Here is a 107,945-nt window from a genome sequence, read left to right as displayed (position 1 = left end):
AAACCAAAGTCCCAAAAGCCTCAAAGGCCGGCCCGTCTCCGAGCGAGGCAGCCCTATACGGGCCACCCTCCTAACCCGCAACCAGATTCTGAAGGCGGAGGAAAGATTCTCACCGACTCTCGGTCGGTCGAGCCGCAGCCCCGCCGCTCAGCCCGCCGCTATATAGGTCTTGAGGCTTTCGGCCTCGCGGGCGTGTTCTTCGATCTGGCGTTTGACGAGGTCGCCGATCGAGACGACGCCGACCAGGGTCTCTCCGTCCAAGACCGGCAGATGGCGAATCCGTCGGTCCGTCATCCGGCTCATGACGACCGACAAACTTTCGCGCGGCTGGGTGAAGATGACCTTGGCGGTCATATAGTCCTGAACGGGTCGGGCGAGGGCGTTTGGGCCGTCGGCCGCCACGGCCTTGACCACATCCCGTTCCGAAAAGACGCCCACGACGGCGTCTCCGTTCTGGACCACCAGAGCGCCTACGCGTTTGGCGTCCAGCGCCTGACACGCCCGGGCCACCGTCACATCGGCGGTAATGGAATAGACGGCGTTTCCCTTGGTCTTGAGGATCTCGGCGACGAACATCGCGGCTCCTTCTCTCTGTTAGGAGACGACCGCAGGGCCGGGATGGCGACAGGGCCGCTCGGACCGATGATCGCTCAGGGACGCCGGGGAATCAAATGGCCGAATCGGCGCCGCCTGAGCGTCCCGCGTGCGACGTCGTTCCGAAAGCGCGTCCCAGGGGTCCGATCGCCAAAAGGCCGGCGAAGAAGCCGAAGGCATGGGCCTCCCAGGCGATTCGCGCGCCGTCGGCGCCGGGGGCATAGCCGATCAGGCCGGTCACGGCGTTGACCGCCATCCAGGCGATGGAAGCCGCGATCACACGCCGGTCCAACAGGCTGAGGACTCTGCCGCCCCTCCAGCCCTGTGGCGCTCCCATCAGTCGGGTCGCCCCGCCGATCAGCCCAAAGACGGCGCCCGACGCTCCCACCATCGGATCGGAAGATCCCCAATGCACCAGCCCGTAGCCCAGGGCCGCGATGACGCCACACCCTATATAGAAGAGCAGAAAGACGCTCGATCCGAAGCGTTCGCCAAAAAGCCGCGCGACCGGCGCGCCGAAGGCCAGGGCGCCGACCGCATTCATCAGGGCGTGGGCCCATCCACCGTGCAGCAGCATGGCGGTGAACAGCCCGCCCCAACGGCCGTTCTGCAGGTCGATCGGCGCAAAGGCCATGCTGGCGCCCATGTCGGGCAACTGGCGCTGAAAGAAGAACAGCACCGGCATGGACAGGGCGACCACGACCACCGACAGAGGCGCGTTGAATACAGCCTCTGATTTGGGCGGATCTGAAAGCGAGGGGCCGTCGAATCGGTCGTCAGGTTCGGACATGGTTTTCAATGGGTGACGATTTCGCCGATCTCAAGCGCTTCTTAATAACCTTAACCCAGTTTAGCGGGTGGATCGCGGTTCGATCCCTTGGTTCGTCGACGCGCAAGGAGTCCCCATGCCGGTCCAGAGGCCGATCGCCCCCCTGACGATGGCGCTTGCGGTCGTCCTGGCGGTCCCGACGCTGGCGGCCGCCCAGACCACGGGCTCGGCCGGCGCAGCGCGCTTTCAACAAGGCTATGGGGCGGCGCGAAGCGCCACCCAGGCCGCCGCGACCGGCTCGACACGCGACGCCAACGGCAACCGCATCATCGTCAACGGCCTGATCCAGTCCGGCGCCTCCTCCTATTCCAGCCAATCCGGCGGCGTAGCCTCGGCCTATGCTGGCGCCGGCGCATCGAGCAGCGGGGGCGCGGCCATCGGCGGCTCGACCGCCGTCGGCAATCAACTGAACGTGGTGGTTCAGGGCAGCTACAACACCGTCATCGTCAATTCGAAACAGACCAACAACGGCGACGTCACCGCCGGCACGGCTCTGAACGGAAGCCTCACCCTGCCATGAGCCGACCTGTCTTCATTCGCACCGGCGCTGCGTCGATTGCGGCCGCCCTGCTGCTGGCCGGCTGCGTCAGTCCGGTCGCAGGGCCATCGGGCCAGTATGCGACGCCGATCGGCAATGCGCCGGTCACCGCCAACCCGACCCCCTATTCGACCGCCCTCTACTGCCTGGCCGACTACGCCCGCCGCTATAATCTGCCCTCGCCGCGCATGGCCGTGGGGCGGATCAGCGACTATACGGGCACCGTCTCCTCCGACGGCGGGCGTCAGATCACCGGCGGCGCCTCGCTGATGGCCAACTCGGCCCTCGCCAAGGCCGGCGCGCGGATTGTTGAGCGGTACGACACCTCGGTGTCGGAGCTGGAGCTGCGCTACGCCAACAACAAGCTGATCGGCGACAGCACGCCCAGCGCCCAGGGCCCGGAAGACACCCAGTACCGCCGCATCCTGGCCGGCCAGGTGCCGGGCTCGGACTTCTACATCGTCGGCGGCATCACCGAGGTAAACTACAACATCCGCTCGGGCGGATTCGACGCCGCCGTGGGCGAGGTGGACAGCGACCGGCCCGGTTCCGGCATCGCCACCCACCGCACCTATGTGATGAACATCGCCATGGATCTGCGGCTGGTTCAGACCACGACCCTGGAGGTCGTGGACGTGGTCTCCTATCAAAAGCAAATCATCGGCCGCGAGATCTCGGCGGGCGTGTTCGACTTCCTGAACGGCAATGTCTTCGACATCTCGGCCGGGTCCGGCGGGATGGAGCCGGTGCAGCTGGCCGTCCGCGCCCTGGTCGAACGGGCCACGGTCGAGTTCATGGCCAATCTTTACGGCGCCCCCGGCCCCGAAATCTGCCTCAACGCCGCCAACGACCCGCTCGGCGATTCCACCGTCGGTCCCACCGGCGGCTATTACCCGGCTTATCCCACTACGGAGACGAACAATGGCCAGACTCGCGCCGATCCGTCTCGCTGGCATGATCGCCGCGACGGCGACGTTCGCCGCTCTCGCTACTGAGACGAGGGCCCAGCAAGCGCCGGTCTGCGACGCCCAGACCGGCTCCACCTGCACCAGCACCCAGACGATGACCGGCGAGGTCACCGGCGCGGTGAACCTGGACGTCGCCGTGGGCCAACTTCAGGTGACCAATGACGTTGCGGGCAATCTTCTGGTCGGAGGCGTCGATCAGGCGGCCGCCGACCTGACCGCGCGTCAGACCATGACGGGTCCGTCCGTCACGGCCCGCACCGCAGTGCGGGCGCCGACCGCCCATATCGAAGACGGCGCCGCCGTCGCCACCACGGCGGCGGCCAATCGGATCGCGCTCAGCGGATCGTCCGCCTCGATCACCGGCGCCCTCGACCAGTCAGCCCAGACCCCCGTCCTGGCCGAGACCGTCGCCGATATTCAATACATCCCCGCCCCCGCCGACTTTTCCGCCCATGCGGCGGCCAACCTGGTCCAGGCCTCGACCAACGGCGCCTCGCATCAGGATTTGACGGTGCGCCAGACCAACGCCCCCTCGACCATCGAGGCCCGCACCGACGTCTATGTCGACAACGCCTGGAACCTGGCCGCCCGGGCCGGCGCCGGGGGCAACCGGATCGTCCTGTCGAACGCCGGCGGCTCTCTGGTCGCGACGAGTGACCAGACCAACCAGGGCCGTGTCCGCGCAGCGGCCCGCGCCCAGACCAATTTGCAGGGCCAGACCACAGTCGCCGCCCGCGCCGTCGCCAACGAGACCGTCGCCGGCAACCAGGACATCTATTTGGAGCTGGACAACACCCAGTTGAACACCGGCGGAGTCGAAGCGACCGCGACCTATGCCGGCGTCAGCGGCTATGACGCCTATGTCGGCGCCGAAGCCGTCGGCAACAGCGTGACAGGGTACGCCTGTTCCCAGTGCGGCGGCGAGGTTCACGTGACGAACAGCCAGACCAATGACGCCAATGTCACCGCCACGACCAGTGCGACGATCGGCGCCGGCCGCGCCGCGGTCGTCGGCGCCACCGCCGTGGGCAACAGCGCGACCTTCTACGTCAGCCGACCGGGCGGTTGAGCGCATAAGGTCCGAGATCAGGCTTCTCGCCAAAAGGGCCACGCCGGCTGAACCGACGGGGCCCTTCTTAACATCTATCGGTCGTCAACTCAGTTCGGACGAACGCTGCCGCCAGCCGAAACGCCGACCGAGGCCGAGGCGCCGTTGCGGTTCGCAGACGCCGACCCATTGGCGTCAGCGTCAGCTGAGGCGCGGCGCGTGGGTGTTTGGGTCTGGGCCTGGCCTTGCCCCGAGCCCGAGGCGGAGCCGCCGCTGCTGGACAGGGCGCTGTTCAACAGGGCCGAACCCTGAGCTTGGCCTTCGCCTTGGGCGGGGCTCGCAGCGTTGGCGACGCCGTTGACGGTTCCGTTCAGCGCGCCTTGGGCCCGCCCCTGGGTGGAGGCGGCGGTCGAAGCGACGCGGTCACGGGTGTTCACCGCAGCATTCTCAGCCCTGGCGCGGTTGCGTTCGGCGGTTGCGGCGGCGCGGGCCTGAGCCTGCTGAGCGCGGCGCTCGGCGCGGGTCAGGGTCTGATTGGTGGTCGAGGCGACGCCGTCACGAATGCGCGAACCGTCGATCGCGCCCGACACGCCTCCGGTCAGAGAGCCGGCGCCACCGATCTGGCCGCCGGTCATGCTTCCGACCTGGCCGCCCAGGCCGCCGGCCAAACCACCGGTCAGGCCGCCGGAACCGCCCAGGACCTGAGCTTGCGATGCGCCGGCCAGAGCCAGGCCGAAAGCGACGGTCGCGGTCATCAGGGTCTTCTTCATCGTCAATCTCCTGCATGTCTCGGGCATCTCGCCCTCGCAGTGTCCAACGACCGGCCGTCGAGATTTCATCCCGACCCTTCGATATTTTATCGAGCCAGCCGTCCGCGCGCACCCATCGTCTGCGGCGCCGCGCGAGATCCGACGCCCACCAAGCCCTGGCCGTAGACGGCGTCGCGGCCGCGCGCCCCCAAGTCGGCGGCGCTGCGCGCCAAGGCGGCCTGACCCTGGCGCGCTACAAGTCCAGCCACGATGGGGGCGGCGAAGGAGGTTCCCCGCACGCTGGTCCAGCGGCCGGCGGGCGCCGCGGCGGCCATGTCGGCGCCCGGAGCGGCGAAGGCGACCTGGGGGCCGCGCGCCGCCTCCGGCAGAACCTGGTCGCGGGCGTTCACGGCCGTGACGCCGATCACCCCGTCATAGGCGGCGGGATAAAGCGGCGGGGCGGCCGGGCCGTCATTGCCCACCGCCGCCACCACCGTCAGACCCCGCGCCTGGGCCCGCTGGATCGCGCGTTCGACCAAGGCGTTGCGCGGGCCGACCAGGCTGACGTTCACCACCCCGACCCTCTGTTCGATCATCCAGGCCAGGGCCTGGGCCAGGGCGGTCGATGAGCCGCCCTCCGCTTGGCCGCCATAGATGTCGGCGACGCGCAGATCGGCGCCCGGCGCGCCGCCAGCGAACGGGCCGCTGCGCCCGACCATCAAGGAGGCGACGGCCAAGCCATGCGCGCCCATGCGCGGCGGCCCGGCGAAACCCCGCTGCACGACCTGCGATCCGACGAGAGCCGGATGGGTCGCCTCGACGCCGGTGTCGATCAGACCCAGCTTAGGGCCGGCGTCTCCACCAGCGCTTGAGGATTGCTTCGCGAGCCCGCCCTCCTCCGATGACACGGCGCCGGCCGTGTCGTGGATATGGTTGAAGGTCACGTCAGCCTGTGGGTCCAATCTCTTCAAACGCGCGACAGCCCGCGCAAGGGACAGGCCGCGCGGCGGGGAAAGGACCAGGCTGGTCAGTTCAAGAGCCTCAAGCCGCTCCTCCCGCAGAACGGTGAAACCTGCGCTCGTCGCCAGAGCGCGGGCGGCGGGCGACAGGTCCAGGGCCACGATCTCGCCACGCACCACGGGCCAGCCCTGGGGGTCGGCCTCCAGCGCCCCGTTGGAACGCCGCACGAGTTGCGTCAGACGCGCCGGCGCCCTCAGGGCTTGATCGATCCCCTGGCGTCCCAGGCGATCAACCTCGTCCAGACCCGGCAGCCGCTCCGTCAGACGGTCAGGCAGACGATCCGGCAGACTTTGCCCCACGCCCGGAATTGTGGGAACCGGCAAAGATCCGATCTGGGCCTGGGCCGGTGCAGCGGTGGTCAGCGGCGTCAGCCCCAGCGCCGCCAGGCCGATCAACGCCAAGGTCCGTTTCCACCGCATCATCCACTCCTTCCGGCCCCGCGCCACTTCGTCCTTGCGTCGGGCGGCGTTCCGTTCTCGATATGCCATGGATGAAACGCCTGGGCTCGTTCGTTTCATCCCGCATGGAAAAGGACGACACGTGGACGATTTTCAGACGGGGCTGGTGGAGCTTCTGCCGCGCCTGCGCCGATTCGCCCGCATCCTCCGCCCCCACGACGCAGACGCGCAGGATTTGGTGCAACAGACGGTGGAACGCGCCCTGGCGTCGCGGCGCGGTTTCAAGACCGGCACGCGGCTGGACAGTTGGACCTTCACCATCATGAGACGGATCGCCATAGACGACGGTCGCGCACGCCAGCGCTGGGGCCGGGTCCTGACGCCCGAGGACGAGGCCACGGCCCGTGTGCCCGACGCCGCCCAGGCGGACGAAGGTCTGCGCGCCGACGCCCGGCTGGTGCGCGACGCCATCCACGCCCTGCCCGAGGATCAGAAACATGCGGTCGCCCTCGTCCTGGTCGAGGGCCTGTCCTACGCCGAGGCGGCCCAGGTTCTGGGCGTGCCCGCCGGCACCCTGACCAGCCGTCTTGTGCGCGGCCGTCAGACCTTGATGCAGACGTTGGCCGAGCAGGGAGTGACGGGATGAACATCGACGATGAAACCCTGATGCGTTGGACCGACGGCGAACTGGCGCCCGATGCGGTCGCACGGCTGGAAGCGGCGGCCCGGACCGACTCCGCCCTGGCCGAACGGATGGCGACGGCGCGACGGTTGCGCGCGGCGACGCAGGCGGCCTTTCTGGTCCAGGTCGATCCCCGCGACCGTGATCTGTCGCGCCTGATCGCCAATGGCGGCCACGTCCGCGCAGCGCCGTTGGCGGGTTTGAAAGCCTGGTTGTCCCAAGCCCTCGCGCCGCGCCAGGCGCCGATCTGGGGCGGGCTGGCTGCGGCGGCCTTCGTCGCCGGGGTGCTGATCGGGCCGGGCCTGAACAGCGGCTCCGGCATCCGTGTCGCCGAGGACGGCGTCCTTGCCGACAGGGATCTGGTCAAGGTCTTGGATCGCCGCCTCGCGTCAGAGGGGGCGGACAACGCCGGTCGGGCCGTCGGTCTGACCTTCCAGGACGGAGAGGGCCGCTGGTGCCGCACGTTCCAGGCTCGAGACGACGGGCTGGCGGGCCTGGCCTGTCGCCGGTCGGACGGCTGGACCGTCCAGGCCCTGGCGCCCCTGTCGAGTCCAATGGGCGAAGTCCGCACGGCCTCGTCCGACACCCCCGCCGCCGTCCTTAGCGCGGTCGATGCCCTGATCGCCGGTCCCTCCGCCGACGCCGTCACTGAGGCGCGCGCCCGCGACGAAGGCTGGCGCTAGTCCGCGAACGGATTCCCTCTTCAAATTCACCGCTTGCAAAGCGCCTTCGACCCCGGAGGGGGCGTCGGGCGGTGCAAAAGGTCGCCTTGCCCTCGCCCCCACGCTCCCCTACTGCGGACAAAAGCCGCTCCGTCGGGGGTTGCGGCGTTGGGAGTGAGTTCATGCGTTCTGCGCGTCGTCTGCTGCTGCTGGCAGCCTCCGGGTTGGCTCTGTCTGCGGGGGCCTTCAGTGTTCCCGCCCTGGCTCTGGCGGCTTCCCCCGCCGCCGTTCAGGTGGAAGGACAGGTCGCGCCGTCCGATCCTTGGGCCCAGTCCGCCAGCGACGTTCCGGCCGATCCGGCGGTGCGGTACGGCCTGTTGCCGAACGGAATGCGCTACGCCCTGATGCACAACGCTACCCCGCCCGGCCAGGCGTCGTTCCGGCTGCGGATCGACGCGGGCTCGCTGATGGAGCGGGACGACCAGAAGGGCCTGGCCCACTTCATGGAGCATATGGCCTTCAACGGGACCAAGGACATCCCCGAGAATGAGATGCTGCGGATTCTGGAGCGGCTGGGCCTGGCCTTCGGGGCCGACACCAACGCCTTCACCAGCTTCGACCAGACCGCCTATATGCTGGAGCTGCCCAACACCCAGGACGAGACGGTCGATACGTCGCTGCGGGTCATGCGACAGATGATGGGCGACGCCCTGATGGCGCCGGAGTCCATCGACGCCGAGCGCGGCGTGATCGAGGGCGAGGAACGCAGCCGCAACAGCCCGCAGATGCGGGTGCTGAAGACCCAGCTGGCCCTCTTGGCGCCGGGCCAGCGCCTGTCGCAACGCCTGCCGATCGGCGACCTGGAGGTGATCCGCACCGCGCCGCGCGAGCGCTTCGTGGACTTCTATGACGCCTACTATCGCCCGTCGCGGGCGACCTTCATCGCCGTGGGCGACTTCGACCTGGACGCCATGGAGACCAAGGTGCGCGGCGCCTTCGCCGACTGGACGCCCAAGGCGGCGGACGGGCCCGAGCCCGACCTGGGCCAGGTGCAGCCGCGCCAGCCCCAGACCAGCATCATTGTGGAGCCGGGCGTGCAGTCGTCGATCCAAATCAACTGGATCAAGGCGCCGGACCTGGACCCCGACAGCTTCAACGAGCGGGCCGAGGACATTCGCCGCAGCCTGGGCCTAGCCGTGCTGAACCGACGGCTGGGCGAGATGGCGCGGGCCGACAATCCGCCCTTCCTGGGCGCCGGCGCCGGCTATCAGTCGCTGTTCGACAGCCTGGACGCCGGCGTCCTGTCGGTCAGCTTCACCCCGGGCCAGTGGAAGCGCGCCCTGGAGACCGTCGAACAGGAGGCGCGCCGCCTGACCCAATACGGGGTGACCGCGCCTGAACTTCAGCGCGAGATCACCGAATACCGCACCTCGCTGCAGAACGCCGTCGCCACCGCAGCGACCCGCTCCACCCCCGCCCTGGCCGGCGCCCTGCTGAACGCCGTCAACAGCGACACGGTCTTCACCGCGCCCCAGCAGAGCCTGGACCAGTTCGAACGGATTGTCGCCGACCTGACGCCTGAACAGGTAGACGCCGCCGTCCGCCCGGTATTCGAAGGCCAGGGGCCGCTGGTGCTCTTCACCAGCCCGGTCCCGGTCGAGGGCGGCGAGGCGGCCGTCACGGCCGCCCTGGAGGCGTCGCGTCAGGTTCCTGTGGCGGCTCCGGCCGATCAGGCGGCCCTGGAATGGCCCTATGCCGACTTCGGTGCGGCGGCGGCCCCGTCGTCGCGCACAGAGGTGTCGGACCTGGGGGCCGTGCTGGTGCGCTTCCCCAACGGCACGCTGCTGAACATCAAGAAGACCGACTTCCGTGACGATCAGATCCTGATCAGGGCCAAGACCGGCATCGGCTCCCTGGGGCTGCCGACAGACCGGTTCTCGCCCCTGTCCCTGGCCGATACGGTGCTGAACGCCGGGGGCCTGGGCAAGCTGACGGTGGACGAGGCGGATCGGGTCCTGGCGGGTCATGTGATCAACACCTCGGTCAGCCAGGGCGAGGACGGCTATGTCTTCAGCGGCTCGACCCGGCCTGAAGATCTGGCGCTGGAGCTTCAGGTGCTGACCGCCTTCCTGACCGATCCGGGCCTGCGCCCCGCCCCGCTGCAGCGCGCCCAGGCGGCCTATCCCCAAACCCTGGAGCAATTGACGGCCACCCCCGGCGGCGCCTTTGCGGTGAAGGGCGGCGCGATCCTTGCCGGGGGCGACAAGCGCGCCGCCACGCCGACGGTCGAGGAGTTCCAGTCGGTTGAGATCGAGCCGCTGCGCGAGCAGATCAAGGCCGCCCTGGCCTCCGGCCCGGTCGAGATCACCGTCGTCGGCGATGTGGACGTGGATGCGGTGATCGCGGCCGTGGGCTCGACCTTCGGCGCCCTGCCCGCCCGCGGCGCGGCGCCGACGCCGCCGGCCGGTTCGGCCGAACGGCGCTTCCCCGCGCCCACGGCGACCCCGGTCCGGCTGACTCACACCGGCCAGGCCGAACAGGCCCTGGGCGTCGTGGCCTGGCCGACGACGGACCAGATCGGCGACCGCACCACCTCGCGTCAGCTGTCCCTGCTGTCGGCGGTGCTGCAGCTGCGGCTCAACGAAGACATCCGCGAGAAGCAGGGTCTGGCCTATTCGCCCAACGCCGGCTCCAGCACCTCCGACGTCTTCCCCGGCTACGGCTATATGGTCGTGGCGGCCGAGACGGCGCCGGAGTCCCTGCCGAAACTGTTCACCGCCGTTGACGCCATCGCCGCCGATCTGCGCGACAATCCGATCGGTGAGGACGAACTGAACCGCGCCCGCCGCCCGGCGCTGGAGCGTCTGCGCCGCAGCATGGCCGACAACGGCTATTGGCTGACCCAGTTGTCCGAGGCCCAGTCGGACCCCGCCTCGCTGGACCAGACCCGCAACAATATCGCGGTACTGGAAGCCGTCACAGCGGCCGACCTGCAACGGCTGGCGCAGCATTATCTGAAGCCGGACACGGCCTGGCGCGCCGAGGTCGTCTCGGACAAGCTGGCCCAGTAAGAAAAACGGCCCCGGTTCGAAAGAGCCGGGGCCGAGCCCTTTCCAGGGCAGTTTTCAGGATCATCGACGGAGACGTCGACGCCCCCATATCTCGCACGCGGCGCCTGAGCCGAGGCTGAACGGGGCGTGTCAGCTCCGGTTCAGAAGACCCGGCCGCCGACGCCGCCGTCCAGGGTGATGGCGCCGGTGACGACCGTCGCGCTCTGCACCTCTTCGCGGTATTCGGTGTATTCTTCCTCGCGATACATCGTCAGGATCTTCACCCCGGCGCCGTAGCGACGCAGCAGGGAGCGCTCGTTGCAGTCGCGCTCGGGCTTTTCGGGGCGGCATTCCAGCCGACCTTCGCCGCCGAACCACAGGGCCTCGTGCTTGTTGCAGGTCAGGGTCGTGCCGTGGTCGAATTTGATCTCACCCTCATAGTCGGCGATCGTCGCCTGAAGCCAGGTGCCGGCCAGGCAGCGGTAGATTTCGCCCTCATAGCCGTCGGCGATCTCGCGGTCCGGCTTCACCTGAGAGGCGGGATGCGGCACCTGGCGATCGTCGATACAGACGGCCTGGATCACCACGCGCTTCATCATCCGGCGATAGGCGGTGAAGGGCGTCCGCACCGTCTGGGCCAGACCCTCGACGGCCAGGCCCTGAATGGTGGTCGGATAGGGTTGGTCGACGGTCACATAAGCCGCACCGCCGCCCCCCCCGTAGCCATAGCCGCCCGCGAACCCGCCGGCTCGCGCGTTGATATAGGCCCGCGCGCCAGCGTTTGCGTTGGCGCCGGCGTTGGCGGACGCACCGGCGTTCACATTGACGTTCACATTGACATTGGTGTTGGACGACCAGTGGCCCCCGCCCCCGCCGCAGGAACCGCCGTCTCCGCAAGAGGGCGGGGGCGGGGGCGGCGGCGGCTCGCAGCAGGGCGGCGGCGGCGGCTCGCAGGCCGGTTGGCCGCAGCTCTGGGCGGCAGCCGCGCCGGCGACGCCCAGCATGGCCGCGCCGGCCGCCAGACCCAGCATCCAATTCCTGATCCGCTGCCGCATCGGCGGGACTCCCGAACGAATTCTCATCTCGCCCGAACAGACTTCCGGACGATCCAAACTTAACCAAGACGGCAAAAGCCTTTCGTTTCCGTTGAGACGCGGCGGTGTTCGGGATGGCGCAATGCCGCATCCGTCTGCTAGACCGCCTCCACAATGACCGTCCGCGTCCTCATTCGCCTGATTTCGATTAGCCGCCCGGCGTAGCGCCTCTGGGCCCTTGGCCCCGTGCACGCCGGGAACGACCGCCCCTAGAGGGTGAAACCGCCCTCAAACAGCGCGGAGCGCGAGAGGGCGAACGAAGACAGCGAACGCTCACCCCACGACGCCGAGACGACCCATGGCCGACGCCACCGACACCACCGACACCCCCTCCGGCCGCGACTATCGCGACACCGTCTTCCTGCCCGAAACGCCCTTCCCCATGCGGGGCGGCCTGCCGCAGAAGGAGCCGGCGATCCTGGAGCAGTGGGGCGACCTGTACGGCGCCCTGCGCGCCGAGCGGCAGAAGCAGAACGCGCCCCTGTTCGTCCTGCACGACGGCCCGCCCTACGCCAACGGCGACATCCACATCGGCCATGCGCTGAACAAGACGCTGAAGGATTTCGTGGTCCGCAGCCGTTTCCTGCTGGGATATGACGTCGATTACGTGCCCGGCTGGGACTGCCACGGCCTGCCGATCGAGTGGAAGATCGAGGAACAGTTCCGCGCCAAGGGCCGCCGCAAGGACGAGGTGTCCAAGGACGAGTTCCGCGCCGCCTGCCGCGACTACGCCGGCAAATACATCGACCTGCAGCGCGACCAGTTCCTGCGCCTGGGCGCGGTCGGCGACTTCGCCAACCGCTACGCCACCATGGACTTCAAGTCGGAAGCGGCCATCGTCGCCGAGTTCCACAAGTTCAAGAACTCGGGCCAGCTGTATCGCGGCTCCAAGCCCGTCATGTGGTCGCCGGTCGAGCGCACCGCCCTGGCTGACGCCGAGATCGAGTACCACGACCATGTGTCGCCGACGATCTGGGTCAAGTTCCCGGTCACGGGCGCATCCGACGACCATCCCGACGACCTCTTGTCCTTCCGCAGCGGCACGCCCTCGGTCGTGATCTGGACCACCACCCCCTGGACCATCCCCGCCAACCGCGCGATCAGCTACGGCCCTGAGATCGCCTATGGCCTGTATGAGGTCACGGCCATGGAAGAGGGTCTGGAGTTCGCGCCCTGGGCCAAGCCGGGCGACCGCCTGATCGTCGCCGACAAGCTGGCCGAGGATGTGTTCAAGGCGGCCAAGATCGCCGCCTGGACCCGTGTCTACGACATCAATCCGTCGGGCCTGGAATGCGCCCACCCGCTGGCCGCGCTCGACAGCGGTTACGGCTTCTCCGTGCCCCTGCTGGCCGGCGACCACGTCACCGACGACGCCGGTACGGGCTTCGTCCACACGGCGCCGGGCCACGGCGCCGACGACTTCGAGGTGTGGAAGGCCCACGGTCATCACGAGGTGCCGGATACGGTCGATCCGGACGGCGCCTATTACCCCCACGTCCCCCTGTTCGCCGGGCTGAAGGTGCTGGAGACCGAGGGCAAGAAGACCGGCAAGTTCGGTCCCGCCAACGGGGCGGTGATGGAGAAGCTGATCGAGGCCAGCAACCTCTTGGCGCGCGGGCGGCTGGAGCATTCCTATCCGCATTCCTGGCGGTCCAAGGCGCCGATCATCTTCCGCAATACGCCCCAGTGGTTCATCCGCATGGATCAACCGCTCGCCTCGGGCGACACCCTGCGCGAGACGGCGTTGAACGCCATCGACGACACCGCCTTCCATCCGGCGGCGGGCAAGAACCGCATCCGCTCGATGGTCGAGGGTCGTCCCGACTGGCTGGTCAGCCGCCAGCGCGCCTGGGGCACGCCGCTGGCCATGTTCGTCGACAAACAGACCGGCCAGCCCCTGCACGATCCGGAGGTCGACGCCCGCATCGTCGCGGCCGTGGCCGAACACGGCGCCGACATCTGGTTCACCGCCCCCGACAGCGACTTCCTGGGCGCTCACGACCCGGCCCGATACGAAAAGGTCGAGGACATTCTGGACGTCTGGTTCGACTCCGGTTCGACCCACGCCTTCACCCTGGACCCGCGCCTGCCCGAGCACGGCTATGCGGGCGACCGCCCGGCGCATTGGCCGGCCGACCTCTATCTGGAAGGGTCGGACCAGCACCGCGGCTGGTTCCAGTCGTCGCTGCTGGAAGGTTGCGGCACCCGTGGCCGCGCCCCGTTCAGGGCGGTCCTGACCCACGGCTTCACCCTCGACGAGAAGGGGGAGAAGATGTCCAAGTCCAAGGGCAATACGACCGATCCCCTGACCATCATCAAGGAGAGCGGCGCCGACATCCTGCGCCTTTGGGTCAGCCTGGTCGACTATTCCGAGGACCAGCGGATCGGCAAACAGATCCTCCAGACCACGGTCGACGCCTATCGCAAGCTGAGGAACACGGTCCGCTATCTGCTCGGCGCCCTGTCGGACTTCGACGAGGCCGAGCGGATCACCCAATACGACCAGTTCCCGCCTCTGGAGAAGTTCATCCTGCACCGCCTGTGGGAGCTGGACGCCCATGTGCGCCAGGCCTATGCCGAATACCGGTTCCAGGACGTGGTGCGCCCCGTGCTGGAGTTCTGCTCCAACGACCTGTCGGCCCTGTATTTCGACATCAGGAAGGACAGCCTGTACTGCGACCGCCCCGACGCCCTGCGCCGCCGGGCCTGTCGCACGGTGATGGACGAGGTGTTCGCCCGCCTGACCGCCTGGCTCTCGCCGCTGACGCCCTTCACCATGGAAGAGGCCTGGACCACGCGGTTCCCGGAAGGTGGGAGCAACTGCCTGCGGGTGATGCCGGAAACGCCGGCGGAGTGGGAGAATGCGGCCGAGGCGGCTCGGTGGGCGAAGATCAACACCGTCCTGGAAGTCGTCAACGAATCCCTGGAGGCCGCCCGTCGCGACAAGCGGATCGGCGGGGCGCTGGACGCCTGGCCCACCGTAACGGCCCCGGCCGGGACCTTCGCCCCGTTCGACGGCCTGGACGCGGCCGAGATTTTCCGCACCTCTGGCGCGGAACTGGTCGAAGGCGAGGCCCTGGCCGTAACCGTGAACCTGGCCGAGTATCCGAAATGCGCCCGTTCGTGGCGGCGCGTGCCGGATGTCGGCTCCGACCCCGACTATCCCGACCTGTCGGCGCGCGACGCCGACGCGGTCCGGTACTGGGACCAGACGCGGGGCTGACCTCAAGATCCTCCCCCGCTTGCGGGGGAGGTGGGCCGGCGTCCGCGCAGCGGACCAGGCTCGGAGGGGGAAGTGTCGCTCAGGAAGAAGACCTCCCTCATCGTCAGGCGTGTCGTTGCGCGCCGGGAAGGTCTGAACGCGACACTGCGTCATCTTGAAAAAGCGGCCTGCGGCCACCAACTGCGACGTCTCCGAACAGCGCGCCCTTCCCCTTCGCAGGAGCCCCGATGACGCATGCCGACAGCCTGATTCTCACCCTGGTCGGAGGCTTCGTCCTCGCCTTCGTGTTCGGCATGTTGGCCAATCGTCTGAAACTGTCGCCTCTGGTCGGCTATCTGGTCGCGGGGATCGTCGTCGGTCCCTATACGGCGGGGTTCGTCGCCGATCTGGAACTGGCGCCCCAGTTGGCCGAGATCGGCGTGATCCTGCTGATGTTCGGCGTCGGTCTGCATTTTTCGCCCAAGGATTTGATGCAGGTGCGCAAGGTCGCCGTGCCCGGCGCCCTAGTCCAGATCGCCGCCGCCACCGCCCTGGGCTGGGTCCTGGGCCGGACCTTGTTGGGCCTCGGCGACGTCGAGGCCCTGCTGATGGGCTTCTCCCTTTCGGTCGCCTCCACCGTCGTTCTGCTGCGGGCGCTGGAAGAGCGCAAACAGGTCAAGGGCGAAATCGGGCGGATCGCCGTCGGCTGGCTGATCGTCGAGGACATGGTGATCGTCATCGCCCTGGTCATGCTGCCGATGATCCTCGTCCCGGCCGGAACCCAGGCCGACCTGGGCGCCCTGGGCATGAACATCGGCTGGACCCTGTTGAAGGTAGGCCTGTTCGTCGCCGGCATGCTGGTGGTCGGCGGGCGTCTGATCCCCTGGCTCCTGGTGCGGATCGCCCATACCCGGTCGCGCGAACTCTTCACCCTGGGCGTCCTGGCGATCGCTCTGGGCATCGCCTGGCTGGCCTATTATCTGTTCCATTCGTTCGCCCTCGGCGCCTTCCTCGCCGGGCTGGTCATGAACGCCTCTCCCCTTGGGCATAATGCGGCCGAACGGTCCCTGCCCCTGCGGGACGCCTTCGCCGTCCTGTTCTTCGTCTCGGTGGGCATGCTGTTTGACCCGATGATCCTGGTGCGCGATCCGCTGGCGGTTCTGGGCGTCCTGGCCATCGTCATCGTCGGCAAGTCGCTGGCGGCCCTGGTCATCACCCACGCCTTCAAGCTGGATCGCTCGACCGGCCTGACCGTCGCGGCCTCCCTGGCCCAGATCGGCGAATTCTCCTTCATCCTGGCGGCCCTGGGCGTCTATCTGGGGGCCATGAGCCGAGAGACCCACGATCTGATCCTGGCGGCGGCCCTGCTGTCGATCTCGCTGAACCCCTTCGTCTTCCTGCTGACGGATCGGATGGGAGGGCGGCCCCGCCCGCCCGTCGCCGGCTCGCCCGAGGCCAAACAGGCGGCGATCGACCACGCGGCGGAAAAGGCCGCATCGAATCCGGCCACCGCCTGAGCCGACGCCTCTTGGCGGGCGCTCGGGATCGTCGTTAACTGCGGCCATGGACGAGACCCTTTCAGCCCAGGCGGTGCTTCACTACGGCGACGGGGAGTTCGCAGTGCTGAAGCCCGGCCGTTTCGTGCGCTGCGCCGTGACGGAGAAGCCCATTCCCCTGGAGGTGCTGCGGTACTGGAGCCCCAGCCGGCAGGAAGCCTATTTCGGCCCAGCCGAGTTCATCGCCCGGATGCAGCCTGAATGATCGGCCGCCGGCCGCTGCTGCTGGGCCTGGCCGCTGCGGTTGCGACGCCCCGCGGCCTGGGCGCCGCCGCGCGCGGCGAGACGCCGTCCGCCCTGCCCCTGGCGATGAACGGCGCCTGGCGACAAGGCGGCTACGCCCTGGGTCGCACGGCGCCGCGCGCCCTGATCTTCGTGGACGGAGATGCCTTGAGCACCGCCTCCGCCGACGGCCTGTTCATCGTGGGCTTTGACCGAGACGCCGCCGCAGAGGTGGACATCGAAGCCCGCGACGGCGCGCAATCCACCCGACGCCGCATCGCCGTGGCCCCCTATGACTTCCCCTCGACACGGATCGACGGCCTGCCGCCGGCCACGGTCGAGCCCAGCGATCCGGCCCTGCTGGAGCGCATTCGCCAGGAGGTCTTGGTCAAGACCGAGGCCTTCGCCAGCCGGGCTGATACGGACGACTTCCGCGACGGCTTCGTCTGGCCGCTGGAGACCTATCGCGTCTCCAGCGCCTGGGGCGCCCAGCGCGTTTTGAACGGCACGCCCGCGCGGCCCCATTACGGCGTCGATCTGGCCGCGCCGATCGGAACCGTCATTCGGGCGCCGGCCGACGGCCGCGTGATCTTCACCCGGCCCGACATGCATTTCGAGGGCGGTCTGACCCTGATCGATCATGGTCAGGGGCTGATCAGCGCCTATCTTCACCAGTCGCAGATCGACGTCGCGGCCGGTCAGACCGTTCGTCGCGGCGATCCGATGGGGCGGGTCGGCATGAGCGGCCGCGCGACCGGCCCGCACCTGTGCTGGCGCTTGAAATGGCGCGACCGCAACCTGGACCCCTCGCTTCTGATCGGCGCCCGGCCGCCCGAGCGCCTGGCCTGATTCGCGGCCGCTTGCCTGCCTAAGGGAAATCCCTTATATTGCGCCTTCGTGCTAGGCGGGGGGCCGAATGCCGCATCTTCAATCGCTGAATGTGCTGCTGGTCGATGACAATCAGCACATGCGCACCATCGCAGCGGCCGTCCTGCATTCCGCCGACATCCACCGGGTGTATGAGGCCGGCGACGGGGCGGAAGCCTTCGAGGTTTTGCGCCGTCAGCCCATCGACCTGGCTCTGGTCGATTACAACATGTTCCCGATGGACGGGGTCGAGTTCACCCGGCGGGTCCGGAACCGCCCCGACAGCGCCAACATCTATCTGCCCATCATCATGATGAGCGGCCATGCCGAGAAGCACCGCGTCTACGCCGCCCGCGACGCCGGGGTCACCGAGTTTCTGGTCAAGCCGATCACGGCCAAAGCCATTCTGGACCGGATCAACGCCGTCATCTTCCGACCCCGTCCGTTCGTGAAGACCGCCACCTATTTCGGACCCTGCCGCCGTCGCCGCGAGGCCGACGACTACTGCGGCCCGTTCCGCCGTTCCGCCGACGGGGCGGCCGCTTCCAACGCGGCGTAAACCCGGTCGGGCCACCGTTTGTGGACCCAGAACCAGTCTTCGGGAACTTCGCGCACCCGGTCTTCGACGAAGCGGTTGGCGGCCTGGATTCCGGCCAGGACGGCGGCGGCCTTGTCTTCGGTTTCACGCACTGTGATCGGCTCATGGGCGGTCACGCGAAAGCGCGCCCCAGGCAGCCGCACCACCGACAGCGGCTGCATCACGGTTCCGAACTTCAGGGCCAGCCGCGCCGCGCCCGGCGAGGCGTTGACGGGCTGACCGAAAAACTCGACCTCCGGCCCCTGATTGTATTTCTGGTCGACCAGCAGGGCGATGGAATCGCCCCGCTTCATCCCGGCCATCAGATCGCGCGTCCCGTCCCCCTTGGGCGCGAACAGCCGGATGCCGTAACGCTCTCGGCTCTTGCGGATCTGGGCGTCGACATAGGGATTGTTGGCGGCGCGATAGGTGACTTGGCACGGCACGCCCGAGGCCATGATGACCGCCGCCATGACTTCGAAATTGGCCAGATGGCCCGAGATCAGGACTGCGGGGCGCCCGCTGTCGCGCAGAGCGTGCAGCCGCTCCATCCCCACCACCTCGACCCGCCCACCGGCCGGGGTCAGCTGATCCATCACCGCCAGTTCGGCGAAGGTGCGGCCCGTGCGGTCCCACTGTTCGCGCGCCAGGGCCTCGCGACGATCCGGCGGCATCTCGGGAAAGGCGATGCGCAGATTTCGCATTACCGTCTTCTGCGTACCGGTCAGCGGCCCCAGGGTCCTCAGCAACCAGCCCCCCAGGGCCGAGGCCCGCTCGACGCCCAAAAGGCGCAGGAAGGCGAACAGGGCCTGAAAGCCGACGGCCTCTAGGCGCCAGATGACGTCCTGCTTCCAATCTGTGGCGCGACCGCCCCTTGGGCCGTCTGCGCGCGTGTCTTCACCAGGCAATCGTCAATCCGCCGTCCACCACCAGGGTCTGTCCGGTCACATAGGCCGAAGCAGGGCTGCACAGATAGACCGCCGTGCCCGCGATTTCATCGGGCTGGCCGATCCTTTTCAGCGGCGCCGGCTCAGTGACGGTCTTCAGCAGCTCCGGATTCTCCCACAGATATTTGGCGAAGTCGGTCTGGACCAGGCCCGGCGCAATGCAGTTGACGCGCACATTGGACGGCCCCCACTCCACGGCGAGATTACGCACCAGCTGCATGTCGGCGGCCTTGGAGATGTTGTAGGCGCCGATCAGGGCGTTGCCGCGCAGGCCTCCGATCGAGGAGATCACCAGGATGGCGCCGTCCTTGCGCTCCACCATCTGGGGGGCGACCATCTGGATCAGCCAATGGTTGGAGATGACGTTGTTCTGAAGGATCTTTTCGAACTGCTCGTCGGCGATCCCGGCCATCGGCCCGGCGTAGGGATTGGTCGCGGCGTTGCAGACCAGGATGTCGATTCGGCCGAAGGCGGCGTTGGTTTCATCGACCAGCCGTTGCAGGTCTTCCTTGGAGGCGATGTTGGCCGGAACCGCGATGGCGCGGCCGGCTCCGTACTTTGCGTTGATCTCGGCGGCGGCCTCATCGCAGGGTCCGGCCTTGCGCGAGGATATGACGACCCGGGCGCCGTGTTCGGCCAGACGCTCGGCTATGGCCTTGCCGATGCCGCGCGATGAGCCGGTGATGATGGCGACCTTGCCGGTGAGATCGAACAGTTCCATTGCGTTTCCCTTGAGTTTCGCCGGGTTATTTGCAGCCCGGCTCTAGCCGAACGCCATTGATAGCCTGATACTCAGGCGATTCCATCCGGGAGTGGCCACCGCCAGCCGATGCGCAACCTGACCACGGGCTTTCTCTACTTCGCCTATCTGTTCCTCGGCATGACCGTGGGGGCCTTCCTGTGGCGTGCGGGTTTGGGCGCCGGCGCAGGCGTGGCGGGGGCGATCGGGGCGCTTGGCCTGTTGGGCGCCTTCCACGGCATCGTCACCGGCATGGCGGCGCGCCGCGCTCTGAAGAAGGAAATCGACCAGGTGCGCGAGGCGCATCGGCTGCTGGCCGATGCGATGGAATCGACGCAGGGCGCCCTGACCGAACTGGCCCAGGCCATTGAAAGCGGCGCCCTGTCGGACACCGACGCCCTGACCGGCGAGGTTCGGATGCTGGAGACCCTGGTCCAGCAGATGAGCGACAGCATCGACCAGCGTCTGGCCAGCGCGCCCAGTCTGGGCGTCGAGACCTTCGAAGGCCGCCGCCAGGCCCAGTCCAACGTTCTGCTGCGGACCATCCACGAGGCGCTGAGCCAGGGGCGGGTCGATCTGTATCTTCAGCCCGTCGTCTCCCTGCCGCAACGCCGCACCCTCTTCTATGAGAGCTTCACCCGCCTGCGCGACGCCAGCGACCGGGTGATGATGCCGGCGGAGTATCTGTCCCTGGCGGAGGGCGAAGGCCTGGTGCCGGCGATCGACAATCTGCTGCTGTTCCGCTGCGCCCAGATCGTGCGCCGGCTGTCGCGCCAGGACCGTAAGGTCGGGGTCTTCTGCAACGTCGCCCTGACCTCCTTGGGCGATGAGACCTTCTTCCCGCGCTTCCTGGACTTCCTGAACGAGAACCGCGACCTGAACCAGGCCCTGATCTTCGAACTGGGCCAGGCGACCTTCGACGCGCGCGGCGCGGTCGAGGCTCGCAACATGGCCAAGCTGGCGGACCTGGGCTTCCGCTTTTCGCTGGACAAGGTCCAGACCCTGGACCTGGACTTCGCCGATCTGCAGCGTTCGGACGTGAAGTTCATCAAGGTGGCGGCCGATCTGCTGATCGAGCAGCTGCTGGACCTGGACGGCGGCGCGCCCTTGCGCTCCATGCCCGACATTCAGGCGGCGGATTTCGCCGCCTTGACCCGCCGCTACGGCGTCGAGGTGATCGCTGAAAAGGTCGAGGCGGAACGTCAGGTCGTCGATATCCTCGAACTGGACGTCGCCATGGGCCAGGGCCATCTGTTCGGCGAGCCCCGCGCCATCAAGGAACAGGTGCTGGCCGAAACCGACCCTCCGGCCGAATTCCTGCGCTCCACCCTGCGCAGCGCTGAGCAGCGGCGTCGGTTCAGCTGATCGCTCCATATCTGTCTCCTCCCCATGACATGGGGAGGTGGCGCGGCGCGCCTTCCGCGCCGTGACGGAGGGGTGCTTTTCGCAGCCCAGGCGCTTAAGCGGCGTCAAGAGCCCTCCACCGCTTCGCGGTTCCCCTCCCCATTTCATGGGGAGGAGACTTTCGTCAGCCCGTCGGAGCAGCTACTCAGCGCCCATGACCCTCCCCCACGCCCTGCCCCATCTCGAAGCCGTCGCCGGCGACTACGACATCCTGCTGTGCGACGTCTGGGGAGTGATCCACAATGGACGGGAGAGCTGGGCGGGTCCTTGCGAGGCCCTGACCCGGTTCAACGCCCAGGGCGGCCATGTGGTGCTGATCTCCAACTCGCCGCGTCCGGCTTCTGACGTCGTCGCCCAGCTGGACGGGCTGGGCGTGCCGCGTGAGGCGTGGAAGGCCTTCGTCACCTCGGGCGACGCGACCCGCGCCGAACTGGCCAAGCGCGCCCCCGGTCCGGCCTGGATCGTCGGGCCCGAACGCGACGCTCCCCTGTACGCCGGCCTGAACCTGGCGCGGACCGACAGCGCCGAGGACGCCGCCTTCATCTCCGTCACCGGGCCGGTCGACGACACGGTCGAGACGCCGGAGGACTATCGTGAACGACTGGCTGTCGGCGCGGCGCGGAATCTGGAGCTGATCTGCGCCAATCCGGATCGGGTGGTCCAGCGCGGCGATCAGCTCATCTATTGCGGCGGGGCCTTGGCCGACCTCTATGAGGCCTTGGGCGGCCGGGTCGTCATGGCCGGAAAGCCTTTCGGCCCCATCTACGACCTGGCCTTGAGAGAGGCGGAACGTCTGCTGGGACGGCCCGTGGACCGGTCGCGCGTCCTGTGCATCGGCGACGGGGTCGTGACCGACGTCATGGGGGCCAATGCGCAAGGCCTGGACTGCCTGTTCATCGCGCAAGGGATCCACGGCGACCAGGCCAGGGGCGAGAACGGAAGCCTCGATCCCGCCCGCGCCGGCGAACTTCTGAAGGCTGAAACAACATATGCGCGCTACGCCGCGCTCGAACTGGCCTGGTAAGGCTCGCCATTTTGTCGCACCGCCGCTAAAGCCTGATCCATGGTCGAATTGGTTCAGCAACATCCGTCCGGCGGCTACATCCTGGACGAGCTTCACATCGGCATGGCGGCCGAAAAAATCGTCGTGGCGACGGAGGACCGGATTCGGCTGTTCGCCGAGGCGTCCGACGATTTCAACCCCGTGCATCTGGACGAGGCCTTCGCCTCCAAGACCGCCTACCGCGGCCGGATCGCCCACGGCCTGCTCAGCGCCTCCTTCGGCTCGGCCGTGGTCGGGACCATCCTGCCGGGGGCGGGGTCGATCTACATCTCCCAGACCCTGGCCTTCCATCAGCCGGTGCGGATCGACGATGTGGTCCGTATCCGGATCACCGTGATCGAGGTCGAGGCCGAGAGCGCGCGGGTCAAGCTGAGCTGCGAAGGCTTCGTCGGCGAGACGATGATCATGGACGGGATCGCCGTGGTTCGCGTTCCGCGCCGGCGCAAACCGTCCCAGCGCTGATGCAGATTGTCCGCGACTGGCGCGACCTGCCGGACGCCCTGAAGGGCGCGGCGGTCGCGGTCGGCGCCTTCGACGGCGTCCATCGGGGGCACCAGGCGGTCATTGCAGAGGCCAAGGCCGCCGCCGAACGGCTGGGCGCCCCGCTGGGCGTGGTCAGTTTCGATCCCCATCCGCGCCGCTGGTTCCAGCCCGAGGCCGTGCCCTTTCGCCTGATGACCGCCGACCAAATGGCGCGGGCTCTGGCGCCCCTGGGGGTCGACATCCTTTATCTGCTGCCGTTCGACGGCGAGATGGCGGGCATGAGCGACGCCGACTTCGCCGAACAGGTGTTGGCCCAGGGTCTGGGCGTGCGACACGCCGCCGTCGGCTTCGACTTCACCTTCGGCAAGGGGCGGTCCGGCTCGCCCGAGGCGCTGCGGGCCTATGGCGAGCGGCTGGGCTTCACGGTCTCGGTGGCCGAACGCCTGGACGACGCCGACGGGCTGAAACTGTCGTCCAGCGCCGTGCGCGAGGCCCTGAAGGCCGGGGACATGGACCGCGCCGCCGCCATATTGGGCCGCCCCTTCGCCATCCAGGGCGAGGTGATCCACGGCGACAAGCGCGGCCGCACCATCGGCGTGCCGACCGCCAACGTTGCTCTGGGCGACTATATGCGGCCGGCCTACGGCGTCTATGCCACACGCAGTCGTCTGGCCGACGGGCGGGTCGTGGACGGGGTGGCCAGCCTGGGCCTGCGGCCCATGTATGCGCTGGAGAGCCCACTGCTGGAGGTCTGGCTGTTCGACTTCGACGGCGACCTGTACGGCCAGATCATCGAGACGGAACTGGTCGCCTGGCTGCGCGGCGAGGAAAGTTTCGACGGGCTGGAGGCCTTGAAGGCCCAGATCGAGGCCGATGCGGCGGCGGCGCGGACAGTCCTGGCTTCCTGATCGCCGCCCCTTCGACCCGGTCAGAGCGGGCGCAACTCCGCCGCAAACCGCTTCCAGTTCTGCACATAGTGCTCCGCCGACATCTGAAGCACGGCGATCTGGGCGGGATCGCGGTCGCGCACCACCTTGCCCGGCTGGCCCACCACCAGACTGTTGTCGGGGATTACCTTGCCCTCGGTCAGCAGGGCGTTGGCGCCGATGATGCAGTTGCGGCCGATCTTCACCCCGTTCAGCACCACCGCCCCAATCCCGATCAGACTGTAGTCCCCGACTTCGCAGCCGTGCAGCATGGCCTTATGCCCGACGGTGACGCCCCGCCCCAGGGTCAGGGGCGAGCCCATGTCGGTGTGCAGGACGCTGCCGTCCTGAATATTGGTGTCGGGGCCCACGGTGATCGGCTCATTGTCGCCGCGCAGCACCGCCCCGAACCAGACGCTGGCGTTGACGTGCAGAATCACGTTTCCAATCACGGATGCGTTCGGCGCCACCCAGTATTCGCCCTGCGGCGGAAACTGAGGTTTGCTGTCGCCCAATGCGTAAATGGTCATCAGAATGCCGCCTAATCTTCGAAAATTGAGGGCTTTAACAGATTTCTAACCACGATAGCATCTAACTGTTGATGCGATTCGAGGGTCGCCATTTCGGCCCCGGATCCGAAGCCGGATCAAGCCCGGTCCGGTCAGTTGTCGGGGCTTTCGCTTGGCGCGTTGGGATCCTGGTTCGGTTGTTCGGGAACGGGTTCAGCCCGTTTTGGACGGCCCGGCCGTTGATCCCGGTGGTCGCTGCGGCGCAGGCCGTGACCCCTTCCTCCCCAAGACCAGCCAAGGCGGAACCCGTGTGGGTCCGCCTTTTTTCATGCCCTGGAGGCGTCCATGACCAAGCGTGCGGCAATGAAGCGTCAGTCCCGTGAAAACGGACTCCTGGATTCGCGAGAGTTCATGGAGGAATCAAAGGTGCGGCGCCTGCACGCCCCCCACAACGAACGGTCAGGCTGGTCGCCCTATCCCAACAATGACGACCGGGACCAGGGCTATCTGAAGACGCTGAAGCCCAAGTCGGACGGTCAGCACGAACTGATGGCGGCCATCGACGCGCACAATCTGGTCATGGCCCTGGGACCGGCAGGGACCGGCAAGACCTATCTCGCCGTCGCCAAGGCGGTCGAGGCGCTTGAGGCCGGCAAGGTCGGCCGCATCGTCCTGAGCCGCCCCGCCGTCGAGGCCGGCGAATCGATCGGCTTCCTGCCGGGCGACATGGAGGACAAGCTGGCCCCCTATCTGCGCCCCCTCTACGACGCCTTGTCGGACCGGCTGTCGATGAAGCGGGTCAAGGCCCTGATGGCCGAGGGCCTGATCGAGATCGCCCCCATCGGCTACATGCGCGGCCGCACGCTGAACAACGCCTTCATCGTCGTCGATGAAGCCCAGAACTGCACCTATGTGCAGCTGAAGATGCTGCTGACGCGCCTCGGCTGGCATTCGACCATGGTGGTCACGGGCGACCCCCACCAGTCGGACCTGCTGCCCGGCGTGTCCGGCTTGGCGGATATTTCCGCCAGGCTGGAGGCGGTCGACAACATCGCCGTGGTGCGTCTGGCCGAACGCGACATCGTCCGCCACCCGCTGGTGGCCTCGATGATCGGGGTGCTCTGAACGCCCTGCGGGTCTGAGTAGAGGGAGGGCCGGCGTCCCAGTGCGCCGGCCCTCTCTTTTTGCGCGCCCGTCGCCCCATCCGCAGAAGGGCCCTGAAACGACATGTGAACTGGGGGTGTCATAACCACGTTCGATCATGGCCGTTTCGTGTTGTGAACGCTCTCAATTCATGCTTACCTGTTCATGCGAGGGGCCGAAGAGTCTCCGCACAGGGAGCGGAAAGTTGACGGCCTCTCCAGGTCGTCGAACCTCGGCGTCGAAGACGCTATCCGCAAACAGGATCGAAAAGCCTGCGACAGCAGGCGATGCTGTCGGCTGCCCGCCGCCATCATCGATCCTGTGCGGCGCATCCCAACTCTTGTCCTGACGGCGGTCGCCGTCGCGCAATCGGTTCGGGGCGTCTCTTGAAGTTTTCCAAGTCCTTGATGATCAGCCGTCTCGCCCTGGCCTTCGCCGTGGGCGTGACGCCCGCCGGCGCACTCGCGCAGCCGGCGCAGTCTGCGCCCCAGACGGAGACGGCCGCCGCCCAATCGCGCGCCGACGCCCTGCTGGCGCGAATGACGCAGGACGAAAAGCTTCAGCTGATCCACGGCTATTTCCCGCCCATGGCGGCGCGGACGCCGGGCGCCCCAGTCGCCGACATGATTCCCTCGGCCGGCCACATCCCGGGAATTCCCCGCCTGGGCATACCCAATCTGCGCGAAAGCGACGCCAGCCTGGGCGTCGCCAACCAGGTCGAGCAGCGCAAGGGCGACGTCGCCACCGCCCTGCCCTCCAGCCTGGCGACCGCCGCCACCTTCGATCCCGAGATCGCCTACGCCGGCGGGGCCATGATCGGCTCGGAGGCGAGGGCCAAGCGGTTCAACATCCTGCTGGCCGGCGGGGTGAACCTGACGCGCGATCCGTGGGCCGGACGGAATTTCGAATATCTGGGCGAGGATCCTCTGCTGGCCGGGGTCATGGCCGGGGAGCATATCCGCGGCGTCCAGTCGAACAGGATCGTTTCGACTATCAAGCATTTCGCCTTCAACGCGCAAGAGACCGGGCGGATGATCATGGATGCGCGGCTGGACGAGGCGTCCCTGCGCGAAAGCGACCTCTTGGCCTTCCAGATCGCCATCGAGCGGGGAAATCCCGGCTCGGTCATGTGCGCCTACAACAAGGTCAACGGCGACTGGGCCTGCGAGAACGACGTCCTGCTGAACCAGGTTCTGAAGCGCGACTGGGCCTATGACGGCTGGGTCATGTCGGACTGGGGCGCGGTCCATTCGACCGAGAAGGCCGCGCTGGCGGGCCTGGACCAGGCCTCGGGCCAGGAGCTGGACCGCGCCCTCTATTTCGACGCGCCGTTCCGCGAGGCCCTGGAGGCCGGGCGTATCCCGCAGGCGCGGCTGGACGACATGGTGCGTCGAATTCTGGTCGGCCTGATCCGGACCGGGGTGCTGGACGCGCCCGTGGTCACGACCGAACAGCCGATCGACTACGCCCGGAACGCCGAGGTCGCCCAGCGCGCGGCCGAGGCCGGGATCGTCCTGCTGAAGAACGAGGGCGGGGTCCTGCCCCTGGGCAGGACGGCGAAGCGGATCGTGCTGATCGGCGGCCATGCCGACGTCGGCGTCCTGTCGGGCGGCGGATCGTCCCAGGTGCGGTCGGTCGGCGGGGCGCCGGTCGAGATTCCCCTGACCTCGGGGGCCGCAGCCTCGTTCGCGCGGATCACTTGGCATGCGTCCTCACCGCTGAACGCCATTCGGGCGATCGCGCCGGAGGCGACCGTGACCTATGTCGACGGCAAGGATCCGGCGGCTGCGGCTGCTGCGGCGCGAGCGGCGGACGTCGCCGTCGTCTTTGCGAGCCAGTGGACCACCGAGGCCCAGGACGTCGAGACCCTGTCCCTGCCCGACGATCAGGACGCCCTGATCGAGGCGGTCGCCGCCGCCAACGACAAGACCGTAGTGGTGCTGGAGACCGGCGGGCCGGTGCTGATGCCCTGGCTGGAGAAGACCCCGGCTGTGATCCAGGCCTGGTATCCCGGCCAGCGCGGCGGCGAGGCCGTCGCCCGCATCCTGTTCGGCGAGGTCAATCCGTCGGGCCGTCTGCCGATCACCTTCCCCGCCTCGGCGGATCAGGCGTCGCGCCCGACGCCGCCGGGCCTCGAGGCGCTGAAGAGCGCCGAGGCCGCAGCCGCCGCCAATCCCGGCGCACCCCAGGCCGGCGAAATCCAGGGCTTCGCGGTGGATTATCCGGAAGGCTCAGACGTCGGTTACCGCTGGTACGAACGCGAGGGCAAGACGCCCCTGTTCCCGTTCGGATATGGTCTCAGCTACACCAGCTTCGCCTATTCCAACCTGGCGGCGTCCAGCGCAGACAAGCTCAGCGTCAGCGTCGATGTGACCAATACCGGCGCGCGAGCCGGCGCCGAGGTTGCGCAACTCTATGTCGCTTCGGGCGATCGGCCCCGCCGTCTGGCCGCCTTTGCGCGGGTGAACCTGGCGCCGGGCGAGACGCGCCGCGTCACCCTGACGGCCGAGCCCCGCATCCTGGCCGAATACGACACCGCCCTGCCCGGCTGGCGCATCACGCCGGGCGATTACCGCATCACCGTCGCCCGCGACGCCGCCGAGCCGGGGTTGAGCGCGACGACCACGCTTTCAGGGTCGACCATCAAACCTTGAACCAATGCCGCACAACAAAACGCGGCGCCACCGAGGAGGGAGAAAGAGATGAGAATCCACAAAAGACCCATGGTTGCGGCCTTGCTGGCGAGTTCGGCGCTGGTCGCGCCGGCCTACGCCCAAACGGGGGCCCAGACCGCTGAACCGGCGGCGACGCAGGAACCGACCGAGGTCGGCGAAATCGTCGTGACCGGCATCCGCGCGTCGCAGACCCAGTCGATCAACGTCAAGCGCAATGAAACCGCCCTTGTCGATGCGATCTCGGCCGAAGACATCGGCAAACTGCCCGACGTCACCGTCGCCGACGCCCTGCAACGCATCGCGGGCATCCAGATCCGACGCTCCGCCGGCGAAGGCTCGACCGTCAACATTCGCGGCTTGCCGCAAGTCGTGACCCTGCTGAACGGGGAACAGTATCTGAGCCCCGGCAACCTGGGCGGCGCCCAGCCGAACCTGAACGACGTGCCGTCGCAACTGATGAGCTCGATCGTCGTGTTCAAGTCGCAGGACGTGTCGAACGCCCTGTCGGGCATTTCCGGCACCATCGATCTGCGCACCCGTCGTCCGATGGACTTCAGCTACGGCACGACCGTCACCGGCGCCGCCGAATACCAGACGGGCGAACGGACCCGCCAGGACGACTATCTGATCAACGGCCTGCTGAACTGGCGCGGTGATCGAATGGGCGTCATGGTCTCGGGCGTGCTCAGCAATTCGAACCTGGGCAATAACTACGCCGGTTCAGCCGGCAGCCTGTTCGGCAGCAACGACTGGGGCGGCTCGGGCAACGCCTGGTTCGCGCCCCACGGCTATGAAATGTTCAACCGCGTGGTCGAGCGGGAACGGGTCGGTCTGAATGCCGCATTCCAACTCGACATCGAAGACGGCATTCGCCTGACGGCCGAAGCCTTCTACACCAAGCAGGATGAGTATAACCGCGCCGCAGGCCTGAACGTCTCCAACCGCTGGAGCGGCCTGGGCTGGCTGACCCCGACCGAATCGACCGACACCGGCCTGGGTTGGTTGGATGTCGAGGAATACGACGTCGACGCTTGGTGGGTGAACTCCTTCACCGTCAACCGCGTCACCAACAATGAGTCCAAGAACTTCAACCTGGAGCTGGACTACGACAAGGGCGGTCCCTTCACCTTCAATGCGCGGGCGATCAAGGCCGAAGCCTCGCTGCTCAGCATGAACGGTCAGGTCCAAGGCGACCTGTCCAACTGGGAATACGGATCGGACCGCGCCTTCACCCTGTTCCGCCAAGCGGCCGACCGCACCCGCGGCACCTTCTACCCGGCGTCCATCGCGGCCATGTACCCGTCGTCGCGCTATTCCAACAACGTCGTCGGCAGCCAGGGCGGTCGCTACATCAGCCCCAACCCGTTCGGCTATGGGGCCGACCCTCAACTGCACATCGACACCGGCGGCTCGAAGCTGGCTTGGAGCGGCTTTGAGAACAACATCGTGGGCGGCCTCGGCAATGTGCCGCTCAGCCAATATATGGCGAACCTGGACTCCTATACGGTCGGCGCCTATTCCTCTGAAGGCAACCAGCGCAACAGTTCCGATCTGACTGTCGTTCGGTTCGATGGGTCCTACGAGTTCCAGGAGACGCCGGCCTTCGGTTTCCTGACCCGTGTCGACGCCGGCGTCCGCCACAGCGCCCGCGAGGTGTCGATCACCAGCTTCCACCTGTTCTCGGACTTCTACGCCGGACAAGGCGCCGGCAATCCGGCGGGCTGCTCAGCCCAGTGGAAGGCCATCGACGTCGTGATGGACCAGACGCAATGCCGGTCCGGCGAGTTCGTCTCAAACCCCGGCTTCAACGCCGCGCTTCCGGTGGCTGCGACGCCGAGCTCCTGCTCCAACGGCGTGGTCGCCAACGCCCCGACCTGTTTCCAGGGCTATACGGTCAATCGCCCGACGCTGCTGCGCGAGAACAACAACACCTATTTCCTGACCGACTTCGGTTCGGTCGCCTCAGGCATTCCGGGCGTGTGGGTGGCCGACCCGCGCGACTTCGACGATCCCCGCGCCTTCCAGGAGCGAGTGTTCGGCAACGCCTATGACGTCATCATCCCCGGCAACTCCTATGACGTCGATCTCTACGAAGACAGCGCCTATCTGAACGGCGCCATCGAGTTCGGGCAGCTCCACGGTGATGTCGGTGTCCGCTATGTCCGGACGGAACTGCGGGCGCGTCAGAACCTCACAGGCGAAACCCGCGCCTATGGCGACACCAACAACGACGTCGGCGACAGCATCTCCAGCCGCAGCTACGACGACTGGCTGCCGACGGCGAACCTGACTTATGATTTCACCGACAAGCTGAAGCTGCGTGCCGCCTACGCCAAGACCATGATCCCGTTGGATCTTGGCAACTACGGCGGGGGCGTCACGATTTCGACGGCTGATACACCTGAACTCCAACCGGGCGAGGCCCCCGATCCCACCCGTCCTCCCGTCGGCGTTCGCCGCGTCACGGGCGCGACCCTGGGCGGAACCGTGGAGCTCAACCCCTGGCGGTCCACGAACTACGACCTAGCCCTGGAGTATTACCACGGGCCCGCGACGATGTTTAACGCGGCGATCTTCCGCCTGGACATCGAAAGCTTTGTCCGCCGTGGCACCGTCGCCTGTGGTGCCGAATACCCCGACGGCGACGGCGTTATTCGCCGATGCGTGGATGTGAACCGCCCGATCCAGGGTGAAGGCGGGGAGTTGCAGGGTATTGAACTGGGGGCGAAAATTGGCCTCTCAGACTTCATCGACACGCCGTTCTGGTCCGATTTCGGCTTCGACGGCAGCTATACCTATTCGGACAGCACCTCCAATGACCTAGCTCTAGACGGCAGCGAACTGCCGTTCCAGGACAACTCCGAGCAGTCACTGAACGCGGCCGTTTGGTATCAGGGTGAAAAGCTGCAGGCACGTGTCGCGTGGAACTATCGGACGCCGCGGCTGAACAGCACCATGGGAACGACACGTGACGGCCAACCCGTGGCCATCCCGATCTACCAGGACACGTCGCAATACGTGGACGTCAACGTGACCTATGACGTCAATGACATGGTCACGGTCTACGCCAACGGCTCGAACGTCCTGGGCGAGATTGAGGAATACTACCTCGAGTTCAAGGACGGCGCGCAACAGTTCCAGGCGCGCAACGAGTTCGAGCCGCGCTATACCATCGGCGTGCGCGCTCGCTTCTGATCTCTTCCTGAGCAGACTGGCCGGCGGCATTCGTGTCGCCGGCCTCTTTTTTCGCGTATTGGGATCAGGCCATGGATGAGATCGACGATCCTCGCATCCGTTCCGTCGTCATCGTGGGCGGCGGCACCGCCGGCTGGATGACGGCTGCGGCCCTGGTCCAGCATTTCCGCAGCACACCGCTGAAGATCACCGTGGTCGAGTCCTCCGACATCGGCACGATCGGCGTGGGCGAGGCGACCATTCCCACCATCCGTCGGTTCTATGGGCAGCTGGGTCTGCGCGACGACGACGTGATGCGGGCCACCCAGGCGACCTGCAAACTGGGGATCCGCTTCATCGACTGGTCCGGGCCGGGCTCGGACTTCATCCATCCCTTCGGCCTGTACGGGCAGGACGTGAAGGGGATCGGTTTTCATCATTACTGGCTGAAGCAGAAGCGCGCGGGCGACCCCGCGCCGCTGGCGGCCTATTCCTTGGGCGCGTCCCTGGCCGCCGGGGGCAAGTTCATCCAGCCCTCGCCCAATCCGCCGTCCCAGCTGTCGGTGTTCGACTGGGCGCTTCATCTGGACGCCGGCCTGTTCGCCCAACATCTGCGCGCCTATGCCGAGGCCGGGGGCTGCGCCCGGATCGACGCCCGCATCCGCTCGGTCGAACTGCGGCCCGAGGACGGTTTCGTGCGCGCCCTGACCCTGGACGACGGGCGCGAGGTCGAAGGCGATCTGTTCGTCGATTGCTCGGGCTTCAAGGGGCTGGTGATCGGCGAGGCCCTGGGCGTCGGGTTCGAGGACTGGGGCCGCTGGCTGCCTTGCGACGCCGCCTATGCGGTGCAGAGCGCCAACCGCCCAGGCGACGCCCCCGCCCCCTTCACCCGCGTCACTGCCCGGTCGGCCGGATGGCAATGGGGGATTCCGCTGCGCCACAGGGCCGGCAACGGCCTGGTCTTTTCCAGCGCCCATCTGAGCGACGATCAGGCCCTGGCCGAGCTTATGCCCCATCTGCTGGGCGATCCGCTGACGGAGCCGCGTCGCATTCCCTTCCGCCCCGGCCGGCGGTCGCAGGCCTGGGCCAAGAACTGCGTCGCCATCGGCCTGTCGTCCGGCTTCCTGGAGCCGCTGGAGAGCACCAGTATCGCCCTGATCGAGACGGGCATCGAGCGACTGAAGGCCCTGTTCCCAGACCGCCGCTTCGCCCAGCCGATCCTGGACGAGTTCAACGACCAGACCGCGCGGGAGATGGAGCGAGTGCGGGACTTCATCATCCTGCACTACAAGCTGAACCGGCGGACCGACACCGACTTCTGGCGCGACTGCCGGGAGATGGCCATCCCCGAGACGCTGGAGCGCAAGCTCGCCCTGTGGACCGCGCGGGGCCAGTTCGTCCGCTATCGGTGGGAGATGTTCCACCCGGCCAGCTGGCTGGCCATCTATGACGGCTTCGGCCTGTATCCCGACCATTACGACCCCGCCGTCGACGCCATGGACCCGGCCTATCTGGCGCGCAGCCTGGCCGAGATGCGGACCAATATTGCCGACTTCGTCGCTCGGACCCCCGATCACGCCCAATTCCTGGCGGGTCTCGATCCCGCCGCCTCAGCCGCATGAGACCCGAGATGGACCAACCCCGCCGTCCCCTGAAGAAGATCTGCATCGTCGGCGGCGGGACCGCCGGCTGGATCGCCGCCGCCCTGATGGCCGAGCATTTCAAGGGCCGGATAACCGAGGTCGAGTTGGTCGAGTCCGACGACATCGGCACGATCGGGGTCGGCGAATCCACCGTGCCCCCCTTCCTGGAAATGCTGAAGAAGCTGGGGATCAACGAGCAGGACTTCATCCAACAGACCCAGGCCAGTTTCAAACTGGGCATCCAGTTCGACGACTGGACCGAGAAGGGCGAAAGCTATTTCCACCCGTTCGGCGCCATCGGCGTGCCGGTGGACGTCAGCGACTTCTATCCGGTCTGGCTGAAGGCGCGGATGAACGGCTATCAGCGCCCGCTGATGGACTTCGCCTCTGCGGCGCGGATGGCGGCCCACGAAAGGTTCATGCTGCCGTTCAAAGCCCAGCGCAGCCCTATCGGCGGGGCCTCCTACGCCGTCCATGTGGATGCGAAGCGGGTGGCCCGCTATCTGCGCGACTTCGCCGAAGCGCGGGGGGTGAAGCGGACCGAGGGCATCGTCGAGGAGGTGATGACGCGGCCCGACGGCTTCGTCAGCGGGCTGAAGCTGAAATCGGGCCAGACGGTCGAGGCGGACTTCTTCATCGACTGCACCGGCTTCCGCGCCCTGCTGATCGGCAAGACATTGGGCGTCGGATACACGGACTGGTCCGAATGGCTGATGTGCGACCGGGCCATCGCGGTCCAGACCGAGAATGTCGGGGCGCCCAAACCCTATACCCTGGCCCAGGCGCAGGACTGCGGCTGGCGCTGGCGCATCCCGCTGCAGCACCGGACCGGCAACGGCCATGTCTTCTGCAGCCGCTACATGTCCGACGACGAGGCGACGGCGCGCCTGCTGGCCCAGGTCGAGGGCCGGCCGGTGGTCAATCCGATGGTGGTGCCGTTCAAGACCGGGGTGCGGGAGAAGATCTGGGACAGGAACGTCCTGTCCCTGGGTCTGGCCAGCGGCTTCATCGAGCCGCTGGAATCGACGGCCATCCACCTGATCTATCGCGGGATGGACTTCTTCTTCCGCCTGATGCCGGACCTGGATTGCGATCCGAAACTGGCGACCGAATACAATCGGCGGATGACCGTGGACTACGAGGAGATTCGCGACTTCATCATCCTGCACTACGCCCTGACGAGGCGGGACGACACGCCCTTCTGGCGGGCATGCCGCGACATGGCCCTGCCCGAGGGGTTGCAGCACAAGCTGGACGTCTTCCGCGCCAACGGCAGCCTGGTCGAGGCGCTGGACCCCCTGTTCCGCAATGTCAGCTGGTACGCGGTGATGGACGGCATGGGGGTGACGCCCCGCTCCTATCCGCCGCTGGTCGACCGGATCGACTTCGCCGGCCTGACCGCCGAGATGGACCGGGCCGCCGATATTCTGAACGCCTTCGTCAAGGACCTGCCGTCGCATCAGCAGTTTCTGCAGGACAACTGTCCCGCCCCGCCGGTCGACCTGGCGCCGGTCGCCCCGGCCGCCGTACCCGCTTGATGCCGGCGCGCTTGCCTTATCGCCGCCGAGCCTGACAGTATGAGGCGGGGATAAGGAACCAGAGTTTGCGCCGCGCCGTCACCATCAAGCACGTCGCCGCCGAGGCGGGCGTTTCCCTGCAGACGGTGTCGCGGGTCATCAACAACGAACCGAACGTGCGGCCCGTGGTGCAGGAGCGGGTGCGGGCGGCCGTGGCCAAGCTGGGCTATGTGCCCAGTCTGGCGGCGCGGCGCATGGGGGGCTCGCGCTCCTATCTGCTGATGGCGCTGAACGACCGAGACCGGACCATCGAGGGCTGGAAATCCGGCGAGGGCACCGACTGGGTCGACCAGATGCTGATGGGCGGCATGCTGAAGTGCGAGTCGCACGGCTATCGGATGATCTTCGAACTGGTCGACACCCATTCCGACCATGTGGATCGCGCCGTGCGCGCCGCCCTCGCCGCTCTTCACCCCGACGGCGTCATCCTGACCCCGCCGCACAGCGAAAACCCGGCCATCACCGGCCTGCTCAGCCAGTTGGGCCTGCCCTTTGCGCGGATCGCGTCGATCGCCGAGGGCGACGGTTTCGCCGTATCGATGGACGACGCCGAGGCCGCCGCCCACGCGACGGATCATCTTCTCTCCCTCGGCCATAGGCGCGTCGGCTTCGTCACCGGCAGCCCGCAATACGCAGTCAGCGACGCCCGACTGTCCGGCTATCGCGCCGCCATGAGCGCCTCGCCCCATGGGCTGGACGAGACCCTGATCGGACGCGGCGACTTCTCCTATGAGTCGGGTGTCGCCGCTGTGGACGCCCTGCTCGATCTGCCGTCGCCGCCGACGGCGGTCGTCTGCAGCAATGACCGCATGGCCCTGGCGGCGATCCGCACCGCCCAGCGACGCGGTCTTTCCACGCCGTCGGACCTGTCGGTCGTCAGTTTCGACAATACGCCCCTGGCGCGGTTCGCCGACATGACGGCGGTGATCCAGCCCGTCGCCGAGATGAGCGCGGTCGCCGCCGACCTGCTGATCCGGTTCAAGGCGGGGGAAACGGACCTGCCGTCCCAAAGCAGGGTGGCCTTCGGCTTTGCGCCTCGCGGCTCGACCGCCCCGCCCCGGTCTGGCGGCTCACGCTAGGCGACAGTCTTTTCGCCGAGGCCTTAATAAGTCCAGCAGCGCCCGGATCACATGATATAGGGCCGTCTCTCCTGTTCGTTTGAGGATGTTAGGATGCGCGTCGCGATGATCGGCACCGGCTATGTGGGCCTGGTGTCTGGGGCCTGTTTCGCCGATTTCGGCCACGTCGTGACCTGTATCGACAAGGATCCCTCCAAGATCGAGCGTCTGGAACGCGGTGAGATTCCGATCTTCGAGCCGGGGCTGGATGATCTGGTGGCCGCCAACGTCAAGGAAGGTCGGCTGTTCTTCACCCTGGACGGGGCCGAGGCGATCCGCCGGGCCGACGCGGTCTTCATCGCCGTGGGCACCCCGACCCGCCGCGGCGACGGCCATGCGGACCTGTCCTACGTCTATGCGGCGGCTGAGGAAATCGCCGGCCTGATCGACGGCTTCACCGTGATCGTCACCAAGTCCACCGTCCCGGTCGGCACCGGCGACGAGGTCGAGGCGGTGATCCGCAAGGCCAATCCGAACGCGGACTTCGTCGTGGTCTCCAATCCGGAGTTCCTGCGCGAGGGCGCCGCCATCGGCGACTTCAAACGCCCCGACCGGGTGGTGATCGGCGTCAACGACATCGAGGGCGAGACCGGCGCCCGCGCCAAGGCGGTGATGAGTGAACTGTACCGTCCGCTGAACCTGAACGAGAGTCCGCTGCTTTTCGTCGGCCGGCGCACGTCCGAACTGATCAAATACGCCGCCAACGCCTTCCTGGCGATGAAGATCACCTTCATCAACGAGATGGCGGACCTGTGCGAGGCGGTGGGCGCCGACGTGCAGCAGGTCGCGCGCGGCATCGGTCTGGACAAGCGGATCGGGTCGAAATTCCTGCACGCCGGCCCCGGCTATGGCGGCTCCTGCTTCCCCAAGGACACCCTGGCCCTGGTCCGCACGGCCCAGCAATATGAATCACCGGTTCGGCTGATCGAGACCACGGTCGAGGTCAATGACGCGCGCAAGAAGGCCATGGCCGGGCGGGTCGAAACCACCCTGGGCGCCGCCGTGGCGGGCAAGACGGTGGCCCTGCTGGGTCTGACTTTCAAACCCAACACCGACGACATGCGCGACGCCCCCAGTCTGGACATCGCCCAGGCCCTGATCGCCGCCGGGGCCCAGGTCCAGGCCTTCGACCCCGAAGGCATGCACGAGGCGGCCAAGCTGCTGCCGGACGTGAAGATGAAGGCCAACGCCTATGACGCCGTCGAGGGCTGCGACGTCGCCGTGATCGTGACCGAATGGGACCGGTTCCGCGCTCTGGACCTGGACCGGATCAAGCTGCTGATGAAACAGCCGGTGCTGATTGATCTGAGAAACATCTATCGTCCCGACGACATGGCGCGGCGTGGGTTCAAATACTCCGGGATCGGCCGCGGATGAGCGAAGGGCCGATCCTCGTCACCGGCGCCGCCGGCTTCATCGGCATGCACACGGCCGAGCGATTGCTGGCGCGCGGCGAGACGGTTGTGGGGATCGACAACTTCAACACCTATTACGACCCGGCGCTGAAAGAGGCCCGCGCGGCGCGGCTGCAGGCCCGCGAGGGCTTTCGCCTGGTTCGGGCCGACATCGCCGAACATGAGCAGGTGCTGGCCCTGGTGCGGGATCAGGGGATCAAGCGGATCGTCCATCTCGCCGCCCAGGCCGGGGTTCGCTACTCGCTGGAGAACCCCTTCGCCTATGAGCGCTCGAATCTGGCGGGGCATCTGTCGATCCTGGAGGCGGCCCGTCACGCCGAGGTCCAGCACCTGGTCTACGCCTCGTCCAGCTCGGTCTATGGCGATCGGCCGCTGGAAGGCTCGGGCTTTCGCGAGGACGATCCGACCGTGACGCCGGTCTCCTTGTACGCCGCCACCAAACGATCCTGCGAACTGCTGAGCCAGAGCTACGCCAAACTGTACGGCTTTCCCCAGTCGGGTCTGCGCTTCTTCACAGTCTATGGCCCCTGGGGCCGGCCGGACATGGCCTATTTCAGCTTCACGCGGAAGATCGCGCGCGGCGAACCGATCGAAGTCTATGGCGAGGGCCGCATGGCCCGCGACTTCACCTATATCGACGACATCGTGGACGGGATCGTCGGGGTCTTGGATCATCCGCCCGCGCCGGGCGGTCATGAGGTGTACAATATCGGCGACAGCCAGCCGGTGGGCCTGATGGAGATGATCTCGACCCTGGAAGAGGCGATCGGCGCGGAGGCCAGAAAGATCATGCGGCCCATGCAGCCGGGCGATGTCACCGCCACCTATGCGGACATCTCCAAGCTGAACGCCCTGATCGGCTATCGGCCAAGGGTGCCTCTGAAAGAGGGGCTTGAGAAGTTCGCCGCCTGGTGGCGCGGGTATGAAAACGGCTGAAGATCGAGGGCTGAGGCCGGAACGGACGGCGCTGAAGGCGGTTTTCAACCCATGCCCAGACGCGCCCCCAAACCCCCGATCCTGAAGAGCAAGCGCGGCGTCGCCATCCTGCTCCTCGTCTTGGCCCTGATCTTCGGCCTGCTCTACTTCGGCGTCGGCGCCACCGCCTTCCTGCGAACCCAGCCGCCGATCTAGGCGGGCGTGCTCAGCCCTCGTTCAGATCATCTACAGCCTCGTCCTTGGCGGTGGTCGGGACGGGCGTGCTGGGATCGCCGCTGATCGGCCCCTGGGGCAGGTCGCCTTCGGGGCGCTGGTCGTGCGGCGTCTTCTGAACCGCCAGCGTATTGGGATCAGGGCCGATCTGGCCGCCCGGACCGACGCCGCCGGCCCGTTCCTGCAGCGCCTCGGACGGGGTGTTCAGTGACCGCCCGCGCGCCACGCCCGGCGGCAGGGCCGCCTCGGCCTCTTGTTCCTTGTTCATGTCGAACCTCCATCCAATGGGGACCAGGAGGTAACCGAACCCTGCCTCCCCGGTTCCTGCATCGTGTCAGGGTGTCGGGCTCCGGTCGCAAATTGACACCGGTAACAAACCTGACAAGCTGGCCGCAAAACAGGGATGAGGGAAACGCCCATGAGGTTCATCGACCGCCGCGCCGCACTGACCGGCCTTCTGGGCGGTGTCGCCGCCTCCGCCCTGCCGGTCCGGAGCGTTCTGGCACAGACGCTGGAAGAGGCCGCGCCGCTCGGCCGCGAATGGGCGAACATGAAATGGCGTCGCGGGATCGAAAACCAGCGGATGGCGGATCTGGGCGACGGGACGTTCCTGAACCCGATCCTGTCCGGCGACCACCCGGACCCGTCGATCCTGAAGGACGGCGACGACTATTACATGACCTTTTCGTCGTTCGAATCCGTGCCGGGCATCCATATCTGGCATTCGCGCGACCTGGTGAACTGGCGACCCGTCACTGCGGCCCTCACCACCAATATCGGCTCGGTCTGGGCGCCCGAACTGATCAAACAAGAGGGGCGATTCTACTGCTACATCCCCGCCCGCTTCCCGGAGTACCGGTCGAACTACGTCATCTGGGCCGATCGGATCGAAGGGCCCTGGAGCGCACCGTTCGACCTGAAGCTGCCCGCCCATATCGACCCCGGCCATATCGTCGGCGAGGACGGCAAACGCTATCTGTTCCTGAACGGCGGCGACCGGGTCCGGCTGACCGACGACGGCCTGGCGGTCGATGGTCCGGTGGAGGAGGGTGTCTATGACGCCTGGCGCTATCCCGAGGACTGGATCGTCGAAGGCTTCGCCCAGGAAGGCCCCAAACTTCTGAAGCGCGGCGACTATTTTTACATGATCACCGCCATCGGCGGCACGGCGGGGCCGCCGACGGGGCATATGGTCATCGCCGCCCGTTCCCGGTCCATCCATGGCCCGTGGGAGGACTGCCCGCACAATCCGATCGTCCGCACCCGTTCCGGCGCTGAAAAATGGTGGTCGCGCGGTCACGCCACCCTGGTCGAAGGTTCGGCCGGCGACTGGTGGATGGTCTACCACGGCTATGAGAACGCCTATTGGAGCCTGGGCCGCCAGACCCTGCTGGATCCGATCGAATGGACCGACGACGGCTGGTTCCGCGCCAGGGGCGGCGATCTGTCGCAGCCGATCGCCAAGCCGCGCGGCGGGCAGGCCGTACCCCACGGCATGGCCCTGTCGGACGATTTCTCAACCGACAAGTTCGGCCTTCAATGGAGCTTCTATGATCCGCAGCCGAACGAAAAGGACCGTCTGCGGCGAGACAGCGGCGTGCTTCATATGCGCGCTAAAGGCAGGGCGCCGGCGGACTGCTCGCCCCTGACCTTCGTCCAAGGCGAGCAAGCTTATGAAATTGAATGCGAAATCGAGATCGACCCCGGCGCGGTGGCGGGGCTGATTCTGTTCTACGATCGCGCCCTTTACGCCGGTCTGGGGTTCGACGCTCAGCGCTATGTCACCCACCAATACGGAATCGAACGCGGCCGCCCGGCCAATCCCCACGGACGGCGCATGTTCATCCGCCTGACCAACGCCTATCAGAACCTCTATTTCGACACCTCCGGCGACGGCGTGACCTGGCGACGGTTCGATCGAGGCATGGAAGTTTCCGGCTATAATCAAAATGTTAGGGGCGGCTTCATGATGTTGCGTCCGGGCCTCTACGCCGCCGGAGAAGGTGAGGCGCGGTTCAGGAATTTCCGCTTCCGCGCGCTCGGCGCCTAAGCCGCCCGGGCAGCGTCGATGGGCGGGGATCGCCTCGTTCTTTCCCGGCCCCTTCCAATCAAACGCTGATTTTTGCCCTGGCGTTCGCCACATTTTCACCATATGACACCGGTGACATTGTCATGCCTCGCACGGCGGGGCGGACGAATTCAAGACGATCCCCTCATCAAGAGGGGGACAGAGGATGTCGGCATCCGGCCCGCCAGAGGCTGGAGCGCGACAGCAACGGAGGGAACGGATGCACAACCAAACCACAGGACAACTGCGCGCGGCGGCGTCCCCGGCGGCGCTTCTGATCGGCGCCCTGCTGCTGGCGGCGCCCACTTGGGCCCAGGCTCAACAGGCCGATGATCAGGAGGCCACGACCGTCGATGAGATCGTCGTCACCGGAATCCGCGCCTCTCTCGCCAGCGCCCTGAGCGAAAAGCGTCGGTCGAACACCATCGTCGACGTCATCAACGCCGAAGACATCGCCGACTTCCCCGACGCCAACCTGGCGGAGTCGCTTCAGCGGATTCCCGGCGTCTCGATCGACCGCGAAAACGGCGAGGGCAATTCGATCTCGGTCCGCGGCCTTGGCGGCGACTTCACCCGGGTTCGGCTGAACGGGCTGGAAACCCTGTCCACCTCCGGCGCCAGCAGCGCCGACGGGGCCCTGCGGCGCGACCGCGGCTTCCAGTTCAACACCTTCGCCTCCGAGCTGTTCAACTCCCTGAAGGTCCAGAAGTCCGCAGACGCCCAGACGGACGAAGGCTCCCTGGGCGCGACCGTCGATCTGATCTCGGGCCGCCCGTTCGACTTCACCGAACGCCGTCTCGCCCTGACGCTTCAGGACGCCTATTACGAGAACGGCGGCAACCACAGCCCGCGCGTGGCCCTGTTGGCGTCTGACCGCTGGACCAGCAAGATCGGCGAGTTCGGCCTCTTGGGCTCGGTCGCCTACAATGAGCGTAAACAGGTCATCGACAGCTACGCCCGTCAGGTGGGCTCGATGGACTACGCCTATCGCGGCGCGACGTTCAATAACGCCGGCGCCAACGCCGCAGGGGACCCTCAAGGCTTCGCCCTGCCGATTGGCACGCCCAACTCGGCCCTGCCGCGCGTCACCAATCCCGAGGCGCGCAACTATCTGATCGGCTCGAACCCGGCCGCCTATGCCCTGATCAACGGAACGGGGAACCGCGGCTCTCTGGTTCGCATCCCGGCCCTGGCCACCCTGAATCACCGCGAGGTGGATCAGGATCGCCTGGGGGTCACCCTGTCCGGCCAATGGCGGCCGACGGAGCGGACAACGATCAGCTTCGACAACCTCTATTCGGAGATGACCCAGACCTCGACCAACTATCAGATCGGTCCGGTCGGCCTGAACCGCAACAACACGAACGGCAACCGCACCGCTACGGCCTTCAGCTATCAGACCGCGACGACCGCCAGCAACTCCAACAACAGCTACAATAACCGCCGCAGCGTCTACGCCAACTGCACCGCCCAGGCTGCGACCGAGTTTCGCGACGCCATCGACTGCGGGCAGTCCCTCTATGGCAATACGCCGATCTTCACCACGGCGCCGGGCGCCACGAACCAGACTCTGGCGGCTGGCGTCGGCAGCTTCAATCCAAACAACCTCGACGTCTACGACTACTATAACCAGCCCGGCTCGGTCGGCTATGTGGCGCATCCGCAGTATCTGGCCATGCGCGGCGCCTTCATCGGCCGCCCCTCGGTGCGCCTGATCGACGCCGGCCTCAGCGAGACCGGCGCCAACGCCAACTATCTGGTGCTCGGCAACGTCGACATGCGCTCGGCGGTCGATCAGGGCTCCTATACGACCAAGTTCCGCCAGAACTCGATCAATATCGAGCATGACTTCAGCGATCGCTTCAGCATGTCCCTGTTGGTCGGCGATTCCGAATCGACCAATGAAAACATGGGTCTGCTCGCTGACTTCATCCGGCTGGACTCCGGCCAGGGCGTCGCAGGAAACGACTACTTCGTCTATGACGACCGCGCGGGCGGCGACATGCCCTTCATCGACTTCGGCTTCGACGTCGCCGATCCCAACAACTGGGACTTCGTGAAGGGCTATTCCGCCCTGCGCGCCTTCCGCACCGTCACCGAAAACGGCTATCAGACGGCCAAGGCCGACTTCCGTTGGGATTACAACGACTACGTCACCCTGCGTTTCGGCATCGGCAAGCGCAAGTTCGACTTCTACTATACGCGGTTCGAGCGGCTGGTCAGCGACACCATGAACCCCAGCCTGCTGGAGGGGGTCCGCAGCGGCCTGGCTCAGGCCACGACAGTGGCTGACATGGGCCAGACGGTCAGCTGGGGAGACGGTCTGAACGTGCCTGACGGCATGCCGACGTCCTTCTTCGCCCCCAATCTTCAAGCCTTCCAAAACCGCTTCGGCTTCGACTGCGACTGCATCAACGAATGGGGCGACTGGCGTCTGTCGGACCTTCGCAACGGCGGGGTCAACACCTTCTGGGTCGATGAAGAGAGCCTGTCCTACTACGGCCAGATGGATTTCAACCTGCCTCTGTTCGCCGGGACCCTGCGCGGCAACGCCGGTCTGCGGAGAGCCGAGACCAGCGTCGACTCACGCGGACGTTCGCCCAGCGGCCGCCCCATCAGCAACGACAACGACTATAACGACACCCTCCCCTCGCTGAACCTGGCGTGGGAGGTCAGCGACAGCCTGATCCTGCGCTTCGCGGCGGCCAAGGTGATGGCGCGCCCGCAGATGATGGCCTTGCAGCCCGGCGTCACCTCCTTCACGGTGCCTGTGGGCGTCGCTGGGGCGGCGGCCGAGTTCGACGGCTCAAACGCCCAGATCAGCCTGGGCAACACCAAGCTGAAACCGTTCCGAGCCACCAACCTCGACTTCAATGTCGAATGGTATTTCGCCAAGGACGCCTTGTTGTCCGTGGCCTATTTCCACAAGGAAATCGAAAGCTTCCCGCAGGTCGTGCTGCGTGAGGGCAGGCTGAGCGAGGTTTTCAGCAGCGAGCAGATCGCCAATCTTCGGGCCGCCTATGACGACCTGACCGACCTGGCCTCCGACAGCCGCCGCGCCTATATCGACGCCGATCTGCCGTTCGTCCTGCGTCAATACAATGACGCGCCGGGCGGGACCCTGTCCGGCTTCGAGGTCGCCTATCAGCAGAACTTCACCTTCCTGCCGGCGCCGTTCGACGGTTTCGGGGTTCAGGCCAACTACACCAACATCGAATCCGAGCTGGAATACATCCTCGATCCCGCGCGGAACCTGACCGGAACGGCCCCCTTCCTGGGCGCCTCGCCGGAATCCTTCAACGCGACCGTCTTCTATGAGGTGCCGCGCTGGAGCGCCCGCGTTTCGGCCGCCTATCGGGCCGCCTACCAAACCACCTATCCGCTGGCGTCGGGGGGCTGCGATCCGGGCCAGTGCGACTCGCCCCTGATCAACGACTTCATCGGCTCCAATGAGACGCTGAATGTGGACGCCGCCTTCACCTACAAACTGACCGACAACGTCACGATCACCGCAGAGGCCCTGAATCTGACGGACCAGCCGGACGAGCGCTGGGCCTATCAGGCCGATCCGCTAGTCAACAGCTACGGCAGCACAGGTCGCCAATATTTCGTCGGCGCCCGCTTCATCTTCTGAGGCGGACCGACGCTCCCTGCCCCCTGAAGGGACGTCGCCCCGGCGACGTCCCGCTTTTTTTGCCCTTCGATCCAGGAAAGCGCCATGCTGAGAGCCACCCTGATCCTAAGCCTGTCGGCGATCGCGGGCGCCGCCTGCGCCCAGACCCCGCCGCCCGGGTCCCAACGGGTTGCAGCGGCCTCATCTATGGTCTGGGGGTCGTCCGCCGTCAGCCGTCCGGCGGGCTGGTACGGCTCGGATGAGGCGCGTCGCCTGGCCCTTCAGGTCATCGCGCATCAGTCGCCCCAAGGCGGCTGGCCCAAGAACACGGATCTGTTCGCGCCGCCCGCGCCGGATGCGGATCCGACCCTGACCAACACCATCGACAACAACGCCACCACCCTGCCCCTCGCCTTTATCGCGCGGGTGATCGAGGCCGGCGATTCGACGCCGCGCGCCGCCTTCGACAGGGGTCTCGACTATCTGCTGGCCGCCCAATATCCGAACGGCGGATGGCCCCAGTACGCTCCGCTGCGGGGCGGCTATCACGACGCGGTCACCTATAATGACGACGCCATGGTGCGGGTGCTGCGCCTGCTGGACGAGGTCGCCCAGGCCAAACCGCCTTACGGCTTCGTCGACGGCGCGCGGCGCGAGCGGGCGGCCCAGGCCGTGCGGCGCGGCGTGGACGCCCTATTGAAATCCCAGGTGCGACAGGACGGCCGACTGACCGTCTGGTCCGCCCAGCACGATCCCGTCACCCTGGCGCCCGTCGGCGCCCGCCGGTTCGAGCCGGCGTCTCTGTCGGGGCAGGAAAGCGTGGGCCTGGTGCGCTTCCTGATGGGGATCGACCAGCCCGGCCCTGACGTGATCGCCGCGGTCGAAGGCGCCGTGGCCTGGTTCCGCGCCACGGCCCTCTACGACATCCGCATCGAGTCCTTCACCGACGCTGAGGGACAGGCGGACCGACGGGTCGTGCCGGCGCCGGGCGAAGGCCCGCTGTGGGCCCGATTCTACGGGCTCGAGGACAATCGCCCGCTGTTCACCGGCCGCGACGGCGTTCCGCGCCCGGCCCTGGCGGACATCGAGCGGGAGCGCCGCGCCGGCTACAACTACTATGGCGACTGGGCGAAGACGCTGCTGGAGCGGGACTATCCCGCCTGGCGCGCGCGCCTTGCCCGGCCGAACTGACAGGGCCGGCGAAGCGAAGGCCTCGCCGGCTCTAGAGCATGATCGTTTCGGACGGAACCGCTTCGCGGTTCCGACAGAAGCGTGAATCATGCTCTCGCTTTAACTTGGAGCCTCAGAACCGCTTGGTCAGCTGCACGCCGTAGGTGCGCGGCTCGTTGACGAAGGCGGTCAGGTTGTTGAAGTCGATCGCGCCGATGACGTTCTCTTCGTCGGTCAGGTTGCGGACATAGGCCGCCGCTTCCAGGCCGCGGCCCAGGTCGCGCCAGCCGGCCCGCAGACCGCCCTCGAAGTGCGTATCCTGCATGAACTCGACCGATTCATAGAGGAACAGGTTGAAGTCCTTCAGCATCGTCCAGTCGGTCGAGGCGAAGAACTCGGTGTCGTCGCCCAGGGGCAGGACGTAGTTCAGCGTCAGATTGGCGGTGTATTCCGGCGCCTGCGGGAAGGGGTTGCCGTCGACCTTGGCGCGACGGGTCGTGCCCACGGTGACGATCGGGTCGGTGACGGTGCAGTTGGAGCCGCAGATGGCGACCAGCAGGTCGCCGTCCTTGATCTCCGTGTGGTTCCAGGCGGCGCCGGCCGCCAGGCTGAAGCCCGCGCCCAAATACAGGTCGCCGTCCAGCTCCAGGCCGTAACCTTCGCCCTTGTCGGCGTTGATCAGGCGGTTGGAGTTGTCCGCCCCGCCGATGGCGGTGAACTGCATGTCGCTGACCTCATAGGCGTAGGCCGTGCCGTTCAAACGGCCGCGGCCGTCGAACAGACGGGCCTTGAAGCCGGTCTCATAGGACATGACGGTTTCCGAATCGGCCGTGGTCAGGACCGGGAGGTTGCGGCCCTGGATCGACGGACCGCGATAGCCCTTGGCCACGCGGGCGAACAGGTTGAGGCTGTCGTTGACCTCATACAGGGCGCTGACGTCCCAGCTGACCTGCTCGTCGCCGACCGAGACGGCGCCCGTCCCACCAGCGCCGGTTCCCAGGACGATCCGACCGAAATAGTCGCGGTTGTCGTCGGTATAGCGCAGACCCGCCGTGACCTTCAGGGCCTCCGTCAGCCTGTAGCTGCCCTGACCGAACACGGACCAGGAGTCCGACTTCTGCACGATGTCGGTCACGCGCGTCGGCTGGGGATTGCCCACGCCGTTGAAGGTGCCCGAGACCAGATTGATCCGCTCATCCCAATAGAAGGCGCCGATCTGCCAGCCCAGGCGCGCATCGCCGTTCGAGGCCAGGCGCAGCTCGTAGGTGTTCTGCAGCAGGTCGCTGGACAGGGTGCCGGTCTCGGAGTTGAACGGCGTCTTGTAGGAGGCCGTCGCCGGGGCGCTGGCCACGCCGCCGTCGATGTCGCCGTCGCCCTGCGACCAACCCTGGTAGGAGCCGACGATGCCGGTCAGGGTGGCGGGGCCGAAGTCATAGGCCACGCGCAGCGACTGGGACGTGGTCTTCTGCTTCTGGAAGTTGTTGCGGCCGCCGTCGTAATAGACGGTGTCCCGGTCGAAGTTGTCGTTCAGCTTGTTGGAGCCCTTGGTCAGGGCGTTGGCGCGGTTCATCGTGCCCGTGCCTTCGTAGTCGCGAGCCTGAAGGGTCAACAGGGTCGACAGACGCGCGGTCGGGGTCCAGGCGACATGGACGCGGCCGGCGATGTCGTCGAAATTGCCCAGGTCGTCCTTGTCCGGATTGGCGAAGGACGGATTGTAGGCGTTATCGACCCAGTCGTCGCGATGGTTCCACAGGAAGGCGCCGCGCACCTGGAGCGTATCGGACGCCGGCAAGGTGACGGCGGCTTCGGCCCGGGTCGAACCCAGGTTGCCGTAGGTCAGGGAGCCGAAACCGGTGAATTCGTCCGACGGCTTGACGCTGTCGATCTTGATCACGCCCGCCGGGGTGTTGCGGCCGAACAGGGTGCCCTGCGGCCCGCGCAGCACTTCCAGCTGCTGCACGTCGAACAGGGGGAAGCCCTTCAGATAGACGCTTTCCAGAACCACGTCGTCCAGCACCACCGAAACCGGCTGGGAGGCGGTGAAGTCGAAGTCCACATTGCCGAGGCCGCGGATGTAGAAGCGCGGCGCATAGCGGCCGTTCGAGCTTTCGACCTGAAGGCTGGGCACACGGCCCGACAGGGCCAGAACGTCGGCGCCGCCGGCCGAGATGTCCTGCAAGGTCTGGGGCGTCAGGGCGGAGACGGCGAAGGGAACGTCGCGGATGTTCTCGCTGCGACGCTGGGCGGTGACGACGATGTCATCGACGCCGGCCGGTTCGGCGGCGGTTTGCGTCTGGGCCTCAGTCTGGGCCTGGGTTTGAACCTGGGCCAGGGCCGAGCCGGCGCTCAGCAGGGCGATGCTGCTGACGGTGGCGGCCAGAAGGGCGGGACGAAGCATGGCTGAACTATCCTTGGCGTCGTAAGGGAGGAAACGATCGCGCGACGCCGTAAAGCTTCGAAAAGGGAATCGCCAGCGTCAGACGGGCCGCTTTGTTGAAGCTTTGAAGACGCGGACACAGCGGTGTGACAATCGGCTTCAGACAAGGCGCCGCGCGGCCCCCCAGTCTTGTTCGAACAAGGTTGAAGTGCGACGATGTAAGGGTGCGTCCCTTCGCTGCGCGCCCCTTCCCCATATCCTGGATTGCGCATGTCTCTCGTCAGGCCTTCCCGCCGCCGTCTTCTTCAACTGGCCGGGGCGACGACGCTGGCGCCGGGCCTGATCGGCCTGAGAGCGAAGGATCAGACCGAAACGATCGGCCGGGTGCTGGCCGTTTCGGACATGCATTCGGCCTATGAGCGCACCGCCCAACTGCTGGCCGCCTTTGAAACCGAGGTTCAGACCCATCCGGTTCCCCATGTGATCGCCATCAACGGCGACCTGTTCGAACACGGCAACGCCGTGGCCGTGCGGTCCGGCGGTGTGATCGACTGGGCCTTCGTCGAGGCCCTGCCGCGCCTGGCGCCCACGGTGTTCAACCTGGGCAATCACGACAACGACCTGACCCCGGACCTGGCTGAGGTCGTGGCGCGTCTGCGGACCCTGGGCGTCCAGGTCGTCAGCACCATAGGCGACCGGCGCACGGGCGAAGGCTACGCCCCCTCTTCGACCACCCTGCCCTTCGGCGCCCGGTCCTTGCGCGTCGTGGGCATAGGGACCGACGCCCTGAACACCTATCCCAAGGTCTCTCGCGACCAGTTGGACATTCCATCTCCTGCGGTCTGGGCAAGGGCCCAACTTGGAGCCGCATTGTCGGGCGCCGATCGGGTTCTGATCCTGAGCCATGCGGGTGTCGCGGCCGATCGCGACATCCTGCCCCTGCTGCCCGACGGCGGCCTGATGATCGGCGGCCACAACCATCTGCTGTTCCAGCATCAACAGGGCCGCAGCGCCTATGCCCACACAGGCTCGTGGACAAGCGCCTATACGGTTGGCGAATTCCGCGCCGACGGCTCGGTCACGGCCGCCTCTCACCCAGTCGCGCTGGACGCCGCGGCCGATCAGCCCCTGGCCGAACTGATCGCCGCGACCCTGGCCGCCCAGATGACGGCGGAGGAGCGGGCCCTACTGGGCGTCAGCCCCCGCGCCCTGTCCCTGGGCGACACTGGACGGAGAGTCGCGGCAGGCCTGGCCCAGGCCGCAGGCGTCGATGCGGGCTTCATCGGCCACACCACCCTGGGCGCCGGCCTGCCTGCCGGGCCGGTCAGCCGCTACGTTTTCGACGCCGTCGTGCGTTTCGACGGCCGGCTGATGACCGCCGTCGTCCCGCGTGATCGGTTCGACGCCTTCCTCGCCCGCGCCAACCAGGACCGGCCGATGCCGCTCAGCGCGCGCAACGGCGACTTCCTCTACGCCGCCGGCGCCGCGCCGACGGACGGCCCCGTGCACATCGTCACCACCGACTGGTGCGCGACCAATCAGGCCGGATATTTCGGCGCCGGCGACCTCGTCTTCACCGAAGCGCCCGGTCTGACGGTCAAGACGGCGGCGGCGGCGGCCCTGTTGGAGCCGCATTGACAACGGCCGCCCAGCCGGAGCCAAGATGGATCATGGCGATGCGCTCGATACTGTCGACCATCCTGGCGCTGGCGGCCCTGGGACAGGCTGGGACTGCGGCTGCGCAGACGACGGGGCGTTGGACCGTCGATCAGGCCTACGCCGTCATCGACTTCCAGACCCGCCACGACGGCCGCAGCGTCGCCCAAGCCTTGGAGCGCCATCTTCGCCGTCAGGGCTTCCTGGTCGTCACCCGCCGCCAAGCCTCCGGCGCCCCGCCCCGCACGCCCGGTCGTTTTACCCTGGCGGACCCGGCCGCGCCGACGGGTTTCGGGCTGGAGGGTCCGACGACGCGCGCCGCGGCGGGCTGGCTGCGGCCGGTCCGCACGGTCGTCTGCAACGGCGCCGCCTGGCGCGCCGAAGTCAGCCCGCGTCAGGTCGGGCCGGTCGAGACCCGCTACACCCTCTGTCTCTTTCCCTATCGCGACGGCGCGCGCCAGGGACTTCAGCTCGACATCTACGCCGCCGCCGTCCTGCACGGCGATCCAGAGACGCCGATCGCGCCGCAGTCCGAAGCCGTCTCGCCCGAAGCCTTCATGCGGGGCGCGGTTCAGGCGGTCGAACAAAGGATCCGTCAGCCCGGCGCCTGGATCGAACATCGCCCGGCCAATCGCGACCGGCCCTTCTTCCTGGACGACGACGCCCTGTCCGCCGGTCCCCACTGAAGCCTTTCGACTGAGCCCGAAAACGATCGCGCCCCCGACGGAGCCGTCGGGGGCGCGAAAGTCAGCGTTCAGGCGGGAATCAGAACTTGACGCTGAACCGGCCGAAGATGCGGTTGTCGCGGTACTCGTCCTTGTAGAGGCCAGTGTAGCCCATCTCCAGCGCGGTCCGTTCGGTCGCCTGGACGGTGAAGGCCAGGCCGCCGGAGATGACGTCATCCCCCGGATTGGCGCCGTTGATCACGAAGCCGGGTCCATCGGCGAAGGCGGCGTCGAACACTGGCCCGTCGCCGTTCAGATCGTGGGTATAGGCCAGGTGGGTCACCGCCGACAGACGCGGACGGCCCTGACCGCCGGCCAGGACGGTGCGGGTGCGGAAGCCGGCCGTGACCAGATCCGCCGTCTGTTCGACTTGGCCCGACAGGGCGGCGTCTCCGCCGACCTCGACCACGTCGGCGTCGTATTGGACATGGCTGAAGGCGCCGTAGGGTTCGAACATCGTCGCCCCGACCGCCCGGCTCCAGGCGAGTTCGCCATAGACCTGCCAGACGTCGCCGTCATAGTCGCCGGCCAAGGCGTTGCTGAACTGGTTCAACTGAGCGGTGCGGTCGGTGCGGACGTCGGCCTTGGCCCAGGATCCGCCGACACGGACCTGGAAGTCGCCCAGGGCGCCGCCGCCGTAGACGCCGATCTGTTCGCTGTTGACACGACCCGTCGAGTTCAGCCGCGCCGACCGCAGTTCCGAACGGCTTTCGCCCAAGGCCAAGCCGATGTGAACATCGTCCGACAGCGCCTTTTCGGCCCCGACCAGATAGCCGGACGATTCGCTGCGGAAGGCCGCCAGGCCGTCATGACGCGAGCCGCGGCCGTCGCCGAAGACGCCGCTGCCCCAGACCGAAACCCCGTTGCCCGCATAGGTCTGACCGCCGGCCTGACCCCGGCCGCGGTCCGACATGGCCTCGCGGATCGCGCGCGTGTCGGACACCGCCAGGCCGGCCAGAGAGGCGTGAACCTCGCCAGTCAGGCTGGGCAGGGCGGCCTGAACCGCGGGCACGCTGGCGTCCAGCAGGGCGTTCTCCAGCGACAGGTCGCGGCTTCCGCTGGTCGCCGATCCGTTGATCATCACGTCCAGGGCTGCGCCCGCCGACTTCTGGTTCGAGTTGGCGCCTAGGGACGCCACCGTCACGTCGTTGCGGCGCACCGTCAGCGTGACCCCGTTGGTCGAATAGGTCAGGACCGGCGTCAGGAAGGCCAGATCGCTCTGCGCCCCGGTGAAGGCGCCGGTGACTGCGCCCGTCGACTGAATGATGTTCATCCGCGAGCGCAGGTTCCATTCGCCGCTGTCGGCCTTCAGCACGACCTGACCGCCCTCGAGGCGCGTCGCCCCGCCGACGTTCAGCCGCGAATAGGCGCCGCCGTTGACGCTGGAGCGGATCCACAGGAAGGAGCCCGGCTTGAAGTTGACGTCGCCGGCGACGGTCAGGGTTCCGAACGGATTGGCCCCGTCGCCCGGCGCGACCACGCCGCCGCTTTCCGCCGTCAGGTTCAGCAGACGACCGACGCCGCCGATCATGCCCACGCCGCCGACGGTGGCGTTCGAACGCAGCAGGCTGCCGTTGACGGTCAGAAGACCGCCCTCGACGCGGGTCGGGCCGCTGTAGTCATTGGCGCCGGTCAGGATCAGCTGCCCCCCGCCCTTCTTGACCAGACCGCCGATGTCATTGCCGAAGTTGGCCCGCACCTCGGCCGAATAGCGGTCGCGGGCGTCGCCGATGTTGTTGCTCCAGACATCGACGGTGCCGACCGCCACGGTGACGTCGCGGGTCGCCCGCAAAGCGGTCGGGCCGCCCAAGGCGACGTTCATCTGGGGCGCGCCCCAGCCGGACTTCAGATCGACGCCCGGCGTGTCCAGATCCCGAGAGCTGGACACCAGAATGTCCGAAATCAGGGCCGTGGAATATTCGGGGAAGTTCTCCATCAGGAGGGCGGCGAAGCCCGACACGTTCGGCGCCGCCATCGACGTGCCGGTATAGGCCGCATAGCCGGCGCCGGTGTAGCGGATGTACTGGTTCAGCACCCGCTGCAGTTCGGCGTTGGCGTATTCGAGCACGGCGCCGGAGAAGGCCGGGGTCAGGATCGCCATGTTGTTGGTCGAGACCAGCAAGCCCGCCAGGGTGGAGGTGAAGCTGTCGGGATCGCCCAGGCGGGCTCCCGCAACCAGGGTGATGGCCGCCGCTTGCCGAGCCACTTCGCGCCGTTGCGCGTCCTCGTCATAACCGGGTCCGCCGGCTTCTCGCGCGTCGAGATAGTTGTTCAGCACGACCAGAAACTGGTTCACGGCCGCAGATTGCAGGGCCGAGACGGTGGTCGCAGCATAGAGTCCCGTATAGTTCGCCCGGGGATATAGGGCCAGGATGCCGGCCCGGTCCATCGTATAGGCGGGCACGGACGAGACGACGGCCGAACCCGGTCCGGCGACGCACCAGGTCGCCGTCTGACCGCAGAAGCTGGTCGACGGGTCGGCGGCGGCAAAGCTGGAATAGTTGGCGACCGACAGCCAATTGGAGCGCAGGCGCGGATCCGACAGGGGCGCCACGGCGTCGATGCTGGCGTGGACGCCATAGCCGTTGCCGGCCGAGAAGACCACCAGCACGTCCTTGTCCAGCACCGGCTTGTAGTAGTCGCCGTAGTTCCGATTCATCGACGCCAGAACGGTCGACAGCGACGCATTGTACGGCAGGGAAGTGCCGCTGCCCCAGCTGTTGTTGATGATGCGCACCTGCCCCGTATTGGCCAGATCGACGATGTTCTGGTTCGAGGTCGCGACGATGTCGCCGTCGATATAGACGTCCTTGAACCACAGGAAGTCGCCGGCCGCGAAGTTGGTGGTGGCGGCGTAGAGCTTGGCGCCGTAGGCGTTGCCGAACATGGGCTGACCCGCGACCCGGTCGCCGGCGATGGTGCCCGCCACATGGGTGCCGTGGCCCTCCCATCGACGACGCGGATTGATCCGCCCGTCATTGCCGTAGCCCTCGACGACCTGGGTTCGCAGCCCCGTCACCTTGCCCGCCGATCCGAACAGGGGGTGGTCCATATAGACGCCGGCGTCATTGACCCCGATCGTCTGACCCCGCCCGGTCAAACCCATGGCGTAGGCATGTTCCAGCCCCAGGAAACGCTTGGAATAGTCGACCGAAAACTGGGCGTCCGACCGCCACGAGGCCAGGGCCGTCTGATAGTTGGTCGTGCGCGTCCCATTGGCCATATAGAAGCCGCCGGCCGGCGGGGTCGGCGCCGTCTGCGCCGCCGCCGCGCCCGCCAGGACCGACACGCCCGCCGTCGCAGCCATCAGGCCGATTTTGAAACTGAAAGCCACTCTTTCCCCCTCTTCGGCCGACGGCCGAACGCTTAAGCTTGCAACCCCACGGCGCAATTCAAACACTCAATCGACCGGCGCGAGCACCGTCGTCAACACATTTCGGACAAAAGACGGGCGCGGCGTTTCGTCTTTTAGGGGATAAAATTCCGACGCGTTCTGCGCGGCCAGCCGTAGCCTTCTCCGCATTGTCATGCGCTATTCGGTTCAGCGGCGCAGGTCCAGACCATCGCCGGGCCGAAGCAACTCGCTCGCAGGGGGGGGGGGTACGGAGGGAAAGCCGTGGCGGACAGAGAGGGATTCGAACCCTCGGTAGGCTTTCACCTACACACGCTTTCCAAGCGTGCGCGATCGACCACTCCGCCACCTGTCCGTTTCACGCCAGCTCGTGCGCGCCGCCGGAGGTCGATCCGGCGGGAGGCGGGCCTGATAGAACACCATGGCCCCCTCGGCAAGCGCCTGTGACGTCCCCATATGGGGGCGGACGACATTTTCCTTATTGGGGAACCCCATGCTGCTGACCAAGACCGCCGAACTGCCCACCGCCGAGACCGCCCTGCCCGGCCGCGCCGAGCCCCTGGCGACGGACGAAACCCATTTCGTCAGCGGCCATCCGCTGAAGGGGCCCTATCCCGAGGGTTTCGAAACGGCGATCTTCGGCATGGGCTGTTTCTGGGGCGTGGAGCGGGTCTTCTGGTCCCTGCCGGGCGTCTGGGTGACGTCGGCCGGCTATTCGGGCGGAATCACGCCCAATCCGACCTATGAGGAGACCTGCACCGGCCGCACCGGCCATGCCGAGGTGGTGAAGGTGGTGTTCGACCCGTCGGTCATAACCTACGGCGACCTGCTTAAGGCTTTCTGGGAAAACCACGACCCGACCCAGGGCATGCGCCAGGGGAATGACGTCGGCACCACCTATCGGTCCGCCATCTACACTCTGAACGACGATCAGCAGCGCGAGGCCGAGGCGTCGCGTGACGCCTATCAGGCGGCCCTGACCGCGGCCGGGCGCGGCGCCATCACCACCGAGATTCAGCCTGCCGGCGAATACTATTACGCCGAGGGTTATCACCAGGGCTATCTGGCCAAGAATCCGGCCGGCTATTGCGGCATCGGCGGCACCGGCGTGGTCTGTCCGATCGGGATCGGCGTGAGGGCCTGACCGACGTCCTTGGATGACGGTCGGGCGAAATGTCCTGTCCGCCTCCGGCTAGGCGTCGGCGGCGGACAGGCGTAGGGAAGCCGAAAACGCCCAAGGGAGAGCCGCCATGTCCGCCTTCGTCCATCCCGATGAGATCCGCAGCCGTTTCTCGGCCGCGTTGTCGGCCATGTACCGAGCGGAGGTGCCTCAGTACGGGGAGCTGCTGACCCTGGTGGCCGAGGTCAACGCCGAGGCCTTGAAGGCCGATCCAGCGGGGGCGGACCGGCTGGCCGCAGCCGGCGAACTGGCGCGGCTGTGTGAGGAACGGCACGGCGCCATCCGCGTCGGCACGGCGGACGAACTGGCCACCATCGCCCGCGCCTTCGCCGTCATGGGCATGGCGCCGGTCAGCTATTACAATCTGGCCCCCGCGGGGGTGCCGGTCCATTCGACCGCCTTCCGCCCGGTCGATCCGGCGGCCCTGGCGCGCAATCCCTTCCGGGTCTTCTGCTCCCTGCTGCGGCTGGAGCTGATCGCGGATCAGGACCTGCGTCAGGAGGCGGCCGCCGCCCTGGCCCGGCGCGACATCTTCACCCCGGGCGCGCGGGCGCTGATCGAGACGGCCGAGACCGCGGGCGGCCTGGACGAGGATCAGGCCGACCGCTTCGTCTCCGAACTGCTGGAGACCTTCCGCTGGCACGCCGAGGCGACGGTCAGCGCCGCAACCTATGAACGCCTGGTCGCCGCCCACCGGCTGATCGCCGACGTGGTCAGCTTCAAGGGGCCGCACATCAACCATCTGACGCCGCGCACCCTGGACATAGACGCGGCCCAGGCCGCCATGCCCGAACGGGGCATCACGCCCAAGGAGACGATCGAGGGGCCGCCCGCCCGCGCCTGCCCGATCCTTCTGCGCCAGACCAGTTTCAAGGCCCTGCAGGAGGCCATCGCCTTCCCCGGCGCGGACGGGGCCGTCCAGGGGGTGCACACCGCCCGCTTCGGCGAGATCGAGCAGCGCGGCTGCGCCCTGACCCCGACGGGACGCGCCCTGTACGACGCGGCCCTGGCCAGCAAGGACTTTTCGGCCCTGCCCGACGACTGGACGGCCCTGCGCCGGAACGGCCTGGCCTGGTTCCGCTATCGCGCGACGCCGCAGGGCCTGGCCGGCCGCGCCGAGACGGCCGATCTGGAGGCCCTGATCGCCCTGGGTCACGTCGTCGCGGAGCCGATCACCTACGAGGACTTCCTGCCCGTCAGCGCCGCCGGAATCTTCCAGTCCAACCTGGGCGCCGAGGTGCGCGAAGCCTATGCCGTCGACCCGGCCAAGGCCGATTTCGAACAGGCCCTGGGCCGGTCGGTGCTGGACGAGATGGTCCTGTATCAGGCGGAGCAGGAGGCTTCGATCGCCGCCGCCCTGAAGGCCTTGGGTCTGGCCGAGGCCGCGGCCTGAGCAAATCCGAGACCATCCGCCGTATTGCCTGACGCCCCGCGCCGGATCATAGACGCGGCCGTGCCCCCCTCCGCCCCCTCGTCCGCGCGCCGTTATGATCTGGACTGGATCCGGGTGGGGGCGTTCGGCCTGCTGATCCTCTATCACGTGGGCCTGGTCTATGGGGTCTACGGCTGGCACGTGCACAGCGTCCACACCTTCGAGTGGATGCGCGAAGCCATACTGATCACCAATCCGTGGCGGCTGACCCTGCTGTTTCTGGTGTCGGGCGCGGCCCTGCGGTTCATGACCTTCCGACGCACGCCGCGCCAGGTGGCCCGGGCGCGGTTCGAACGCCTGGTTCCGCCGCTTCTGTTCGGGGCCGTGGTCCTGGTGCCGATCCAGTCCTGGATCGAGGCCATGGACAAGGCCGGCTGGCCAGGCGGCCTGGCCGGCTACGCCGCCTGGATGGCGCACGAGTTCAGCTTCAGCGGCCTGGCCGACGGCGTGCCGGTCAACCATCTGTGGTTCATCGTCTATATCGCCGCCTATAGCGTCGTCACCATACTGCTGTGGCGACGGCCGGGCCTGATCGACCGGATCGGCGGGTGGCTGGAGAAGTCTCTGGCCGGGCCGCGCCTCCTGACCCTGCCGATCCTCTATCTGATCGCCATCCGCATCCTGCTGTTCCCTTGGTTCGGGGTGACCAATGTCCTGCACTGGGACTGGTACAATCACGCCCTGTCCCTGGCGGCCTTCATCTTCGGCTTCAGCATCGTGGGGCGAGAGAGCATCTGGCGCGACATGGAGCGGTATCGCTGGGTCGCCCTGGGCCTGGCGGCGGTCGCCCTGCCGATCATGATGGCCCAGGTCTGGCACCCCGGCGGCCGGGCCTTCTGGGGCGTGCCCAAGGCCATGGTCTACGGCCTGGACCAGTGGGCGACGATCGTCGCCATCCTGGGTTTCGGCAGCCGGCATCTGCGGTCACGCGGCGGGCCGGTTCTGACCTATCTGACCGAGGCGACCTTCCCCCTCTATCTGGCGCACCAGACCATCCTGGTGGCGGCGGTCTGGATCATTCGTCCTGCCCATCTGCCGGCGGGGCTGGAGGCCCTGTCCCTGCTCCTGATCACCTTCCTGGGTAGTTTCGCCGTCTATGAGGTCGTAAAGCGCATCCCCGCCATCCGCCCCTTATGGGGTCTGAAGCCCGCCGGCGGACGGCCCTGGCCGCTGGATCTGGAGGCCTTGCGACATCCCGCCGCCCGTTATCACCGCCGTCGTCGCCTGCTGGCCGTCGGGATCGCCGCGCCGCTTCTGGCCCTGACGGTGGTGGCGGCCGCCATCGCCGCCTATCCCGGCTTCGACAACGCCACCCAGTATCTGAGCGAGCTGGGCGGTTCGACGGCCCAGGCCCCGATCATCTTCAACGGCGGCGTCTTCATCGCCGGCATAATGGCGGGCGTGGCGGGGATCGGCTTCGGCCTGGCCGTCTACGCCCTGACGGAGAAGCGGATCGCGGGCGCCGTGATCGCGGCGGTCTTCGTCCTGGCCGGGGCGGGCATGTCGGCCTCGACCCTCTACCCCTGGCCGGACCCGCGCCACATGATCATCAACCTGGCCCTGGGCATTCAGCTGGCGCCGGTGCTGCTGCTCTGGGGTCTTGCGTCGCGCCGGGATCTGCCCCGGCTCAAAATCTTCCTGACCGCCATCTTTGTCATCATGGCGTGTCTGACCGTTGTTACAAAACACATGATCTTTCCCGGCACGGTCAACGACGCCAACGTCGGCTGGTGGGAGCGGGCCTATGCCCTGGTGCTGGTCGGCTGGGTCGGCGTCGCCGCCTGGCTGCTGGATCGCAAGTTGTTGCAGGAAGCGATAAAATCCCCGTCTGGCGGGTCCGTCGCCCAGGTCGCGGCGGCGGGTGAGTAAAAAAACCCCGAATTTTTCGCCCCTATCAACATTGCGTGATTGAAAATCGCGCGAATGTGATCGACTATAGGGATCGTGCTGCGATGCAGCGCGCACCGTCTTCCTGCCTTCGGAAGCGCGGATGGTCAACACGGGGGCGTCCAGAGCGGCATGAACAAGCTGGCGATCCGGCCTGTCGAACAGGCTGAAATCGAGACGAAGAACCCGGCGCCCCAGGGCCCGGCCTGGTCCTGGCTGCCCGACGAGGCGCCGCTGGCCATGCCGGTTCAGTCCCTGAGCGCGCCCGAGGCCGTCGCCGAGGCCGTTCCCGCCACCTCCCCGCGCACGGTCGGCCTGCGCCGGCTGATGCTGCTGGCCGGCACCCTGGTCCTGACCGGCCTGTCCGCCATCGCTCCCTTCTATCTCTACGCCCGCAAGGGCTGGGACGGGACCGAGATCCTGGCCTTCGGCATCTTCATGGTGCTGATCACCGCCATCTCCTGCTGGTTCGTCAGCGGCCTGATGGGCCTGTTCGTCATGCTGCGCGGCAAGGATCAGGCCGACCTGGCCTTCGCCCCCCATCCGGCCCTGCCCCGCACCCGCACGGCCCTGCTGATGCCGCTGTACAATGAGGACGCCCGCGCCTCCTTCGCCCGCCTGGCGATGATCGACGCCTCGCTGACCCGCCTGGGCGCCGCCTCGGCCTTCGACATCTTCGTGCTGAGCGACTCGACCAAGGAAGAGGCCGCCGCCGATGAGCGTTCGGTCTTCCAGGCCTTCCGCCAGACCGCCGGCTGCAAGACCTTCTATCGTCGCCGCACCGAGAACAGCGAGCGCAAGGCCGGCAATCTGGCCGAATGGGTCCGTCGTTTCGGCGGCGCCTATGAGAACATGATCGTCCTGGACGCCGACAGCACCATGGCCGGCGAGACCCTGCTGCGCATGGTCGACGCCATGGAGCGCAATCCCGGCGTCGGCCTGATCCAGACCGCCCCGGTCATCATCAAGGCCCGCACCATCTTCGCCCGCGTGTCGCAGTATTCGGTGCGCCTGTACGGCCGCGTCGCCGCGGCGGGCCTGGCCTACTGGACCGGTTCGGAATCCAGCTACTGGGGCCACAACGCCATCATCCGCACGCGCGCCTTCGCCGCCTGCTGCGGCCTGCCCCATCTGAAGGGCAGGAAGCCCTTCGGCGGCCATATCATGAGCCACGACGTGGTCGAGGCCGCCCTGATGCGCCGCGCCGGCTGGGCCGTCCACGTCAGCGCCGCCCTGGAAGGGTCGTGGGAAGAGACCCCGCCGTCGATCACCGACTTCATCCGCCGCGATCACCGCTGGTTCCAGGGCAATCTGCAGCACCTGGGCCTGATCGGCGCCAAGGGCCTGTCGCCGATGAGCCGCCTGCAGCTGGCCATGGGCTGCATGGCCTATCTGTCCTCGCCCCTCTGGATGGCGTCCCTGATGGTCGGCCTGTTCATCCAGATGTTCTATCCGGTCGACTGGACCAGCTTCTTCTACATCCTGAACCCGCAGTTCACCCCCTTCATGCTGGCCTCCTTCCTGTCCGGCGTCCTGCTGATCGGGCCCAAGTTCATGGGCGCCGCCCTGGTGCTCAGCCGCCCGGCCGAGCGGCGCGCCTTCGGCGGACGCCGCGCCATCGCCAAGGGCATGGCGGCCGAGATCGCCCTGTCGGCCATCCTGGCCCCCATTCTGATGGTCGCCAACACCAAGGCCTTCATTCAGATCCTGTCCGGCCACGACACCGGATGGACCACCCAGCAGCGCGAGGCCGACGGCCTGGCCTGGTCCGACGCCTTCCGCGCCATGCGCTGGCAGATGATCGCCGGCGTCGGCTTCATCGCGCCCCTGTGCGTCCGCCCCGACTTGGCCACCTGGTTCGCCCCGATCGTCCTGCCCCTGCTGCTGGCTGCACCGATCGCGGTCTGGACCTCGCGCGTCCGCTCGGGCGACGCCCTGGCGAAGAAGGGCTTCCTGGTCACCCCGGCCCAGGACGGCGTCAGCGTCAATCCGTCGGTCCTGCACACGCCGCGTTCGCCCCTGCGCGCGGTGGCCGGCGGCGTCCTGGCCCCGGTCGCAGCCCCCGCCATGGTCCCGGCCCGCGCCCCGGAGCTGTAAGCCCCGCTCTATCCGCCCGACCGATGCAGGACGGCCACAGAACCGTCACAACCGCTACAGCCCCGCTCGACGCAGGGCCCGGTCTTGATCATCTTCAGTCATCAGCTCTGCTGAGGACCGATTCCATGACCAAGAAGACCAGCGCCGATTCCAAGCCCGAACTCCGCATCGTCGGGACTGAGGCGGCCGTCTATGACCTGATGCGCGCGCCCGAGACGACGGCTGAGCGGGTCAAACGCCTTCAGATGGAGGCGCACGCCCTGGCCCTGGAAGAGATCGACCAGTTCGAGAAACTGCTCAGCCAAGCCGCGCAAAAGGCCAAGGACATCGCCTCGGGCGGCGACGCCTATCCGGTCGGCGTTCGCGAGATCGCCACGCGCCTGGCCGCCGACCTGCCGACCCGGGCCGAGACCATACGCACGATCGTGGGCCGCCTGGGCTGACCCCAGGGGGTCCGGCCCTCAGGCAAGGACGTCGTCATAGTCCGGGTGTCGCTTGTGCCAGGCCACGGCGTAGCTGCATTGCGGGAACAGTTTCAGCCCGTGTTCGCGTGCATGTTCGGCCATCGCCTGCATGAAGCGCCCGGCGGCGCCCGAGCCGCGCAGGCTCTGGTCCGCCTCGACGTGCAGGATCATCCGCGCCCCGCCGCGCACGGCGTAGTCGGCCCAGACCCGTCCCTCGCCGCCCTCGCCGTCGAACATCTGTTCAAAGCGGTTGTCGTCCCTGGCGTCGGTGAACGGTCCCATGCTCAACTCCTTTTACGCTTCAACAGCCTGGGAGAAGGGACGTTCCATCGGCGCCGACGCCTCAGATCGGCTTGTCCTGCAACAGATTGATCAGGCCCAGCACGCTCTTCACCGTGAACCAGACACTGAGCAGGAACCAGATCAGCAGGAACAGCAGCAGGAAGGGAATGCCGATCAGCACCACCGAGGCCAGGGCGCTGACGAAGATGCCGACCCAGGCGGCGATGGTCCACCAGAAGACCGACCAGAAGAGGCGGATCTGGGCGTCGATATGTTGCCGGGCCACGCCCGCGGCCGTGCTGCGCGTCACATAGGCCACCACCAGCCCGACCAGGACCAGCACATTGGCGCTGGGGATGGACAGGATGAACAGGGCCCAGGCGATCAGGGCGCCGACCTTGCCTTCCGGCTCCTGGCCGGGGGTGAAATTGGGTTCGGTCGTCATGGTCGTCCTTTCAGAACAGCCAGCTGCGCGGATTGTCGATCGGCCGCCCGGCCTTCAGACGCATCACGCCGAAGACGCCGCGCGCCAAGATCCACAGGGCCGACAGGAACAGGACGAAGACCCCGATATTGACGATCACCAGCAGGCCGCCCAGCACCACCGCGACGGCGGCGATCCACAGGGTGCGCCGCTGATACAGGAAGTGGCCGGCGGCCAGACGCTCCTGCGGGCCTTCGCGCCCGGTCACGGCCACCAGGGCCAGAAGCGCCGAAACCCCCAGGGTCGGCACGGCCAGAAGGATCAGCACATAGACGGCGTAAAGGCTCATCGGCGCGGCCGGCTGTTCCTTTCGGCGGCCCAGACTGTCGCGCAGGGCGTCCACCGGGCCGGGCCGGGCCGACCGTTCGAAGGGCCCCGGCTGGGCGGGGGCGGGCGCCGTAACGGGCTGGGGCTGGGGCTCGGGCGGATCGAACAGATCGGCTTCGCGCTCAGGGGCCGGCGTCACGGTTTCGGCCCTGGTCGGCGCAGCCGGCGTCGCCTCCGGCTCTCGGTGCCGCCCCGCCAGCGAAGCCGCCGAGACGAAGCCGACCAGGGCGTCGTGATCCTGATCGTCGGACGCGGCCTGGGGCTGTGCGGACTCTGAGCCTTGCGGATCGCCGGGTTCGGCCATGGACAGGATACGCTTCTCTCGCGCCGCCGAGACGGCTGGACTGTTAAGGACAATGGCCGCCCAGGCGGGCGGACGCAACCTATCGCGCCAGAACGATCTCGCATCCCGGCGCGATCACGGCCGAAAGGGCGCCGGGCTTTTCGATCCGCACCGTGGCCCGCATCACCCGCCGGTCGTCCAGACAGGCCCGCGCCAGCCGGTCGGCGAAGGTCTCGACCAGTCCCACATGGCCCTCGGCGGCGATGGCGCGCGCGGTCTCGGCGACGGTCTCATAGTTGATGGTGTCGCCCAGCCGCTCGATGGGCCGGGGCTCCAGCTCCAGGGTCACGTCGATGACCAGGGTCTGAAGCCGCCCCTGTTCGTGGTCATAGACCCCGATCCCCGCCTGAACCTCCAGCCCGCGCACGAAGACGCTCAGCCGCTCGCAGCGCAGCGGTTCGTCCGCCGGAAACGGCGACACCGACGACGACTGAACCACGCGACCTACTCCTGGATGTCCGGGGTGCGCCAGGCCAGATGCTGGCCCCCATCGACGGCGATCATCTGGCCCGTCACCATTCGCGCGTCAATGAGCCACAGCACGGCCTCGGCCACCGCTTCCGGGCTGCCGGGCGTCTGCAACAGGGTGGCGCGCGCCTCGGCGGCGAATTCTTCGGGCGTCTGATGGATCGACGGCAGGGTCGGCCCCGGCCCCACGCCGTTGACCCGAATGCCCGGCGCCAGGGCCTGGGCCAGGGTCTGGGTCGCCCACCACAGCCCATTTCGCGACAGGCTGTAGGAGAAGAAGCGCGGATCGGGCTTCAGCACCTTCTGGTCCAGCAGATTGACGATCGCCCCCTCCACCGTCTGGGCGGCGAAGGCCTCGGCCAGAACGATCGGCGCCCGCAGATTGGTCTCCAGATGCTTGTCCCAGCTGTCGCGCGTCAGGCCGCCGATCCGGTCGTCCTCGAACACCGAGGCGTTGTTGACCAGCGCCGTGACCGGCCCCAGGGCCTCGGCCGCCGCCGGGACCAGGGCGCGCACCCGCGCCTCGTCCGTCAGATCGGCCTGCAACAGACAGGCGCGCCGCCCCAGGCCGCCGATCGCCTCGGCCAAGTCCCGCGCCGCCTCGCCCGAGGCGTGATGATGGATCGCCACATCGAACCCGGCCCTGGCCAGGGTCAGACAGATGGCCCGCCCGATCCGCCGCGCCCCGCCCGTGACCAGGGCGACGCCCCGCGCCGCAGAAGCGCCCGAAGCCGCCGGGACTTCAGTCAACCCGACCGAACTCGACCAGGTTCATAAGGGCCACGACGGCGATGAAGCCGAAGATGATGCCGAGAGCCAGCATGGTGATCCTCCTGTTTCCCCAAGGCTTAGAGGCAGGCGGGGCGCGGTTCAAGCGCGGATGGGGGAGAGTTTGGAGCGCAAGTTGACTCGTTGCGGAAGTCAGACGAGACCGGTTCCGGGAGGTTGGCAGAGCCGAGGGGACGCTCGAGCGCAGGAAACCTGTGGTGAATAGGGGCGGTTAAGCGGCGGTCCCCCGCACGTAACAGCCCCATCGGCCAGTGATCAAGCTAGTCAGAACCGTGATCGTTGACGGCTCGCGCAAACTGGGCTCCTCGTGTCAAACTTGCAGCAGCTCTCTGACCGCCTCACATGAGCCAAACCGCCCATTTCCTCGTCGATCCACGACTGACTGCCCTGCTTGGCGAGACCTATAGATCGAGCGAAGTCGCTCTCAAGGAGCTGGTTGACAACGCTTGGGATGCTGACGCGCGATACGTACGCATCACACTACCAGCGCCCCTAAGTTCTGAACCTGTTGTTGTGCAGGATGACGGCACGGGCATGACCGCTGGCGAACTGCGTGGCGAGTACCTGAAAATCGCGAGCGACAAGCGCACCAGAACAGGCGAACGCACCCGCGCGCTTGGGCGCAAGGTCAAAGGACGCAAGGGAATTGGTAAGTTCGCAGGCCTCACCCTTGCCAACGAGATGACTATTGAGACAGTCGCGCGAGGCAAGCGCGCAAGCTTGACGGTGAGTCGCGAAGAATTGGTTAGCCTAGAGCTAGACCTAGAGGCCGTACCGCTGCGCTTTGAAGAGCAGGACGCGCCAGACGCCCCATCAGGTACGACCGTGTACTTGCGTCAGCTCAAGACTTCTCTCAATTTCCCAACGCCAGACCGCTTGCGCGAGGTCTTGATATTTGAATACGGCCGCGAGGACAACTTCACAGTTTTCGTGAATGGAGTTCAGCTGTCCATCGACGACATTAGGGGCGTCAGCACGTCCACTGAGACCGATCTTGATTGCAGCGGACCCGTAGCACTTAGCTTCACGATTGCAGAAGGGAAAGCTCCTCGCGCACCGGGTATAATTGTTAAGGTGAACGGGAAATCCGTTGGCCGACCACAGTTCTTTGGGCTAGACGAGGACGAAGAGGTCCCAAACAAACTATTGAAGCGCGTCTATGGCGAAATCAACATCGACGGCGTGGAAGACCAGGTTACGGCAGACTGGGGCGCTTTGCTCGAAAACAGCAAAGTCACGGAAGCTGTTACGGCATTCGTAGCCGAGAAGGTTAAGGCCGGGCTTAGAGGCGCTCACGCGTCGATGATGAACATGCAGAAGGCGCGGCTGCAGTTGCAGATCAACCGACGCCTAGCTGAGCTTCCCGAACATCGACGCGAGTTCGCTCGCAAGGCGCTGGAGCAGCTGCTGCTTCGCTATTATGAAGAAAGCACAGAACGCGTCGAGGTGATCGTAGAAGTCGCATTGGACGCGATGGAACACGATGCATATTGGGCTGTGCTGGAGAGCATCCGGGCCGCTAGCGACGTTGATGTGCACGCTCTATCTCAGTCTCTGAACCAGTTCGGCCTTGTTGAGCTGGCCGCGATTGCTGCGCAAGCTGCGCGTCGAGGCACCTTTTTGGACTACCTCGACAAGCTGATCGATGACCCAAGCACGACTGAGCAGCAGGTTCACAAGGCCTTAGAAACCAATCTTTGGGTCCTAGGTAGGACCTATGCGCTATTAGCCTCGAATGTAACTCTTAGCACTCTCGTTCAAAAGCTCTGCGATGATCGGCAATTTGCATCAGAGAGGCCAGATTTGTTGCTGACGGAGGCGCACGATGGTCGATACCTTCTTATTGAATTGAAGCGGCCATCATTGGCCATAAATCGAGACCACATCACGCAAGCAGAAAAGTACAGAGACTATCTTATGCCTCGACTGCCGCTATCGCGATTTGATGTGCTCATGATTGGAAAGTCTCGGGTAAACACAATTGACCCTCATAGCCTGCCAAGCCACATCACCATCCAGTCGTATGCGGGCATACTGGCGGGTGCTCGCAATGAGATGCAATGGATTATGCGATCTCTCGCTGCCGCATGATTTAAGCGGCGAACAACTTAGCGTAAACGTCCGCTCCTGGCGCCAGTCAGACGCCAAGCCACTGCAGTCCGCCGGGAAGGTCGCCGAGGGCATAGTCCACTTGTAGAACTCGGCGGTGCGTCGCAGCAGACGCTCTGTCGGACGCATGCAGGATTGGCGTGGCATAGGTCCAGATGTCTCCCACGTCAGCAAGACAGATGGCGACGCCGCACCTTGCAACCACCTCTGGAACATCAGACTCGGGGATTCTTCCAAAGCGGTGCGACCCCGGCGCGATAAGCAACGGAGCGTTGGACTGAGGTACAGGGTCGAGGTGGGCGCGCAGCGTGAGCATGCTGGCCAGCAGCTCAAATGGCGGCGCGACGTGCAGGGCGCCATGCTTGCGCGTCCAAGGCCCGAAGCCTTCAACTTCTTTTCGTTCACGCACTGCAATCACGCGGTCTTGGTGCCAAGCCAATGACCAGTTCGCGGACGCTGTCTTGTCGAAGAGGATCGCCCGCACCGGCCGCGCCATCCCACCCAGATTTCGTGCAGCAATGGATCCGATCGGACCGTTGGCGGCGAGGAAACTCACCAGCCCGTCAACATCGAATAGCCTGACGCCAGCAACGTCTCGCGGCTGGCCGGCGAGCACCTGTTCCAAAGTAGCGAGTGCGGAGCTGTCGAGCGCCTTTGGCGCTAGCTCAGCGCCGTCTCGTCCGAGTTCAAGCTGGGCAATCGGGGCAGGCATGCTGCTGTTTACCCCCAACAGATCACGCACTCAACGAAAGTCGGCTTCCAGGCCTGGTCCGGGTGTCCGGAACTGGCGCAATGCAGCCCTGCTTCCTTTTTAAAGTAAGCCAACATCGCTCCCCCCACCGCCCCGAACGACCGACATCCCCATGACCTGGCGCATCCACGTCGAACCCTTCACCCGTCCCCTCTTCTTCGCCTGGTCGCGCCTCACGCGCGGCAAGACCCTGGGCGTGCGGGCCGTGGCGACGGACGCCGGGGGGCGGGTGCTGCTGGTGCGGCACACCTATCTGAAGGGCTGGTGGCTGCCGGGGGGCGGGGTGGATCGGGGCGAGACGACGCAGGCCGCCGTGGTGCGCGAACTGCGTGAGGAGGCCGGGCTGATCGCGCGGTCGGCGCCGCGCCTGGTGTCGATCCATTCCAATGAGCGGTTCTTTCCCGGCGATCACGTCGCCGTCTTCATCATCGACGCCTTCGATCCGGGCGAACCGACCAGCCGCGGCGAGATCGCCGAGGTCGGCTGGTTCTCTCCCGCCGCCCTGCCCGCCGACGTCAATCGGGGCTGTCGCGCGCGGCTGGCCGAAATCTTCGACGGCGCCCCGGTTTCCGACCTCTGGTGAGACGGAAATGATCCGCTGATCCGTTTCAGAACGGCCAAGCCTGTTCGGAAAGGATCCTTCTATGCCCGTCTCCCGTCGCCTGGCCCTGATGGGGCTGGCCCTCGGCGCCCTCTTGCCCAATGCCGCTCTGGCCCAATCGCGCGGAGATCGGCGGCGCCGTCGAACGGGGCCGCCCGCGGCGACCCCGGCGCCGTCCCAGACCGTCGCCTTCGGCCCCGATCCGCTTCAGGCCTATGACCTCTATGCCGACCGGGGCGCAGGACCGGTCCTGATGTTCGTCCACGGCGGCGGTTGGTCGCGAGGCGAGCGGACGCGGGTCAATGAGCTGCCGGCCTATGCCCGCCGCCACGGCCTGACCCTGGCCTCGACCGGCTATCGACTGGCGCCCGCCGTCAGCGCCCGCGAGTCGGCCATGGACGTCGCCGCCGCCGTGGCAGACCTGAAACGCCGCCTGCCCGGCCGGCCGCTCTATCTGATGGGCCATTCGGCCGGCGCCCATCTGGCCGCCCTGGTCGGAATCGACCCCGACTATCTGGGCGCGTTCGGGCTGAGGCCGTCGGATCTGGCGGGGGTGATCCTGCTGGACGGCGCCGGCTATGACGCCACGGCGCCGCGCGGGGACGGCCGCATCGACCAGTGGCTGGGCCAGACCTATGACCAGGCCTTCGGCGACCAGGCCGCCGCCCTATCGCCCACCCTGCGCGTCCGCCCCGGCGTCGCCTATCCGCCCTTCTTGATCTTCCACGTCGCCCGGCGTCAGGATTCGGCCGTCCAGAGCCGGGGCCTGGCCGAGGCCCTGACCCGCGCCGGCGGCCGCGCCGAGGTCGTTCCCGCCCCCGACGACAGCCATATGACGATCAATCGCGGCTTCGGCGTCGCCGGCGATCCGGAGGGCGAACGCGCCGCCCGCTTCATCTCGGGCTAACAAAAGGCCGGCGACGTGCTAGCCAGGGGCCATGAACCCGTCGCTGCTCGCCATCCTCGTCGTCGTTCTGGCCGGGGGCGCCACCGCCCTTCAGGCGCCGACCAACGCCAAGCTGGCGACCGCCGTGGCCTCGCCGGTCAATGCGGCCTTCATCTCCTTCGCCGTGGGCACGACGGTGCTGGGCATCCTCGCCGCCCTGATGCAGACCCGGCCCGACATGGCGGCCGCCCGCGCCCTGCCCTGGTACGCCTGGCTGGGCGGGGCCTACGGCGCCTGTTTCGTGGTGGCGGCCGCCTGGGGGGTGCCGCGCCTGGGGGTGGCCATGACCATCACCTTGATGGTCGGGGGCCAACTGCTGCTCAGCCTGATCCTGGATCATTTCGGCGCCCTGGGCGTGCCGCGCCAGCCGCTGAACCTGGGCCGGATCGCCGGGGTGGGCCTGGTTCTGGCCGGCGTCCTTCTGGTTCGCCGGTCGTAAACCCAGACCCTCTCCCGCTTGCGGGAGAGGCAGCGCGTCGATCGCGCAGCGATCCAGCGACGGAGAGGGAAGTCTTCTTCCCTGAAGTGAAACTCCCCCCATCGTCAGCCGTCTCGCTACGCTCGACGAGCTGACACTTCCCCCGCAAGCGGGGGAAGGTCTGTTCCGCCCCTCCTTCCGAGCCCCTATATCCATTCCGATGACCGAGGAGACGCTCGATTCGACCTTGAAGGCCGCCGCCCTGATCGCCGACGAGGCGCGTCGGGCGCCCGACAAGCCGGGCGTCTATCGCATGTACGGCGAGGACGGCGCCTGTCTGTATGTCGGCAAGGCCAAGTCGCTGAAGAAGCGGATCGTCCAGTACGCGCAAGGGCGGTTCCACACCCAGCGGATCGGCCTGATGGTCTCCCTGACCCGGTCGATGGAGCTGGTGGTCACCGCCACCGAGACCGAAGCCCTGCTGCTGGAATCCAACTTCATCAAGAAGCTGAAGCCGCGCTTCAACGTCGTGCTGCGCGACGACAAGTCCTTCGCCGAGCTGATGATCCGCAGCGACCACCGCGCGCCCCAGATCCGCAAGCATCGCGGCGCCCACACCACGCCGGGCCAGTATTTCGGCCCCTTCGCCTCGACCTGGGCGGTGAACCGGACCCTGAACACCCTGCAGAAGGCCTTCCTGCTGCGCTCATGCTCCGACAGCGTCTATGAGACCCGCACCCGGCCCTGCATGCTGCACCAGATCAAGCGCTGTTCGGCCCCCTGCACCGGCCTGATCTCGCTGGAGGACTACGGCGAGCTGGTGAACGAGGCCGAGGCCTTCCTGCGCGGCAAGTCCCGCGCCGTCATCGGGCGCCTGTCGCAGGAGATGCAGGCCGCGTCCGACGCCATGGACTTCGAACAGGCCGCCCGGGTCCGCGACCGCATCCGCGCCCTGTCGGCCATCTCGATGGAGAACTCCGTCAGCGCCGACAGCGTGGCAGAGGGCGACGTCTTCGCCCTGCACACCGACGGCGGCCAGGCCTGCGTCCAGGTCTTCTTCTATCGCGCGGGCCAGAACTGGGGCGGCCGCGCCTATTTCCCCCGCGTGGACAAGACCGACACCGACCCGGAGATCCTGGCCGCCTTCCTGGGCCAGTTCTATGAGGACAAGCCGATCCCGCGCCTGATCCTGTCCAACGTCCGCCCGCACGAGCTGGAGCTGCTGGAAGAGGCCTTCTCGATGAAGGCGGACCGCAAGGTCGAGATCGCCAAACCCCAGCGCGGCGAGAAGCTGGCCCTGGTCGACCACGCCCTGACCAACGCCAGGGAGGCCCTGGGCCGCCGTCTGGCCGAAAGCTCGGCCCAGGGCAAGATCCTCGACGAGGTGTGCGAGGCCTTCGGCCTGGAGGCCCGGCCCGAGCGGATCGAAGTCTACGACAACGCCCACATCCAGGGGACCAATGCGGTGGGCGGCATGATAGTGGCCGGCCCGGAAGGCTTCCAGAAGTCCCAGTACCGCAAGTTCAACATCCGGGGCGAGGACCTGACGCCCGGCGACGACTACGGCATGATGCGCGAGGTCATGCGCCGCCGCTTCGCCCGTCTGATCAAGGACGAAGAGGAGGGCGAGGAAGTGGTGCGCCCGGACCTGCTGCTGATCGACGGCGGCGCGGGCCAGCTGGCCGAGGTTCTGGCCGTCCTGGCCGACCTGGGCCTGGACGACATCACCGTGGTGGGGGTCGCCAAGGGACCGGATCGCGACGCGGGGATGGAGAAGTTTTTCATGCCCGGCAAGCCGCCCTTTATGCTGCCGCTGAAGTCCCCGGCCCTCTACTATCTCCAACGGCTGCGCGACGAGGCCCACCGTTTCGCCAACGGCGCCCACGCCAAGCGCCGCTCGATGGACATCCGCAGGAATCCGCTGGACGAGATCGAAGGGGTCGGCCCGGGCCGCAAGAAGGCCCTGCTCCACGCCTTCGGCTCCGCCAAGGGCGTCGGCCGCGCCTCGGTCGCCGACCTGGTCAAAGTGGACGGCGTCAGCCAGGCCCTGGCCGAACGCATCTACGCCTTCTTCCATCCCCAGGCGCGGTGATTCAGGGCTAGGCGCGATCCGGCGCACGCTCCAGGCTTCGAAACACCTCCTGCGCCAGCAGCTTGGCGGGACCGCCCGAGCCGCGCGCCGACACCAGGGCGATCTCGCTGTCGTCAAGGGCGGGCAGGATCTTCACCACCGCCAGATCGCGCGGCGCCATGGCGGCCGGCAGAACCCCGACGCCCAGCCCCGCCCGCAGCGCCGCCATCTGACCGGCAAGACTGGGCGAGGTGAAGGACGCCCGAAATCCGATTCCCGCCGCCTCCAGCGCCTGTAGCGCGCGCTTGCGATAGATGTCCGGCGCAGGCGCGATGATCAGGGGCAGCGGCGAGGCCTCGGCGACCGAGGCGTCCTGGGCCACCCAGACCAGCGGCTCGCTCCACACCTTCAGCCCCAGGTCGGCGCCCCCGGCCTCGCGCTTGACCAGGGCCAGGTCCAGCAGTCCGCGCGACAGCTGATCCAGCAGATTGGCGGTATAGTCGCATGTCACCGACAACCGGATGCGCGGATGGCTGCGCGCGAAGGCGCCCAGTATGCCCGGCAGATGAACCGTGGCGATGTCTTCCGGCGCCCCGAACCGCACCTCGCCCTCGGGCTCGCCGTCGCTCAGGGTGGCGATGATTTCGTCGTTCAGCTTCAACAGCCGCCGCGCCTGGGGCAGCAGGGCCGCCCCCTCGGTGGTCAACCCCACCGTGGCGCCGCCCCGGTCCAGAAGCGGCGCCCCGAGCTGCTGCTCCAGGCGGCGCATCTGCAAGCTGACGGCCGGCTGGGTCAGGCCGCGTTGCTGGGCCGCCCGGGTGAAGCTGTGGGTTTCGACCACCGTCACGAAGGTCCGCAGCAGGTCGATGTCGAGACTGGTCATGTCATAACTGTTCGTTATGCCGCACATCAAGTCAATAAACTGGCGCGTCAGGGGCGGTGCGGGCAAAGGGCCCGCCACTGAGTTTTTGGAGTCCCCATGCCCGATATCACCGCCAGTCTCGGACTGCTGTCCTCGCCCGCCATCCTGTTCTTTTTCGTGGGCGCGGCTGCGGCTTTTGCCCGGTCAGACCTGTCCATACCGGAGCAGGTCGCCAAGGCGATCTCCCTTTATCTGATGCTGTGCATCGGCTTTCGGGGAGGCGTGGAAGCGCGGGAGGCCGGGCTTCAGAGCGACTTTCTCACCGCCGGGGCTCTGGGCCTGACGCTCAGCGCCCTGATGCCGCTCCTGGCCTTCATCCTGCTGCGGTGGACGTCGCGACTGGATCGTCCGACCCTGTGCGCCCTGGCGGCGACCTATGGATCGGTGTCGGTGGTGACCTTCGCCGCCGGTCAGCAGCATCTGACCGCCCTGGGCCTGGCGCCCGGCGGCTATATGGCGGCGGTGCTGGCCCTGATGGAGACGCCGGCGATCCTGACCGCCCTGGTCCTGATGCACGGCGCCGGCCGCGAGCCGTCGACCGGCCGGGGCGTCGTCCTGCGCGAAGTTCTGGTCGGGGCGGCGACGGTGATGCTGCTGGGCAGCTTCCTGGTCGGCCTCATTTCAGGCGAGGCGGGGCTGAAGAAGCTGGACCTGTTCGTCAATCCGCTGTTCCAGGGCGCCCTGTGCTTCTTCCTGCTGGACCTGGGTCTGACCGCCGCGCGCAGCCTGATGGCGGATCGGCGCAAGCTGACCTGGCCGGTGATCGGTTTCGCCCTCGGCTTCCCCGTCCTCTCGGCAGGCGTCGCCCTGGCCCTGGGACGACTGGCGGGTCTCGGACTCGGCGACGCGGCCATGCTGGCCGTCCTCGCGGGCTCGGCCTCCTACATCGCCGTGCCCGCCGCCATGCGGGTCGCGGCGCCCAAGGCCGATCCCGGCGTCTTCGTCACCACCTCCCTGGCCGTGACCTTTCCCTTCAACCTCGTGATCGGCATCGCCCTCTATACGGCGGCCGCAGTCTGGCTGTGGGCCTAGACGCGAGGCGAGTGGGGCTGGGGAACCGGAGAGGCGACGGCGATTTTCCCGTTTTCACCTCTCCCCCGCCCCGAGATTGGGTCCTATACCCGCCCCATGTCCGATCCGTCCAAAGACCCTCTCCTGTCAGGTTATCGCCGCTTCCGCGCCGAACACTGGCCCGAGGCGCACGCCGAGTACGAAACCCTGGCTGAAAAGGGCCAGAAGCCGCACACCCTGATCGTCGCCTGTTCCGACAGCCGCGCCGATCCGGCCCTGATCTTCGACGCCAAGCCGGGCGAGCTGTTCGTCGTCCGCAACGTCGCCAATCTGGTTCCGCCCTATGAACCGGACGGCAAGCTGCACGGGGTTTCTGCGGCCCTGGAGTTCGGGGTCAAGGTTCTGGGCGTCAAACGCATAGTCGTCATGGGCCACGCCCACTGCGGCGGGGTCAACGCCATGATCAACGGCGCGCCCGACGTCGTCGCCGACTTCGTGGCCCCCTGGATCGCCCAGGGGACGCCGGTGGTTCAGCACGTCGCCGAAACCGTCGCGCCGAACGAACTGGAGCGCGCCGCCGAAGAGGCCGTGGTGCGTCTGTCGATCCGAAACCTGCGCACCTTTCCCTGGATCGCCGAGCGTGAAGCCAAGGGCGAACTGGAGCTCAGCGGGCTTCATTTCGGAATCGCCGACGGCGTCCTGACCGCCCTGACTGACAAGGCGAGGTTCGAGCCGTTGGGGTGACGACCGCCTTCCCCGGCTCGCCTATTCTTGTTATGTTCACCCCATGGCCACCAACGTCCACCTGACCCCGGAACTGGAGCAGTTCGCTCGAGATCGTGTGAAGACAGGCCGCTATGCCAATATGAGCGAAGTGGTTCGCGACGGTCTGCGCCTTCTGCAGGATCAGGAAGTGGCGCGTCAAAGCGCGGAAGCTGCTCGACGGGAAGAACTGGCCCGGCAGCAGGAAGAAAGCGCGCGCCGTCAGCTGGCGTTCAAGGCCATGTTGGACCGGTGGAGCGCCATGCCCTCGATCAACATAGGCCCCTGGACCCGCGAAGAGCTGTACGATTGAGGATCGCCCTCGATACGAACGTCATCGTCTACGCTGAAGGGCTCAACGGTCCCGCACGACGCGCTGCGGGCAGACGACTGATCGACCGGCTTCATGCGGATCATGAGCTCATTGTCGCCGCCCAATGCCTGGGAGAGTTGCACCGCGTCCTGACCGGCAAGGCGCGAATGACACCCGCGATGGCGTCGGAGATCGCGGACAGTTGGCGACGCCTCGCAATCGTGCCCGCGACCAGCGAAGCCGTCGTCTTCTCGGCCTTTGAACTAGTCGCCACCCACCCGCACCAGATCTGGGACGCCATCATCCTATGCGCTGCCGCCGAAGCTGGCTGCGGCCTTCTGCTTTCCGAAGACATGCAGGACGGCTTCGTCTATCGAGGCGTCACCGTCGCCAATCCGTTCGCGGAGACGCTTCACCCCCTGCTCGCGTCCCTGCTGGAGATCCCGTCATGACCGCGCCCGCCCTCCGCGCCAATCCGATCCCCAACATCCTGACGGGCATCCGCCTGTTCGCCGGGGTGGTGATGTTCGCCATGCTGGCCGGCGCCGCGCCGGGGGCTCTGGACGCCTGGCTGTCGCCGGAAACCCAGCTGAAGTTCGGCCTGTGGGCCTTCTGGATCTTCGTCATCGCTGCCTCGACCGACTGGGTGGACGGCTTTTTGGCGCGGCGCTGGAACGCCACCACCCGCTGGGGCGCCATTCTGGACCCGATCGCGGACAAGGTTCTGATCACCGGGGCCATTCTGGGCGTCTTGGCGTCCGGCTCCCTGCCGGGCATCGCCCTGCCCTGCGGCCTGATCCTGTTCCGTGAGTTCGCGGTCTCGGCCCTGCGCGAGACCATGGCCGGCCGGATCGAACTGCCCGTCACCCTGGCCGCCAAATGGAAGACCACGGTCCAGATGGTGGCGCTGGCGGCCCTGCAACTGACCCTGCTGTGGGACGCCTTCGGCCTTCAGAACGAGGACGGCTCGCCCCTGTCCTGGCAGCCGGCCTTCGAATCCTTCGCCGTCTTCCTGATCTGGTTCGCCGCCGTCATCACCCTGTGGACCGGCTGGCAGTATTTCCGCGAAGCTCGGCGTCAGATGCAGGATCTTTAGGGCCTCAGCGTCAGTCCCGCAGGCGTCGCCTCAAAGGCCGACAGCCGCCCCAGATAGCTCATGCCCAACAGGGAATAGGCAAGCCCCTCTTCGACCACCAGGGCCTGGACTCGCTCGACCCGCGCGCCTGCGACCGAGACCGCCGCCAGTTCGACGGGCGCGGCGCGGGCCAGGCCTGAGGCGGTCTGCACCCGCCCCGTAAAGGCGTCCGGCTCCGGATCGACGCCCAGGCGCCGGGCGTCCGCTCGCGTCAGGGCCACCACGCTGGCGCCCGTGTCGATCAGAACCCGCACGGCCCGCCCCTCGATGGTCGCCTGGGCCCAGTAGTGACCGTCCGGCCCCTTCACCACCTGGGTCGCGGTCCCAGAAGCCGATGCGGGCGCGACGACGAGGCGTTCCGGCTGGGCCGCCGCCAGGGCGGGCTCGCCGCCGTCCAGGTGACGGATCGCCAGGGCCGTCGCGAACGAGGCCGCCAGGGATGCGCCCAGCACGACGACGGACTGAAGATCGATGCGGATCATTCCTTCCCAATAGCGGTCGCCCGTTGGGATGCGGTGAAGCGACGTGGCTGACGAAGTCTTAAACGCCCATCCCCTCTACCCGGTCCCCTCAGCCCAGTTTGGCGGGGTCGATCCGGTCGCGCCGCGCGGGCAGTTCCGCCATGATCCGCGTCCGCTCATCCTCCCCCAGAGCGCGCCAGCCGGCGATCTCCTTCAGGGTTCGAAAACAGCCCAGACACAGGCCGCTTTCGCCGTCGACGGCGCACACCATGACGCACGGCGTGGCGATCGCCTGGGGCGGGCGGCGGGGCGGGGTCGCGGCGCTCAATACGACATCTTCATAAAAAATACTCCGGTTACTGACTTAAAAATTTGCACTTTGCGGAAAGATGGTTATCTTGGTCATCGACGCGAAACGACTGATGGTGAGATCCCTAGGTACGACGCGTCTCTTTTCATCGTTCTGCGAAAGGAGACGCCAAGATGAACGATAAGGAGCGCAACCTCCAACACGCCATGATGTCCTTCGCCCTGTGGGGCGGGATGCTGGTCAACAGTCGGCACATGCCGTCTAACTCGGGACGGGCGGCCAGCCATCCGTCCAACTTCGTACCCTATACGCCCAAGAAACGCTGACGGCTTCGCGAGCCGGACGTGCAGGAGCCCCGGTCCCGACCGGGGCTTTTGCAATTCCGACCTTGCCTGACGCGACGGCGGCGGACGATGAGAGGGGGAACAAGGGAGACGACCCATGGGGCTGATTGCCGAAACCCGCCAGGGCGCGGTGCTGATCTGGACGCTGGACCGTGAGGCGCGGCTGAACGCCCTGCCCGACCTGGGCGACGGCGATGAATTCGCGGAGGCCTGCGCCCGCGCGAATGCGGACATGACGGTCAAATGCGTCGTCCTGACCGGGGCGGGGCGGGCCTTTTCAGCCGGGGGCGATCTGACCGCCATGCGCGACCGACGCGACCTGTTCGAAGGGTCAGGCGCGGAGATTCGCGTCCGCTATCGCCGCGTCGTCCACCGGATCGTCCGCAGCCTCTATGATCTGGAGATTCCGCTGATCTCGGCGGTCAACGGCCCGGCCATGGGCTTGGGCTGCGGCATCGCCGCCACAGCCGACATCCGCATCGCTTCGGACCGGGCCAGCTTCGGCGTGCCGTTTCTGAAGCTGGGCATTATCCCCGGCGACGGGGGCGCCTGGCGGCTGCCGCGCGACGTCGGCTACGCCCGCGCCGCCGAAATGCTGTTCACCGGCCGCAGCATCGACGCCGAGACGGCCGAGCGCTGGGGCCTGGTCAACCGGGTCGTGGCGCACGACCGGCTGATGGACGAGGCCCTGACCATAGCCGGTGAAATCGCCGCCCAGCCGCCCCAGGCCCTGCGCATGGCCAAGACCCTGATGCGCCAGGGCCGCGACCAGACCTTCGAACAGATCCTGGAGCTGTCGGCGGCCATGCAGGCCCTGGCCCATATGACCGACGACCATCAGGAAGGCGTCAAAGCCGTGCTGGAAAAGCGGCCGGCGGATTTCACCGGCCGCTGATCCGATCCCTTACTTCTGCCCCGCCGGGCGCATGGCCTGGTCGGGGCCGACGCCGGCGGCGACTGGACGGGCGACGCCGGCTTTTTGACCGGGCTTCATGAACTTCACCAGGACGCGCTGGCCGATCAGGAAGGGGGTGTCGTCGGCCGAGACCACGACCTCGACCACCCGTTCGTCGGTGCGGGCCGAAGGGTCTTCGGACTGCAGCTGGCGGGCGCCGAAGACGGCGGCGCGGCGCAGGACGCGGCCCACCGAAATCTTGGTGGGATCGCCTTCGGGGGTCAGTTCGACCTCCTGGCCGACGGTCACGTTGGGCAGGTCGGCCTCGACGATCTCGGCGCGAACGATGCGGTCGGTCTCGGGCTCCAGATCGAACATGGCCGTGACGTTCAGGGTCGAGGCGCCGGCGCCCGGCTGGGCGTAGCGGCGGGCGATGCGGCCGTTCATCGGGGCGCGGATCACCGTCAGCTCCTGATTATAGCGCGCCTCGTCCAGGCGGGACTGGGCGGTCTGGACGGCGGCGTTCTGGGACGCCATACGGGCCTCGGCCTGGGCGATCTGGTCGCGGGCCTGGTCCAGACGCTGGGCGGCGACGAAGTTGGTCGCGGCCAGTTTCGACAGCCGCTCATATTCGCGGCGGGCCGTCGCCAGCTCCACCCGCGTCATGCCCAGCTGGGCGCGCGCCTCGGACACCGCAGCCGCCGCGCTCTGGGCCGCCAGACGGGTCTCGTCGTCTTCCTGGCGGGCCAGGATCTGGCCGGCGACCACCTTGTCGCCCTCATTGACGAAGACTTCGCGGACCACGCCGCCGCGACGGGCGGCGACCTTGATCACCCCGCCCTCGACGTCGGCCTTGCCGTTGGCGATGGCGGCGTAGGGGCTGTCGATCTTCTGGGCGGCGGCCTTTTCGACCTCGGCCTTCTTGGCGGCGCCGGCCTTGCTGAAGGCCATGAAGCCGACGACCAGGACCACGATCAGGATCAGGCCGATCCAGAGCCATTTGTTTTTGAGAAAGGCGGGCATGACGGTTCAGTCCGTTCGAAAAGAGCTTAGTGGGACGCCAGCTGGGCGTCGGGATCAGGGGTGCGGCGTTGATCGTCCAGGATCTTGCCGTCTTCGATGTGGATGACCCGGTCGGCCCAGGCTTCCAGGCGCGGGTCGTGGGTCACGCAGATCACGGCGGCGCCGTGTTCGGTGGCGGCCCGGCGGAGCAGCCGAATGACGACCTGGCCGTTTTCGCCGTCCAGCGCCGAGGTCGGTTCGTCGGCGAACAGGATCTGCGGGTTCTTGGCCAGGGCGCGGGCGATGGCGACCCGCTGCTTCTCGCCGCCTGACAGGGCGCTGGGCCGCTGGTTCAAGCGATGGCCCAGGCCGACTTCTTCCAGGGCGGTGGTGGCGCGCTTCTTGGCCTCCGACGGCGACAGGCCCTGATATTTCAGCACCGTCATCACCTGTTGCAGCGCCGTCAGCGACGGAAACAGGTTGAAGCCCTGAAAGATGAAGCCGCAGTGATCCAGCCGGAACTTGTCGATCCGGCCCGAGCCGTATTTCCACAGGTCGTCGACGTCCAGAATGTCCACCCGCCCCTCTTCAGGCTTCAGCAGGCCCGACAGATTGGCGATCAGGGTCGACTTGCCCGAGCCGGACGGCCCCATGACCATGGTCAGGTCGCCGTGGCGCGCGTCGAAATCGACGCCCTTCAGCACCTCGACCCAGCTGCGGCCCGTCTTGAACCGCTTGACCAGACCCTTGGCCTCGATGGCGAAGTCGCCGTGCTTGCCGTGGACTTTGGTATGAACGCTCATCGCAGCAGGTCCGCAGGCTGGCTCTTCTTCAGGACGCCCAGCGACAGGAAGCCGGACACGAGGGCGATCACCACCAGCATGGCCGAGACCATCATCACCATGGTGGGCGGGAAGGACATGGTCAGGCCCGAGCCGGCGGCCAGCAGGCTGACGGCCCAGGTCAGGACGAAGGCCGCCAGGACCCCGGCGATCCCGACCCAGAAGCTGAGTTCCAGCACGATCCGCCGCAGCGACCCCATGGAGACGCCGAGCGCCCGCAGAGAGGCGAACTCCTTGATGTTCGCCATGATGGCGCCGCGCAGGGTCTGCCAGGTGATGGCCACCCCGATCAGAATGCCCAGGAACAGCGAGAAGCCCAGCATGATGGCGATGAAGCTCTCCTTCATCATCGCCCCCTCATTGGCCTTGGCCAGGTCCTGGCGCGTCCAGGCCTTGAACTGGCCGTTGGAGATGGCGTTCAGCTGGGCCACCACGATCGGGGCGCGCGCCGGATCCTTGATCTGGACCATCAGCGGCCCGACCCGTTCGCCGGTATTGGCCTCGCCCAGCATCCGCAGGGTGTCGCGCGACATGACGACCGTGGCCTGCATCATATTGGGATAGCCCTGGGTCACGGCCGCGACCCGCACGGTCTTGCCGTTATAGGTGGCCTGGTCGCCCAGTTTGACGCCCAGCCGTCCCAGGGCGGTCTGGTCCACCGCCACCGCATAGGGCTGGCGCAGGGCCTCGACCAGATCGTCGGAATAGTCGACGGGCACCGTCACCGCGCCGGGCATGGCGTCGATGGTGGTGACGTTGACGAACTCCATCTTCTTGGCGCCGGGGGCCGCAGGCTCGGCGCCCGGCTCCTTGTCCTTGACGATGTTTTGCCAACGCCCGCCGGACCCGTCCAGGTCGGCGACGGCCAGGACTTCGGGGTGCTGATAGACCACCGGCATGATGCGCCGCGGCACGCCCGAGGGGCCGCCGTTGAACAGGGCCGTGGCCCCGGGGCTCAGGATCATGATGTCGGCGCGGGCGCGGTCGATCTGGGCCGTAAAGGCCTTGCCGATCCCCATGAACATGCCGACCTGGGCCAGCACCAGCAGGCCCGAAAAGGCGAGCGCCACAATGGCGGCCATGTAGCGGCGCCACTCGTAGAGCAAGGTTGATAATGCAAGCGACATGGTCGTCGATAAACCCCCGGTATGGGGTCTATCTGACCGGCGCGTGCCTCAGCGCCAAGTTAAATCGGGGTAAGGCTTCGCATCGGCGCGATTGCGAGAGACCGATCGCCGGGCTATCGGCGTCTGGCTCTTGGCGGCGTCGATGAAACGGCGCTAGTTACAAGATAACAGGCGGATCAGCCCGGTCCCGCGCTCTGGAGGAAGTTTCCAAATGTCCCTGCCGTCCCTTCGTCTCACCGCCTCGCTGGCCGCCCTGGGCGCCGCGACCGTCGTCCTGTCCGCGCCTGCGACTCCCGCCAAGGCCGATGAGGGCATGTGGACCTTCGACAACTTCCCCATCGCGACGGTGAATGAGAAATACGGCACGAACCTCGACCAGGCCTGGCTGGATCGGGTGCGCAACGCCGCCGTGCGTCTGCAGGGCTGTTCAGCTTCGCTGGTTTCGGGCGAAGGCTTGATCCTGACCAACCACCACTGCGTCGTCAGCTGCGTTCAGGACCTGTCGGACGCCCAGAACGACTACGTCAAGAACGGCTGGATGCCCGCGACCCGCGAGGAAGAGAAGAAATGCCCCGGCCAGACGGCCGAGATCCTGACCGACATCACCGACGTCACCGACCGCGTCACCGCCGCCGGCGCCGGGCTTGAGGGCGCCGCCTTCGTGCGCGCCCGCGCGGCCGAGATCGACAAGATTCAAAAGGAAGTCTGCGGCGACGATCAGAAGCTGACCTGCCAGGTCATCAGCCTGTACCGCGGCGGTCAGTACAAGCTCTACAAGTTCCGCAAGTACGAGGATGTGCGTCTGGTCTTCGCGCCCGAGTTTCAGGCGGCCTTCTTCGGCGGCGATCCGGACAATTTCAACTTCCCGCGCTACGCCCTGGATGCGGCCTTCCTGCGCGCCTACGAGGACGGCAAGCCGGTCTCCACGCCGAACCACCTGACGTGGAACCCCAATGCGCCCAAGGAAGGCGACGTAACCTTCGTCGCCGGCAACCCCGGCTCGACCTCGCGCCTGTTGACCATGGCCCAGCTGGAGGTCCTGCGCGATCAGCAGCTGCCGATCACCCTGATCCAGACCTCGGAACTGCGCGGTCGCCTGCTGGAATATGCGACCACCAGCGAAGAGGCCAAGCGGGTCTCGGTCGATCCGATCTTCGGCCTGGAGAACAGCTTCAAGGTCTATTACGGCCAGCAGGGCGCCCTGACCGACCCCGCCTTCATGGCCAAGAAGCGCGCTGAGGAGCAGGAGCTGCGCCAGCGCGTCGCGGCCGACCCCGCCCTGGCCCAACGGATCGGCGACCCCTGGGCCGAGCTGGAGCGCGCCGCCGCCGCCCAGCGCGACCTTTACCTGCCTTATCGCCAGCTGGAATCGGGTCCGCGCTCGCAGCTGTACAGCTACGCCAAGGCCATCGTCCGCGCCGCCAAGGAGCGGGCCAAGCCTGCGGCCGAACGCCGCGCCGGCTATTCCGAGGCGGACATCGCCGCCCTGGGCCGCCGCCTGGCGCAGGACGCCCCGATCTCCGACGACATCGAGAAGATTCAGATGTCGTTCTGGCTGTCCAAGACCCGCGAATATCTGACGGTGGACAATCCCAGCGTTAAAGCCCTGCTGGGCAAGGAAAGTCCCGAGCAGATCGCTGAGCGCACCGTCGAGGGCACCCGCCTGGCCGATCCGGCCTTCCGCGCCGAAGCCCTGGCCATGACGCCGGAACAGCTGGCCGCCTCGGGCGATCCGATGATCCAGTTCGTTCTGGCCAATGACGACGCCGCCCAGGCCGTCCGCACCCAGTGGGAAGCGGCCGTGTCCGGCCCGACCAGCCGCGCCGCCGAAAAGATCGCCCAGGCCCGGTTCGCGGTCTACGGAACCAACCTCTATCCCGACGCCACCTTCTCCCTGCGCCTCTCCTACGGCCAGGTTAAGGGCTGGACCTATCGCGGCGTGACGGTGGAGCCCTTCACCTATATCGGCGGTCTGTACGAGCGGAATACGGGCGCCGAGCCCTTCAACGCGGCCGAAGACTGGCTGGCGGCCGAGGGCAAGGTGAACAAGTCGACCGTCTATGACTTCGTCTCGACCAACGACATCATCGGCGGCAACTCGGGCTCGCCCGTGATCAACGCCAAGGGTGAAGTCATCGGCGCCGCCTTCGACGGCAACATCCACTCGCTGGGCGGCAGCTTCGGCTATGACGGCGAGCTGAACCGCACGGTCACCGTCTCGACCGCCGCCATCACCGAGGCCCTGCGCAACGTCTACAACCAGCCCCGCCTGCTGCGCGAACTGGGCGTGCGGCGGTAAGACCGGGTCATAAAGTCTCCTCCCCGCTTTGCGGGGAGGGGGACCGCCCCCGGTTCCCGCCTTCGGCGAGCCCGAGGACAAGCTCCGCGGTGGAAGGGCTCTTCACCACCGCACCGGCGCCTGTCATGTATCTCAGAGCCCCTCCGTCACGGCGCGAAGTCGCGCCGCGCCACCTCCCCATCGCAGAGCGATGGGGAGGAGACTTCAAGGACCACCCCCATGCGCCTCGCCCTGCTCGCCTCCGCCGCCGTCGTCGCCGTCGCAGCCGCCTCATCGGCCAGCGCCGAAGAAGGCATGTGGACCTTCGACAACTTCCCCGTCGCCCGCGCCAATCAGACCCTGAGGACGAACATCGACCAGGCCTTCCTGGACCGGGTGCGGCTGTCGTCGGTCAAGTTCGGCGGCTGTTCGGCGGGCGTGGTCTCGGGCCAGGGCCTGGTGATGACCAACAACCACTGCGTCGCCACCTGCGTCGCCAACCTGTCCACGCCCCAGGTCAACTACGCCGAGACCGGCTTCCTGCCGAAATCGCGCGAGGAAGAGCTGAAATGCCCCGGCGCCACCGCCGAGATCCTGACCGATATCTCGGACGTGACCGAGCGGATGCACAAGGCGGGTGAAGGGCTTGAAGGCCAGGCCTTCACCCAGGCCCGCGACGCCGAGGCCGGTCGGATCGAAAGCGAAGCCTGCGGAAACGACCCCAAGATCCGCTGCCAGGTCGTCAGCCTGTACCGGGGCGGCCAGTTCAAACTCTACAAGTACCGCAAATATTCCGACGTCCGCCTGGCCTGGGCGCCTGAGGATCGGGCCGCCACCTTCGGCGGCGATCTGGACAACTTCTCCTTCCCCCGCTTCGCCGTCGATGCGGCCTTCATCCGCCTGTACGAGGACGGAAAGCCGGTCGAGACCCCGACCCATTTCGCCTGGAACCCCAACAAGCCGACCGAGGGCGAGGCCGTCTTCATCTCCGGCAATCCCGGCTCGACCCAGCGCCTGCTGACCCAGGATCAGCTGACCACCATTCGCGACGTGGTGCTGCCGCTGGACCAGTTGATCGCTTCGGAGCTGCGCGGCCGGCTGATCCGCTATTCCGAAGAGGGCGAGGAGCAGGCCTTCATCGCCATGGACCCGATCGTCGGTCTGGAAAACACCTATAAGCGCGGGCGCGGTCGCATGGCCGCCCTGATCGACCCGGCCTTCATGGCCAGAAAGGCCGAACAGGAGGCCGACTTCCGCGCCCGCGCCGCCGCGTCCGGCGTCGATCCCTGGTCGGCGCTCAGCGCGGTCCAGCCGGTCGCCCGCGAACTCTATCCCTCCATGGCCCTGCTGGAGGGCGGCACAGGCCTGGGCACGACCTCGGTCGCCGGGGGATCGCAACTGTTCAGCTATGCCCGCACCTTGGTGCGCGGCGCCCAGGAGCGGGCCAAGCCGTCCGACCAGCGTCTGCCCGAGTTCGCCGACAGCCGCCTGTCCGGCGTCGAATCCCGCCTGTTCGCCGAACGCCCCATCTATCCGGAACTTGAGCAGATCCGACTGGAGTGGTGGCTGTCCAAGACCCGCGAATGGCTGACGGTCGACAACCCCTCGGTCCGCACCCTGCTGGGCAAGGAAAGCCCCGAGGGCCTGTCGGCGCGTCTGGTCGCCGGCACGACCCTGGCCGACCCGGCCGTGCGCCGCGCCCTGTGGACCGGCGGTCTGGCAGCCGTCCAGGCCTCGACCGATCCGATGATCCAGTACGCCCTGGCCATCGACGCCGACGCCCGCGCCGTTCGCGACGCCTGGGAGACCCGCGTCCAGGCCCCGACCGACCGCGCCTCGGAACAGCTGGCCGCCGCCCGTTTCGCCGCCTATGGCGACGCCGTCTATCCCGACGCCACCGGCACCCTGCGCCTGACCTACGGCCAGGTCGAAGGCTCCGACGTTCCGGGCCAGAGGTTCGCCGCCTTCACCACCTTCGCCGGCCTGTGGGACCGCGCCACGGGGGCCGAGCCCTTCGCCGTCGCGCCCAAACTGCTGGCGGCCAAGGACCGGATCGACCCGAACGCGGTGATGGACATGGCCGTCTCGACCGACACCATCGGCGGCTCTTCCGGCTCGCCCGCCATCAATGCGAAGGGCGAGATCATCGGCGCCAACTTCGATTCCACCGTCCTGACCCAGCGCAACGCCTATGGCTATGACCGCGCCGTCAACCGCAGCGTCATCGTCACCACCCAGGCCGTCACCGTAGCCCTGCGCGACGTCTACGGCATGGATCATCTGGTGCGGGAGCTGGGCGTTTCCCAAGACCGGGAGCGGTGAGCGAGATCGCCTTCCGCGCGGCGACACTCGACGACGTCGCCGCGCTTCATCCCCTGATCGAGCGGGCCTATCGGGGCGAGACGGCCAAGGCCGGCTGGACCCACGAGGCGGACCTGCTGTTCGACACCCGCACCAGCGCCGAGGAACTGTCGGCCCTGATCGCCGATCCCGACCGGGTCATTCTGCTGGCCCACCGCAACGGCGCCCCGATCGGCTGCGTCCAGGTGGCCCGCGTCGGCGACGGCCGGACCTACCTCGGCATGCTGACGGTCGAGCCCATCCTGCAAGCCTCCGGCCTGGGCCGCCGTCTCCTCGCCGCCGCCGAAGCAGAGGCCGTCGCCCGCTTCGCCGCCCGCCGCATGGAGATGACCGTCATCCATCGCCGCGTCGAACTGATCGCCTGGTACGAACGGCGCGGCTACCATCCCACCGGCGAAACCCGCCCCTTTCCCATCGACCCGCCCCGGCCGGATCTGGACTTCGTGGTGCTGGAGAAGGGGCTCTAATTCCTTCCTTCTCCCATGGGGAGAAGGTGGCCCGAAGGGCCGGATGAGGGCCCGCCGGCGGGCCGGTTCGCACCACCGCGCCCTCACCCTTTGGCTGCTTCGCGGCGCCCTTCGGGTGGCGCAAGACTGATCGCTACGCTCTCAGGCGCTCAAGCCCTCTCCCGCTGGAAGAGGGATGTTCGAACATCTCCCCCTTGCAAAACGGACACCCGTGTCCATTTAAGCGCGTCACCATGTCGCGCCCCGCCCCCAAAACCCTCCGCAAGGACGTCATCCACAACCGCGCCGCCCTGCTGGACGCCGCGCGCGCGGTCTTCGCCGACCACGGCCTGGACGCCCCGCTGGACCTGATCGCGGAAAAAGCCGGGGTCGGCCGGGGCACCCTGTATCGTCATTTCGCCGACCGCACCGAACTGGCCCTGGCGGTGCTCGAGGCCGACGTCGCCGACCTGGGCCGCCGCACCGCCGACCAGGGCGAGGCGCCAGAGACCTTCTTCTGGTTCCTGGACCGGTTGGCCGAGGACATGATCCGCAACGCCGGCCTGGCGGGCCTGGTGCGGAACGTGCGCTCGCCCGACGCGCTTACGCCCCTGAGGCAAAGCTTGATGGAGGCGGGCGCCGCGCCCCTGGCGCGGGCCCAGGCGGCCGGTCTGGTGCGAAAGGATCTGCGACCGATGGACATCCGCCTGATCGCCACCCTGCTGGGCGCCGGCTTCCAGGGCGCCGACGAAGCCGAGCGTCAGGCCGTGTCCCAGCGCACCCGCGCCCTCCTCATGGACGGCCTTCGCCCCCGGCCCGAGGCTTCCTGATGGCCCGTCGCGCCGATCACAACTGGCATCTGCCGTGGGACCAGTATCTGGCCACGCTGAAACCCCACGAGCGCCCCACCCTGCCGGGCTCCCCGGCCACGCCCGATCACACGGCCTGGCTGAGGCTTCAATACGCCCTGACCGGGGTCCTGGTGGCGATGGTCGGCAGTCTGGGCAACGCCGCCGTCCTGGCCAATCTGACCAATCTTCAGGGTTCGCTGGGCATAACCCCGACCGAGGCGGCTTGGCTGCCGGTCGTCTTCGTCATGACCAACGCCTGTATGAACCTGATCCTGTTCAAGTTCCGACAGCAGTACGGCCTGCGCCTGTTCACCCAGATCTGTCTGACCGCCTTCGTCGTCACCTGCGCCGCCCACCTGGCGGTCGACAACTATGAGTCCACCCTGTTCGTCCGCGCCGTGGCCGGCATGGCGGCGGCAGGCCTGTCCAGCCTGGGCTTCCTCTATATGATCCAGGCCTTCCCGGCCCAGCATCGGCTGAAGGGCCTGGTGATCGGCATCGGCCTGTCCAGCTTCGCCGTGCCCATCGCCCGCCTGATCATGCCCAGCCTGCTGGAGCTGAACGACTGGCGCGCCTTCTACACCTTCGAACTGGGCATGGCGCTGCTGGCCTGGGCGGCCGTCCAGGTGTTGCGCCTGCCCCCGTCCGAGCGGCTGAAACTGTTCGAGCCGCTCGACTTCCTCACCTTCGCCCTGTTCGCCCCCGGCGTGGCCCTGCTGGCCGCCGTTCTGGGCCTGGGCCGGATCGTCTGGTGGATAGAAGCGCCCTGGATCGGCTGGGCTTTGGCGGGGGCGATCCTGCTGCTGACCGCCGCCTTGACGGTCGAGTACAACCGCAGAAATCCGCTGATCAATGTCCGCTGGCTGAGCGGCCCCGACATCCTGCGCCTGTTCGGCGCCATCCTCTTGATCCGCCTGACTCTGTCGGAACAGACTTCAGGCGCCGTGGGCTTTCTGACCGTGGTGGGTCTGGGGCCGGATCAGCTGCACGGCCTGTTCCTGGTGATCCTGTTGGCCATGATGGCCGGGACGGCGGTCGCCGCCCTGACCCTGGACATGACGCGGCTGAACCTGCCCATCGCCATCGCGCTCGGTCTGATCGCCGTCGGCGCCTTCATCGACAGCCACGCCACCGTCCTGACCCGCCCGGCCCAGCTCTATCTCAGCCAGGCCCTGATCGCCTTCGCCTCGGCCCTGTTCGTCGGCCCGGCCCTGCTGATCGGGGTAGGCAAGGTGCTGCAACAGGGGGCGCGCAACATCATCAGCTTCATCGTCATGTTCAGCGTGCTTCAGAACCTGGGCGGCCTGGCCGGCTCGGCCCTGATCGGCACGATCCAGGTGGTGCGCGAGAAGTTCCATTCAAACCAGCTGGCCGCCGACATCACCAGCCTGGACCCCCAGGTGGTTCTACGCCTGCGCCAGCTGTCGGGCGCCTATTCGTCCACCATCACAGACCCCGCCCTGCTGAACGCCGAGGGCGCGGCTCTGCTGACGCGCCAGGTGACGCAACAGGCCAACGTCCTGGCCTATAACGACGTCTTCCTGATCATCGCTGTGGTCGCCGGCCTGGGCTGCGCCTGGGTGACGGCGGTCCATCTGCGCCCCCGCCTCAAGGCGCGCCGTCAGGCGAAACGGGAGGCCCGAAACACGCCCACGCCCGACGCCGCAGCTGTCGCCGCCGCCGACTGATCTCCGAAAGCCCCCCATCCGATGACCGACACAGCCCCCGCTCCCTCCGCTCCGCCCGCCTCTGCCGCCCCTGCCGCGCCGGAACCCCGCAAGCGCGTCCTCTGGGCCGTGGTGGCGGCCATCGTCGCCGTCTTCGCCGTCGGCCTGGTCCTCTACGCCTGGCGGCTGCCGCCCTTCACCGGCCATGTCCAGCGCACCGACAACGCCTATGTGCGCGGCCAGGTGACGATCATCAGCCCCCAGGTCAGCGGCTATGTGACGGCCGTGCCGGTCCAGGACTTCCAGAGGGTCCAGCAGGGCCAGCTTCTGGCCCAGGTCGACGACCGTATCTACCGCCAGAAGCTGGAACAGGCCGAGGCCGCCCTGCACTCCGCAGAGGCGGCCCTGTCCAACTCGACCCAAAGCCAGGCGTCCGCGCGCGGCGCCGTGGCCCAGCAACGCGCCTCGATCGCCGCCGCCCAGGCCGCCCTGACCAAGGCCCAGGCCGACGCCGACCGCGCCCGCACACTGAAGGCCGGCGGCTGGGTGTCGCAATCCAATGTCGATATCGCCGTCGCCGCCCTGCGCAGCGCCCAGGCCCAGCTGGCCCAGGCCCAGGCCGCCGAGGGCGTGGCCCAGACCGGCGTCACCTCGGCCGTGGTCAACCGCGACAGCCTGGCCGCCTCGGTCGAGAACGCCCAGGCCGCCGTCCGTCTGGCCCAGATCGACTTGGCCAACACCCGCATCATCGCCCCCCGCTCCGGCCGCCTGGGCGAGATCGGCGTGCGCCAGGGCCAGTATGTCACCGCCGGAACCCAGCTGATGGGTCTGGTCCCCGACGTGGTCTGGGTCACGGCCAATATGAAGGAGACCCAGATGCGCGACATCCGCATCGGCCAGCCGGTCGAGATCACTGTCGACGCTCTGGGCGGTCAGAGCCTGCGCGGCCGCGTCGAACGCATCGCCCCCGCCGCCGGCAGCGAGTTCAGCGTCATCCGCCCCGACAACGCCACCGGCAACTTCACCAAGGTCGCCCAGCGCATCCCCATCCGCATCCGGCTGGATTCCGGTCAACCGGCCCTGGAGCGCCTGTCGCCCGGCATGTCGGTGGTGGCCAGGGTGGATACCGGTCGCTGACGGAACCCGCCTGCGCGCCCCGCGCTCCCTCATCAGCAAGGGAGACCATCATGGATGACATTCAGACCGAGGGCCGCAAGAAGAACGGCGCTGAGCCGTTGGGCAAGCCGGACGCCCTGACGCCAGAGGCAGACGTGAAGAAGGTGGGCGACCAAGAGCGGCGCAGCGCCGGGCCCGACGGGCCTGATGCGGCCGAAGTGGGCGACACCTTCAAGCGACAGCCCTGATCGTCCCGGCCTGATCACTCCGGGTTGATTTCTCTCATGACCGGCCGGACGACAGGCGCGCGGCCAGCAGATGCACGTCGTGCGCCCGCATCCGTTCGAAATTGCCCAGACCCAGGGCCAAGGCGCGCATCACCTCGGTCTGGCGGGTGTGTTCGGGATGCTGCGGCAAGGACGCCTCGGCCCGCGCCAGCTCCGCATCCAGCTCGGCCATCATATCGGCCAGAATTCCGTCATTCATCTGATCCTCCGTCACGCCGCCGACCGCCGCAGTCGGTTTAAGCACGAGGAGAACAAATTAGGAACACGACACGCCGACGTCCTTGTGGACGATTGTGACTCTCGACGCACGAACGCCGGCGGCCCGAAGGACCGCCGGCGGCCTGCCTTCACTCCCCCCAAGGGACGGAGGATTTTCTCTCGTCAGCTCTCGGCCTGCCAGCCGCCGGCGAGGGCGCGGAACAGGGCGATCTGGTAGGTGGTGACCAGGGCGTCGGACTGGGCCAGGGCGGCGTCGGCGGCGGCCTGGGTGCGTTCGGCGTCCAGCACCACCAGGAAGCTGTCGGCGCCGGCGTTGAAACGCTGACGCGACAGGGTGGCGGCGCGGGCGGCCTGGTCCCGCGCCTCGGTCAGGGCAGCGCGGCGGTCCAGTTCGTTGGCGTAGTTGCTGAGCGCCGTCTCGGTCTCCTGCAGGGCCGTCAGAACCGTCTGGTCGAAGGTCGCCAGGGCGGCGTCCGAGCGGGCGCCGGCGGCCTGGATCTGGGCGCGGGCGGCGAAGACGTTGGGGAAGGACCAGCTGATCAGCGGACCGAAGCTGAAGCGATAGTTCTGGTCGTCGCCCAGTTCGCTCGACTCCAGCGCCGTCGAGCCGAAGGAGCCGCCCAGGCTGATCTGCGGATAGAGGTTGGCGGTCGCCACGTTCACGCGGGCGGCGGCGGCGGCCAGATTGGCCTCGGCCTGACGCACGTCGGGACGACGCGCCAAGAGAGCCGCGCCGTCGCCGACCGGGATCGGCCGGCTGAGCTGCGGCGGCCGGACGCAGGCGGCGGCGGCCTGATCGGCCTCGGCCGGGGTGCGGCCGGTCAGGGTGGCCAGGCGGAACAGGGCCTCGTTCCGCGACGCCCGCAGGGTGGGCAGGGTCGCCGCCGTCTGGGCCAGGGCCGCGCGGGCGCTGGCCACGTCCAGACCGGTGCCCGCCCCGCCGTCGAGCAGGGTCTGGGTCAGGTTGGCGGTGTTGCGCTGAAGCTCCAGCGTCCGTTCGGCCACCGCGATCTGGGCGTTGGCCGAGCAGACGTCGGCATAGGCGCGGGCCGTCTCGGCCGCGACCGAGACCTGGACCGTGGCAAGAGCCGCCTCGGCCGCGCGGGCGTCGGCGCGGGCGGCGCGGATGGTGGATTCCACCCGTCCGAACAGATCGACCTCGTAGCTGGCCGCCAGACCGACGTCATAGGTGTCGATCTCGGGGGCGTCCTCGCCGGCGGGCAGGCCGGTGACGGTGGCGGCCGAGGCGCGGCTGCGCTGGGCCTGAGCGCTGGTCGTTGTGCTGGGGAAGCGGCCGACGCGGGCTTCGGACAGGGACGCTCGAACCGCGCGCAGATTGGCGAAGGCCGCCTCCAGCTCGTTGTTCTCGGCGAAGGCCTGACGGATCAGGCCGTCCAGGGTCGGATCGTCGTACAGCCGCCACCAGTCGTCGCGGGCCGGGGCCGCGGCGGTCACGGCCGGATTGGCCGCGCCGACGAAGCCGCCGGTCCCCGAGGTCGGCAGAGCCGCCTCGGGCGCCTTGGGCCCGACCGCGCAGGCGGCGAGCAGGGCGCCGGCGGCTGCGGCGGTCAGGAAGCTGAGGGTCTTGGTGCGGGTCATCAGATGTCCCCTCCCCGACCCGTGGCCGGAGCCGGCGCATTAGGATCGGTCAGGCTGGAAGTTTGATCGTAACGGACGGTCTCGGCGCCGGTGGGCGTCGGCGTCTTGCCCTGCGGCAGTTTGGACGACAGCCAGCGGGTGACGACATAGAAGACCGGGGTGAAGATCAGGCCGAAGAAGGTCACCCCCAGCATGCCGGAGAAGACCGCCGTGCCGAGCGACTGGCGCATTTCGGCGCCGGGCCCGCTCGCCAGCATCAGCGGCACGACGCCGAGGATGAAGGCGAAGGAGGTCATCAGGATCGGGCGCAGACGGGTCCGGGCCGCGGCCACGGCCGCGTCGAACCGGTTCATGCCCTGCTCTTCTTCGGCCTGTTTGGCGAACTCCACGATCAGGATGGCGTTCTTGGCCGCCAGCGCGATCAGAACCACCAGGCCGATCTGGACCAGGATGTTGTTGTCCAGCCCCCGCAGGTTCACACCGATGATGGCGGCCAGCAGACACATGGGCACGATCAGGATGACCGCCAGCGGAAGCGTGAAGGCTTCATACTGGGCCGCCAGCACCAGGAAGACGAAGACCACGGCCATCAGGAAGATCATGGTCGCGCCCGAACCGGCCGCCTTCTGCTGGTAGGCCAGCTCGGTCCACTCGTAGGTGAAGCCTTGCGGCAGGGTGCTGGTCGCCATCTGCTCCATGACCTGCAGGGCCTGGCCGGAGGAGACCCCCATGGCCGGATTGCCCTGCAGCTCGGACGCCGGGAACAGGTTGTAGCGGACCACGCGCGACGGGCCGGAGTCATTGACCAGATTGGCCACCGACCCGATCGGCACCATGGCCCCGCTGGAGGAGCGGGTCTTCAGGTTGGCGATATCGGCGATGTCGTCGCGGTACTGGGGCTCGGCCTGGGCGGTCACCCGATAGGTGCGGCCCAGAAGGTTGAAGTCGTTGACGTAGGACGAGCCCAGATAGACGCCGAGGGTATCGAAGACGGCGCTGGGCTGGACGCCCATCATCAGGGCCTTGTCGCGATCGACGTCGGCCGAGATGCGGGGCGAGCCGGTGTTGTAGGTCGAGAAGACCTGGCTGACCTGATCCGGGGCCTGGGCGGCGGCGCCCATCATGGCGAAGGTCGCCCCCTCCAGCGCGCGGTAGCCGGCGCCCGAGGTGTCCTGGATCATCATCTTGAAGCCGTTGCCGTTGCCCAGACCCTGGACCGCCGGCGGGGCGATGACGAAGATCTGCGCGTCCTCGATCTGACCCGTGGCCTGGGTGATGGCCCCGGCCAGGGCGGCGGCGGCCTCTTCCTTGGAGCGTTCTTCGAAGGGATCGAGGCGCACGAAGATGGTGGCGGCGTTCGATCCGAACGAGAAGCTGGCGCCGTCCAGGCCCGCGAAGGCCACGGTGCCGTTGACCCCGTCGGTGCCCTCGATGATCTGACGGGCGCGGGTCATCACCGCCTCCGTCCGGTCCAGGGAGGCGCCGGCCGGCAGCTGAATCACGCCGATCAGGAAGCCCTGATCCTGTTCGGGAATGAAGCCCGAGGGGGTGTCGACCAGACGCCAGGCGGTCAGGCCCAACAGACCGGCGTACAGGATCAGCACGATGCCGACCGTGCGCACCAGACGCGCCGTCAGACGACCATAGCGGTCCGACAGCCAGTCGAAGCCCTCGTTGAACTTCCGTCCGCCCCAGCCGACGTAATAGACGGCGGTCCCCAGGACGCCGGGCTTGCGCACCGGGCCGTGGTCCTTGTCGTGCGGCTTCAGCAACAGGGCGGCCATGGCCGGCGACAGGGTCAGGGAGACGAACAGGGAGATGACCGAGGCCGAGGCGATGACCACGGCGAACTGGCGGTAGAAGATGCCCGGAATGCCCGGCACGAACATGGTCGGCACGAACACCGACACCAGCACCAGGCCGATGGCGATCAGGGCGCCCGAGACCTCCTGCATCGATCGATAGGCGGCTTCCTTGGGCGACAGACCCTCGCTGATCGCCCGCTCCACATTCTCGACCACGACGATGGCGTCATCGACGACGATGCCGACCGCCAGAACCAGAGCGAACAGGGACAGGGAGTTGATCGAATAGCCGAGCGCCAGCTGCACTGCGAAGGTGCCGACCAGGGCGACCGGGATGGCCACGATCGGAATGATGGCCGCGCGCCAGGTCTGAAGGAAGACCATGACCACGATCACGACCAGGACCACGGCCTCGATCAGGGTGTGCTGAACCGACTCAACCGAGGCGGCGACAAATTCGGTGGGGTTGTAGGGCACCGAGACCTGCATCCCGGCCGGCAGTTCGGCCTTGACGGCCTCGACCTCGGCCAGGACCCGATCGGCGGTGCCGAGCGCATTAGCGCCCGGCTGCTGCACGATGGCCAGGCCGACGCCGCGCTGGCCGTCAAAGAAGCCGCGAATGCCGTAGTCCTGGGCCCCCAGTTCGATCCGCGCCACGTCGCGCAGATAGGTGACACGGCCCTCGCTGTCGGTCTTCAGAACGACGTTGGAGAACTGGTCGGGATCGGTCAGACGGCCTTGGACCTGGACCGGCAGTTGGAAGGCCGAGGCGCTGTTCGGGAAGGGCGGCTGGCCGATGGAGCCGGCGGCGGCCTGGACGTTCTGGGCCCGCAGGGCGGCGACGATGTCCGGCCCGGTCAGGCCGCGCTCGGCCGCCTTGGCCGGGTCGATCCAGACCCGCATCGAATAGTTGCCGCCGCCGAAGACCTGGACCGCGCCCACGCCTTCGATCCGCAGCAGGCGGTCCCGCAGGGTCGAGTTGGCGTAGTTGCCGACATAGTCGTTGTTCAGCGAGCCGTCGGGCGAGGTCAGCCCCAGGATCATCAGGAAGCCGCTCTCGGCCTTGTTGACGACCACGCCGGTTTGGCGGACCGCCTCGGGCAGACGCGGTTCGGCCAGGGCCACGCGGTTCTGGACGAGCACCTGGGCGGCGTCCAGATCGGTGCCCGGCTGGAAGGTGACGGTGATCGCCACCGCCCCGTCCGAGGTGGACGAGGAGGTGATGTAGAGCATGTCCTCGACGCCGTTCACCTCCTGCTCGATGGGGGCGGCGACGGTCTCGGCCAAGGTTTCGGCCGAGGCGCCGGGATAGGCGGCGTTGATGGTGATCGTCGGCGGCGCGATCTCCGGATACTGCGACAGGGGCAGCAGCGGATAGGCGAAGACGCCGACAATGGTGATCACCACCGCGATCACGGCCGCGAAGATCGGCCGGTCGATGAAGAAGCGGGATATGTTCATGGCTTAGTCGCCGGTCGAAAGGCTGGTGGCGAACGAGGCGGTGGAGGCCGGGGCCGCCTGGGTGACCGGGGCGTCCGGCGCCTGTTGGGCGACGGGTTGGATCTTGCCGGTCTTGGGCGTGACCTTGGAGCCCGGCTGGGCGGCGCGTTGCAGGCCGGCGATGATGACGCGGTCGGTCGGGGCCAGACCCGACTTGATCACGCGCAAACCTTGGACGATCGGACCCAGTTCGACGGGCTTGGTCGTGACCGACCCGTCGGCGTTGACGACCGAGACGACGCGGCGCGCCTGATCGGTGCCGACGGCGGTGTCGGGCACCAGCAGGGCGTCATAGGAGCCGGCGCCGGCGACCTGGGCGCGGCCGAACAGGCCGGGCCGCAGGAAGCCGTCGGCGTTCGGCACAATGGCGCGCATGCGGATCACGCCGGACGAGGTGTCCAGGGCGTTGTCCGAAAAGTCCAGCCGGCCGGTGCGGGTGAAGCCGCTCTCGTCCTGCAGGCGGATGCGGACCGGGGCGCCCTGGCTGGCGCCGCCGTCTCGCATATATTTCAACAGCACCGCTTCCGAACCGTCGAAGACGAAGTGGATCGGACCGCCCGAGACGATGGTGGTCAGGACGTCGCCCGCCGAGGAGCCGCCGGCGACCAGATTGCCCGGATCGACGCGACGATCCGAGACCCGGCCCGAGGTCGGCGCCGTGACGCGGGTGTATTCCAGGTTCAGCTGGGCGGTGCGAACGGCGGCGTTGGCCGCCGCGAGATTGGCCTGGGCCGCATCGACCGCCGCCTTGTTGGCGTCATATTCGGCCCGGGAAACGGCCTGGGAGGCCAGCAGGGTCTCGCTGCGCGCCAGATTGGCGCGGGCCAGGGTCAGCTGCGACTGCATCTGGGCGACCTGGGCCTGGGCCTGGGCCAGGGCGGCCTGGGCGGGGCGCGGGTCCAGGGTGAAGAGCAGCTGGCCCTTCTGGACCATCTGGCCGTCGCGGAAATGGACCGCCTGGATATAGCCGCCGACGCGGGCGCGGACATCCACGCTCTCGATCGCTTCGAAGCGTCCCGTGAACTCGTCCCAGTCCACCACCTTCTGCTGCAGAGGCGTGGCCACCGTCACCGGCGGGGCGCCGCCGGGCGCCTGGCCCTCGGCCTTGGGGGAACATCCATAAAGCGCGCCCGTCACCATGACGGACACGGCCGCAATCTTCAGCCCGCGCATCTGCGCAATCTCCCTGTCGGAGGTAAATCCCTGTCGTGCGGATGAGGACCGGTGGGGAGCCGGCCTTGTCAACGCATGGTGACTTAATGGGTGGCGTCGTGACGCTTGTCAACAGGCGTTGACAAAGCCATATGGAGGCTACGGTTATTCATTCTGGAGTGTCGCCCCCTTGTTATGTCCCGGCCCCCGCCCGAGGAACGCCGCCGCCACCCGCACGGCCATCCTCGAAGCAGCACGCGACCGTTTCGCGGCCGAGAGCTATGACGATGTGGGCATGCGCGACATCGCCCGCGACGTCGGCGTCGATGCGGCCCTGATCAGCCGCTATTTCGGCTCCAAGGACGATCTGTTCCTGGCGGCCCTGGACAGCTGCAGCGACGGCAGCACCCTGATGTCGGGCGACAAGTCCGAGTTCGGCCGGCGCGTCGCCCACGAGATCGTCTTCGAGCCCAAGAAGGCTGAAAAGCTGAAGGGCATGGCGATCATGCTGCGCTCCATCGGCTCGAACAAGGCCGCTGAAATGGTTCAGAACACCTGCACGGCCCGCTTCTTCGGCCCGCTTGAGGAATGGATCAGCGGTCCGGACGCCCGGGTCCGCGCCCGCCTCTTGGCCGGTTTCATCATGGGGATGTCGGTCAGCCGCGAACTGGGCGGCGGCAGTTTCAACATCGACCAGGCCGACTGCGAAAAGATGCGCGACCGCCTGGCCCCGATCCTTCAGGGCCTGATCGACGGCTGACCGTCCGCGCGGAATTGAAAAGGGCGCGGAGATGGCTCTCCGCGCCCTTTGTCGTGTCTGAAGACCGGCCTCAGTGCGAGACGGTGGTCGTCACCTCGGTCTTGGCCTTGGTGCGGATGCAGGCCACGGCGAAGATCGTCAGGCCGACATAGCCCAGCATCGGCACGACGAAGGCCGGCTGAAGCGCGCCGGCGGCGTCGGCGATGCGCGCCGCCACCTGGGGCAGCAGGGCGCCGCCGATGATGCCGAAGACCAACAGGCCCGAGGTGGCCGAGGTGGGGGCGGTGGACCGCTCCAGGGTCAGGGTGAAGATGGTCGGGAACATGATCGAGTTGAACAGGCCGATCGACAGGGCCGCATAGGCCGCCGTCGGTCCGCCGATCCGGCTGACGACGAAGCAGAGGACCGCCGCCGTCACGGTGCAGACCGCCAGGACGATTCCCGGCCGGACCTGGGTCAGGACGGCCGAGCCGATGAAGCGGCCGACCATGGCGCCGCCCCAGTAGAGGGCGACCATCTTGCCGGCGGTTTCGATCGGCGCGTTCAGGGTCTCGGGGCTTTCGAGGAAGTTGGTCAGCATGCCGCCGATGGCCACTTCGGAACCGACGTAGAGGAAGATGGCCAGGGCGCCGAAGATGGCCCAAGGCGAGGTCAAGGCCTTCAGCGGCGAGACCGCCTCGGTGGCGGCAGGCGCCGCCGCATTGATCTTCTTGCGCGCCGTGAAGATGAAGAAGGCCACGACGGCGAAGAAGGCGCCCATGCCCAGGAAGGCCATGTCGATGCTGCGCAGCGACTGGGTCCGGGTCGCGGCCGTGACCACGGCGCCGGCGGCGAAGACGCCGCCCGTCAACAGGACGTGCGACCCCAGCCACGGACCGACCGTAGTGCCCAGGGAGTTGAAGGCCTGGGACAGATTCAGACGGCTGGAAGCGCCCTTGGGCGCGCCCAGTTCGGCCACCAGCGGATTGGCCGCGACCTGAAGCAGGGTGACGCCCGAGGCGATGACGAACAGGGCGATCAGCACGCCCGGATACCAGTCGGCGGCCGTGGCGGCCGGCACGATCAGACAGCCCGCCACCATGACGACCAGGGCGCCGATGATCGAACGGCTGTAGCCCAGCCGGCCCAGCACCGCCGCCGCCGGCAGGGACATCAGTCCATAGGCGATGAACCAGGCGAAGGTCGTCAGAAAGGCCTCGGCATTGTTCAGATCGAACACCCGCTTCACCGCCGCGATCAGCGGATCGATCAGCGAGGTGGCGAAGCCCCAGGCGAAGAAGAGCGTGGTGACATAGGCGAAGGCCAGGCCTGTGCCCTGACGTCTTGCGGCCTCTGGTGCGGACATGAATATTCCCCCTTACGGATGATACGAAGACGCCGCGCTGTGCCCGCGCGGTTCTGATTGCCTTGGTTCGGCCATAGCGGACGCGCCGTCCAGCGGAAAAAAGGCGCCTGTAACCAAACTTTGGCGCCGCTGTCAGCGACGACAGCCCCAGATTGTGTCAAACCATCCCCATGCCGACACCAACAATCACCGCCGACGTATGCGCCCGAATGGTGGAAGCCGCCACTCGCCCTTGTCAGCCCCTGCCTGCCCCGCCGCCTGAAGCCGCAAATCCGAACTGGGACGCGGTGGCGGTGTCCCTTACCTCGCAAGCCAATGCGATCTCCATCGGCGCCGCCGCACTCGCCGTCGGAGCCTTGCTCGGAGGCATTGCTTGGGGCCGTATTATTGGGCGGCAAGCGGAGCGCGAAGCCCGACAAGTGGCGGAACAAGAAGTTGAAAAATGGATCAAGGACGAAGGTATTCCAATGCTTCGTCGCGAGGTCGCCGAGTTCCAGCAGACATTTCCGCGTGAAAGACCTATATCTGAAGCGGACGTAGAAGCGATGGTCGCTGCTGTCGGCGAGAACGGGAAGGAGGGCTTCGATGGAAAAGAGTGAGATGGCCGTCGTGGCCCGCCACATGAAAAACGCCCCCGTCGATCTTGAAGCCATCTTCAAAGAACTCGGCATCGAGTATCAAGAGCTGTGGTTGGAGGACGCTTCGGGATCGATCACGCGCAACGGCGACAGCTTCACGATCGCCGTGAACGCGCTCGAGTCCGAAAATCGCAGGCGCTTCACAGCGGCTCACGAACTCGCCCACTATCTGATGCATCGCGACCTCTTGGGAGACGGCAAGAGGATGCATCGGCACATCGATAATCTCTACGGCGGTGAGCAGCCCGAGGATCTTGTCTTCAAACGGGCTCATGAAATCGAAGCCAACCGGATCGCGGCGCAAATCGTGATGCCGAAGAAGCTGATCGAAAAAGAGCACGCGCAAACGACCGACGTCACCGAGCTGGCCGCCAAGTTCGGCGTATCCAAGGCCGCCATGGAAATCCGGCTCAAAACCCTGGGGTTAGCCGGCTAGCCTCCGCTGAGGCGTCAAGCCCTCATCAGACCTTTCCAGCTGAAGGCGTTGTCGCCTCCCCAAAGAAGAAGGCCGCCTCGTTTCCGAGGCGGCCCGAGTTTGCTCAGGGGAGAAATCAGAAGCGGTAGTTCATGCCCACCGCGAAGGTCCGGCCGTAGCTCTGATAGTCGATGGTCCGGCGCTCATCGCCGTTTTCGAAGGTCTTGAACGGCTCGTCGGTCAGGTTGTTGACCTGGGCCAGGATCGACAGGCCTTCCAGCGGACCGGACTGGAACTCATAGCCGATCTGGGCGTCGACCACGGTTTCCGCCGCGACCGACCGCAGGGTGCGGCCGTTGCCGAAGCCGGCGACCTCGCCCAGGAAGTCCGACCGGTAGCGACCCGAGACCCGCGCCTGGAAGCCGTAACGCTCATAATAGAGGGTGCCGTTGACCACCGTCTCCGACAGGCCCGGCAGGGTGGTCGGTGCCTGGGTCGGGTCGGGCTGGACCTCGCTGTCGGTCGCCGAGGCGCTGAAGACGCCCCCGAAGCCCTCGAGCGCGGGGTGGAACAGGTCGAACGGAGCCGACACCGAGAACTCCAGACCCTTGATCCAGCCGCCGTCGCCGTTGTCCGGCGCACCGACCAGACCTTGGCGCAGAGCCGGTTCGGGGTTGGTCGGCGAGATCACGCCGATCGGATAGCCGCTGAAGTCGAAGATCTGGTTGCGGTTATAGACGTAGGTTTCAAGGTGTTTGTAGAAGCCGGCCAGCGAGACATAGCCTCGGCGGTTGGCGAAATATTTCTCGAACGACAGGTCCGCGACGTCGGCGATATAGGGCCGCAGTTCCGGATTGCCGCCGCCGCCGCCCCACGGCGAACGGTTGATGTCCGTCGATTGGGCCAGGCTGGTGTTGTAGCTGTAGTTCCGCGAGGCGCGCATGTCGTCCATCCGCGGACGCGCCAGGGTGCGCGAGATCGCAAAGCGGGCGAACAGGTCGTCGCCGACCTCCAGGATGAAGTTGGAGCTTGGCAAGATCTCCAGATATTCCGCACCGCCGTTGACGGCGACCGTTTCAGCCACGCCGGGGCCGACCTGCCGCGCCGAGAAGCCGCTGGAGCTCTGATCCGTATAGACGAACTGCATGCCGACATTGCCGGTCAGGGGCATGCCGAACAGTTCGTGGTCGATGTTGGCGCGGATGTAGGCGGTAGAGACCTTTTCAGTCACTTCCCAGTTGCCGGCGGCGACGTCGGCGTTGGGGTTGCGAACCCGATCCAGCAGGCCGCTGTTGACCACGCCCAGGGCGTCATAGCTCAGCACCTGCGAGATGCCGAGATAGCCCAGGTCGGTCGGGGCCAGCAGATATTCCGACGGCACGAACAGATCGCCGCCGCCGGGGACGCCGATATAGTACTGGTCGTTGACGAAGCTCTTGTTGCGCTCGGTATAGTTCAGGCCGAAGTCGATGGAGCTGAACGGGCTCTGGTGCAGAGTCCGCTTGGCGGTGATGCGGGCCGCCTTCAGCTCGTCCTCGATCGAGGGCGTGTTCATATAGCCGACCTGTCCGCCCGGAATGACGTCCGAGCCCCAGCCCTGGGCCGAGGTGATGCGGATCAGGCTGGCGTCGGCGTAGTCGAGCCGGCTGTTGAACCGGGTCACCCCGTCGTCGGTCAGTTCGAAGCCCAGGGTGTCCAGGGCGCCGTTGATGTTGCGGCCCGTCCCGGCGTTGGTCTCCAGGATGATGTCGTCACGCTCGACCTTCGAATAGCTGAGGTCCAGACCCAGGGTCCAATCGTCATTGGCGACGAATTCGGTGTTCCAGCCCAGGGCGGTGATGTTGCTGTCGCGCTTGTTCAGGTCGTTGCGGACCACGCCCTTGATGTTGTCCCAGGTGCCGGCGACGATCAGGCCGTCTTCCACGGTGTAGCCGGGGCGCAGCGACGGCGCCGGACGGCAGACGGGCGAGGCGACGTTGACGGTGCAGTCGCCCGAAGAGCCGCCCCAGGCCAGCGGGAATTCGATGCCGCGCAGGACCTGGGTGTTCTTGAACTCGGAGTAGAAGGCGTCGATGGTCGAGTGGATGCGGTCGTTCGGGCGCCATTCCAAGACGCCCATATAGCCGTCGCGCTCCAGCTCCGAGGACATGACGTAGGGCTTGACGCCGCCGGTCAGCAGATTGCCGTCGCTATAGGTCGGATAGCCCCAGGCGTTGAACCGCTCGGACTGATAGGGCGAGCTCATATGGGCGTAGCCCAGGGCGACGCCCAGGGTGCCGTCCATGAACTGGTCGATGTAGGAGACGGTGTAGCGGTCGCCGCTGTCGGTCGTGCCCGAGTTCAGGGCGCCGATGTCGTTCCACTCATGCCGATAGTTGAGGGCGATCGCCTGACGGCCGTAGGCCAGGGGCCGCACGGTGCGCAGATCGACCGAGCCCGCCAGACCCTGACCCAGCAGGGCCGCATCCGGGGTCTTGTAGACGACGACGCTGCCCAGCAGTTCCGACGGGAACTGGTCGAACTCGACGCCGCGGTTGTCGCCGGTGGTGACCAGTTCGCGGCCGTTCAGCAGGGCGGTGGTGAAGTCCGGGCCCAGGCCGCGGATGGAGATCTGCTGGCTGCGGCCGTCAAGGCGCTGCATCGTCACGCCGGGCAGACGCGCCAGGGATTCGGCGATCGAGACGTCCGGCAGCTTGCCGATGTCCTCGGCCGAAATGACTTCGACGATCGAGGTGTTGTTGGCCTTGGCCGAGATCGAGGCCTCGATCGAGCGGCGGATGCCGGTGACGACGATTTCGCCGACTTCGGTCGGCGCTTGGTCAGCCTGAGCGGCGGTGGTCGCGGTTTGAGCCTGCGCCGCCCCGACGGCGACGAAGGCGGCGGCGCCGACAGCAGCGCCCGACAGCAGGCGCACGCGCCGGTTAAGACGTTGAGACATGGTCATCCTCCCTGGGGCCGCCGCGATTCTGAATGTCGCAGCCGAAGCCTTCGCAAAAATATGCAAATCTTCGACAAGGTTGCAAGCCGTTAATGTGGACGACGCATTTTCGTCGCACACGCCGAGGCCGCGAAAGCCCCATATACGCGGATTTACGGATCGATACGGCCAAGCTGTCGCTGCATCGCAGCATTCTAATCCGCGTTGACAGGCAGGGCTTGGGCTGCAAAATCTTGCAAATCGATCTGGAAGGCTTTGCACTTTCCAGACAGGAGGACCGACAGGATGAGCCTTGCCCCCCGCAAGACGAACCGCGCCCGCGCCTTGGCCGCAGCGACGGCTCTGATGGCGAGCCTTTCGGCCCTGCCCTTTCAGGCCCGCGCCGAGACCCCGGCCGCGTCGCCCGCAGCCGACACCCTGACGGCGCTGCGTCAGCGTCCGCCGCAGGACGAGGTCATTTACTTCCTGCTGCCCGACCGGTTCGCCAACGGCGATCCCGCGAACGACCACGGCGGCTACGCCCCCGAGCGGCTGAAAAGCGGCTTCGATCCGTCGGACACCGACTTCTACCACGGCGGCGATCTCGCCGGGGTGACGCAGCGGCTGGACTATATTCAGGGCCTGGGCGCCACCGCCGTCTGGCTGGCACCCGTGTTCAAGAACAAGCCGGTGCAGACGCACAACGGCTACACCGGCGCGGCGCACCACGGCTACTGGATCACCGACTTCACGGCCGTCGATCCCCATTTCGGCGACGAGACGGCGATGCGGGCCCTGGTCGATGCGGCCCATGCGCGGGGCATGAAGGTCTATCTGGACATCGTCGCCAACCACACGGCCGACGTCATCCGCTACCGCGAATGCCCGGACCGGCCGTGCGAATACCGCAGCCGTGCCGACTATCCCTACACCCGCCGCGGCGGGGTGGACGGGGCGGCGATCAACGCGGGCTTCGACGGACGGGACTTCTCGCGCCTGACCCGGCCCGACTACGCCTACACCCCCTATGTCCCGGCGGGCGAAGAGAACGCCAAGGTCCCGGCCTGGCTGAACGACCCCATCCGCTATCATAACCGTGGCGACAGCACCTTTGCGGGCGAAAGCTCGCTGGACGGGGATTTCGCCGGTCTGGACGACCTGCTGACCGAGGACCCCGTCGTGGTCCAGGGCATGATCGACGTCTTCGGCGGCTGGATCGACAAATACGGGATCGACGGCTTCCGCATCGACACCGCCCGCCACGTGAACCCCGAGTTCTGGCAGGCCTTCATCCCCGCCATGCTGGAGCGGGCGCGGGCCAGGGGCATTCCGAACTTCCACATCTTCGGCGAGGTCTATGACCCCGACCCGGCGGTGACGGCGCGGTTCACGCGGGTGGACGCCTATCCGGCCGTGCTCGACTTCCCCTTCCAGAAGACGGCGGTGGAGGTCGCATCCGGCAAGACGGGGACCGACGCCCTGGCCCGACTGTTCGCCGCCGACGCGATCTACGCCAAGGGCGCCGAGACCGCCGCCGTCTTGCCGACCTTCCTGGGCAATCACGACATGGGTCGGGTCGGCTTCTTCGTGAAACAGGCCAATCCCGACGCCGACGAAGCCGAAATCCTGGCGCGGGTAAAGCTGGCCCACGCCCTGATGATGTTCAGCCGCGGCGTGCCGACCCTCTATTACGGCGACGAACAGGGCTTCGCCGGCGCCGGCGGCTATGGAAACTCGCGCCAGGACATGTGGCCCAGCCGGACTCAGGTCTATGCGGCGGAACAGCCGATCGGCGGACGGCAGACGCCCTATTCCACGACAGCGCCCCTCTATACGGCCATCGCCGAAATGGCCCGGATTCGCGCCGCTGATCCCGCCCTGCGCCGGGGCCGACAGGTCGTCCGCGCGGCGGGCGATGCGCCCGGACTGTTCGCCCTGTCCCGCCTGGATGAGGCCGGCGGGGAGACCCTGGTCCTGTTCAACAGCTCGACCGCCGAGGCGACGGCCCAGGTCGAGGTGGAGCCCGGTTCGCTGCGGTGGCAAGCTGTGCGCGGCGACTGCGAATCCCAGGCCTCGGCGCCGGCCAGCTACGCCGTCCGCATCCCCCCTCTCGACTATCTGATCTGCAAGAGCACGCCCCAGTGAACGCCCACAGCCTCGATCTCGCGACCGCCGCCCAGCCGGCGACCGCCCACACTGAATGGTGGCGGGGCGCCGTCCTGTACCAGATCTATCCCCGCAGTTTCGCCGATGCGAACAACGACGGGGTCGGCGACCTGAAGGGGATTACCCAGCATCTGGACCACGTCGCCTCGCTGGGGGTGGACGGCATCTGGCTGTCGCCCTTCTTCACCTCGCCGATGAAGGACTTCGGCTATGACGTCGCCGACTATTGCGACGTCGATCCGATCTTCGGGACACTGGCCGATTTCGACGCCCTGGTGGCGCGCGCCCACGACCTGGGTCTGAAGGTGGTGATCGACCAGGTGTTTTCGCACACCTCGGACGAGCACCCTTGGTTCCTGGACAGCCGCGCCTCGCGCACCGGACCGCACGCCGATTGGTACGTCTGGGCCGACGCCAAGCCGGACGGATCGCCGCCGTCGAACTGGCAGTCGGTGTTCGGCGGCCCGGCCTGGACTTGGGACGCGCGGCGCGGCCAGTACTATATGCACAACTTCCTGGCCTCGCAGCCGCAGCTGAACGTGCGCAATCCGGCGGTTCAGGACGCCCTGATCGCGGCGGCGCGCTTCTGGCTGGACCGGGGCGTCGACGGCTTCCGGCTTGACGCCATCAACTTCTCCATCCACGACCTGAAGCTGACCGACAATCCGCCGATCAACGACGGCAAGAAGCGCACCCGCCCCTTCGACTTCCAGGACAAGATCTACAACCAGAGCCAGCCGGAAATCATCGGCTTCCTGAACCGGATCCGCGCCCTGACCGACAGCTATGAGGGGCGGTTCACCGTCGCCGAGGTCGGCGGCGATCATGCCGATCGCGAGATGAAGGAATACACCGCCGGGACCGATCGCCTGCACTCGGCCTATGGCTTCCTGTATCTGTACGCCGACACGCTGAAGAGCGAACTGGTCGCGCGGGGCGAGACCATGTGGCCGGATCAGCAGGGCGAGGGCTGGCCGTCCTGGACCTTCTCCAACCATGACGCGCCGCGCGCCGTGTCACGCTGGGCGCAGGGGCGGGACCGCAAGGCCTTCGCCGAAATGGCCCTGATGCTGCTGGTCTGCCTGCGCGGCAATGTCTTCGTCTATCAGGGCGAGGAGCTGGGCCTGCCCCAGGCCGAGGTGCCGTTCGAGCGGCTGGTCGATCCCGAGGCCATCGCCAACTGGCCCGAGACCCTGGGCCGCGACGGCGCCCGCACGCCCATGCCCTGGCATGCGGATCAGGCCAACGCCGGCTTCTCCACCGTCGAGCCCTGGCTGCCGGTCGACGCCCGCCATCTGCCGCTGGCGGTGGATGCCCAGGAAGCCGATCCGGGCTCCACCTTGCACGTCGCCCGCCGCATGATCCGGCTGCGTCATCAGCACCCGGCCCTGCGCTTCGGCGCCATGGCGCCGATCCAGACCTCGGACCTTCTGGTTTTCGAACGCCAGGAGCGCGGCGGCGGCGGAGAGCGGCTGCTGTGCGTCTTCAACCTGGGTCACGAGCGGATCGACTGGAGCCCGCCCGAAAACGCGACGCGGATCGAGGCGATCAACTGGACCGAGGCCGACGGCGCCGCCCTGCCTCCGCTCGCCGGCCTGGTCTTCAGACTGGCATGATCCGTTCAGCCGCCACAGGTCTCGCGCACGATCAGGTCGGTGGGCACCCGTTCCGACCGACCGGCCGTCGCGCCCCCGTGGTCCAAAAGCTTGGACACCATCAGCCTTCCGGCCTTCATCGTATCCTGGGCGATGGTGGACAGGGCCGGGCGCGAATAGCGGCTGAAGGGCACATTGTCGAAACCGATGACGGAGACATCGCCGGGCACGGTCAGGCCGGCATGCTGCAGGGCCCGCACGGCGCCCAGGGCGATCTGGTCGGAGGCGGCCACCACCCCGTCGAACCTGACGCCTCGGCGCACCAGGGCGTCCACGGCGGCCTCGGCGGACTCGACCTCGAAATGGGCGGGGACGATCAGGTCGGCGTCGACCGACAGGCCCGCCGTCTCCAGCGCCTCCAGATAACCCCGGTGCCTCTGCATGGCCTCAGGCGGATCCAGATCGCCCAGGAAGACGATGCGCGTGCGGCCCAGCCGCGCCAGGTGCGAGGTCGCGCGCCGACCGCCCGAGAAGTTGTCCGATCCGATCGAGCAATAGTCCTGCTCCGGCAGGTCGGCGCCCCAGACCACGAAGCGATGGTCGCCCGCCGCCAGTCGGTTGAAGGCGCCGTGCAGGCTGGACTGGCCCAGGAAGATCACGCCGTCCGCACGACTGGTGTTCATCGCCGCCGCCAGCTCGTCATAGGTGGCGGGCGAGATATGGCTCATCAGCAGGTCGCAGCCGCGTTCGCGCGCCGCCTCGCCCACCCCGGCCAGCAGCTCCAGGAAGAAGGGGTCGGAGATCCGACCTTCCCGCCCCTGGGGCCGCGGCGTCACCAGGGCGATCGTGCCCTGGGCCCCGATCGGACCGGCGGGCATGTAGCGGCGGAAGGGGTAGTCGTGCTCCTTCGCCAGCTTCCAGATCAGCTGCTTGGTGCGGTCGTTGACGGCGGGGCTGTCGTTCAGCGCTCGGGAGGTGGTGGCGACGGAGACGCCGGCCAGGCGGGCGATGTCTTCAAGGCGGGTGGTCTTGCGGCTCAAGGTCGCGGGTCCTCAGCACAGGCTTTCGGGCCTGCAAATTTTTCTGCAAACATTTCAGCCACCGTTCGCGGCGGTTGGCAAGAGGCGGCGTAACGGAGTTCCCATGATGCAGCGCAGATCCTTCTTGGCCCTCGGCGGCGCCTCTATCCTGGCCTTTGGCGCGACGGGCGTTCGCGCCCAGACCGCGCCGACCCACGCCCGCGCCAGCTCGCCGAGCGGCGTCCTGACGGTCGAGGCCTTTACCGATAACGACGGGCGGCCGATGTATGCGGTGCTGCGTCAGGGGCGGATGGTCGTGGCCTCCTCCAAGCTCGGCTTCCTGCTGACCGACGCCCCCGCCCTCGAGCGCGGCCTGGCGATCACGGCCGGTCAGCCCGTGACCTTCGACGAGACCTGGGAGCAGCCCTGGGGCGAGCGCCGCTTCATCCGCAACCACTATAACGAATGGCGGGTCTCATATGCCGAGACCGGCGGCCTGCAACGGCGCGTCGATGTCGTCTTCCGCCTGTATGACGACGGCCTGGGCTTCCGCTATGAATTCCCGGACCAGCCCGCCCTGAAGACGGTCCGCATCGGTTCGGAGATCACCGAGTTCAACCTGGCCGAGGACGGCGAGGCCCTGTGGTGCCCGGCCTGGGAATGGAACCGCGAGGAATATCTCTACAGCCGCACCCCGATCAGCGCGGTCGGCAGCGCCCAGACGCCGATGACGGTCAAGGGCCGGTCGGGCCTGCACGTCTCGATCCACGAGGCCGCCTGCATCGACTACGCCGGGATGAATCTGCGCCGGTCTGAGGAAACCAGGTTCCGGGCCCAGCTGACGCCCGGCCTGACCAACGCCGCCGTGGTGCGACAGGCGCCGTTCAACACCCCCTGGCGGACCCTGCAGGTCAGCGACAGCGCCGCCGGTCTGATCGAATCCAGCCTGATCCTGAACCTGAACGAACCCAACAGGCTGGGCGACGTCAGCTGGTTCAAGCCGATGAAGTACGTCGGCGTCTGGTGGGAGATGCACCTGGAGCTGAAGAGCTGGAACTCCGGCCCCAAACACGGCGCAACCACCGAGAACGCCATCAAACACATAGACTTCGCGGCCAAACACGGCCTGGGCGGGGTGCTGGTCGAGGGCTGGAACAAGGGCTGGGACGGCCAGTGGTTCGCCAACGGCTCGGACTTCAGCTTCACCGAGGCCTATCCCGACTTCGACATCGAGGCGGTCTGCGCCCACGCCCGGTCCAAGGGCGTCCAGCTGATCGGCCACCACGAGACCGGCGGCAACGCCTTCCACTATGAGCAGCAGCTCGAACCGGCCATGGCGCTTTACGAGCGGCTGGGGGTCCATTCGGTCAAGACCGGCTATGTTGCCGATGCGGGCGGCGCTCGGGTCGCCGGGCCGGACGGCCGGATGGTGATGGCCTGGCACGAGAGCCAGGCGATGGCCCAGCACCACATGAAGGTCGTCGAGGCGGGCGCGCGCCACAAGGTTGCGATCAACGCCCACGAGCCGTTCAAGGACACGGGCCTGCGCCGCACCTATCCGAACATCATCAGCCGCGAGGGCCAGCGGGGCATGGAGTATTCGGCCTGGGGCAACCCCGGCAATCCGCCCGAACACGAGCCGAACCTGGTCTTCACCCGCCTGCTGGCCGGGCCGATGGACTATACGCCCGGCATCTTCGGCATGGAGACGCGCAGCCCCGGCGGGGTGCAGACGACCTGGGCGAAACAGCTGGCCCTGTACGTCGTCATCTACAGCCCGATCCAGATGGCCGCGGACCTGCTGGTCAATTACGAGGCCAATCCCGGCCCGTTCCAGTTCATCAAGGACGTGCCGGTCGACTGGGCCGAGACCCGCGTCCTGGCGGCCGAGATGGGCGATTACGTCGCCATTGCGCGCAAGGATCGGGCCTCCGACGTCTGGGCGCTGGGGGCCATCACCGACGAGCATCCGCGCGTCCTGACCGCGCCCCTCGACTTCCTGGGCGACGGGCGGCGCTACCGGGCCGAAATCTATCGCGACGGGCCGGACGCCGACTATCGCGGCAAGCGCGAGGACATCGTCATCGAGCAGCGCGAGGTGACGTCGGCGGACGTTCTGACCCTGGCCCTGGCGCCCGGCGGCGGCCAGGCGATCCGGTTCGTCCCGGTCGGGCGGGGGCGTCGGTGATGGGCGACTTTCAGATCCTCTCCCGCTTGCGGGAGAGGTGGCCCGTCGATCGCGCAGCGATCCAGGGTCGGAGAGGGAAGTCTTCTGACAGAAGGCTGAACTCCCCCCATCGTCACGCGTGTCGCTGCGCGCCACGACGCGACACTTCCCCCGCAAGCGGGGGAAGGTCATGAGCGCCGCCGCCCCCCTCCTCTCCCGCCGCCCGCGCCTGTCCGGCCTGGCGATCTGGAACATGTGCGTCGGCTTCTTCGGCATCCAGATCGGCTTCGGCCTTCAGAACGCCAACACCAGCCGGATCTTCCAGACCCTGGGCGCCGAGGTCGACAGCCTGGCCATCCTCTGGATCGCCGCCCCCCTGACGGGTCTGTTGGTCCAGCCCCTGGTCGGCCATTTCAGCGACAAGACCTGGACGCGGTTCGGGCGTCGCCGCCCCTATTTCCTGGTCGGGGCGATCCTGACCACCCTGGCCCTGATCGCCATGCCCAACAGCCCCGGCCTGTGGTTCGCCGCCGCCATGCTGTGGATCATGGACGCCTCGATCAACATCACCATGGAACCGTTCCGCGCCTTCGTCGGCGACAACCTGCCGGAGGAGCAGCGCACCGCCGGCTATGCGATGCAGAGCTTCTTCATCGGCGCGGGCGCCGTCTTCGCCTCGGTCCTGCCCTGGCTGCTGTCGAACGTCTTCGGCGTCGTCTCGACCGCCGAGGCGGGCGTCGTGCCCCTGTCGGTCAAGATCGCCTTCTATGTCGGGGCCGCCGGCCTGTTCACGGCCGTGCTGTGGACGGTCTTGAGCACCCGCGAATACAGCCCCGAACAGCTCGCCGCCTTCGAGCGGACGCGGCTTCAGGCCCTGGGCGCCGCCC

At 67.3% G+C, this 107,945-nt stretch carries 90 protein-coding genes and 1 tRNA gene (1 of these 91 cut by a window edge); 60 read left to right on the top strand and 31 right to left on the bottom strand.

The annotated features are described in order from the left end of the window. Positions 1 to 147: 147 nt before the first annotated feature. Together GGQ93_RS10985 and GGQ93_RS10980 are read right to left on the bottom strand one after the other, a co-directional pair. Positions 148 to 576 (bottom strand): CBS domain-containing protein, encoded by a 429-nt coding sequence (locus GGQ93_RS10985; RefSeq protein WP_183216983.1) that lies wholly within the window; start codon positions 574 to 576, stop codon positions 148 to 150. A 91-nt stretch (positions 577 to 667) separates the two neighbouring features. Next, positions 668 to 1,384, bottom strand: coding sequence for a rhomboid family intramembrane serine protease (locus GGQ93_RS10980; protein WP_183216982.1), 717 nt, complete (start codon positions 1,382 to 1,384; stop codon positions 668 to 670). 115 nt (positions 1,385 to 1,499) lie between these two features. On the opposite strand from GGQ93_RS10980, the gene hfaA reads away from it, so the two are divergent. From hfaA to hfaD, 3 genes are read left to right on the top strand one after another with little or no spacing between them, the layout of a single operon-like run. Further along, on the top strand, positions 1,500 to 1,943 hold the full coding sequence (hfaA, locus tag GGQ93_RS10975) for a holdfast anchoring protein HfaA (protein WP_183216980.1): 444 nt from the start codon (positions 1,500 to 1,502) through the stop codon (positions 1,941 to 1,943). Next, positions 1,940 to 2,956, top strand: a complete 1,017-nt coding sequence (gene hfaB / locus GGQ93_RS10970) for a holdfast anchoring protein HfaB (RefSeq protein ID WP_183216977.1) — start codon at positions 1,940 to 1,942, stop codon at positions 2,954 to 2,956. The genes hfaA and hfaB overlap by 4 nt, the downstream gene beginning before the upstream one ends. Continuing rightward, positions 2,883 to 3,998 carry a holdfast anchor protein HfaD gene (hfaD, locus tag GGQ93_RS10965; protein ID WP_224764465.1) on the top strand — a complete coding sequence of 372 codons (1,116 nt, stop codon included), beginning with the start codon at positions 2,883 to 2,885 and terminating at the stop codon, positions 3,996 to 3,998. Before hfaB ends, hfaD begins: the two co-directional genes overlap by 74 nt. Before the next feature lie 89 nt (positions 3,999 to 4,087). On the opposite strand, the gene GGQ93_RS10960 is transcribed toward hfaD, so the two are convergent. Next, positions 4,088 to 4,747: a hypothetical protein gene (locus GGQ93_RS10960; protein WP_182715112.1), complete on the bottom strand. Its 660-nt coding sequence runs from the start codon at positions 4,745 to 4,747 to the stop codon at positions 4,088 to 4,090. An 86-nt stretch (positions 4,748 to 4,833) separates the two neighbouring features. Next, positions 4,834 to 6,234, bottom strand: a complete 1,401-nt coding sequence (locus tag GGQ93_RS10955) for a S8 family serine peptidase (RefSeq protein ID WP_224764464.1) — start codon at positions 6,232 to 6,234, stop codon at positions 4,834 to 4,836. A gap of 52 nt (positions 6,235 to 6,286) precedes the next feature. Between GGQ93_RS10955 and GGQ93_RS10950 the strand changes: the two genes are divergently transcribed. The 3 genes from GGQ93_RS10950 (at position 6,287) to GGQ93_RS10940 (ending at position 10,559) form a co-directional block, all read left to right on the top strand. Next, positions 6,287 to 6,790, top strand: coding sequence for an RNA polymerase sigma factor (locus GGQ93_RS10950; protein WP_224764463.1), 504 nt, complete (start codon positions 6,287 to 6,289; stop codon positions 6,788 to 6,790). Continuing rightward, positions 6,787 to 7,509: an anti-sigma factor family protein gene (locus tag GGQ93_RS10945; protein WP_183216973.1), complete on the top strand. Its 723-nt coding sequence runs from the start codon at positions 6,787 to 6,789 to the stop codon at positions 7,507 to 7,509. Before GGQ93_RS10950 ends, GGQ93_RS10945 begins: the two co-directional genes overlap by 4 nt. 161 nt (positions 7,510 to 7,670) lie before the next feature. Next, positions 7,671 to 10,559, top strand: a complete 2,889-nt coding sequence (locus GGQ93_RS10940; RefSeq protein WP_183216971.1) for a M16 family metallopeptidase — start codon at positions 7,671 to 7,673, stop codon at positions 10,557 to 10,559. A 140-nt stretch (positions 10,560 to 10,699) separates the two neighbouring features. On the opposite strand, the gene GGQ93_RS10935 is transcribed toward GGQ93_RS10940, so the two are convergent. Next, the gene (locus GGQ93_RS10935; protein WP_183216969.1) at positions 10,700 to 11,593 is read right to left on the bottom strand and encodes a hypothetical protein; all 894 of its coding nucleotides are present in this window, start codon (positions 11,591 to 11,593) and stop codon (positions 10,700 to 10,702) included. A 337-nt stretch (positions 11,594 to 11,930) separates the two neighbouring features. On the opposite strand from GGQ93_RS10935, the gene ileS reads away from it, so the two are divergent. The 5 genes from ileS to GGQ93_RS10910 all read left to right on the top strand — a co-directional run bounded on the left by ileS (position 11,931) and on the right by GGQ93_RS10910 (position 18,038). After that, on the top strand, positions 11,931 to 14,855 hold the full coding sequence (ileS, locus tag GGQ93_RS10930; protein WP_183216967.1) for an isoleucine--tRNA ligase: 2,925 nt from the start codon (positions 11,931 to 11,933) through the stop codon (positions 14,853 to 14,855). Between the two features lie 227 nt (positions 14,856 to 15,082). Beyond that, positions 15,083 to 16,351: a cation:proton antiporter domain-containing protein gene (locus tag GGQ93_RS10925; RefSeq protein ID WP_183216965.1), complete on the top strand. Its 1,269-nt coding sequence runs from the start codon at positions 15,083 to 15,085 to the stop codon at positions 16,349 to 16,351. Positions 16,352 to 16,397: 46 nt separating this feature from the next. Continuing rightward, positions 16,398 to 16,595: a DUF2093 domain-containing protein gene (locus GGQ93_RS10920; protein ID WP_054764998.1), complete on the top strand. Its 198-nt coding sequence runs from the start codon at positions 16,398 to 16,400 to the stop codon at positions 16,593 to 16,595. Then, positions 16,592 to 17,461, top strand: coding sequence for a M23 family metallopeptidase (locus GGQ93_RS10915; protein ID WP_054764997.1), 870 nt, complete (start codon positions 16,592 to 16,594; stop codon positions 17,459 to 17,461). The genes GGQ93_RS10920 and GGQ93_RS10915 overlap by 4 nt, the downstream gene beginning before the upstream one ends. A gap of 67 nt (positions 17,462 to 17,528) precedes the next feature. Then, complete coding sequence (locus GGQ93_RS10910; RefSeq protein WP_054764996.1) at positions 17,529 to 18,038, top strand: response regulator; 510 nt, start codon at positions 17,529 to 17,531, stop codon at positions 18,036 to 18,038. Here the strand turns inward: GGQ93_RS10910 and GGQ93_RS10905 are convergent. Then, positions 17,981 to 18,964 (bottom strand): lysophospholipid acyltransferase family protein, encoded by a 984-nt coding sequence (locus tag GGQ93_RS10905; protein WP_054764995.1) that lies wholly within the window; start codon positions 18,962 to 18,964, stop codon positions 17,981 to 17,983. The genes GGQ93_RS10910 and GGQ93_RS10905 overlap by 58 nt on opposite strands. After that, on the bottom strand, positions 18,954 to 19,724 hold the full coding sequence (locus tag GGQ93_RS10900) for an SDR family NAD(P)-dependent oxidoreductase (protein WP_183216963.1): 771 nt from the start codon (positions 19,722 to 19,724) through the stop codon (positions 18,954 to 18,956). Before GGQ93_RS10900 ends, GGQ93_RS10905 begins: the two co-directional genes overlap by 11 nt. A gap of 108 nt (positions 19,725 to 19,832) precedes the next feature. Between GGQ93_RS10900 and tipF the strand changes: the two genes are divergently transcribed. The 4 genes from tipF to GGQ93_RS10880 all read left to right on the top strand — a co-directional run bounded on the left by tipF (position 19,833) and on the right by GGQ93_RS10880 (position 23,600). After that, entirely contained in the window at positions 19,833 to 21,107 is a 1,275-nt protein-coding gene (gene tipF, locus GGQ93_RS10895) for a flagella assembly cyclic-di-GMP phosphodiesterase TipF (protein ID WP_152949701.1), read from the top strand. A 193-nt stretch (positions 21,108 to 21,300) separates the two neighbouring features. Further along, positions 21,301 to 22,170 carry a TIGR01459 family HAD-type hydrolase gene (locus GGQ93_RS10890; RefSeq protein ID WP_183216961.1) on the top strand — a complete coding sequence of 290 codons (870 nt, stop codon included), beginning with the start codon at positions 21,301 to 21,303 and terminating at the stop codon, positions 22,168 to 22,170. 39 nt (positions 22,171 to 22,209) lie between these two features. Next, complete coding sequence (locus GGQ93_RS10885) at positions 22,210 to 22,671, top strand: MaoC family dehydratase (protein WP_152949699.1); 462 nt, start codon at positions 22,210 to 22,212, stop codon at positions 22,669 to 22,671. Then, on the top strand, positions 22,671 to 23,600 hold the full coding sequence (locus GGQ93_RS10880) for a bifunctional riboflavin kinase/FAD synthetase (RefSeq protein WP_183216959.1): 930 nt from the start codon (positions 22,671 to 22,673) through the stop codon (positions 23,598 to 23,600). Before GGQ93_RS10885 ends, GGQ93_RS10880 begins: the two co-directional genes overlap by 1 nt. A gap of 20 nt (positions 23,601 to 23,620) precedes the next feature. Here GGQ93_RS10880 and GGQ93_RS10875 read toward each other — a convergent pair whose 3' ends face one another. Beyond that, positions 23,621 to 24,148, bottom strand: a complete 528-nt coding sequence (locus tag GGQ93_RS10875) for a gamma carbonic anhydrase family protein (protein WP_152949697.1) — start codon at positions 24,146 to 24,148, stop codon at positions 23,621 to 23,623. A gap of 312 nt (positions 24,149 to 24,460) precedes the next feature. Between GGQ93_RS10875 and GGQ93_RS10870 the strand changes: the two genes are divergently transcribed. The 9 genes from GGQ93_RS10870 to GGQ93_RS10830 all read left to right on the top strand — a co-directional run bounded on the left by GGQ93_RS10870 (position 24,461) and on the right by GGQ93_RS10830 (position 38,003). After that, entirely contained in the window at positions 24,461 to 25,252 is a 792-nt protein-coding gene (locus GGQ93_RS10870; RefSeq protein WP_152949696.1) for a PhoH family protein, read from the top strand. Positions 25,253 to 25,677: 425 nt separating this feature from the next. After that, positions 25,678 to 27,924, top strand: coding sequence for a beta-glucosidase family protein (locus GGQ93_RS10865; protein WP_183216957.1), 2,247 nt, complete (start codon positions 25,678 to 25,680; stop codon positions 27,922 to 27,924). A 48-nt stretch (positions 27,925 to 27,972) separates the two neighbouring features. Then, a complete protein-coding gene (locus GGQ93_RS10860) occupies positions 27,973 to 31,140 on the top strand; it encodes a TonB-dependent receptor (RefSeq protein WP_224764357.1) in 3,168 nt (1,055 codons plus the stop codon). 71 nt (positions 31,141 to 31,211) lie between these two features. Beyond that, on the top strand, positions 31,212 to 32,741 hold the full coding sequence (locus GGQ93_RS10855; RefSeq protein ID WP_183216954.1) for a tryptophan halogenase family protein: 1,530 nt from the start codon (positions 31,212 to 31,214) through the stop codon (positions 32,739 to 32,741). An 8-nt stretch (positions 32,742 to 32,749) separates the two neighbouring features. Further along, complete coding sequence (locus GGQ93_RS10850) at positions 32,750 to 34,300, top strand: tryptophan halogenase family protein (RefSeq protein WP_183216952.1); 1,551 nt, start codon at positions 32,750 to 32,752, stop codon at positions 34,298 to 34,300. 65 nt (positions 34,301 to 34,365) lie between these two features. Next, positions 34,366 to 35,418 (top strand): LacI family DNA-binding transcriptional regulator, encoded by a 1,053-nt coding sequence (locus tag GGQ93_RS10845; RefSeq protein ID WP_221233667.1) that lies wholly within the window; start codon positions 34,366 to 34,368, stop codon positions 35,416 to 35,418. A gap of 93 nt (positions 35,419 to 35,511) precedes the next feature. Continuing rightward, a complete protein-coding gene (locus GGQ93_RS10840) occupies positions 35,512 to 36,834 on the top strand; it encodes a UDP-glucose dehydrogenase family protein (protein WP_183216950.1) in 1,323 nt (440 codons plus the stop codon). Next, on the top strand, positions 36,831 to 37,808 hold the full coding sequence (locus GGQ93_RS10835) for an NAD-dependent epimerase/dehydratase family protein (protein ID WP_183216948.1): 978 nt from the start codon (positions 36,831 to 36,833) through the stop codon (positions 37,806 to 37,808). The genes GGQ93_RS10840 and GGQ93_RS10835 overlap by 4 nt, the downstream gene beginning before the upstream one ends. A 51-nt stretch (positions 37,809 to 37,859) precedes the next feature. Beyond that, the gene (locus tag GGQ93_RS10830; protein ID WP_152949691.1) at positions 37,860 to 38,003 is read left to right on the top strand and encodes a hypothetical protein; all 144 of its coding nucleotides are present in this window, start codon (positions 37,860 to 37,862) and stop codon (positions 38,001 to 38,003) included. 10 nt (positions 38,004 to 38,013) lie between these two features. On the opposite strand, the gene GGQ93_RS10825 is transcribed toward GGQ93_RS10830, so the two are convergent. Beyond that, the gene (locus GGQ93_RS10825; protein WP_152949690.1) at positions 38,014 to 38,289 is read right to left on the bottom strand and encodes a hypothetical protein; all 276 of its coding nucleotides are present in this window, start codon (positions 38,287 to 38,289) and stop codon (positions 38,014 to 38,016) included. Positions 38,290 to 38,439: 150 nt separating this feature from the next. On the opposite strand from GGQ93_RS10825, the gene GGQ93_RS10820 reads away from it, so the two are divergent. From GGQ93_RS10820 to pelA, 3 genes are all read left to right on the top strand, one after another. Beyond that, positions 38,440 to 40,071 carry a family 43 glycosylhydrolase gene (locus GGQ93_RS10820; RefSeq protein ID WP_183216946.1) on the top strand — a complete coding sequence of 544 codons (1,632 nt, stop codon included), beginning with the start codon at positions 38,440 to 38,442 and terminating at the stop codon, positions 40,069 to 40,071. 238 nt (positions 40,072 to 40,309) lie between these two features. Then, positions 40,310 to 43,723, top strand: a complete 3,414-nt coding sequence (locus GGQ93_RS10815) for a TonB-dependent receptor domain-containing protein (protein WP_183216944.1) — start codon at positions 40,310 to 40,312, stop codon at positions 43,721 to 43,723. 84 nt (positions 43,724 to 43,807) lie between these two features. After that, positions 43,808 to 44,893 (top strand): pectate lyase, encoded by a 1,086-nt coding sequence (pelA, locus tag GGQ93_RS10810; protein WP_224764358.1) that lies wholly within the window; start codon positions 43,808 to 43,810, stop codon positions 44,891 to 44,893. Between the two features lie 112 nt (positions 44,894 to 45,005). Here pelA and GGQ93_RS10805 read toward each other — a convergent pair whose 3' ends face one another. After that, the gene (locus GGQ93_RS10805; RefSeq protein WP_183216942.1) at positions 45,006 to 47,270 is read right to left on the bottom strand and encodes a TonB-dependent receptor; all 2,265 of its coding nucleotides are present in this window, start codon (positions 47,268 to 47,270) and stop codon (positions 45,006 to 45,008) included. Positions 47,271 to 47,519: 249 nt separating this feature from the next. Here GGQ93_RS10805 and GGQ93_RS10800 point away from each other — a divergent pair, with 249 nt between their 5' ends. Further along, positions 47,520 to 48,887 (top strand): metallophosphoesterase, encoded by a 1,368-nt coding sequence (locus tag GGQ93_RS10800; RefSeq protein WP_183216940.1) that lies wholly within the window; start codon positions 47,520 to 47,522, stop codon positions 48,885 to 48,887. Between the two features lie 32 nt (positions 48,888 to 48,919). Next, positions 48,920 to 49,591 (top strand): hypothetical protein, encoded by a 672-nt coding sequence (locus GGQ93_RS10795; RefSeq protein ID WP_183216938.1) that lies wholly within the window; start codon positions 48,920 to 48,922, stop codon positions 49,589 to 49,591. A gap of 79 nt (positions 49,592 to 49,670) precedes the next feature. Here the strand turns inward: GGQ93_RS10795 and GGQ93_RS10790 are convergent, their stop codons facing one another. Then, positions 49,671 to 52,964: a S8 family serine peptidase gene (locus GGQ93_RS10790; protein ID WP_183216937.1), complete on the bottom strand. Its 3,294-nt coding sequence runs from the start codon at positions 52,962 to 52,964 to the stop codon at positions 49,671 to 49,673. 283 nt (positions 52,965 to 53,247) lie between these two features. Next, a tRNA-Ser gene (locus tag GGQ93_RS10785) sits at positions 53,248 to 53,337 on the bottom strand. A gap of 138 nt (positions 53,338 to 53,475) precedes the next feature. Here GGQ93_RS10785 and msrA point away from each other — a divergent pair. The 5 genes from msrA (at position 53,476) to GGQ93_RS10760 (ending at position 60,021) form a co-directional block, all read left to right on the top strand. Further along, entirely contained in the window at positions 53,476 to 54,126 is a 651-nt protein-coding gene (gene msrA, locus GGQ93_RS10780; protein ID WP_054764969.1) for a peptide-methionine (S)-S-oxide reductase MsrA, read from the top strand. 106 nt (positions 54,127 to 54,232) lie between these two features. Next, on the top strand, positions 54,233 to 55,555 hold the full coding sequence (locus GGQ93_RS10775; RefSeq protein ID WP_183216927.1) for a VOC family protein: 1,323 nt from the start codon (positions 54,233 to 54,235) through the stop codon (positions 55,553 to 55,555). 60 nt (positions 55,556 to 55,615) lie between these two features. Continuing rightward, the gene (locus GGQ93_RS10770) at positions 55,616 to 57,463 is read left to right on the top strand and encodes an acyltransferase family protein (protein WP_224764359.1); all 1,848 of its coding nucleotides are present in this window, start codon (positions 55,616 to 55,618) and stop codon (positions 57,461 to 57,463) included. Positions 57,464 to 57,613: 150 nt separating this feature from the next. After that, positions 57,614 to 59,578, top strand: a complete 1,965-nt coding sequence (mdoH, locus tag GGQ93_RS10765) for a glucans biosynthesis glucosyltransferase MdoH (protein ID WP_183216923.1) — start codon at positions 57,614 to 57,616, stop codon at positions 59,576 to 59,578. 125 nt (positions 59,579 to 59,703) lie between these two features. Then, positions 59,704 to 60,021 (top strand): hypothetical protein, encoded by a 318-nt coding sequence (locus GGQ93_RS10760; RefSeq protein ID WP_182713972.1) that lies wholly within the window; start codon positions 59,704 to 59,706, stop codon positions 60,019 to 60,021. Positions 60,022 to 60,039: 18 nt separating this feature from the next. Here GGQ93_RS10760 and GGQ93_RS10755 read toward each other — a convergent pair whose 3' ends face one another. From GGQ93_RS10755 to GGQ93_RS10735, 5 genes are all read right to left on the bottom strand, one after another. Next, the gene (locus GGQ93_RS10755; protein ID WP_182713973.1) at positions 60,040 to 60,324 is read right to left on the bottom strand and encodes a GNAT family N-acetyltransferase; all 285 of its coding nucleotides are present in this window, start codon (positions 60,322 to 60,324) and stop codon (positions 60,040 to 60,042) included. Positions 60,325 to 60,385: 61 nt separating this feature from the next. Further along, positions 60,386 to 60,769, bottom strand: a complete 384-nt coding sequence (locus tag GGQ93_RS10750; RefSeq protein ID WP_183216921.1) for a hypothetical protein — start codon at positions 60,767 to 60,769, stop codon at positions 60,386 to 60,388. Between the two features lie 10 nt (positions 60,770 to 60,779). Next, positions 60,780 to 61,517 (bottom strand): hypothetical protein, encoded by a 738-nt coding sequence (locus GGQ93_RS10745; RefSeq protein WP_260171201.1) that lies wholly within the window; start codon positions 61,515 to 61,517, stop codon positions 60,780 to 60,782. Position 61,518: 1 nt separating this feature from the next. After that, on the bottom strand, positions 61,519 to 61,917 hold the full coding sequence (gene folB, locus GGQ93_RS10740; protein ID WP_183216919.1) for a dihydroneopterin aldolase: 399 nt from the start codon (positions 61,915 to 61,917) through the stop codon (positions 61,519 to 61,521). Between the two features lie 5 nt (positions 61,918 to 61,922). Further along, entirely contained in the window at positions 61,923 to 62,696 is a 774-nt protein-coding gene (locus GGQ93_RS10735; protein WP_183216917.1) for an SDR family oxidoreductase, read from the bottom strand. A gap of 381 nt (positions 62,697 to 63,077) precedes the next feature. Between GGQ93_RS10735 and GGQ93_RS10730 the strand changes: the two genes are divergently transcribed. Beyond that, on the top strand, positions 63,078 to 64,826 hold the full coding sequence (locus tag GGQ93_RS10730; RefSeq protein ID WP_183216915.1) for an ATP-binding protein: 1,749 nt from the start codon (positions 63,078 to 63,080) through the stop codon (positions 64,824 to 64,826). Between the two features lie 46 nt (positions 64,827 to 64,872). Here GGQ93_RS10730 and GGQ93_RS10725 read toward each other — a convergent pair whose 3' ends face one another. Further along, the gene (locus GGQ93_RS10725; RefSeq protein WP_221233666.1) at positions 64,873 to 65,586 is read right to left on the bottom strand and encodes a phytanoyl-CoA dioxygenase family protein; all 714 of its coding nucleotides are present in this window, start codon (positions 65,584 to 65,586) and stop codon (positions 64,873 to 64,875) included. A 121-nt stretch (positions 65,587 to 65,707) separates the two neighbouring features. Between GGQ93_RS10725 and GGQ93_RS10720 the strand changes: the two genes are divergently transcribed. The 4 genes from GGQ93_RS10720 (at position 65,708) to uvrC (ending at position 69,652) form a co-directional block, all read left to right on the top strand. Then, positions 65,708 to 66,178, top strand: coding sequence for an NUDIX domain-containing protein (locus GGQ93_RS10720; RefSeq protein ID WP_183216914.1), 471 nt, complete (start codon positions 65,708 to 65,710; stop codon positions 66,176 to 66,178). A gap of 61 nt (positions 66,179 to 66,239) precedes the next feature. Further along, positions 66,240 to 67,103: an alpha/beta hydrolase gene (locus GGQ93_RS10715; protein WP_183216912.1), complete on the top strand. Its 864-nt coding sequence runs from the start codon at positions 66,240 to 66,242 to the stop codon at positions 67,101 to 67,103. 31 nt (positions 67,104 to 67,134) lie between these two features. Further along, positions 67,135 to 67,581: a DMT family transporter gene (locus GGQ93_RS10710; protein ID WP_183216910.1), complete on the top strand. Its 447-nt coding sequence runs from the start codon at positions 67,135 to 67,137 to the stop codon at positions 67,579 to 67,581. A gap of 199 nt (positions 67,582 to 67,780) precedes the next feature. Further along, on the top strand, positions 67,781 to 69,652 hold the full coding sequence (gene uvrC, locus GGQ93_RS10705; RefSeq protein ID WP_183216908.1) for an excinuclease ABC subunit UvrC: 1,872 nt from the start codon (positions 67,781 to 67,783) through the stop codon (positions 69,650 to 69,652). Positions 69,653 to 69,659: 7 nt separating this feature from the next. Here uvrC and GGQ93_RS10700 read toward each other — a convergent pair whose 3' ends face one another. Beyond that, a complete protein-coding gene (locus GGQ93_RS10700; protein ID WP_183216906.1) occupies positions 69,660 to 70,514 on the bottom strand; it encodes a LysR substrate-binding domain-containing protein in 855 nt (284 codons plus the stop codon). A 96-nt stretch (positions 70,515 to 70,610) separates the two neighbouring features. Here GGQ93_RS10700 and GGQ93_RS10695 point away from each other — a divergent pair, with 96 nt between their 5' ends. The 5 genes from GGQ93_RS10695 to pgsA all read left to right on the top strand — a co-directional run bounded on the left by GGQ93_RS10695 (position 70,611) and on the right by pgsA (position 73,735). Then, entirely contained in the window at positions 70,611 to 71,585 is a 975-nt protein-coding gene (locus tag GGQ93_RS10695) for a sodium-dependent bicarbonate transport family permease (RefSeq protein ID WP_183216904.1), read from the top strand. A 96-nt stretch (positions 71,586 to 71,681) separates the two neighbouring features. Beyond that, a complete protein-coding gene (locus GGQ93_RS10690) occupies positions 71,682 to 72,308 on the top strand; it encodes a carbonic anhydrase (protein ID WP_152949671.1) in 627 nt (208 codons plus the stop codon). A 43-nt stretch (positions 72,309 to 72,351) separates the two neighbouring features. Further along, entirely contained in the window at positions 72,352 to 72,639 is a 288-nt protein-coding gene (locus GGQ93_RS10685; RefSeq protein WP_183216902.1) for a type II toxin-antitoxin system ParD family antitoxin, read from the top strand. Then, complete coding sequence (locus GGQ93_RS10680; RefSeq protein WP_054764952.1) at positions 72,636 to 73,091, top strand: PIN domain-containing protein; 456 nt, start codon at positions 72,636 to 72,638, stop codon at positions 73,089 to 73,091. Before GGQ93_RS10685 ends, GGQ93_RS10680 begins: the two co-directional genes overlap by 4 nt. Next, on the top strand, positions 73,088 to 73,735 hold the full coding sequence (gene pgsA / locus GGQ93_RS10675) for a CDP-diacylglycerol--glycerol-3-phosphate 3-phosphatidyltransferase (protein WP_054764951.1): 648 nt from the start codon (positions 73,088 to 73,090) through the stop codon (positions 73,733 to 73,735). Before GGQ93_RS10680 ends, pgsA begins: the two co-directional genes overlap by 4 nt. Here pgsA and GGQ93_RS10670 read toward each other — a convergent pair. Beyond that, entirely contained in the window at positions 73,732 to 74,256 is a 525-nt protein-coding gene (locus GGQ93_RS10670) for a retropepsin-like aspartic protease family protein (RefSeq protein ID WP_183216894.1), read from the bottom strand. The two genes, pgsA and GGQ93_RS10670, sit on opposite strands and share 4 nt — an antisense overlap. A gap of 88 nt (positions 74,257 to 74,344) precedes the next feature. Beyond that, positions 74,345 to 74,563 (bottom strand): DUF1289 domain-containing protein, encoded by a 219-nt coding sequence (locus tag GGQ93_RS10665; protein WP_375782443.1) that lies wholly within the window; start codon positions 74,561 to 74,563, stop codon positions 74,345 to 74,347. A 155-nt stretch (positions 74,564 to 74,718) separates the two neighbouring features. On the opposite strand from GGQ93_RS10665, the gene GGQ93_RS10660 reads away from it, so the two are divergent. After that, positions 74,719 to 74,871 (top strand): hypothetical protein, encoded by a 153-nt coding sequence (locus tag GGQ93_RS10660; protein WP_007390126.1) that lies wholly within the window; start codon positions 74,719 to 74,721, stop codon positions 74,869 to 74,871. A gap of 115 nt (positions 74,872 to 74,986) precedes the next feature. Then, positions 74,987 to 75,784: a crotonase/enoyl-CoA hydratase family protein gene (locus GGQ93_RS10655; RefSeq protein ID WP_183216892.1), complete on the top strand. Its 798-nt coding sequence runs from the start codon at positions 74,987 to 74,989 to the stop codon at positions 75,782 to 75,784. 9 nt (positions 75,785 to 75,793) lie between these two features. Here the strand turns inward: GGQ93_RS10655 and GGQ93_RS10650 are convergent, their stop codons facing one another. Genes GGQ93_RS10650 through GGQ93_RS10640 form a run of 3 tightly spaced genes read right to left on the bottom strand, consistent with a single transcriptional unit; the run spans position 75,794 to position 78,755 of the window. After that, on the bottom strand, positions 75,794 to 76,807 hold the full coding sequence (locus GGQ93_RS10650) for an HlyD family secretion protein (protein WP_182713989.1): 1,014 nt from the start codon (positions 76,805 to 76,807) through the stop codon (positions 75,794 to 75,796). Positions 76,808 to 76,833: 26 nt separating this feature from the next. Beyond that, on the bottom strand, positions 76,834 to 77,589 hold the full coding sequence (locus GGQ93_RS10645) for an ABC transporter ATP-binding protein (protein WP_152949665.1): 756 nt from the start codon (positions 77,587 to 77,589) through the stop codon (positions 76,834 to 76,836). Then, positions 77,586 to 78,755 carry an ABC transporter permease gene (locus tag GGQ93_RS10640; protein ID WP_054764945.1) on the bottom strand — a complete coding sequence of 390 codons (1,170 nt, stop codon included), beginning with the start codon at positions 78,753 to 78,755 and terminating at the stop codon, positions 77,586 to 77,588. Before GGQ93_RS10640 ends, GGQ93_RS10645 begins: the two co-directional genes overlap by 4 nt. Before the next feature lie 211 nt (positions 78,756 to 78,966). On the opposite strand from GGQ93_RS10640, the gene GGQ93_RS10635 reads away from it, so the two are divergent. The 7 genes from GGQ93_RS10635 to GGQ93_RS10605 all read left to right on the top strand — a co-directional run bounded on the left by GGQ93_RS10635 (position 78,967) and on the right by GGQ93_RS10605 (position 87,722). After that, complete coding sequence (locus GGQ93_RS10635; protein ID WP_183216890.1) at positions 78,967 to 81,054, top strand: S46 family peptidase; 2,088 nt, start codon at positions 78,967 to 78,969, stop codon at positions 81,052 to 81,054. A 219-nt stretch (positions 81,055 to 81,273) separates the two neighbouring features. Further along, complete coding sequence (locus GGQ93_RS10630; protein ID WP_183216888.1) at positions 81,274 to 83,355, top strand: S46 family peptidase; 2,082 nt, start codon at positions 81,274 to 81,276, stop codon at positions 83,353 to 83,355. After that, positions 83,352 to 83,861 (top strand): GNAT family N-acetyltransferase, encoded by a 510-nt coding sequence (locus tag GGQ93_RS10625; RefSeq protein ID WP_182713991.1) that lies wholly within the window; start codon positions 83,352 to 83,354, stop codon positions 83,859 to 83,861. Before GGQ93_RS10630 ends, GGQ93_RS10625 begins: the two co-directional genes overlap by 4 nt. Positions 83,862 to 84,094: 233 nt before the next feature. Beyond that, positions 84,095 to 84,670 carry a TetR/AcrR family transcriptional regulator gene (locus GGQ93_RS10620; RefSeq protein WP_183216886.1) on the top strand — a complete coding sequence of 192 codons (576 nt, stop codon included), beginning with the start codon at positions 84,095 to 84,097 and terminating at the stop codon, positions 84,668 to 84,670. Next, complete coding sequence (locus GGQ93_RS10615; RefSeq protein WP_183216884.1) at positions 84,670 to 86,379, top strand: MFS transporter; 1,710 nt, start codon at positions 84,670 to 84,672, stop codon at positions 86,377 to 86,379. Before GGQ93_RS10620 ends, GGQ93_RS10615 begins: the two co-directional genes overlap by 1 nt. Positions 86,380 to 86,400: 21 nt before the next feature. Then, positions 86,401 to 87,495, top strand: coding sequence for an HlyD family secretion protein (locus tag GGQ93_RS10610; protein ID WP_221233665.1), 1,095 nt, complete (start codon positions 86,401 to 86,403; stop codon positions 87,493 to 87,495). A gap of 50 nt (positions 87,496 to 87,545) precedes the next feature. Further along, positions 87,546 to 87,722: a hypothetical protein gene (locus GGQ93_RS10605; RefSeq protein ID WP_182714330.1), complete on the top strand. Its 177-nt coding sequence runs from the start codon at positions 87,546 to 87,548 to the stop codon at positions 87,720 to 87,722. A 34-nt stretch (positions 87,723 to 87,756) separates the two neighbouring features. Here the strand turns inward: GGQ93_RS10605 and GGQ93_RS10600 are convergent, their stop codons facing one another. From GGQ93_RS10600 to GGQ93_RS10585, 4 genes are all read right to left on the bottom strand, one after another. Continuing rightward, positions 87,757 to 87,960 (bottom strand): hypothetical protein, encoded by a 204-nt coding sequence (locus GGQ93_RS10600; protein WP_054764938.1) that lies wholly within the window; start codon positions 87,958 to 87,960, stop codon positions 87,757 to 87,759. A 182-nt stretch (positions 87,961 to 88,142) separates the two neighbouring features. After that, positions 88,143 to 89,579 (bottom strand): efflux transporter outer membrane subunit, encoded by a 1,437-nt coding sequence (locus GGQ93_RS10595; protein WP_152949657.1) that lies wholly within the window; start codon positions 89,577 to 89,579, stop codon positions 88,143 to 88,145. After that, entirely contained in the window at positions 89,579 to 92,845 is a 3,267-nt protein-coding gene (locus GGQ93_RS10590) for an efflux RND transporter permease subunit (protein WP_054764936.1), read from the bottom strand. Before GGQ93_RS10590 ends, GGQ93_RS10595 begins: the two co-directional genes overlap by 1 nt. 3 nt (positions 92,846 to 92,848) lie before the next feature. After that, positions 92,849 to 94,057: an efflux RND transporter periplasmic adaptor subunit gene (locus GGQ93_RS10585; RefSeq protein ID WP_152949656.1), complete on the bottom strand. Its 1,209-nt coding sequence runs from the start codon at positions 94,055 to 94,057 to the stop codon at positions 92,849 to 92,851. Between the two features lie 169 nt (positions 94,058 to 94,226). Between GGQ93_RS10585 and GGQ93_RS10580 the strand changes: the two genes are divergently transcribed. Beyond that, a complete protein-coding gene (locus GGQ93_RS10580; RefSeq protein WP_182714328.1) occupies positions 94,227 to 94,796 on the top strand; it encodes a TetR/AcrR family transcriptional regulator in 570 nt (189 codons plus the stop codon). Positions 94,797 to 94,866: 70 nt separating this feature from the next. Here GGQ93_RS10580 and GGQ93_RS10575 read toward each other — a convergent pair whose 3' ends face one another. Further along, positions 94,867 to 96,141 carry a sugar MFS transporter gene (locus tag GGQ93_RS10575; RefSeq protein ID WP_183216882.1) on the bottom strand — a complete coding sequence of 425 codons (1,275 nt, stop codon included), beginning with the start codon at positions 96,139 to 96,141 and terminating at the stop codon, positions 94,867 to 94,869. A gap of 209 nt (positions 96,142 to 96,350) precedes the next feature. Here GGQ93_RS10575 and GGQ93_RS10570 point away from each other — a divergent pair, with 209 nt between their 5' ends. Both GGQ93_RS10570 and GGQ93_RS10565 read left to right on the top strand, forming a co-directional pair. Next, a complete protein-coding gene (locus GGQ93_RS10570; protein ID WP_183216880.1) occupies positions 96,351 to 96,740 on the top strand; it encodes a hypothetical protein in 390 nt (129 codons plus the stop codon). After that, on the top strand, positions 96,727 to 97,215 hold the full coding sequence (locus GGQ93_RS10565; protein WP_183216878.1) for an ImmA/IrrE family metallo-endopeptidase: 489 nt from the start codon (positions 96,727 to 96,729) through the stop codon (positions 97,213 to 97,215). The genes GGQ93_RS10570 and GGQ93_RS10565 overlap by 14 nt, the downstream gene beginning before the upstream one ends. A gap of 115 nt (positions 97,216 to 97,330) precedes the next feature. Here the strand turns inward: GGQ93_RS10565 and GGQ93_RS10560 are convergent, their stop codons facing one another. Further along, positions 97,331 to 100,132 carry a TonB-dependent receptor gene (locus tag GGQ93_RS10560; protein WP_221233664.1) on the bottom strand — a complete coding sequence of 934 codons (2,802 nt, stop codon included), beginning with the start codon at positions 100,130 to 100,132 and terminating at the stop codon, positions 97,331 to 97,333. A gap of 285 nt (positions 100,133 to 100,417) precedes the next feature. On the opposite strand from GGQ93_RS10560, the gene GGQ93_RS10555 reads away from it, so the two are divergent. Together GGQ93_RS10555 and GGQ93_RS10550 are read left to right on the top strand one after the other, a co-directional pair. Next, entirely contained in the window at positions 100,418 to 102,256 is a 1,839-nt protein-coding gene (locus GGQ93_RS10555) for an alpha-amylase family glycosyl hydrolase (RefSeq protein WP_183216874.1), read from the top strand. Next, positions 102,253 to 103,893: an alpha-amylase family glycosyl hydrolase gene (locus tag GGQ93_RS10550; RefSeq protein WP_183216872.1), complete on the top strand. Its 1,641-nt coding sequence runs from the start codon at positions 102,253 to 102,255 to the stop codon at positions 103,891 to 103,893. Before GGQ93_RS10555 ends, GGQ93_RS10550 begins: the two co-directional genes overlap by 4 nt. Before the next feature lie 5 nt (positions 103,894 to 103,898). On the opposite strand, the gene GGQ93_RS10545 is transcribed toward GGQ93_RS10550, so the two are convergent. After that, on the bottom strand, positions 103,899 to 104,912 hold the full coding sequence (locus GGQ93_RS10545) for a LacI family DNA-binding transcriptional regulator (RefSeq protein ID WP_183216870.1): 1,014 nt from the start codon (positions 104,910 to 104,912) through the stop codon (positions 103,899 to 103,901). 103 nt (positions 104,913 to 105,015) lie between these two features. On the opposite strand from GGQ93_RS10545, the gene GGQ93_RS10540 reads away from it, so the two are divergent. Both GGQ93_RS10540 and GGQ93_RS10535 read left to right on the top strand, forming a co-directional pair. Then, positions 105,016 to 107,079: a glycoside hydrolase family 97 protein gene (locus GGQ93_RS10540; protein ID WP_183216868.1), complete on the top strand. Its 2,064-nt coding sequence runs from the start codon at positions 105,016 to 105,018 to the stop codon at positions 107,077 to 107,079. A gap of 169 nt (positions 107,080 to 107,248) precedes the next feature. After that, positions 107,249 to 107,945, top strand: the start of a protein-coding gene (locus tag GGQ93_RS10535) for an MFS transporter (RefSeq protein ID WP_183216866.1). It continues 836 nt past the right edge of the window; the window shows 697 of its 1,533 coding nt (coding positions 1-697); the start codon lies at positions 107,249 to 107,251; its stop codon lies beyond the right edge, outside the window.

The sequence above is a fragment of the Brevundimonas aurantiaca genome (assembly GCF_014199955.1).
Lineage (GTDB): Bacteria > Pseudomonadota > Alphaproteobacteria > Caulobacterales > Caulobacteraceae > Brevundimonas > Brevundimonas aurantiaca.
This window is presented reverse-complemented; position numbering and strand designations above follow the sequence as displayed.

Coding starts and splice junctions, on each gene's coding strand:
- GGQ93_RS10985 (WP_183216983.1), bottom strand. CDS start 576: ATGTTCGTCGCCGAGATCCTCAAGACCAAGGGAAACGCCGTCTATTCC.
- GGQ93_RS10980 (WP_183216982.1), bottom strand. CDS start 1,384: ATGTCCGAACCTGACGACCGATTCGACGGCCCCTCGCTTTCAGATCCG.
- hfaA (WP_183216980.1), top strand. CDS start 1,500: ATGCCGGTCCAGAGGCCGATCGCCCCCCTGACGATGGCGCTTGCGGTC.
- hfaB (WP_183216977.1), top strand. CDS start 1,940: ATGAGCCGACCTGTCTTCATTCGCACCGGCGCTGCGTCGATTGCGGCC.
- hfaD (WP_224764465.1), top strand. CDS start 2,883: ATGGCCAGACTCGCGCCGATCCGTCTCGCTGGCATGATCGCCGCGACG.
- GGQ93_RS10960 (WP_182715112.1), bottom strand. CDS start 4,747: ATGAAGAAGACCCTGATGACCGCGACCGTCGCTTTCGGCCTGGCTCTG.
- GGQ93_RS10955 (WP_224764464.1), bottom strand. CDS start 6,234: ATGGCATATCGAGAACGGAACGCCGCCCGACGCAAGGACGAAGTGGCG.
- GGQ93_RS10945 (WP_183216973.1), top strand. CDS start 6,787: ATGAACATCGACGATGAAACCCTGATGCGTTGGACCGACGGCGAACTG.
- GGQ93_RS10940 (WP_183216971.1), top strand. CDS start 7,671: ATGCGTTCTGCGCGTCGTCTGCTGCTGCTGGCAGCCTCCGGGTTGGCT.
- GGQ93_RS10935 (WP_183216969.1), bottom strand. CDS start 11,593: ATGCGGCAGCGGATCAGGAATTGGATGCTGGGTCTGGCGGCCGGCGCG.
- ileS (WP_183216967.1), top strand. CDS start 11,931: ATGGCCGACGCCACCGACACCACCGACACCCCCTCCGGCCGCGACTAT.
- GGQ93_RS10925 (WP_183216965.1), top strand. CDS start 15,083: ATGACGCATGCCGACAGCCTGATTCTCACCCTGGTCGGAGGCTTCGTC.
- GGQ93_RS10920 (WP_054764998.1), top strand. CDS start 16,398: ATGGACGAGACCCTTTCAGCCCAGGCGGTGCTTCACTACGGCGACGGG.
- GGQ93_RS10915 (WP_054764997.1), top strand. CDS start 16,592: ATGATCGGCCGCCGGCCGCTGCTGCTGGGCCTGGCCGCTGCGGTTGCG.
- GGQ93_RS10910 (WP_054764996.1), top strand. CDS start 17,529: ATGCCGCATCTTCAATCGCTGAATGTGCTGCTGGTCGATGACAATCAG.
- GGQ93_RS10900 (WP_183216963.1), bottom strand. CDS start 19,724: ATGGAACTGTTCGATCTCACCGGCAAGGTCGCCATCATCACCGGCTCA.
- tipF (WP_152949701.1), top strand. CDS start 19,833: ATGCGCAACCTGACCACGGGCTTTCTCTACTTCGCCTATCTGTTCCTC.
- GGQ93_RS10890 (WP_183216961.1), top strand. CDS start 21,301: ATGACCCTCCCCCACGCCCTGCCCCATCTCGAAGCCGTCGCCGGCGAC.
- GGQ93_RS10885 (WP_152949699.1), top strand. CDS start 22,210: ATGGTCGAATTGGTTCAGCAACATCCGTCCGGCGGCTACATCCTGGAC.
- GGQ93_RS10880 (WP_183216959.1), top strand. CDS start 22,671: ATGCAGATTGTCCGCGACTGGCGCGACCTGCCGGACGCCCTGAAGGGC.
- GGQ93_RS10875 (WP_152949697.1), bottom strand. CDS start 24,148: ATGACCATTTACGCATTGGGCGACAGCAAACCTCAGTTTCCGCCGCAG.
- GGQ93_RS10865 (WP_183216957.1), top strand. CDS start 25,678: ATGATCAGCCGTCTCGCCCTGGCCTTCGCCGTGGGCGTGACGCCCGCC.
- GGQ93_RS10860 (WP_224764357.1), top strand. CDS start 27,973: ATGAGAATCCACAAAAGACCCATGGTTGCGGCCTTGCTGGCGAGTTCG.
- GGQ93_RS10855 (WP_183216954.1), top strand. CDS start 31,212: ATGGATGAGATCGACGATCCTCGCATCCGTTCCGTCGTCATCGTGGGC.
- GGQ93_RS10850 (WP_183216952.1), top strand. CDS start 32,750: ATGGACCAACCCCGCCGTCCCCTGAAGAAGATCTGCATCGTCGGCGGC.
- GGQ93_RS10840 (WP_183216950.1), top strand. CDS start 35,512: ATGCGCGTCGCGATGATCGGCACCGGCTATGTGGGCCTGGTGTCTGGG.
- GGQ93_RS10835 (WP_183216948.1), top strand. CDS start 36,831: ATGAGCGAAGGGCCGATCCTCGTCACCGGCGCCGCCGGCTTCATCGGC.
- GGQ93_RS10830 (WP_152949691.1), top strand. CDS start 37,860: ATGCCCAGACGCGCCCCCAAACCCCCGATCCTGAAGAGCAAGCGCGGC.
- GGQ93_RS10825 (WP_152949690.1), bottom strand. CDS start 38,289: ATGAACAAGGAACAAGAGGCCGAGGCGGCCCTGCCGCCGGGCGTGGCG.
- GGQ93_RS10820 (WP_183216946.1), top strand. CDS start 38,440: ATGAGGTTCATCGACCGCCGCGCCGCACTGACCGGCCTTCTGGGCGGT.
- GGQ93_RS10815 (WP_183216944.1), top strand. CDS start 40,310: ATGCACAACCAAACCACAGGACAACTGCGCGCGGCGGCGTCCCCGGCG.
- pelA (WP_224764358.1), top strand. CDS start 43,808: ATGCTGAGAGCCACCCTGATCCTAAGCCTGTCGGCGATCGCGGGCGCC.
- GGQ93_RS10805 (WP_183216942.1), bottom strand. CDS start 47,270: ATGCTTCGTCCCGCCCTTCTGGCCGCCACCGTCAGCAGCATCGCCCTG.
- GGQ93_RS10800 (WP_183216940.1), top strand. CDS start 47,520: ATGTCTCTCGTCAGGCCTTCCCGCCGCCGTCTTCTTCAACTGGCCGGG.
- GGQ93_RS10795 (WP_183216938.1), top strand. CDS start 48,920: ATGGCGATGCGCTCGATACTGTCGACCATCCTGGCGCTGGCGGCCCTG.
- msrA (WP_054764969.1), top strand. CDS start 53,476: ATGCTGCTGACCAAGACCGCCGAACTGCCCACCGCCGAGACCGCCCTG.
- GGQ93_RS10775 (WP_183216927.1), top strand. CDS start 54,233: ATGTCCGCCTTCGTCCATCCCGATGAGATCCGCAGCCGTTTCTCGGCC.
- mdoH (WP_183216923.1), top strand. CDS start 57,614: ATGAACAAGCTGGCGATCCGGCCTGTCGAACAGGCTGAAATCGAGACG.
- GGQ93_RS10760 (WP_182713972.1), top strand. CDS start 59,704: ATGACCAAGAAGACCAGCGCCGATTCCAAGCCCGAACTCCGCATCGTC.
- GGQ93_RS10755 (WP_182713973.1), bottom strand. CDS start 60,324: ATGGGACCGTTCACCGACGCCAGGGACGACAACCGCTTTGAACAGATG.
- GGQ93_RS10750 (WP_183216921.1), bottom strand. CDS start 60,769: ATGACGACCGAACCCAATTTCACCCCCGGCCAGGAGCCGGAAGGCAAG.
- GGQ93_RS10730 (WP_183216915.1), top strand. CDS start 63,078: ATGAGCCAAACCGCCCATTTCCTCGTCGATCCACGACTGACTGCCCTG.
- GGQ93_RS10720 (WP_183216914.1), top strand. CDS start 65,708: ATGACCTGGCGCATCCACGTCGAACCCTTCACCCGTCCCCTCTTCTTC.
- GGQ93_RS10715 (WP_183216912.1), top strand. CDS start 66,240: ATGCCCGTCTCCCGTCGCCTGGCCCTGATGGGGCTGGCCCTCGGCGCC.
- GGQ93_RS10710 (WP_183216910.1), top strand. CDS start 67,135: ATGAACCCGTCGCTGCTCGCCATCCTCGTCGTCGTTCTGGCCGGGGGC.
- uvrC (WP_183216908.1), top strand. CDS start 67,781: ATGACCGAGGAGACGCTCGATTCGACCTTGAAGGCCGCCGCCCTGATC.
- GGQ93_RS10700 (WP_183216906.1), bottom strand. CDS start 70,514: ATGACCAGTCTCGACATCGACCTGCTGCGGACCTTCGTGACGGTGGTC.
- GGQ93_RS10695 (WP_183216904.1), top strand. CDS start 70,611: ATGCCCGATATCACCGCCAGTCTCGGACTGCTGTCCTCGCCCGCCATC.
- GGQ93_RS10690 (WP_152949671.1), top strand. CDS start 71,682: ATGTCCGATCCGTCCAAAGACCCTCTCCTGTCAGGTTATCGCCGCTTC.
- GGQ93_RS10685 (WP_183216902.1), top strand. CDS start 72,352: ATGGCCACCAACGTCCACCTGACCCCGGAACTGGAGCAGTTCGCTCGA.
- pgsA (WP_054764951.1), top strand. CDS start 73,088: ATGACCGCGCCCGCCCTCCGCGCCAATCCGATCCCCAACATCCTGACG.
- GGQ93_RS10670 (WP_183216894.1), bottom strand. CDS start 74,256: ATGATCCGCATCGATCTTCAGTCCGTCGTCGTGCTGGGCGCATCCCTG.
- GGQ93_RS10660 (WP_007390126.1), top strand. CDS start 74,719: ATGAACGATAAGGAGCGCAACCTCCAACACGCCATGATGTCCTTCGCC.
- GGQ93_RS10655 (WP_183216892.1), top strand. CDS start 74,987: ATGGGGCTGATTGCCGAAACCCGCCAGGGCGCGGTGCTGATCTGGACG.
- GGQ93_RS10650 (WP_182713989.1), bottom strand. CDS start 76,807: ATGCCCGCCTTTCTCAAAAACAAATGGCTCTGGATCGGCCTGATCCTG.
- GGQ93_RS10645 (WP_152949665.1), bottom strand. CDS start 77,589: ATGAGCGTTCATACCAAAGTCCACGGCAAGCACGGCGACTTCGCCATC.
- GGQ93_RS10640 (WP_054764945.1), bottom strand. CDS start 78,755: ATGTCGCTTGCATTATCAACCTTGCTCTACGAGTGGCGCCGCTACATG.
- GGQ93_RS10635 (WP_183216890.1), top strand. CDS start 78,967: ATGTCCCTGCCGTCCCTTCGTCTCACCGCCTCGCTGGCCGCCCTGGGC.
- GGQ93_RS10630 (WP_183216888.1), top strand. CDS start 81,274: ATGCGCCTCGCCCTGCTCGCCTCCGCCGCCGTCGTCGCCGTCGCAGCC.
- GGQ93_RS10620 (WP_183216886.1), top strand. CDS start 84,095: ATGTCGCGCCCCGCCCCCAAAACCCTCCGCAAGGACGTCATCCACAAC.
- GGQ93_RS10615 (WP_183216884.1), top strand. CDS start 84,670: ATGGCCCGTCGCGCCGATCACAACTGGCATCTGCCGTGGGACCAGTAT.
- GGQ93_RS10610 (WP_221233665.1), top strand. CDS start 86,401: ATGACCGACACAGCCCCCGCTCCCTCCGCTCCGCCCGCCTCTGCCGCC.
- GGQ93_RS10605 (WP_182714330.1), top strand. CDS start 87,546: ATGGATGACATTCAGACCGAGGGCCGCAAGAAGAACGGCGCTGAGCCG.
- GGQ93_RS10600 (WP_054764938.1), bottom strand. CDS start 87,960: ATGAATGACGGAATTCTGGCCGATATGATGGCCGAGCTGGATGCGGAG.
- GGQ93_RS10595 (WP_152949657.1), bottom strand. CDS start 89,579: ATGACCCGCACCAAGACCCTCAGCTTCCTGACCGCCGCAGCCGCCGGC.
- GGQ93_RS10590 (WP_054764936.1), bottom strand. CDS start 92,845: ATGAACATATCCCGCTTCTTCATCGACCGGCCGATCTTCGCGGCCGTG.
- GGQ93_RS10585 (WP_152949656.1), bottom strand. CDS start 94,057: ATGCGCGGGCTGAAGATTGCGGCCGTGTCCGTCATGGTGACGGGCGCG.
- GGQ93_RS10575 (WP_183216882.1), bottom strand. CDS start 96,141: ATGTCCGCACCAGAGGCCGCAAGACGTCAGGGCACAGGCCTGGCCTTC.
- GGQ93_RS10570 (WP_183216880.1), top strand. CDS start 96,351: ATGGTGGAAGCCGCCACTCGCCCTTGTCAGCCCCTGCCTGCCCCGCCG.
- GGQ93_RS10565 (WP_183216878.1), top strand. CDS start 96,727: ATGGAAAAGAGTGAGATGGCCGTCGTGGCCCGCCACATGAAAAACGCC.
- GGQ93_RS10560 (WP_221233664.1), bottom strand. CDS start 100,132: ATGTCTCAACGTCTTAACCGGCGCGTGCGCCTGCTGTCGGGCGCTGCT.
- GGQ93_RS10555 (WP_183216874.1), top strand. CDS start 100,418: ATGAGCCTTGCCCCCCGCAAGACGAACCGCGCCCGCGCCTTGGCCGCA.
- GGQ93_RS10540 (WP_183216868.1), top strand. CDS start 105,016: ATGATGCAGCGCAGATCCTTCTTGGCCCTCGGCGGCGCCTCTATCCTG.